97 protein-coding genes, 2 tRNA genes, 1 other RNA gene, 1 pseudogene and 1 riboswitch (1 of these 102 running past the window's edge) are annotated in these 113,477 nt (G+C 73.8%); of the genes and pseudogenes, 71 read left to right on the top strand and 30 right to left on the bottom strand.

Annotated features, from left to right (window positions below):
- Positions 1–1,064, top strand: the 3' portion of a protein-coding gene (locus tag ACH5AR_RS27005) for an LpqB family beta-propeller domain-containing protein (RefSeq protein WP_396304099.1). 826 nt of this gene lie to the left of the window's left edge; 1,064 of the gene's 1,890 nt are visible here — the last part of the coding sequence; its start codon lies beyond the left edge, outside the window; the stop codon is at positions 1,062–1,064.
- A 65-nt stretch (positions 1,065–1,129) separates the two neighbouring features.
- Here the strand turns inward: ACH5AR_RS27005 and ACH5AR_RS27000 are convergent, their stop codons facing one another.
- On the bottom strand, positions 1,130–1,879 hold the full coding sequence (locus ACH5AR_RS27000) for a ComF family protein (protein WP_396304098.1): 750 nt from the start codon (positions 1,877–1,879) through the stop codon (positions 1,130–1,132).
- 368 nt (positions 1,880–2,247) lie between these two features.
- Here ACH5AR_RS27000 and hpf point away from each other — a divergent pair, with 368 nt between their 5' ends.
- Positions 2,248–2,943: a ribosome hibernation-promoting factor, HPF/YfiA family gene (gene hpf, locus ACH5AR_RS26995; RefSeq protein ID WP_396304097.1), complete on the top strand. Its 696-nt coding sequence runs from the start codon at positions 2,248–2,250 to the stop codon at positions 2,941–2,943.
- A 246-nt stretch (positions 2,944–3,189) separates the two neighbouring features.
- Complete coding sequence (locus tag ACH5AR_RS26990) at positions 3,190–3,942, top strand: response regulator (protein ID WP_396304096.1); 753 nt, start codon at positions 3,190–3,192, stop codon at positions 3,940–3,942.
- A gap of 120 nt (positions 3,943–4,062) precedes the next feature.
- Here the strand turns inward: ACH5AR_RS26990 and ACH5AR_RS26985 are convergent, their stop codons facing one another.
- Positions 4,063–5,277: a winged helix-turn-helix domain-containing protein gene (locus tag ACH5AR_RS26985; RefSeq protein WP_396304095.1), complete on the bottom strand. Its 1,215-nt coding sequence runs from the start codon at positions 5,275–5,277 to the stop codon at positions 4,063–4,065.
- A 92-nt stretch (positions 5,278–5,369) separates the two neighbouring features.
- Positions 5,370–5,963, bottom strand: a complete 594-nt coding sequence (locus ACH5AR_RS26980) for a GNAT family N-acetyltransferase (protein ID WP_396304094.1) — start codon at positions 5,961–5,963, stop codon at positions 5,370–5,372.
- Between the two features lie 253 nt (positions 5,964–6,216).
- Between ACH5AR_RS26980 and secA the strand changes: the two genes are divergently transcribed.
- Complete coding sequence (gene secA / locus ACH5AR_RS26975) at positions 6,217–8,979, top strand: preprotein translocase subunit SecA (protein ID WP_396304093.1); 2,763 nt, start codon at positions 6,217–6,219, stop codon at positions 8,977–8,979.
- Positions 8,980–9,080: 101 nt separating this feature from the next.
- On the opposite strand, the gene ACH5AR_RS26970 is transcribed toward secA, so the two are convergent.
- The gene (locus ACH5AR_RS26970) at positions 9,081–9,533 is read right to left on the bottom strand and encodes an Rv3235 family protein (protein WP_396304092.1); all 453 of its coding nucleotides are present in this window, start codon (positions 9,531–9,533) and stop codon (positions 9,081–9,083) included.
- Between the two features lie 351 nt (positions 9,534–9,884).
- Between ACH5AR_RS26970 and ACH5AR_RS26965 the strand changes: the two genes are divergently transcribed.
- From ACH5AR_RS26965 to ACH5AR_RS26905, 13 genes are all read left to right on the top strand, one after another.
- Entirely contained in the window at positions 9,885–11,021 is a 1,137-nt protein-coding gene (locus ACH5AR_RS26965) for a patatin-like phospholipase family protein (protein WP_396304091.1), read from the top strand.
- A gap of 130 nt (positions 11,022–11,151) precedes the next feature.
- Positions 11,152–11,661: a DUF6912 family protein gene (locus tag ACH5AR_RS26960; RefSeq protein WP_396304090.1), complete on the top strand. Its 510-nt coding sequence runs from the start codon at positions 11,152–11,154 to the stop codon at positions 11,659–11,661.
- Positions 11,662–11,708: 47 nt separating this feature from the next.
- Entirely contained in the window at positions 11,709–12,365 is a 657-nt protein-coding gene (locus ACH5AR_RS26955) for an HAD family hydrolase (RefSeq protein WP_396304089.1), read from the top strand.
- A gap of 164 nt (positions 12,366–12,529) precedes the next feature.
- Positions 12,530–14,155, top strand: coding sequence for an L-glutamate gamma-semialdehyde dehydrogenase (gene pruA, locus ACH5AR_RS26950; RefSeq protein WP_396304111.1), 1,626 nt, complete (start codon positions 12,530–12,532; stop codon positions 14,153–14,155).
- Between the two features lie 285 nt (positions 14,156–14,440).
- Positions 14,441–19,387, top strand: a complete 4,947-nt coding sequence (locus ACH5AR_RS26945) for an NAD-glutamate dehydrogenase (protein ID WP_396304088.1) — start codon at positions 14,441–14,443, stop codon at positions 19,385–19,387.
- Between the two features lie 140 nt (positions 19,388–19,527).
- Positions 19,528–20,361, top strand: a complete 834-nt coding sequence (locus tag ACH5AR_RS26940) for a hypothetical protein (RefSeq protein WP_396304087.1) — start codon at positions 19,528–19,530, stop codon at positions 20,359–20,361.
- A 483-nt stretch (positions 20,362–20,844) separates the two neighbouring features.
- Positions 20,845–22,122 carry an ATP-binding protein gene (locus tag ACH5AR_RS26935; RefSeq protein WP_396304086.1) on the top strand — a complete coding sequence of 426 codons (1,278 nt, stop codon included), beginning with the start codon at positions 20,845–20,847 and terminating at the stop codon, positions 22,120–22,122.
- On the top strand, positions 22,119–22,520 hold the full coding sequence (locus ACH5AR_RS26930; RefSeq protein ID WP_396304085.1) for a roadblock/LC7 domain-containing protein: 402 nt from the start codon (positions 22,119–22,121) through the stop codon (positions 22,518–22,520). Before ACH5AR_RS26935 ends, ACH5AR_RS26930 begins: the two co-directional genes overlap by 4 nt.
- Positions 22,517–22,891 carry a DUF742 domain-containing protein gene (locus ACH5AR_RS26925; protein ID WP_396304084.1) on the top strand — a complete coding sequence of 125 codons (375 nt, stop codon included), beginning with the start codon at positions 22,517–22,519 and terminating at the stop codon, positions 22,889–22,891. Before ACH5AR_RS26930 ends, ACH5AR_RS26925 begins: the two co-directional genes overlap by 4 nt.
- Positions 22,866–23,456 (top strand): GTP-binding protein, encoded by a 591-nt coding sequence (locus tag ACH5AR_RS26920; protein WP_396304083.1) that lies wholly within the window; start codon positions 22,866–22,868, stop codon positions 23,454–23,456. The genes ACH5AR_RS26925 and ACH5AR_RS26920 overlap by 26 nt, the downstream gene beginning before the upstream one ends.
- A 71-nt stretch (positions 23,457–23,527) precedes the next feature.
- A complete protein-coding gene (locus ACH5AR_RS26915; RefSeq protein ID WP_396304082.1) occupies positions 23,528–24,910 on the top strand; it encodes a cytochrome P450 in 1,383 nt (460 codons plus the stop codon).
- A 338-nt stretch (positions 24,911–25,248) separates the two neighbouring features.
- Positions 25,249–26,382, top strand: a complete 1,134-nt coding sequence (locus ACH5AR_RS26910) for a cytochrome P450 (RefSeq protein WP_396304110.1) — start codon at positions 25,249–25,251, stop codon at positions 26,380–26,382.
- Between the two features lie 176 nt (positions 26,383–26,558).
- Positions 26,559–27,356, top strand: coding sequence for an enoyl-CoA hydratase/isomerase family protein (locus ACH5AR_RS26905; RefSeq protein WP_396304109.1), 798 nt, complete (start codon positions 26,559–26,561; stop codon positions 27,354–27,356).
- A 165-nt stretch (positions 27,357–27,521) separates the two neighbouring features.
- On the opposite strand, the gene ACH5AR_RS26900 is transcribed toward ACH5AR_RS26905, so the two are convergent.
- The 4 genes from ACH5AR_RS26900 to ACH5AR_RS26885 form a co-directional block, all read right to left on the bottom strand.
- Entirely contained in the window at positions 27,522–28,337 is an 816-nt protein-coding gene (locus ACH5AR_RS26900) for a hypothetical protein (protein ID WP_396304081.1), read from the bottom strand.
- A 257-nt stretch (positions 28,338–28,594) separates the two neighbouring features.
- On the bottom strand, positions 28,595–28,954 hold the full coding sequence (locus ACH5AR_RS26895) for a hypothetical protein (RefSeq protein WP_396304080.1): 360 nt from the start codon (positions 28,952–28,954) through the stop codon (positions 28,595–28,597).
- A gap of 32 nt (positions 28,955–28,986) precedes the next feature.
- Positions 28,987–29,562: an HD family hydrolase gene (locus ACH5AR_RS26890; protein ID WP_396304079.1), complete on the bottom strand. Its 576-nt coding sequence runs from the start codon at positions 29,560–29,562 to the stop codon at positions 28,987–28,989.
- 256 nt (positions 29,563–29,818) lie between these two features.
- Entirely contained in the window at positions 29,819–30,586 is a 768-nt protein-coding gene (locus tag ACH5AR_RS26885) for a helix-turn-helix domain-containing protein (RefSeq protein ID WP_396304078.1), read from the bottom strand.
- A gap of 212 nt (positions 30,587–30,798) precedes the next feature.
- Between ACH5AR_RS26885 and ACH5AR_RS26880 the strand changes: the two genes are divergently transcribed.
- Positions 30,799–31,191 (top strand): ATP-binding protein, encoded by a 393-nt coding sequence (locus ACH5AR_RS26880; RefSeq protein ID WP_396304077.1) that lies wholly within the window; start codon positions 30,799–30,801, stop codon positions 31,189–31,191.
- Between the two features lie 14 nt (positions 31,192–31,205).
- Positions 31,206–31,757: a hypothetical protein gene (locus ACH5AR_RS26875; protein ID WP_396304076.1), complete on the top strand. Its 552-nt coding sequence runs from the start codon at positions 31,206–31,208 to the stop codon at positions 31,755–31,757.
- A gap of 353 nt (positions 31,758–32,110) precedes the next feature.
- On the opposite strand, the gene ACH5AR_RS26870 is transcribed toward ACH5AR_RS26875, so the two are convergent.
- A complete protein-coding gene (locus tag ACH5AR_RS26870) occupies positions 32,111–34,942 on the bottom strand; it encodes an FtsK/SpoIIIE domain-containing protein (RefSeq protein WP_396304075.1) in 2,832 nt (943 codons plus the stop codon).
- Between the two features lie 381 nt (positions 34,943–35,323).
- On the opposite strand from ACH5AR_RS26870, the gene ACH5AR_RS26865 reads away from it, so the two are divergent.
- From ACH5AR_RS26865 to prfB, 3 genes are all read left to right on the top strand, one after another.
- Positions 35,324–37,225, top strand: coding sequence for a serine/threonine-protein kinase (locus ACH5AR_RS26865; protein ID WP_396304074.1), 1,902 nt, complete (start codon positions 35,324–35,326; stop codon positions 37,223–37,225).
- A gap of 256 nt (positions 37,226–37,481) precedes the next feature.
- Positions 37,482–38,735, top strand: a complete 1,254-nt coding sequence (locus ACH5AR_RS26860; protein WP_396304073.1) for a serine/threonine-protein kinase — start codon at positions 37,482–37,484, stop codon at positions 38,733–38,735.
- 140 nt (positions 38,736–38,875) lie between these two features.
- Complete coding sequence (prfB, locus tag ACH5AR_RS26855; protein WP_396304072.1) at positions 38,876–39,988, top strand: peptide chain release factor 2; 1,113 nt, start codon at positions 38,876–38,878, stop codon at positions 39,986–39,988.
- Between the two features lie 69 nt (positions 39,989–40,057).
- Here prfB and ACH5AR_RS26850 read toward each other — a convergent pair whose 3' ends face one another.
- Positions 40,058–40,252, bottom strand: a complete 195-nt coding sequence (locus tag ACH5AR_RS26850) for a hypothetical protein (RefSeq protein ID WP_396304071.1) — start codon at positions 40,250–40,252, stop codon at positions 40,058–40,060.
- A 349-nt stretch (positions 40,253–40,601) separates the two neighbouring features.
- On the opposite strand from ACH5AR_RS26850, the gene ftsE reads away from it, so the two are divergent.
- The 8 genes from ftsE to ACH5AR_RS26810 all read left to right on the top strand — a co-directional run bounded on the left by ftsE (position 40,602) and on the right by ACH5AR_RS26810 (position 49,589).
- The gene (gene ftsE / locus ACH5AR_RS26845; protein WP_030059730.1) at positions 40,602–41,291 is read left to right on the top strand and encodes a cell division ATP-binding protein FtsE; all 690 of its coding nucleotides are present in this window, start codon (positions 40,602–40,604) and stop codon (positions 41,289–41,291) included.
- A gap of 78 nt (positions 41,292–41,369) precedes the next feature.
- Positions 41,370–42,281, top strand: a complete 912-nt coding sequence (gene ftsX, locus ACH5AR_RS26840; RefSeq protein WP_396304070.1) for a permease-like cell division protein FtsX — start codon at positions 41,370–41,372, stop codon at positions 42,279–42,281.
- Between the two features lie 113 nt (positions 42,282–42,394).
- Positions 42,395–43,531, top strand: coding sequence for a S41 family peptidase (locus tag ACH5AR_RS26835; RefSeq protein ID WP_396304069.1), 1,137 nt, complete (start codon positions 42,395–42,397; stop codon positions 43,529–43,531).
- A gap of 44 nt (positions 43,532–43,575) precedes the next feature.
- A complete protein-coding gene (gene smpB, locus ACH5AR_RS26830; RefSeq protein WP_396304068.1) occupies positions 43,576–44,052 on the top strand; it encodes an SsrA-binding protein SmpB in 477 nt (158 codons plus the stop codon).
- 87 nt (positions 44,053–44,139) lie between these two features.
- Positions 44,140–44,521: a transfer-messenger RNA gene (ssrA, locus tag ACH5AR_RS26825) on the top strand.
- Between the two features lie 151 nt (positions 44,522–44,672).
- The gene (locus ACH5AR_RS26820) at positions 44,673–46,976 is read left to right on the top strand and encodes a HelD family protein (RefSeq protein WP_396304067.1); all 2,304 of its coding nucleotides are present in this window, start codon (positions 44,673–44,675) and stop codon (positions 46,974–46,976) included.
- Between the two features lie 347 nt (positions 46,977–47,323).
- Entirely contained in the window at positions 47,324–48,796 is a 1,473-nt protein-coding gene (locus ACH5AR_RS26815) for an NAD-dependent malic enzyme (RefSeq protein ID WP_396304066.1), read from the top strand.
- Positions 48,797–49,304: 508 nt separating this feature from the next.
- A complete protein-coding gene (locus tag ACH5AR_RS26810) occupies positions 49,305–49,589 on the top strand; it encodes an HU family DNA-binding protein (RefSeq protein WP_030242980.1) in 285 nt (94 codons plus the stop codon).
- Between the two features lie 79 nt (positions 49,590–49,668).
- On the opposite strand, the gene murA is transcribed toward ACH5AR_RS26810, so the two are convergent.
- Entirely contained in the window at positions 49,669–51,009 is a 1,341-nt protein-coding gene (gene murA / locus ACH5AR_RS26805; RefSeq protein ID WP_396304065.1) for a UDP-N-acetylglucosamine 1-carboxyvinyltransferase, read from the bottom strand.
- Positions 51,010–51,312: 303 nt separating this feature from the next.
- Here murA and ACH5AR_RS26800 point away from each other — a divergent pair, with 303 nt between their 5' ends.
- The 6 genes from ACH5AR_RS26800 to ACH5AR_RS26775 all read left to right on the top strand — a co-directional run bounded on the left by ACH5AR_RS26800 (position 51,313) and on the right by ACH5AR_RS26775 (position 58,717).
- Positions 51,313–51,897 (top strand): YqgE/AlgH family protein, encoded by a 585-nt coding sequence (locus ACH5AR_RS26800; protein ID WP_396304064.1) that lies wholly within the window; start codon positions 51,313–51,315, stop codon positions 51,895–51,897.
- A gap of 63 nt (positions 51,898–51,960) precedes the next feature.
- Positions 51,961–52,239, top strand: a complete 279-nt coding sequence (locus tag ACH5AR_RS26795) for a DUF3039 domain-containing protein (protein WP_316528933.1) — start codon at positions 51,961–51,963, stop codon at positions 52,237–52,239.
- A 91-nt stretch (positions 52,240–52,330) separates the two neighbouring features.
- Positions 52,331–53,941 carry a beta-N-acetylhexosaminidase gene (locus ACH5AR_RS26790; RefSeq protein WP_396304063.1) on the top strand — a complete coding sequence of 537 codons (1,611 nt, stop codon included), beginning with the start codon at positions 52,331–52,333 and terminating at the stop codon, positions 53,939–53,941.
- A 302-nt stretch (positions 53,942–54,243) separates the two neighbouring features.
- On the top strand, positions 54,244–55,110 hold the full coding sequence (locus tag ACH5AR_RS26785; protein ID WP_396304108.1) for an FAD binding domain-containing protein: 867 nt from the start codon (positions 54,244–54,246) through the stop codon (positions 55,108–55,110).
- Complete coding sequence (locus tag ACH5AR_RS26780; RefSeq protein WP_396304062.1) at positions 55,107–56,393, top strand: 2Fe-2S iron-sulfur cluster-binding protein; 1,287 nt, start codon at positions 55,107–55,109, stop codon at positions 56,391–56,393. The genes ACH5AR_RS26785 and ACH5AR_RS26780 overlap by 4 nt, the downstream gene beginning before the upstream one ends.
- Complete coding sequence (locus ACH5AR_RS26775) at positions 56,390–58,717, top strand: xanthine dehydrogenase family protein molybdopterin-binding subunit (RefSeq protein ID WP_396304061.1); 2,328 nt, start codon at positions 56,390–56,392, stop codon at positions 58,715–58,717. Before ACH5AR_RS26780 ends, ACH5AR_RS26775 begins: the two co-directional genes overlap by 4 nt.
- Positions 58,718–58,805: 88 nt before the next feature.
- Here ACH5AR_RS26775 and ACH5AR_RS26770 read toward each other — a convergent pair.
- Positions 58,806–58,877 (bottom strand) — tRNA-Cys (locus tag ACH5AR_RS26770).
- Positions 58,878–58,962: 85 nt separating this feature from the next.
- Positions 58,963–59,028: riboswitch (guanidine-III (ykkC-III) riboswitch) on the top strand.
- A gap of 44 nt (positions 59,029–59,072) precedes the next feature.
- Here ACH5AR_RS26770 and ACH5AR_RS26765 point away from each other — a divergent pair.
- Together ACH5AR_RS26765 and ACH5AR_RS26760 are read left to right on the top strand one after the other, a co-directional pair.
- On the top strand, positions 59,073–59,387 hold the full coding sequence (locus tag ACH5AR_RS26765; RefSeq protein WP_396304060.1) for a DMT family transporter: 315 nt from the start codon (positions 59,073–59,075) through the stop codon (positions 59,385–59,387).
- A gap of 96 nt (positions 59,388–59,483) precedes the next feature.
- Positions 59,484–60,923 carry an MFS transporter gene (locus ACH5AR_RS26760; protein ID WP_396304059.1) on the top strand — a complete coding sequence of 480 codons (1,440 nt, stop codon included), beginning with the start codon at positions 59,484–59,486 and terminating at the stop codon, positions 60,921–60,923.
- 3 nt (positions 60,924–60,926) lie between these two features.
- On the opposite strand, the gene ACH5AR_RS26755 is transcribed toward ACH5AR_RS26760, so the two are convergent.
- Complete coding sequence (locus tag ACH5AR_RS26755) at positions 60,927–62,216, bottom strand: hypothetical protein (protein ID WP_396304058.1); 1,290 nt, start codon at positions 62,214–62,216, stop codon at positions 60,927–60,929.
- 402 nt (positions 62,217–62,618) lie between these two features.
- Here ACH5AR_RS26755 and ACH5AR_RS26750 point away from each other — a divergent pair, with 402 nt between their 5' ends.
- From ACH5AR_RS26750 to ACH5AR_RS26740, 3 genes are read left to right on the top strand one after another with little or no spacing between them, the layout of a single operon-like run.
- On the top strand, positions 62,619–63,260 hold the full coding sequence (locus tag ACH5AR_RS26750) for a class F sortase (protein WP_396304057.1): 642 nt from the start codon (positions 62,619–62,621) through the stop codon (positions 63,258–63,260).
- Positions 63,257–64,582 (top strand): alpha/beta hydrolase, encoded by a 1,326-nt coding sequence (locus ACH5AR_RS26745; protein WP_396304056.1) that lies wholly within the window; start codon positions 63,257–63,259, stop codon positions 64,580–64,582. Before ACH5AR_RS26750 ends, ACH5AR_RS26745 begins: the two co-directional genes overlap by 4 nt.
- Positions 64,579–67,152: a phosphatidylglycerol lysyltransferase domain-containing protein gene (locus tag ACH5AR_RS26740; RefSeq protein ID WP_396304055.1), complete on the top strand. Its 2,574-nt coding sequence runs from the start codon at positions 64,579–64,581 to the stop codon at positions 67,150–67,152. The genes ACH5AR_RS26745 and ACH5AR_RS26740 overlap by 4 nt, the downstream gene beginning before the upstream one ends.
- 112 nt (positions 67,153–67,264) lie before the next feature.
- Here ACH5AR_RS26740 and ACH5AR_RS26735 read toward each other — a convergent pair whose 3' ends face one another.
- Entirely contained in the window at positions 67,265–67,690 is a 426-nt protein-coding gene (locus tag ACH5AR_RS26735; protein ID WP_396304054.1) for an SsgA family sporulation/cell division regulator, read from the bottom strand.
- A 310-nt stretch (positions 67,691–68,000) separates the two neighbouring features.
- Here ACH5AR_RS26735 and ACH5AR_RS26730 point away from each other — a divergent pair, with 310 nt between their 5' ends.
- The 3 genes from ACH5AR_RS26730 (at position 68,001) to ACH5AR_RS26720 (ending at position 71,734) form a co-directional block, all read left to right on the top strand.
- Positions 68,001–69,833: a DEAD/DEAH box helicase gene (locus ACH5AR_RS26730; protein WP_396304107.1), complete on the top strand. Its 1,833-nt coding sequence runs from the start codon at positions 68,001–68,003 to the stop codon at positions 69,831–69,833.
- A 404-nt stretch (positions 69,834–70,237) separates the two neighbouring features.
- Positions 70,238–70,888 (top strand): IclR family transcriptional regulator, encoded by a 651-nt coding sequence (locus ACH5AR_RS26725; protein ID WP_396304053.1) that lies wholly within the window; start codon positions 70,238–70,240, stop codon positions 70,886–70,888.
- Positions 70,889–70,927: 39 nt separating this feature from the next.
- Positions 70,928–71,734 carry a S16 family serine protease gene (locus ACH5AR_RS26720; RefSeq protein WP_396304052.1) on the top strand — a complete coding sequence of 269 codons (807 nt, stop codon included), beginning with the start codon at positions 70,928–70,930 and terminating at the stop codon, positions 71,732–71,734.
- A 32-nt stretch (positions 71,735–71,766) separates the two neighbouring features.
- On the opposite strand, the gene ACH5AR_RS26715 is transcribed toward ACH5AR_RS26720, so the two are convergent.
- Positions 71,767–72,537, bottom strand: a complete 771-nt coding sequence (locus ACH5AR_RS26715) for an IclR family transcriptional regulator (RefSeq protein WP_396304051.1) — start codon at positions 72,535–72,537, stop codon at positions 71,767–71,769.
- A 94-nt stretch (positions 72,538–72,631) separates the two neighbouring features.
- Positions 72,632–73,114 (bottom strand): Lrp/AsnC family transcriptional regulator, encoded by a 483-nt coding sequence (locus ACH5AR_RS26710; protein ID WP_396304050.1) that lies wholly within the window; start codon positions 73,112–73,114, stop codon positions 72,632–72,634.
- 272 nt (positions 73,115–73,386) lie between these two features.
- Here ACH5AR_RS26710 and ACH5AR_RS26705 point away from each other — a divergent pair, with 272 nt between their 5' ends.
- Positions 73,387–73,929, top strand: coding sequence for a VOC family protein (locus ACH5AR_RS26705; RefSeq protein WP_396304049.1), 543 nt, complete (start codon positions 73,387–73,389; stop codon positions 73,927–73,929).
- A gap of 45 nt (positions 73,930–73,974) precedes the next feature.
- On the opposite strand, the gene ACH5AR_RS26700 is transcribed toward ACH5AR_RS26705, so the two are convergent.
- A complete protein-coding gene (locus ACH5AR_RS26700; protein WP_396304048.1) occupies positions 73,975–74,541 on the bottom strand; it encodes a hypothetical protein in 567 nt (188 codons plus the stop codon).
- A 134-nt stretch (positions 74,542–74,675) separates the two neighbouring features.
- Between ACH5AR_RS26700 and ACH5AR_RS26695 the strand changes: the two genes are divergently transcribed.
- The 3 genes from ACH5AR_RS26695 (at position 74,676) to ACH5AR_RS26685 (ending at position 78,646) form a co-directional block, all read left to right on the top strand.
- Positions 74,676–75,380, top strand: coding sequence for a response regulator transcription factor (locus tag ACH5AR_RS26695; protein ID WP_396304047.1), 705 nt, complete (start codon positions 74,676–74,678; stop codon positions 75,378–75,380).
- Complete coding sequence (locus ACH5AR_RS26690) at positions 75,377–76,915, top strand: sensor histidine kinase (protein ID WP_396304046.1); 1,539 nt, start codon at positions 75,377–75,379, stop codon at positions 76,913–76,915. Before ACH5AR_RS26695 ends, ACH5AR_RS26690 begins: the two co-directional genes overlap by 4 nt.
- A 330-nt stretch (positions 76,916–77,245) precedes the next feature.
- Positions 77,246–78,646, top strand: a complete 1,401-nt coding sequence (locus tag ACH5AR_RS26685) for a glycosyltransferase 87 family protein (protein WP_396304045.1) — start codon at positions 77,246–77,248, stop codon at positions 78,644–78,646.
- A 185-nt stretch (positions 78,647–78,831) separates the two neighbouring features.
- Here ACH5AR_RS26685 and ACH5AR_RS26680 read toward each other — a convergent pair whose 3' ends face one another.
- Positions 78,832–79,248, bottom strand: coding sequence for an SsgA family sporulation/cell division regulator (locus ACH5AR_RS26680; protein WP_396304044.1), 417 nt, complete (start codon positions 79,246–79,248; stop codon positions 78,832–78,834).
- 405 nt (positions 79,249–79,653) lie between these two features.
- On the opposite strand from ACH5AR_RS26680, the gene ACH5AR_RS26675 reads away from it, so the two are divergent.
- Together ACH5AR_RS26675 and ACH5AR_RS26670 are read left to right on the top strand one after the other, a co-directional pair.
- On the top strand, positions 79,654–81,246 hold the full coding sequence (locus tag ACH5AR_RS26675; RefSeq protein ID WP_396304043.1) for an RDD family protein: 1,593 nt from the start codon (positions 79,654–79,656) through the stop codon (positions 81,244–81,246).
- 75 nt (positions 81,247–81,321) lie between these two features.
- The gene (locus tag ACH5AR_RS26670; RefSeq protein ID WP_396304042.1) at positions 81,322–82,056 is read left to right on the top strand and encodes an RDD family protein; all 735 of its coding nucleotides are present in this window, start codon (positions 81,322–81,324) and stop codon (positions 82,054–82,056) included.
- A gap of 36 nt (positions 82,057–82,092) precedes the next feature.
- On the opposite strand, the gene ACH5AR_RS26665 is transcribed toward ACH5AR_RS26670, so the two are convergent.
- Entirely contained in the window at positions 82,093–82,362 is a 270-nt protein-coding gene (locus tag ACH5AR_RS26665) for a hypothetical protein (RefSeq protein WP_396304041.1), read from the bottom strand.
- Positions 82,363–82,644: 282 nt separating this feature from the next.
- Here ACH5AR_RS26665 and ACH5AR_RS26660 point away from each other — a divergent pair, with 282 nt between their 5' ends.
- From ACH5AR_RS26660 to ACH5AR_RS26640, 5 genes are all read left to right on the top strand, one after another.
- Positions 82,645–83,358, top strand: coding sequence for an endonuclease V (locus ACH5AR_RS26660; RefSeq protein ID WP_396304040.1), 714 nt, complete (start codon positions 82,645–82,647; stop codon positions 83,356–83,358).
- A 98-nt stretch (positions 83,359–83,456) separates the two neighbouring features.
- Positions 83,457–83,906, top strand: a complete 450-nt coding sequence (locus ACH5AR_RS26655) for a hypothetical protein (protein ID WP_396304039.1) — start codon at positions 83,457–83,459, stop codon at positions 83,904–83,906.
- A gap of 37 nt (positions 83,907–83,943) precedes the next feature.
- Positions 83,944–85,377: a hypothetical protein gene (locus tag ACH5AR_RS26650; protein WP_396304038.1), complete on the top strand. Its 1,434-nt coding sequence runs from the start codon at positions 83,944–83,946 to the stop codon at positions 85,375–85,377.
- Between the two features lie 85 nt (positions 85,378–85,462).
- Entirely contained in the window at positions 85,463–86,656 is a 1,194-nt protein-coding gene (mycP, locus tag ACH5AR_RS26645; protein ID WP_396304037.1) for a type VII secretion-associated serine protease mycosin, read from the top strand.
- A 102-nt stretch (positions 86,657–86,758) separates the two neighbouring features.
- Positions 86,759–87,340: a DinB family protein gene (locus tag ACH5AR_RS26640; RefSeq protein ID WP_396304036.1), complete on the top strand. Its 582-nt coding sequence runs from the start codon at positions 86,759–86,761 to the stop codon at positions 87,338–87,340.
- Positions 87,341–87,394: 54 nt separating this feature from the next.
- On the opposite strand, the gene ACH5AR_RS26635 is transcribed toward ACH5AR_RS26640, so the two are convergent.
- Positions 87,395–87,835 (bottom strand): hypothetical protein, encoded by a 441-nt coding sequence (locus tag ACH5AR_RS26635; protein WP_396304035.1) that lies wholly within the window; start codon positions 87,833–87,835, stop codon positions 87,395–87,397.
- Positions 87,836–88,492: 657 nt separating this feature from the next.
- Positions 88,493–89,134, bottom strand: a complete 642-nt coding sequence (locus ACH5AR_RS26630; RefSeq protein ID WP_396304034.1) for a hypothetical protein — start codon at positions 89,132–89,134, stop codon at positions 88,493–88,495.
- Between the two features lie 256 nt (positions 89,135–89,390).
- Here ACH5AR_RS26630 and ACH5AR_RS26625 point away from each other — a divergent pair, with 256 nt between their 5' ends.
- Positions 89,391–90,395, top strand: a complete 1,005-nt coding sequence (locus ACH5AR_RS26625) for a hypothetical protein (RefSeq protein ID WP_396304033.1) — start codon at positions 89,391–89,393, stop codon at positions 90,393–90,395.
- A gap of 137 nt (positions 90,396–90,532) precedes the next feature.
- On the opposite strand, the gene ACH5AR_RS26620 is transcribed toward ACH5AR_RS26625, so the two are convergent.
- Together ACH5AR_RS26620 and ACH5AR_RS26615 are read right to left on the bottom strand one after the other, a co-directional pair.
- Complete coding sequence (locus ACH5AR_RS26620; RefSeq protein ID WP_396304032.1) at positions 90,533–91,123, bottom strand: isochorismatase family protein; 591 nt, start codon at positions 91,121–91,123, stop codon at positions 90,533–90,535.
- A gap of 205 nt (positions 91,124–91,328) precedes the next feature.
- Positions 91,329–92,663, bottom strand: coding sequence for a nicotinate phosphoribosyltransferase (locus ACH5AR_RS26615; protein ID WP_396304031.1), 1,335 nt, complete (start codon positions 92,661–92,663; stop codon positions 91,329–91,331).
- A gap of 140 nt (positions 92,664–92,803) precedes the next feature.
- Between ACH5AR_RS26615 and clpS the strand changes: the two genes are divergently transcribed.
- The 7 genes and pseudogenes from clpS to ACH5AR_RS26580 all read left to right on the top strand — a co-directional run bounded on the left by clpS (position 92,804) and on the right by ACH5AR_RS26580 (position 97,639).
- A complete protein-coding gene (gene clpS, locus ACH5AR_RS26610) occupies positions 92,804–93,097 on the top strand; it encodes an ATP-dependent Clp protease adapter ClpS (RefSeq protein WP_396304030.1) in 294 nt (97 codons plus the stop codon).
- Positions 93,098–93,226: 129 nt separating this feature from the next.
- Positions 93,227–93,802, top strand: coding sequence for a DUF2017 domain-containing protein (locus tag ACH5AR_RS26605; protein WP_396304029.1), 576 nt, complete (start codon positions 93,227–93,229; stop codon positions 93,800–93,802).
- 219 nt (positions 93,803–94,021) lie between these two features.
- Positions 94,022–95,451 (top strand): annotated as a pseudogene (locus ACH5AR_RS26600) (amino acid permease).
- 54 nt (positions 95,452–95,505) lie between these two features.
- The gene (locus ACH5AR_RS26595) at positions 95,506–95,937 is read left to right on the top strand and encodes a Mov34/MPN/PAD-1 family protein (RefSeq protein WP_396304028.1); all 432 of its coding nucleotides are present in this window, start codon (positions 95,506–95,508) and stop codon (positions 95,935–95,937) included.
- Between the two features lie 138 nt (positions 95,938–96,075).
- A complete protein-coding gene (locus ACH5AR_RS26590; protein WP_310593142.1) occupies positions 96,076–96,195 on the top strand; it encodes a putative leader peptide in 120 nt (39 codons plus the stop codon).
- Between the two features lie 124 nt (positions 96,196–96,319).
- Positions 96,320–96,598 (top strand): MoaD/ThiS family protein, encoded by a 279-nt coding sequence (locus ACH5AR_RS26585; protein WP_224282816.1) that lies wholly within the window; start codon positions 96,320–96,322, stop codon positions 96,596–96,598.
- A 72-nt stretch (positions 96,599–96,670) separates the two neighbouring features.
- Positions 96,671–97,639, top strand: a complete 969-nt coding sequence (locus tag ACH5AR_RS26580; protein WP_396304027.1) for a PLP-dependent cysteine synthase family protein — start codon at positions 96,671–96,673, stop codon at positions 97,637–97,639.
- A gap of 40 nt (positions 97,640–97,679) precedes the next feature.
- Here ACH5AR_RS26580 and ACH5AR_RS26575 read toward each other — a convergent pair whose 3' ends face one another.
- The gene (locus ACH5AR_RS26575; protein ID WP_396304026.1) at positions 97,680–98,144 is read right to left on the bottom strand and encodes a type II toxin-antitoxin system PemK/MazF family toxin; all 465 of its coding nucleotides are present in this window, start codon (positions 98,142–98,144) and stop codon (positions 97,680–97,682) included.
- 199 nt (positions 98,145–98,343) lie between these two features.
- On the opposite strand from ACH5AR_RS26575, the gene ACH5AR_RS26570 reads away from it, so the two are divergent.
- Both ACH5AR_RS26570 and ACH5AR_RS26565 read left to right on the top strand, forming a co-directional pair.
- Positions 98,344–98,535, top strand: a complete 192-nt coding sequence (locus tag ACH5AR_RS26570) for a MarR family transcriptional regulator (protein WP_396304025.1) — start codon at positions 98,344–98,346, stop codon at positions 98,533–98,535.
- A 269-nt stretch (positions 98,536–98,804) separates the two neighbouring features.
- Complete coding sequence (locus tag ACH5AR_RS26565) at positions 98,805–99,551, top strand: MBL fold metallo-hydrolase (protein ID WP_396304024.1); 747 nt, start codon at positions 98,805–98,807, stop codon at positions 99,549–99,551.
- A 69-nt stretch (positions 99,552–99,620) separates the two neighbouring features.
- On the opposite strand, the gene ACH5AR_RS26560 is transcribed toward ACH5AR_RS26565, so the two are convergent.
- The gene (locus ACH5AR_RS26560) at positions 99,621–100,535 is read right to left on the bottom strand and encodes a branched-chain amino acid transaminase (RefSeq protein WP_396304023.1); all 915 of its coding nucleotides are present in this window, start codon (positions 100,533–100,535) and stop codon (positions 99,621–99,623) included.
- 188 nt (positions 100,536–100,723) lie between these two features.
- Here ACH5AR_RS26560 and ACH5AR_RS26555 point away from each other — a divergent pair, with 188 nt between their 5' ends.
- Positions 100,724–101,815 (top strand): response regulator transcription factor, encoded by a 1,092-nt coding sequence (locus ACH5AR_RS26555; RefSeq protein ID WP_396304022.1) that lies wholly within the window; start codon positions 100,724–100,726, stop codon positions 101,813–101,815.
- A 39-nt stretch (positions 101,816–101,854) separates the two neighbouring features.
- Here the strand turns inward: ACH5AR_RS26555 and ACH5AR_RS26550 are convergent, their stop codons facing one another.
- From ACH5AR_RS26550 to ACH5AR_RS26535, 4 genes are all read right to left on the bottom strand, one after another.
- Positions 101,855–103,141 carry an LLM class flavin-dependent oxidoreductase gene (locus ACH5AR_RS26550; protein ID WP_396304021.1) on the bottom strand — a complete coding sequence of 429 codons (1,287 nt, stop codon included), beginning with the start codon at positions 103,139–103,141 and terminating at the stop codon, positions 101,855–101,857.
- Positions 103,138–104,196 (bottom strand): LLM class flavin-dependent oxidoreductase, encoded by a 1,059-nt coding sequence (locus ACH5AR_RS26545; RefSeq protein ID WP_396304020.1) that lies wholly within the window; start codon positions 104,194–104,196, stop codon positions 103,138–103,140. The genes ACH5AR_RS26550 and ACH5AR_RS26545 overlap by 4 nt, the downstream gene beginning before the upstream one ends.
- 405 nt (positions 104,197–104,601) lie before the next feature.
- Positions 104,602–105,861, bottom strand: coding sequence for a PTS transporter subunit EIIC (locus ACH5AR_RS26540; protein WP_396304019.1), 1,260 nt, complete (start codon positions 105,859–105,861; stop codon positions 104,602–104,604).
- Between the two features lie 386 nt (positions 105,862–106,247).
- The gene (locus tag ACH5AR_RS26535) at positions 106,248–107,549 is read right to left on the bottom strand and encodes a PTS transporter subunit EIIC (protein ID WP_396304018.1); all 1,302 of its coding nucleotides are present in this window, start codon (positions 107,547–107,549) and stop codon (positions 106,248–106,250) included.
- Positions 107,550–107,952: 403 nt separating this feature from the next.
- Here ACH5AR_RS26535 and ACH5AR_RS26530 point away from each other — a divergent pair, with 403 nt between their 5' ends.
- From ACH5AR_RS26530 to rdgB, 4 genes are all read left to right on the top strand, one after another.
- Positions 107,953–108,186, top strand: a complete 234-nt coding sequence (locus tag ACH5AR_RS26530) for a glucose PTS transporter subunit EIIB (protein ID WP_030060521.1) — start codon at positions 107,953–107,955, stop codon at positions 108,184–108,186.
- A 128-nt stretch (positions 108,187–108,314) separates the two neighbouring features.
- A complete protein-coding gene (rph, locus tag ACH5AR_RS26525) occupies positions 108,315–109,040 on the top strand; it encodes a ribonuclease PH (RefSeq protein WP_396304017.1) in 726 nt (241 codons plus the stop codon).
- A gap of 243 nt (positions 109,041–109,283) precedes the next feature.
- Entirely contained in the window at positions 109,284–109,673 is a 390-nt protein-coding gene (locus tag ACH5AR_RS26520) for a hypothetical protein (RefSeq protein WP_396304016.1), read from the top strand.
- A gap of 30 nt (positions 109,674–109,703) precedes the next feature.
- Entirely contained in the window at positions 109,704–110,309 is a 606-nt protein-coding gene (rdgB, locus tag ACH5AR_RS26515) for an RdgB/HAM1 family non-canonical purine NTP pyrophosphatase (RefSeq protein ID WP_396304015.1), read from the top strand.
- 72 nt (positions 110,310–110,381) lie between these two features.
- Here rdgB and ACH5AR_RS26510 read toward each other — a convergent pair.
- Positions 110,382–110,465, bottom strand: a tRNA-Leu gene (locus ACH5AR_RS26510).
- Between the two features lie 312 nt (positions 110,466–110,777).
- Here ACH5AR_RS26510 and ACH5AR_RS26505 point away from each other — a divergent pair.
- Positions 110,778–113,243 carry a chitinase C-terminal domain-containing protein gene (locus ACH5AR_RS26505; protein WP_396304014.1) on the top strand — a complete coding sequence of 822 codons (2,466 nt, stop codon included), beginning with the start codon at positions 110,778–110,780 and terminating at the stop codon, positions 113,241–113,243.
- Positions 113,244–113,477: the final 234 nt, after the last annotated feature.

Below are 113,477 nucleotides of genomic sequence, written 5' to 3'. Positions count from 1 at the left end.
AGCCGATGACCTGCCGGCGGATGGCGACCCAGCTCTTCTACACCCTCGCGGACCAGGGCAAGGGCCAGTTCTCCCGGCTGGAGCTGAAGGGGCCGCGCGGCTCCTGCACCGCAGGCCGCGACGACGTGCCGGCCACCGGGCCCGGCGCCCTGGCCGGGCCGACCCCCGCGACCCAGTACTACCAGCGGGCCGACGGCGCCCTGGTGGCCACCGACGAGACCCACACCTGGGAGCCGGTCCGCGGCGTCCTCGGCAAACCGCAGTCGAACACCAAGCCGCCGCTCGGCGCCCTGGCGGTCAGCCGCAGCGGCTCCCAGGCCGCCGCGATCAGCGAGGACGGCCACCAGGTCTGGTCGCTGCCGCTGGCGGACAGCACGGTGGCGATGGGCGAGCCGGTGCTCAGCTCGCCGGCCAAGGGCGGCGACAAGGAGGACGGCTTCGCCTCGCCGACCTGGGACGGCCGCGGCGACCTCTGGGTGGTGGACCGCAACAAGCAGGCCCCGCGGGTGGTGATGGTGCGCGGCGCGAAGTCGTACACCGTGCCCGTCGACGACATCCCCGGGCAGACCGTGCAGGCGCTGAAGATCTCCTCGGACGGCGCCCGGGTGGCCCTGGTGGCCCGGACCCAGGGCTCGGCCGTCCGCTCGCTGTGGTTCGGGCTGGTGGTGCACGGCGGCACCCCGCAGGCGCCGACCGTGAAGATCACCAACCTGCGCCGGGCCGCCCCGACGCTCACCGACATCGCCTCGGTGTCCTGGGCGGAGGCCGACCAGCTGCTCGTGCTCGGCAAGGAGGCCGACCGCACCCAGCAGCTGTACTTCATCAGCACCGACGGCTCGCAGAGCACGGACACCCAGCTGCAGAGCGCCGAGAGCATGGTGACCGTCGCCGCCTCGGAGTCCCGGGGGGACAGCCTGACCCAGGCGCCGCCGGTGCTCGCGATGGGCGAGGTCAAGCAGGCGGACGGCAAGCCGAGCGAGCTCAAGGCCTTCCGCCTGGTCAGCAACCAGTGGCGGGAGACCTCGCTGATCGACAAGCCCCGGTCCTTCTTCTACGCGGGCTGACGGGGCGTCCGGCCGGGCGCGGTGGCCCTGGCGGCCGCGGCGGCCGACGGGCAGCGGTGGCGCGGTCAGCCGGCTGCCGGGTGCGCGGTGGCCGCGACGGTGGCACCCGCCCGGGCCGGCAGGCCGGCGTCGGCCAGGGCCCGGGCGGCCTCGGCCAGGCTGGCGCCGGTGGTCACCAGGTCGTCCACCAGCACCGGGTGACGGCCCGCCAGGGTTCCCGCTCCGGCCGGCCCCGTGCGCCCGGTCCGGGCGCACGGCAGCACGGTGAGCGCGCGGTGCAGGTTGCGGCGCCGCTCCGCCGCGTTCAGCCCCGCCTGGTCGGCGACCGGTCGGGCGTGCCGCAGCAGCGGTGCGGCCCGGACGTCCAGGCCGGCCCGGCGCAGCGAGCGGGCGGCCGCCCCGGCCAGCCGCAGCGTCGGGTCGTGTCCGCGGGCGCGGACGGCCGAGCGCGCCGAGGGCATCGGGACCAGCAGCAGCGGCGCGGCTCCGGCCCGCGCCCCCAGGGCGGAGCGCACCGCCCGGCCGAGCGCCTCGCCGAGCGGGCCGGCCAGCCGCAGCGCGCCCCGTTCCTTGTGGGCGAGCAGCAGCTGCCGGACCGGCCCGGCGTACGGCGCGGCGGCGTGCGTCCAGGGCAGCGGGGTGGGGGCCGGCCGGGCGAGGGCCAGCGCCCGCCGGCAGGCCGGGCAGAGCTGGCTGCCCTCGCTGCCGCAGCCCGCGCAGTCGGCGGGCAGCAGGACGTCCAGCAGGCCGGCCAGCGCCTGGCCGAACGGCCCCGGGGCGGACGGCGGGCGGGCGGGGGAGGGGAACGGCGGCACGGCTGCTCCTGGCGGCGGCAGGCACGGAGAGTCAGCACAGGATCGGCCGTACGGGGGGCGTTGTCCAGGTATTTACCCTTACTTCACCCAGGAGGGGGTAGACAGGGTGGACTGGCTTGACCGTCCGGCCGCAGTATCGGGTCATACCCTCCCTGTCGCCTGGGGAGGCGAAAATCCCGTGTGAGGTGTTCGATAAGGCCCAGGGGGTTTCAAACGTCCCTGGTGGGGAGGAAGTGAGGTGAGGGCCAGTCGTTTCCGCCGCTGGCGGCGGGGACGGGGGGCCGGCAGTGGACGGGCTGGTCCAGCTGGGTCTCAGCCCGGTCCGGTAGCACCCGGACCGGCGTCAGCACGAGGGATCGGAGTTCTGCGTGGACATCGTCGTCAAGGGCCGCAAGACCGAGGTGCCCAAGAGGTTCCGCGAGCACGTGGCCGAGAAGCTGGAGAAGGTCCAGAAGTTCGACGCCAAGGCCATCAGCCTCGACGTCGAGGTGTCCAAGGAGCACAACCCGCGGCAGGCCGACCGCTCCGATCGGGTGGAGATCACTCTCCGCAGCCGCGGCCCCGTGATCCGGGCCGAAGCCGCCGCGGGGGATCCGTACGCGGCGCTCGACCTGGCCTCGGCGAAGCTCGACGCGCAGCTGCGCAAGTCCGCGGACCGGCGTCGGGTGCACAAGGGCGGCGCCAACGGCCGCACCCCGATCAGCGTCGCCGAGGCGACCGCGGCCCTGGCCGCGCTCCCGGAGGCGCAGGCGCCGGAGGGCGCGGCGAACGGAGCCGTCCGCAAGACCAAGATGGGATCCCTGGAGGTGGAGGGCGAAGGCCCGCTGGTGGTCCGGGAGAAGACGCACCCGGCCGCCCCCATGGCGCTGGACCAGGCGCTCTACGAGATGGAGCTGGTCGGCCACGACTTCTACCTCTTCGTGGAGAAGGACAGCGGCCTGCCGAGCGTGGTCTACCGCCGGCACGGTTACCACTACGGCGTCATCCACCTGCAGACCGACCAGTCGGCCGGGCCGGCCGGCGGGGCCGGCGGCGCCATCGGCGGGGCCGACGACGAGGACTGACCGACCGAACAGCGATGCAGGGGTGACCCCGGCGGCCGCGGCCGCCGGGGTCACCGGCGTCAGGGGCAGGGGTCGCCGGGCCGGGGCAGGGGGCCACCGGCGTTGCGGGGCAGGGGGTTTCGAACGGCGTCGCCTCCCGGGGGGAGGGGTCACCCGATGCGGGGGAATCGGCATCGGAGGGTGACCGTGGCGGTGGCGGGGCGTGGAATGATTGGCGCACGACGACCCGCGAAGGGGGAGGAGCGGATGGGGGATCACTTCGGGCTGGGGCCCGGGGCCGGGCCAGGGCTGCCGGTGGGGGCCGAGGAGGAGCCCGCGTACGAGCCGCACCGGGGTGAGCCGATCCGCGTGCTGGTGGTGGACGACCACGCGCTGTTCCGCCGCGGGCTGGAGATCGTCCTCGCGGAGGAGCCGGACATCAAGGTCGTCGGCGAGGCGGGGGACGGCGCCGAGGCGGTGCTCAAGGCCGCCGACCTGCTGCCCGACATCATCCTCATGGACGTCCGGATGCCGCGCCGCAGCGGGATCGAGGCCTGTACGGCGATCAAGGACGTGGCGCCCAGCACCAAGATCATTATGTTGACGATAAGCGACGAGGAGGCCGACCTCTACGAGGCGATCAAGGCGGGGGCCACCGGCTACCTGCTCAAGGAGATCTCCACCGACGAGGTCGCCACCGCGATCCGCGCGGTCGCCGACGGGCAGTCGCAGATCAGCCCCTCGATGGCGTCCAAGCTGCTCACCGAGTTCAAGTCGATGATCCAGCGCCGTTCCGACGACCGGGACCTCGTCCCCGCGCCCCGGCTCACCGACCGGGAGCTGGAGGTGCTCAAGCTGGTGGCGACCGGGATGAACAACCGGGAGATCGCGAAGGAGCTGTTCATCAGCGAGAACACCGTGAAGAACCACGTGCGCAACATCCTGGAGAAGCTCCAGCTGCACTCCAGGATGGAGGCCGTGGTCTACGCGATGCGGGAGAAGATCCTCGAAATAGGGTGAGCGGGGCGGGACTTGGGGCCCGCCCCGGCCGGTCCCGCCCGTCCGCGCCCACCGGCCCCGGCCGCGCCCACCGGCCCCGCCGACGCGGCCGGGGCCCGCACCCCCGCGCGGGGCCCGCCGTCAGCCGGCCGCCAGCAGCCCCTCCAGGGCCGGGCGCAGCCGCTCGTCGTGCAGCACCCCGACCCGCACCTCCTCGCAGCCCACCCAGGCGGCCGCCTCGCGCAGCGCCGTCGCCAGTGCCTCCAGGTGCCGGGCGTCGCGGCCCGGGCCGCCGTCCAGGGAGACCTGGCGGGCGACCAGGGTGCGCCCCTCGCGGGCCGGGTCGACCCGGCCGACCAGTCGGCCGCCGGCCAGCAGCGGCATCGCGAAGTAGCCGTGCACCCGCTTGTGCCTGGGCGTGTAGGCCTCCAGGCGGTGGGCCACGCCGAAGATCCGCTCGGTGCGGGCGCGGTCCCAGACCAGCGAGTCGAACGGCGAGAGCAGCGTGGTGCGGTGGCGTCCGCGCGGGGCGGTGGCGAGGGCGGCCGGGTCGGCCCAGGCCGGGGCGGGGGAGCCGTCCGGGCCCCAGCCGGCCACCTCGACCGGGACGAGCCCGCAGTCGTCGAGCACCGGGTCCAGCTGTTCGGCACGCAGCCGGTGGTAGTCCAGCAGGTCGGCCCGGGTGGCGACGCCGAGCGCGGCGCCGGCCTGGGCGGCCAGGGTGCGCACGCACTGCGCGTCGGTGAGGTCCTGGTTCAACAGGGCGTCCGGGACGGCCTGTTCGGCCAGCGCGTAGACCCGCTTCCAGCTGCGGCGCTCGGTGCAGACCACGTCGCCGAAGGCGAGCGCCTGCTCGACCGCGATCTTGGTGTCGGACCAGTCCCACCACTCGGCCGTCCGCTTGGCGCCGCCCAGCTCGGTGGAGGTCAACGGCCCCTCGGCGCGCAGCCTGTCGAGGACCGCGCGGTAGGCCTCGGGCGTGACCTCGTGGCCGCCCCAGAGCCGGCCGCGCTCGCGGTAGCGGCGGCGCCGGAAGGCGAACAGCGGCCACTCCTCGACCGGCAGGACGCAGGCCGCGTGCGACCAGTACTCGAAGCTCGTGCCGCCGCCCCAGTAGGCCGCCTCGACGGCCGGGCGGCCGACCGCGCCGAGCCGGGCGTACGGCACCAGCTCGTGCGAGCGGGCGAGCACCGAGATGGTGTCCAGCTGGACGGCTCCCAGGTGCCGCAGCACTCCCCGCACCCCGCCGCGGCGGTCCGGTGCGCCCAGCAGGCCCTGGGCGCGCAGGGCGATTCGGCGGGCGTCGTCCGCGCTGAGGACGGCGACGGGGGCGGGACGGGCGGCAGCGGCGGTCATGCCGGGGAGCGTAGCCCCGGGCACCGACAGGGCGGACCCGGGGCGGGGTGCGGCCCCGGGGCACGGGCGGACGGGCCGGGCCGGCCCGCTGGTCAGGCCAGGTCGGCGGGCAGCAGGGAGGCGATCCAGGAGTCGTGGAAGGTGCCGCGCTGCTCGGCGTACGAGCGCAGGGTGCCCTCGAAGCGGTAGCCGACCTTCTCGGCGACCGCGCGCGAGCCCTCGTTGCCGACGTAGGCCAGCCACTCCAGGCGGCGCAGCCCGAGCTCGCGCAGGCCGTGGCGGGAGACGGCGCGGGCGGCCTCGGTGGTGTAGCCGCGGCCGCGGAACTCCTTCACGGCCCACCAGCCGATCTCGGCGCAGCCGCGGTCCGCGGCGCGCAGGACCAGCCCCTGGCAGCCGACCAGGGCCCCGGACCCACGCTCGAACACGCCCCAGACCAGGTTCGCCCCCGTCCGCCGGCCCTCGGCGGCGAGGTCGCGCACGAAGAACTCGGCGTCCTCGCGGCGGTAGGGCGACGGGACGACCGTCCAGCGCTGGATCTCCGGGTCCTGGCAGGCCGCGAAGACCGCGTCGATGTCGGATTCCCGGGGGGAGCGCAGGACCAGCCGCTCGGTGGTGAGGGTGGGCAGTTCGGCGGGCGGCTCGGCGGGCGGCGCCGTCGGGAGTCCGGTGGGGAGTTCGTCCATGAACGGATTATTCCGCCGGTGGAGGAAGCGGGCATCCGATTATCCGGCCGCCCGCGCACCCAACTCGACGGCCCGCCGACCGTTTTGTCCCGGTGGACGGTGCTATCGGGCCATGTGCCCGCCCGGGTGACACGGGAATACCGTGCTGACGCACCTCCCGGGGGGTTGGACTCCTCGCATACGATGGCCCGTGCGGTGGGGTGGACCCGCCGTGCAGTCGTCCAGTGCCAATACAGGCAAGGAGCCCGCTCACGTGTCCGTCTTCGACAAGATCCTGCGCGCCGGCGAGGGCAAGATCCTTCGCAAGCTGCAGCGGATTGCCGCCCAGGTCAACTCCATCGAAGAGGACTTCGTCAACCTCACCGACGCCGAGCTGCGCGCACTGACCGACGAGTACAAGCAGCGGCTCGCGGACGGCGAGACCCTGGACGACATCCTCCCCGAGGCGTTCGCCACCGTCCGCGAGGCGGCCAAGCGCGTGCTCGGCCAGCGGCACTACGACGTCCAGCTGATGGGCGGCGCGGCCCTGCACCACGGGTACGTCGCCGAGATGCGCACCGGTGAGGGCAAGACCCTCGTCGGCACCCTGCCCGCGTACCTGAACGCGCTGACCGGCAAGGGCGTCCACCTGATCACCGTCAACGACTACCTCGCCGAGCGCGACTCGGAGTGGATGGGCCGGGTGCACCGCTTCCTCGGCCTCGAAGTCGGCGTGATCCTCGCCAACATGACGCCCGCCGAGCGCAAGCGCCAGTACGGGATGGACATCACGTACGGCACGAACAACGAGTTCGGCTTCGACTACCTGCGCGACAACATGGCCTGGTCGCAGGACGAACTCGTCCAGCGCGGCCACAACTTCGCGGTCGTCGACGAGGTCGACTCGATCCTCATCGACGAGGCCCGCACCCCGCTGATCATCTCCGGCCCGGCCGACCAGGCGACCAAGTGGTACGCCGACTTCGCCAAGCTGGTGCTGCGCCTGAAGATCGACCGCGACTACGAGGTCGACGAGAAGAAGCGCACCGTCGGCATCCTGGAGGAGGGCGTCACCCGGGTCGAGGACTACCTGGGCATCGACAACCTCTACGAGTCGGTGAACACCCCGCTGGTCGGCTTCCTGAACAACGCCATCAAGGCGAAGGAGCTGTACAAGCGGGACAAGGACTACGTCGTGATGAACGGCGAGGTCATGATCGTCGACGAGCACACCGGCCGCATCCTGGCCGGCCGCCGCTACAACGAGGGCATGCACCAGGCGATCGAGGCCAAGGAGGGGGTGGAGGTCCAGAACGAGAACCAGACCCTGGCCACCATCACCCTGCAGAACTTCTTCCGCCTGTACGACAAGCTCGCGGGCATGACCGGTACCGGCACCACCGAGGCCGCCGAGTTCCACCAGATCTACAAGCTCGGCGTGGTGCCGATCCCGACCAACAAGACGCCGCTGCGCATCGACCAGCCCGACCTGATCTACAAGTCGGAGCCGGCCAAGTTCGCCGCCGTCGTCGAGGACATCGCCGAGAAGCACGAGAAGGGCCAGCCGGTGCTGGTCGGCACCGTGTCCGTCGAGAAGTCCGAGTACCTGTCGCAGGAGCTGCGCAAGCGCGGCATCCCGCACGAGGTGCTGAACGCCAAGCACCACGAGCGCGAGGCGCAGATCGTCGCGCAGGCCGGTCGCAAGGGCGCCGTCACCGTCGCCACCAACATGGCCGGCCGCGGCACCGACATCATGCTCGGCGGCAACGCCGACCACCTGGCCGCCGCCGAGCTGGCGCAGCGCGGGCTGACCCCGACGGACACCCCGGAGGAGTACGAGGCCGCCTTCCCGGCCGCGCTGGAGAAGGCCAAGGCCTCGGTGAAGGCCGAGCAGGAGGAGGTCAAGGCGGCCGGCGGCCTCTACGTCCTCGGCACCGAGCGGCACGAGTCCCGCCGGATCGACAACCAGCTGCGCGGCCGCTCCGGCCGTCAGGGCGACCCGGGCGAGTCCCGCTTCTACCTGTCGCTGGGCGACGACCTGATGCGCCTGTTCAAGGCCGGCATGGTCGAGCGCGTGCTCTCGATGGCCAACGTGCCCGAGGACGTGCCGATCGAGTCCAAGATGGTCACCCGCGCCATCGCCTCCGCGCAGACCCAGGTCGAGCAGCAGAACTTCGAGATCCGCAAGAACGTCCTCAAGTACGACGAGGTCCTCAACCGCCAGCGCGAGGTCATCTACGGCGAGCGCCGCCGGGTGCTGGAGGGCGAGGACCTCCAGGAGCAGGTCGGCCACTTCATGGACGACACCGTCGAGGCGTACGTCCGGGCCGCCACCGGCGAGGGCTTCGAGGACGACTGGGACCTCGACAAGCTCTGGACGGCGCTCAAGCAGCTCTACCCGATCACCCTGGACCTGGAGGAGCTGGAGGAGGAGGCCGGCGGCCAGGCCGGGCTGACCCCCGAGTTCCTGATCAAGTCCATCCAGGAGGACATCCAGGCGCAGTACGGCGCGCGCGAGGACCAGCTGGGCGCGGAGATCATGCGCGAGCTGGAGCGCCGGGTCGTGCTGTCGGTGCTGGACCGCCGCTGGCGCGAGCACCTCTACGAGATGGACTACCTCCAGGAGGGCATCGGCCTGCGGGCCATGGCGCAGCGCGACCCGCTGGTCGAGTACCAGCGCGAGGGCTTCGACATGTTCACCGCGATGATGGAGGGCATCAAGGAGGAGTCCGTCGGCTACCTGTTCAACCTGGAGGTCCAGGTCGAGCAGCAGGTCGAGGAGGTCCCCGTCGAGGACGCCCAGGTGGTGCTCGACAAGCTGGAGAAGGACGCCGCCCGCCCGGAGATCAAGGCCAAGGGCCTGGAGGCCCCGAAGCCGCAGCGGCTGCACTACACGGCCCCCTCGGACGAGGTCGGCGGCGGTGTCATCGAGGGCGACTTCGACGACCTCGCGCCGGAGGACGAGGGCGACGGGATGACCCGCGCCGAGCGCCGCAAGGCCGCCAGGTCGGCCAAGGGCCGCCGGCGCAAGGGCTGATCCGACCGCCTGGCACCGCCCAGGACGCCCCGCAGGGCGCCGTTCCCGGACCGGGACGGCGCCCTGTGCCGTCCCGTACCGCCGCGGGCGCGCCAGGGCGTTCACCGGGCCTCCACGGCGGTGCACTGCCACTGCCCGGCCGGGCCGCGCTGCTCCAGCCGGAAGGCCACCACGTGGTGGCGCCGGCCGAAGTCGACCCGCACGCAGGCCTCGACCGCGTCCGGCGAGGGCGAGCGGTCGTGCACCGGGCCGAGCCGGGGGCGGTCGGCGGGGCCGCCGCGGCGCAGCGCGCCGGCCCGGACCAGCGAGGCGAGCTGCCCGTAGCCGTCCAGGCTGGTGTGCCGCGCCAGCTGGCCGGACGGCCGGGCGCCGGTGAGCACCTCGACCAGTCGGTGGGCGAAGCGGGCGGCCAGGGCGCCGGAGTCCGCCGCGGGCCCGCCGGTGCAGGCGGCGCGCGGGTGGCGCGGCCGGCGGCCCGCGGGGTCGCAGCCGCCGGTGCCGGGCGGGCGGCGGTACGGGCGGGCGGTGCGGTGGGCGTGGGGGCGGACGGTCACGGCGGCGGCTCCTCGACTGGGTGGTGCGGGTACGGACGGGATCAGGCTGGGGCCGGTGCGCGCGGGGCGGCAACGGGTTTGCGCGGCGGTCGGGACGGGCTGTGGAATTCACCTATCCGAGGGAACGGGCCGTGACGGCGACGGGCGTGCCGGGCCGCTTCCCGGCGCCCGGTTGACGTGCGGGGACGGGCCGTACGGCTCGAAAGGGGACGCTCCGGCTGGGCGGACCGGGTGGCGGGGAGCGGGCGCCGCGTTGCGCCCCGTAGGCCCGGCGCGCACCATCGGAGCCTGACCGGGAGCGGAGCCCGACCGGGAGCGGACGGCCGGCTCCCACGACGAGGGGCGGCCGGGATGGCGACACGGGTGGCGGCAGGGCCGGCCCCGGCGGCCGCGGGCGGCACCCCGCCCGCCGCGGGCCCGCCCCGGCGCGGCCTGGTGCTGGGCGGCGGCGGGATGCTCGGCGCGGCCTGGACGGTCGGTGCGCTGTGCGCCGTCGAGGAGGCCACCGGGCGGCCACCGGGCGGGGCCGACGTCCTGCTCGGCACCTCGGCGGGCGCGATCCTCGCCGCCATGCTGGCCGGCGGGGTGCGCCCCGAGCAGCTGCGCGACCACCAGCGCGGCCTGGCCGTCACCGAGGGGCCGCTGGCCGGGGTGGCGTTCGCGTACGACACCGCCGTCGGCGGTGCGCTGCCGCCCCGCCCCCGGGCCGGGATCGGCTCGCCCGGCCTGCTGCGGGACGCCGTCCGGCACCCGCGCCGGTACCCGCTGCTGACCATGGTCTCGGCGATCGCGCCGCACGGCCGCGGCTCGCTGGCGCCGGTCGGCGAGCTGGTGCGCGACCTGCTCGGCGACGGCGCGGCGCCCGGCGACGGCGCGGCACCCGGCGAGGGTGCGCCGCCCGCCGGCGGCTGGTCCGGGCCCGACGGCCGGGCCTCGCCGCTGCGGGTGGTGGCCGTGGACTACCGCGGCGGCCGCCGGGTGGTCTTCGGCGACCCGGACGCCCCGGCCGTCCCGGTGCCGGACGCCGTGATGGCCTCCTGCGCGATCCCCGGCTGGTTCGCGCCGGTGCGGCTGGAGGGCTCGGCCTACGTGGACGGCGGCTGCTGGTCCGCCACCAACGCCGACCTGGCGCTCGGCCGCGGGCTGGAGGAGGTGTACGTGCTCGCGCCGATGGCCCTGCGGCTGGACCGGGCGCCGGGCCGGTCCGGCAGGCCCGTCCGGGAGACCCTGGCCGCCCTGCGCGAGTGGCGCGCCCGGGACCGTCCGCGCGGCGTGCTCGCCCAGCTGGTGAGCCGCTACCGGCACGCCGTCACCCGGCAGCTGCTGCGCGAGGCCGCGCTGCTGCGGGCCGAGGGCGTGCGGGTGCGGCTGCTCGCGCCGACCCTGGCGGACCTCGCGGTGATGGGCCCGAACATGATGGACCCGGCCCGCCGCGGCGCCGTCCTGGAGAGCGCCCTGCGCACCAGCCGGGAGGCGCTGCGGGCCTGACGCGCGCCCGGCGCGGCCCCGGCGGTGGGCGCCCGCCCGCCGGCCGGAGGTGACCGGGGGCGGGCCGGCGGCGCTTATTCTTGGGACGCTGGAGAATCTGTGCCGCTGGACGAACCGGAGAGTGCCCCCGATGCGCGTGTACGTGCCCACCACCCTGACCGGCCTGGCGGCGGCGCACGAGGGCGGCGTCCTGGACCAGTCCGCCGCGTACGCGGTGACGCCCGCACTGCGCGAGTGGTACGTCAGCGACGACCTGGAGGAGCTGGAGTACGCGGCGCTGAACCGGGCCGCCCAGTCCTCGCTGCGGCTGCTGGCCGACGACCCGCGGGCCCCCCGCCGCCGGGTCGTGGTGGCGCTGGACGTGGCGGACGCGTCGGTGCGGCCGTTCCCCGGCGACGAGTACCAGGACCAGGCCTCGCTCGGCCGGGTGGTGCTGGCCGGCCCGGTGCGGCTGGCCAAGGCGGCCGCGGTGCACGCCGACGTGGCCGACGACGAGGTGGTCACGGACGTCGCGGCGGCGGTGGCGGCGGTGGCCGCGGCCGACGCCGGGGACCAGGACGCCCAGTTCACCGTGGACGGCGCCGAGGACCACGACCTGCTCTGGTACGCGACCCAGGAGATCTCCGCCCTGCTCGGGTGAGCTCCGTCCTACCGGCGTGTCGCCCGGCCGGGTTACCGTGTCGCCCCGTGCGCACTCACATCGTTTGGGACTGGAACGGCACGCTCTTCCACGACATGGAGGCGGTGCTCGGAGCGAGCAACGCCGCGTTCGCGACCGTCGGCATCGGGCCGATGACGCTCCAGGAGTACCGCGAGCAGTACGAGATCCCGATCCCCCGTTTCTACCAGCGCCTGCTCGGCCGGATGCCCTCCGCGGCGGAGTGGCTGCGGCTCGACGACGTGTTCCACGACCGCTACCGGGAGCTCAGCTCCGCCTGCGGGCTGACCGAGGGCGTGCGCGAGCTGCTGGACGGCTGGCGGCAGGCCGGGAACAGCCAGTCGCTGCTGTCGATGTACGCGCACGAGCGGCTGGTGCCGCTGGTCGACGCCTTCGGCCTGACCGGCGGCTTCCTGCGGGTGGACGGCCGCAGCGGCCCGTCCGGCGGGCAGAAGGCGGAGCACCTGGCCCGGCACCTGGCCGCGCTCGGCGAGCGGGTCGACCCGGCCCGGACGGTGCTGATCGGCGACGCCGCGGACGACGCCCTGGCGGCGCTGGCCGCGGGCGCCCACGCGGTGCTCTACACCGGCGGCTCGCACACCCGGGAGAAGCTGGAGCCGGTCGGCGTCCCGGTGGTGGACAGCCTGGCCGAGGCGGTCGAGCTGGCCGGGCGGCTGGCCGGCTGAGCCGGGGGCGGCAACCCCGGGCGCGCAGCCGGGGGCGGCCGGCGGCGGCCGGACGTGGCGGGCGCCACGTCCGCCGTCCGCGTGTCTGAGCGGGCGGATCGCGCTCCGGCTGGTCAGGCTGGTGTCACAGCCGACCACCCGCCAGGACGGAGCCCGCCATGCCCATCGACGCAGTCACCGAGGTGCCCGTCCCGGTCAACGAGCCGGTGCGGTCGTACGCGCCCGGCAGCCCGGAGCGGGGCCGGCTGGTGCGGCGGCTGGACGAGCTGGCGGCCGAGCAGGTCCCGCTGCCGATGACCATCGGCGGCGAGCAGCGCTTCGGCGGCGGCGAGCGGATCGAGGTCGTCCAGCCGCACCACCACGCCGCCAAGCTGGGCGTGCTCGGCAACGCCACCCGGGAGGACGCCCGGGCGGCGGTGGACGCGGCGCTGGCCGCCGGGCGGCAGTGGCGCTCGCTCTCCTTCGACGACCGCGCCGCGGTGTTCCTGCGCGCCGCCGACCTGCTGGCCGGCCCCTGGCGGGAGACGCTGAACGCGGCCACCATGCTGGGCCAGTCCAAGACCGTGCAGCAGGCCGAGATCGACGCGGCCTGCGAGCTGGTCGACTTCTGGCGGTTCAACGTCCACTTCGCCCGGCGGATCCTGGCCGACCAGCCGGTCTCCTCGCCCGGCGTCTGGAACCGCACCGACCACCGCCCGCTGGAAGGTTTCGTCTACGCGATCACCCCGTTCAACTTCACCGCGATCGCCGGCAACCTGCCCACCGCCCCCGCGCTGATGGGCAACACCGTGGTCTGGAAGCCCGCGCCGGCCCAGACGCTGGCCGCGTACCACCTGATGCGGCTGCTGGAGGCGGCCGGCCTGCCGCCCGGGGTGGTCAACCTGGTGACCGGCGACGGCCTTCAGGTCTCCCCGGTCGTGCTCGCCGACCCGGCGCTGGCCGGGCTGCACTTCACCGGCTCCACCGCCACCTTCCAGCACCTGTGGCAGAGCGTCGGCGCCAACATCGGCGGCTACCGCACGTACCCGAGGATCGTCGGCGAGACCGGCGGCAAGGACTTCCTGCTGGCCCACCGCTCGGCCGACCCGGAGATCCTGCGGACGGCGCTGATCCGCGGCGCCTTCGAGTACCAGGGCCAGAAGTGCTCGGCGCTCTCCCGCGCCTACCTGCCGCGCAGCCTGTGGCAGCGGATCAAGGACGACTTCCTGGCCGAGGTGGACGCGCTCCCGGTCGGCGACGTGACCGACCTGTCCAACTTCATGGGCGCCCTGATCGACCGGCGCGCCTTCGAGCGCAACCGGGACGCCATCGACCGGGCGAAGGCCGATCCGACGATCGAACTGGCGGCCGGCGGGCAGTACGACGACGCCATCGGCTGGTTCGTCCGGCCGACGGTGCTGGTCTCCTCCGACCACCGGGGCGAGATCTTCCGGACGGAGTACTTCGGCCCGATCCTGGCCGTCCACGTCTACGAGGACTCCCGCTGGGAGGACGTGCTGCGCCGGGTCGACGCCGGCGCCCCGTACGGCCTGACCGGCTCGGTGATCGCGCAGGATCGTTACGCCATCGCGCAGGCCGTCGAGGAGCTGCGCTTCGCCGCCGGGAACTTCTACATCAACGACAAGCCGACCGGCGCCGTGGTCGGCCAGCAGCCCTTCGGCGGCGGCCGGGCCTCCGGCACCAACGACAAGGCGGGGGCCGCGCAGAACCTGCTGCGCTGGACCTCGGCCCGGTCGATCAAGGAGACCTTCGTCCCGCCGGTCCGGCACGGCCACCCGCACATGGGCTGAGAGTGAACACCGGGCTCCGGATTGGACAAGCTGTCCAGGACGGACCCGAGTTCCTGCGGGTTTGCTCCTACCTGTCCCTGTCCACCTTCGATTGATCCGGTTAGGCTGGCTGGCGTCGTCGGGTGGCTTGCAGGGCGAACGTGTCGTCCTACCCGCTGGGAGGACGTTTCATGCGCGCCATGAGCCCCTTTCAGTCGGATGGTGCGGCAGGATTGCGGTGACCCGTCGGTGTACATCCACACACCACCGAGTCACGCAACGGCGCGCGACAGGAGCCAAGAAGTCATGCAGACCAAGCTGGACGCAGCCAAGGCCGAACTGCTCAAGAAGGCAGTCGTAGCCGCTGAGAACAGCCAGGTGGGGGGAGCGGCGCCGGGGGAGGGTCTGAGCAACGGCGCTCTGACCGCGTACCTGCACCACTACTACCTCCACACCGCGCCCGAGGACCTCGTCGACCTCGACCCGGTCGACGTGTACGGCGCGGCCGCCTCCCACTACCGCCTCGGGCTCAAGCGCCCGCAGGGCACCGCCGAGGTGCGGGTCCACACCCCCTCGGTCGAGGAGAACGGCTGGTCCTGCGGCCACACCGTGGTCGAGGTCGTCACCGACGACATGCCCTTCCTGGTCGACTCGGTCACCAACGAGCTGTCCCGCCAGGACCGCGCGATCCACATCGTGATCCACCCCCAGCTGGCCGTCCGCCGTGACATCACCGGCAAGCTGCTGGAGATCCTGGACGTCGACGCCTGCTCGCGCAGCCAGGCCGCCGGCACCGAGTGGCCCGCCGACGCGACCGTCGAGTCGTGGATGCACATCGAGATCGACCGCGAGACCGACCGCGAGGACCTGCGCGCCATCGAGGCCGACCTGCGCCGCGTGCTCGGCGACGTCCGCGAGGTCGTCGAGGACTGGGGCAAGATGCGCGAGAGCGCGCTGCGCCTGGCCGACGAGCTGGCCGAGCAGCCCCCGGCCGGCCTGCCCGAGCAGGAGGTCGGCGAGGCCTGGGAGCTGATGCGCTGGCTCGCCGACGACCACTTCACCTTCCTCGGCTACCGCGAGTACGACCTGGTCGAGCACGAGGGCGAGGAGGTCCTCAAGGCCGTCGCCGGGACCGGCCTCGGCATCCTGCGCTCCGACCCGCACGGCCACGACGACGCCCACCACGCGGTCAGCGAGGCCTTCGGCCGGCTCTCCGCGCCGGTCCGCGCCAAGGCCCACGAGAAGAAGCTGCTCGTCCTGACCAAGGCCAACAGCCGCTCCACCGTGCACCGCCCGGCCTACCTCGACTACGTCGGCGTGAAGAAGTTCGACGCCGCCGGCGAGCCGATCGGCGAGCGCCGCTTCCTCGGCCTGTTCTCCTCCGCCGCCTACACCGAGTCGGTCACCCGCATCCCGGTCGTGCGCCGCAAGGTCCAGGAGGTCCTGGAGGAGTCCGGCTTCTCCAGCGAGAGCCACGACGGCCGCGACCTGCTCCAGATCATGGAGACCTTCCCGCGGGACGAGATCTTCCAGACCCCGGCGTCCGAGCTGCTCTCCATCGCGACGAGCGTGCTCTACCTCCAGGAGCGCCGCAAGCTGCGGCTCTTCCTGCGCCAGGACGAGTACGGGCGCTACTTCTCGGCCTTCATCTACCTGCCGCGCGACCGCTACACCACGCGCATCCGGCTGCTGATCACCGACATCCTCAAGGAGGAGCTGAACGGCGCCACCATCGACTACACGGTGTACGCCACCGAGTCGGTGCTGACCCGCCTGCACTTCGTGGTCCGGGTCGCCCCGGGCACCGAGCTGCCGCAGCTCACCGAGACGGACATCGAGCGGATCGAGAACCGCCTGGCCGAGGCCGCCCGGTTCTGGATGGACGGCTTCCACGACCAGCTGCACCTGGAGCTGGGCGAGGAGAAGGCCGCCGAGATCGGCCACAAGTACGCCAACGCCTTCCCCGACGGCTACCGCGCCGACTTCCCGCCGCGCACCGCCGTCGCCGACATCAAGCAGATCGAGTCGTTGCACGGCGAGGGCGACTTCCGCCTGAACCTCTACCAGCCGGTCGGCGCCGGCGACGACGAGCGCCGCTTCAAGATCTACCGGGTCGGCGGCCCGATCTCGCTCACCGAGGTCCTGCCGGTGCTCCAGCGCCTGGGCGTCGAGGTGCTGGACGAGCACCCCTACGCGCTGCGCCGCTCCGACGGCACCACCGCGTGGGTCTACGACTTCGGCCTGAGGCTGCGCGAGGCCACCGAGCTCACCGACGAGGCCCGCGAGCGCTTCCAGGAGACCTTCGCCGCCACCTGGACCGGCAAGGCCGAGAACGACGGCTTCAACGAGCTGGTGCTGACCGCCGGGCTGACCTGGCGCCAGGCGATGATGCTGCGCGCGTACGCCAAGTACCTGCGCCAGGCGGGCTCCACGTTCTCCCAGGACTACATGGAGGACGCGCTCCGCAACAACACCCACACCACCCGCCTGCTGGTCAACCTGTTCGAGGCCCGGCTCAGCCCGAGCCACCGCTCGGGCGCCCTGGAGCTGACCGAGGGCATCCTGGAGGAGCTGTCCGGCGCCCTCGACGAGGTCGTCTCGCTGGACGAGGACCGCATCCTGCGCTCCTTCCTGAACCTCATCAGGGCCACCCTGCGGACGAACTTCTTCCAGCGCGCCGCCTCCGGCGACTGGCACTCCTACGTGTCGATGAAGTTCGACCCGAAGGCCATCCCGGACCTGCCGGCCCCGCGCCCGGCGTTCGAGATCTGGGTGTACTCGCCGCAGGTCGAGGGCGTCCACCTGCGCTTCGGCAAGGTCGCCCGCGGCGGTCTGCGCTGGTCCGACCGGCGCGAGGACTTCCGCACCGAGATCCTGGGCCTGGTCAAGGCGCAGATGGTCAAGAACACCGTCATCGTCCCGGTCGGCGCCAAGGGCGGCTTCGTCGCCAAGCAGCTGCCGGACCCGTCGGTCGACCGCGACGCCTGGCTGGCCGAGGGCGTCACCTCGTACAAGACCTTCATCTCGGCGCTGCTCGACATCACCGACAACCTGGTCGGCGGCGAGGTCGTGCACCCGGCCGACGTCGTCCGCCACGACGAGGACGACACCTACCTGGTCGTCGCCGCCGACAAGGGCACCGCGACCTTCTCGGACATCGCCAACGGCGTCGCCGAGTCCTACGGCTTCTGGCTGGGCGACGCGTTCGCCTCCGGCGGCTCGGCCGGCTACGACCACAAGGGCATGGGCATCACCGCCCGCGGCGCCTGGGAGTCGGTCAAGCGCAACTTCCGCGAGCTGGGCCACGACACCCAGACCGAGGACTTCACCGTCGTCGGCATCGGCGACATGTCCGGCGACGTCTTCGGCAACGGCATGCTGCTCAGCGAGCACATCCGGCTGGTCGCCGCCTTCGACCACCGCCACATCTTCCTCGACCCGAACCCGGACGCGGCCGTCTCGTACGCCGAGCGCCGCCGCCTGTTCGAGCTGCCGCGCAGCTCCTGGGACGACTACGACAAGTCGCTGATCTCGGCCGGCGGCGGGGTCTTCCCGCGCAGCGCCAAGGCGATCCAGCTGACCCCGCAGGTCCGGGCGGCCCTGGGCGTCGAGGCGACCAAGCTGACCCCGGCCGAGCTGATGCGGGCCGTGCTCCAGGCCCCGGTCGACCTGTTCTGGAACGGCGGCATCGGCACCTACGTCAAGGCCTCCACCGAGACCAACGCCGAGGTCGGCGACAAGTCGAACGACGCGATCCGCGTCAACGGCGAGCAGGTCCGGGCCCGGGTCATCGGCGAGGGCGGCAACCTCGGCTGCACCCAGCTCGGCCGCATCGAGTACGCGGCCAGCGGCGGCCCGGAGGGCACCGGTGGCTGGATCGACACCGACGCGATCGACAACTCGGCCGGCGTGGACACCTCGGACCACGAGGTCAACATCAAGATCCTGCTCAACCAGGTCGTCGCCGAGGGCGACATGACGGTCAAGCAGCGCAACGCCCTGCTGGCCGAGATGACCGACGAGGTCGGCCGCCTGGTGCTGCGCAACAACTACGCGCAGAACGTGGTGCTGGCCAACGCCGTCGCCCAGGCGCACAGCATGGTCAACGTGCACGGCCGGATGATCAGCCGCTTCGAGTCGGCCGGCCAGCTGGACCGCGCGCTGGAGTTCCTGCCCACCGAGCGCCAGATCCGGGAGCGCCAGCAGAGCGGGCGCGGCCTCTCGCAGCCCGAGATGTCCGTCCTGCTCGCCTACACCAAGATCATCCTCGCCGAGGAGCTGCTCGCCACCGAGCTGCCGGACGACCCGTTCTTCCGCGCCTCGCTGCACGAGTACTTCCCGAGCGCGCTGCGGGCGAGGTTCGCCGACGCGATCGACAACCACGCGCTGCGCCGCGAGATCATCACCACGCTGATCGTCAACGACACGATCAACCGCGGTGGCTGCACGTTCGCCTTCCGCCTGAAGGAGGAGACCGGCGCGACCTACGAGGAGATCGCCCGGACGCACACCGCCGCACGGGCCGTCTTCGACCTGGAGCCGATCTGGGCCGAGATCGAGGACCTGGACAACAAGGTCCCGGCCCGGGTGCAGACCAAGATGCGCCTGCACTCGCGGCGCCTCGTCGAGCGCGCCACCCGGTGGATGCTCAACAACCGCCGCCAGCCGCTCGACATCGCCGGCACCATCGAGTTCTTCCACGACCGGGTCAACCAGGTCTGGGCCTCGCTGCCCAAGCCGCTGCGCGGCGAGGACCTGGCCTGGTTCGAGTCGGTGCACGACGAGCTCGTCGGGGCCGGGGTGCCGGACGAGCTGGCCACCCGGATCGCCGGCCTCTCCTCGGTCTTCCCGACCCTGGACATCGCCGAGGTCGCGGACCGCTCCGGCACGGACGTCGCCGAGGTCGCCGACCTCTACTACGACCTGGGCGACCGGCTCCAGATCTCGCACCTGCTCGACCGCATCATCGAGCTGCCCCGTACCGACCGCTGGTCGTCGATGGCCCGGGCCGCGATCCGCGAGGACCTCTTCGCGGCGCACGCGGCGCTGACCGCCGACATCCTGGCCTGCGGCCCCGAGGGCGCCACCCCGGAGGAGCGGTACAACGCCTGGGCCCAGCTCAACGCGACCCTGCTGAACCGCGCCCGCACCACCCTCGACGACATAAGGGGTTCGGACAAGTACGAGCTGTCCAGCCTCTCGGTCGCGATGCGCGTCATCCGCACCCTGCTGCGCACCGGTTCGATGCGCTGACGGACGGCTGAACCGGAGGGGCCCGCGTCCACGGACGCGGGCCCCTCCGCCGTTCCCCGCTCCGCGAGCCCGGCTGTGGGTCGTGGGCGCACCTTCGCTACGGTGGTCCCCGCAGAACGATCAGGTGGGGGTTGTACGACATGGGGAAGAACCGGGCCTCGGTCCGCGCGCTGGGCGCGGGCGTCTCGGTGGCACTGCTGGTCGCCGGTGCGGCGGCCTGCTCGTCCGGCGGCGAGAAGGCCCCGGCGAAGGCCCCGGCCGCCGCCGGCACGCCCTCGGCGACGGCCGCGCCGGAGGCGCCGGAAGCCTTCGCGGCGGCCGGCTACCGCGGTCTGACGCCGGGCATGGCGAAGGACGCCGGCCTGGCCACCGGCGCGCTGGAGGCCGCACCGGTCTCGCTGCTCGGCGGCTGCACGGACTACGTCTACAAGGGCGGCCCGGCGCCGGACCAGGCCCGGATGGCCGCCGAGGCCGCCACCGAGGCCCGCTACCGGGAGCTCAGCGCCCAGGCGGACGCGGCGAGCGGCAAGGCCCCCGCCCCGGGCGGCACCCTGGCGCCGGGCGCCTCCGCGAAGGACGCGGCCGCGGCCGCCGCCGCCTCGGCCGCCTCGGCCCAGGACTCGGCCGCCGCCGCCAAGCTGGTCGCGGACTCGACGATGGCCCTGGTCGACCTGAAGGTCGCCCGGGAGACCATGGAGAAGGCGTACCTGGCCACCGGCCGGGTCTCCTTCTCCGACGCGGGCCTGCGCGAGCTGGTCGCTCCGGCACAGGCGCGGACCGCCGAGGGCGTCGGCGCCGGCTCCACCGTGGATGCCCTGCGGCAGGCCTACGGGGCCAAGGGCCTCCAGCAGGACCCGTCCGGCCGGTACGTGCTCCCGGTGGAGGGCCGGCCGGGCTGGCAGTACGAGTTCACCGTGGACGGCGACAGGGTCGCCGGGATGGCGGTGGTGAACCGCTCCGTCAGGTGCTCCTGACCGAGCGCCCGCCGAGGGCCCCGGCGGATCGCCCGGGGCCCTCGGCCGTTCGCCCCGTCCGCCGGCCCCCGGCCGTTCGCCCGTTCGTCGGCCCCCGGCCGTTCAGCCGGCTGCCGGGGGCCGACGGCGGTTCGCCCGGCCGCGCATTCCGCAGCGTGACGACGGAATCACGCTGCGCGCGGACCGGCGTGTGGTGGGGATGTGTCCCTGCGGTTAACGCGGCGTCACGAACTCCGCCATTTCTTGTCAGAGTTCCCAGCAAGTCGTGGAATTTCGCCCCAACTGCCCTTTTTGCTATCTGTTCTGACATGGCATGAGGTGCAGTAGGCTGACTCCGCGATAGGCGTCGCCGCAGGTCTCACGCCGGAACGCGCTTCGATGTGATGTGACATCGGGCGCCTTTCGGAGAGGTTCAGGCCGCCAGTCCCATTCGCGCTTCGGGGCCCGGACCGGCTCCACGCGATGCCACCTGAAGAGAGTTTCATGACGTCATTTGTGCAGGAACCCTTTTTCTGGGTCTTCATCGTGGTGATGCTCGTGGCCGTCGGTGCGGCCCTCCAGGCCCGCAGGACGAACCTCGCCCTGCGGCGCCGCAACGCCTCCCTGGAGGAGGCGAGCGCCCTGGCCCAGCGGCAGCGCGACGAGCTCGCCGCGCTGCACGACCGCCAGCAGGGCCAGCACGCCGCCGAGCTGGCGGCCGTCCGCCGGGACGCCGAGGAGGACACCAAGGCCGTCCTCAAGGCGGCGATGCGGACGCTGCAGGGCCTGGCCGACGAGCAGCAGGTCGTCATCGACAAGGTGCAGCGGAAGTACGGCGACAGCCCGCAGATCCTCGCCGACCTGATGACGATCGACCACACGAACAGCCAGTTCGGCCGCCGGGCCCAGGGCATCGCGGTGCTCTGCGGCGGCTGGCTGGGCCGCCGGGAGAGCGTCGCCTCCGTCTTCGACGTGGTCCGCAGCGCCCAGGGCCGGATCCGGCACTTCGACCGGGTGCGGATCCACTCCAGGGTCAGCGTCTCGCTCGCCAGCAAGGTCGTCGAGCCGGTCGCCGTCGTGCTGTCCGAGCTGCTCGCCAACGCGACCAACTACTCCGCCCCGGACACCCCGGTGGAGGTCAGCGTCCAGGCCGTGCCCACCGGCGTCTGCCTGATCATCGACGACGCCGGCCTCGGCATGGGCCAGGAGGAGAAGGACCGCGCGTCGGCGCTCCTCAACCCGGGCGCCCCGATCAGCCTCACGGACCTGGGCAACCCCCCGAAGTTCGGCTTCGCCGTCTCCGGCATGCTGGCCGCCCGCTACGGCTTCCGGGTCTCCGTCGACTCGGTCTCCCCGTACGGCGGTGTGCGGGCCGTGGTGCTGCTGCCGGCCGAGCTGCTCAGCAGCGAGGTCGCCGCCCCGCCCGTCGCCGAGCACCCCGACTACCAGGACTTCCAGGCCGCGCTGGCGGAGCAGCCCGCGCAGGCCTGGGCGCCGGGCAACGGGCAGCGGCTGGTGTCGCTGTCCGAGCCGGCCGCGCCCCTGGCGCCGGTGCCGGCGCCGTACGCGGCGGCCGGGCCGGAGACGACCGCGGACGGGCTGCTGCCCCGGCGCCGCCGCCAGCGGCCGGTGTCGGTCGTGCCCGCCCCGCAGGACCAGGGCCGGGTCGAGGAGCCGGTGCGCGACACCGGCCAGCACACGCCGTCCCGCCTCGGCGCGTTCCAGCGCGGCACGCTGTCCGGGCGCAACACCATGACCACGGAAGGAACCGAGATCCAGTGAGCCGCGATCTTTCCTGGGTGCTCAACGACGTACTCCAGGTACCGGGCGCCCGGCACGCTATCCTCGTCTCCGCCGACGGCCTCCTGCTCGAACGGTCCAGCGAGATCGGCCGCGACGAGGCGGAGACCAACGCCGCCGCGATGAGCTCGATGCAGTCGCTGAGCCGCGCGGTCGCCCCGTTCGTCGGCGGGGGCGGCGGCGCCTGGCGCCAGACCCTCCTGGAGTACGACCACGGCTGGATCTTCCTGATCGCGGCCGGCAGCGGCGCGTACCTGGCCGCCTCCACCGCCCCCGACGTCGACATGGAGGCGATGTCCTTCCGGATGCAGCAGCAGGTGGGCGCGCTCGGACGGGCGTTGTCGGCGGCGCCGCGGCAGAGCACGCTCAGCGGCTCATGACGGGCGGCGGCGAGGAACAGCGGGTCTCCGGCGGCTTCATCCGCTCCTACGTCATCACCGGCGGGCGGGCGTTACCGAGTGCGGACGACCTGTCTCTGATCACCCTGGTCACCGTCGCGCCCGAGCAGCACCTCCCCGCCCTGCCGAGCCCGGAGACCAGGGCGATCTGGGAGCTGTGCTCCGGCGGCTACCTCTCGGTGGCCGAGGTCGCGGCCCGGCTGGAGCTCCCGGTGGGGGTCGTGAGGCTGCTGCTGACGGACCTGATCCGGGAGGGCCGGCTGCTGCGGCGCTCGGCCCCGCCCCCGGCGCAGGCTCCGGACCCGAGACTCCTAGAGAAGGTACTGCATGGACTTCAACGCCGGTTCGCCTGAGGACATCTACGTCCCGGGCGCGGTGACGACCGCTGTCAAGATCCTGGTCGTGGGGCACTTCGCGGTCGGCAAGACGACGCTCATCGGGGCCCTCTCGGAGATCGCCCCGCTGAGCACCGAGGAGAGCATGACGCAGGCGTCCGTCCGCGTCGACGACCTCCGCGGCGTGCCGGACAAGAAGACCACGACCGTCGCCCTGGACTTCGGCCGGCTGACCCTCGGCGACGACCTGGTGCTGTACCTCTTCGGCACGCCCGGGCAGCAGCGGTTCATGCAGCTCTGGGAGGACATGGCGAGGGGGGCGCTGGGGGCGCTGCTGCTGGCCGACCCGACGCGCCTCGCGGACACCTTCCCCGTCATCGACCTGGTCGAGCAGTACGGCCTGGAGTACGCGGTCGCGGTCAACAGCTTCGACCGGCAGAGCGAGTACACCGAGGACCAGCTGCGCGAGGCACTCGACCTGCTGCCGCACACGCCGGTGGTGTTCTGCGACGCCCGGGACCAGCGCTCCTCGGCCAACGCCCTGATGACGCTCGTCCGGCACCTGCTCGCCCGCGCCTCCTGACCTCCCCCACGCCTCCCTCCCCTCACGCCCCCCCGGGCCCCCGCCCGGGGGCCACCTCCAAGGAACGACCCATGGAATCTCCGCAGCGCCCGGTCCCGCAGTCGGCTCCGCCGGGCTGCCCCATGCACGTCGGCGTGAGCACTCCGCTCTACGGCGAGATGTTCTCGGCCGACCCCGACGCGGTCTACGACAAGCTGCGCGCCCACGGCCCCGCCGCCCCCGTGGAGCTGGCACCGGGGGTGGACGCCACCCTGGTCACCTCGCACGAGGCGGCGCTGCGGGTGCTGCAGAACCCGGGGATGTTCGCCCGGGACTCGCGGCGCTGGGCGGCCCTGAACGAGGGCCGGGTGCCGATGGACAGCCCCGTCCTGCCGATGATGTTCTACCGGCCGAACTGCCTCTTCACGGACGGCGCCGAGCACCTGCGGCTGCGCAAGGCCGTCACCGAGAGCCTGGACCGGCTCAACGACAGCCGGCTCAACCGGCACGTCGAGCGGATCGCCGGCTACCTGATCGACCAGTTCAGCCAGCTGGGCCGGGCCGACCTGCTCAACGACTACGCCAAGCTGCTGCCGCTGCTGCTGTTCAACCAGCTCTTCGGCTGCCCGGCCGACATCGGCGACCGGCTGACCCGCAGCATGTCCGCGCTGTTCGACGGCCTCGACGTGATCCAGGCCAACGAGGAGCTCACCTCCTGCCTGATGGACCTGGTCGCGCTCAAGCGCCGCCAGCCCGGCGATGACATCACCTCCTGGCTCATCCAGCACCCGGCCGGCCTGCGGGACGAGGAGCTCAAGGACCAGCTGGTCATGCTGATGGGCGCCGGCGTCGAGCCCGAGCGCAACCTCATCGGCAACGCGCTGCTCCTGCTGCTCTCCGGCGAGGGCGGCCCGGGCCTGCGCATCGAGGACGCCCTCGACGACGTGCTGTGGAACAACCCGCCGATCGCCAACTACGCGACGCACTATCCGATGCAGGACCTCAACCTGGGCGGCGTCCCGATGGACGCCGGCAGCCCGGTGGTGATCAGCTTCGCCGCCGCGAACAGCGACCCCGCGCTGACCGACGCCCGGCTGACCCTCAGCAAGGGCGCCCACCTGGCCTGGGGCGCCGGCCCGCACGCCTGCCCGGCCAAGTCCCCGGCCCAGCTGATCGCCCTGAGCGCGATCGAGTGCCTGCTCAACGCGCTCCCGGATGTCACGCTGGCGGTGCCCGCTCAGAGCGTGGAGTGGCGGCCGGGCCCGTTCCAGCGCGGCCTGGTCTCGCTGCCGGTGCGGTTCAGCCCGGTGGCCGCCCGCACCGCCGGGCCGGCCGTGGGCGCGGAGCCCGCCCCCGCTGCCGCACCGGCGGGCGCCGAGCAGGCGCAGCCGTACCCGCAGGCCGCGCCGGCGCCGGCCCGGGCTCCGCAGAAGAAGGGGTGGTGGAGCTCCTTCCTGGACGTGTTCCGGGTCTGAGGCGTCCACGGGCTCCGTCGGGCCGCGGGGGCCGTTCTGTCGGACTGCCGGAAGCCGTTCCGTCACCGCGACATGAACGGCGCGCTACGGCGGTTCAGTACGTGACGGGGGCAACACGGATCGACGCTTGAGCGCGCTGTTGCTGGGTAGTACGCCGCCGTACTGCCCGCCCGCGTGTTGAAGGAGCCCGTGTGACCGCCATGTTGGAAGCCCGCCCCGCGCAGTGGGAGCGGCTGGAGGGAAGGGTCGACCGCCGTGCCGCCGTCCCGCTGCTGCGCAGGCTGCGGTCGGCGGAGGGGCTCGCCGACCCGAGCCCGGTCTACGACGAGCTGCGGGCCCTGGGCGACCTCGTCCCGGCGCCCTGGGGCGGGTACCTGGTCACCGGCTACGAGGCGTGCGACCAGGTCCTGCGCGGCAGGACCTGGCTCGTCCCCGACTTCGCCTGGCAGGCGCGGCAGAGCGGGACGGAGCGCTGGGAGGCCGTCGCCACCCGGGAGATGAGCCGGACGCTCTCCCGGCTCAACGCCCCCGAGCACACCCGGCAGCGGCGCAGCCTCGGCAGCCTCTTCGACCGCAACACCCTGCGGGACATGGCACCGGAGATCGAGGCCGACGTCGCCCGCCTGCTCGACCGCCTGGCCGAGCGAATACGGACGGACGGCGAGGCGGACTTCGCCTCCGTGGTCAGCGAGCAGCTGCCGATCGGCACCGTCGGCCGCTGGCTGGGCATCTCCCCGGCCGACTACCCGCACATCCTGACGATGACCCACAACCAGGTGCACGCCCAGGAACTGCTGCCCACCAAGAGCCAGCTGGCCGTCTCCGAGCAGGCCACCATGGAGCTGCGCGAGTACTTCACCCGCCTCGTCCGGGAGCGCCGCGCGAACGACGGCGACGACGTGGTCGCCGGCTGGATCCGCACCTGGGACGGCCTGGAGTCCTCCCGCGAGGCCACCGACCGGATGGTCTACCAGCTCACCATGTTCGTCACCATCGCCTCGCTGGAGACCACGGCGACGCTGCTCTCCTCGCTGGTGTGGCAGCTGCTCCGGTCGCCGGAGCGGTGGGAGTGGCTGCGGGAGCACCCGGAGCACATCGACGGGGTGATCGACGAGGCGCTGCGCTACGACCCGCCGATCCGCGTCAACAGCCGCGTCGCGGGCGAGGACACCGAGCTGGCCGGGGTGTTCCTCCCCAAGGACACCATGGTCCACGTGATGTACGGCGCGGCCAACCGCGATCCGCGCCGCAACCCGGACCCGCACGCCTTCGACCCGCTGCGCCGGGGCGCCCACCTGACCTTCGGCGGGGGCGCCCACTACTGCCTCGGCGCGGGCCTGGCCCGGCTGGAGGCGCGGGCCCTGTTGAACGGGCTGCTGGAGCGCTTCCCGACGCTGCGGGCGGTGAGCCCGCCGGAGCACGCACCCCGGATGGTGTTCCACCGGGTGACGTCCCTGAGAGTGGCCGCATGAACCTCCCTCCGCAGGCCCACCCGTACCATCCGTACCCCGTGCAGCCGTCGCCGTCGCCGTACGCCCCGTACCCTCCGGCGCCGGGCGGCTGGTACCCCCCGCCCGTCCCGCAGGCCGAGCCGCTGCCCGGGCCCGCCCCGCTGCCCGCCTCCGCCCCGGTGCCCGCCCCCGCCCCGGTGCCCGCTTGCGCCCCTGCGCCCCAGCCCGCCCGTACGGTCCGTGCCGAGCTCCGGGGCGCGGTGCTCCACGTCGAACTGGACAGCCCGGAGACCGGGAACGCCGTCACCCTGGCGATGCTGGACGAACTCCTCGCCGTCCTGGCCGTCCCCGACCCGGCGGTGCGGGTGATCGTGCTGTCCGCGGCCGGCCGCGACTTCTGCCTCGGCGGCGACCGCGACGAACTCTTCTCGGGCCTGGACGAGGACCCGACCGGCGGCCGAATACGGGCCTACGGGGACAAGGCCCGCCGGGTCTGCGACGCCCTCACCAACAGCCCCGCCGTGACCGTCGCCCGCGTCCAGGGCCGGGCGACGGGAGCCGGCTTCGCCCTGGCGCTCGCCTGCGACCTGCGGGTCGGCGCCGAGAACGCCGTCTTCCGGTTGCCCGAGCTGGCCCTGGGCCTGCCCGTGGCCTGGGGCGGCCTGCTGCCCCGGCTGCTGCACGAGGTCGGCGCGGCGCGGGTCCGCGAGATCATCCTCACCGGCCGCCCGGTCGGCGCGGTGGAGGCGCGGGAGCTCGCCGTCCTCCAACGGGTCGTCGCGGAGGAGGAGTTGGACGCGGCGGTGGCCGAGTGGGCCCGCCCGATCACCCGCCGCCCCGAGGCCGCCCTGCGGGTCACCAAGACGCTGCTCGCCTCGCACGCGTCCGCCACGCGGCTGGCCGACGCCTCGGTGCTGGACTCCGAGCTGATGGCCTCCGTCCTCGCCGCCGCCCACTACACCCGCGGCCTGGCCGACCGGGGCCCGGCTTCCTGACCCGTGACTGCGGAGGGGCCCGCGTCCTCGCGGGCGGGCCCCTTCCCTCGACGGCCGAGTCCCAGGGGATCTCCGTCCGCGCCGACCACGCCTTCCTCGTCGCCGTCGCGGTCGCCGTCGCCGTCGCCGTCGTCGTCGCCGGCGTCGCACCCGCCCCGGACGGCCTCAGGCCGGCCGGGGCAGTCCGCGCAGGGCGGCCCGGGCGCGGGCGACGCCGCCGGGGGTGGCGGGTGCGCCGGTGCCGACGGCGACGGTTCTGCTGCCGAGGCCCGCGCAGGCGCGGCAGATGCCGGGCCGGGGGACCGGGTCGTGGCAGCGGCCGCACTCGGCGTACGAGGCGGGCGGCGCTTCGGGCTGTTCCGGGGGCAGCTTGCGTTGCAGGCGGTCGCGGAGGACCGCTGCCGGGCAGTGCATCGGCTGTGGCAGGCCGGGGAGCAGGGCGTGGGCCAACTCGGCTTCGCTGCTGCCCCGTTCCAGCCACCGGGTGACGAGGGGAGCCAGCGCCTGCGCCTCGGCCTCGCCGAGGCGCAGGCGCGGTTCGGGCCGGATCACCCGGTAGAGCAAGGCCACGGCGGCCCGCGTCCGTTCATCCGGGAGGGTGGGTTCTTTCTCCGGGTTCTTTACGGGAGGGGTGACAGGGCGGCCGGTCCCTCCCTCGCCGGAGTCCGGGGGCTCGGCAGCCGGTCGGGGCTGCGGGGTGTCGAAGACGTGGGCCTCGGAACGGATGGTCCCGTCGGGCATCCGGACCCTGTCGACCCGGTAGTACCCGGCGCCGGCCAGCTCCTTGAGCGCCCGCCGCACGGCGCCCCGCCCCTGTGGACTGCTGTCCGCCATCTGCCGCCCGTCCTCCCGCCAGCCGTCCGGCCGGGAGAGCAGGTCGGCGAGCAGGCCGCGGGCGGTGTAGCTGAGGCGGCGGTCCTGCAACAGGCCGTTCGGGAGGACGGTGAACGCGCGCGTGTGCGCGCTACGATGAATCCGCATCTGGAGTTCTGGCTCCTGGTGCCCGACCCCGGGGTGTTCCCGCACCGCCGGGGTCTCCTTTGCTCGGTTGACGATGCGGAAAGTAGCACACCGGATACACAGAGTGCGAACCGTTCACGCCCGCCCTCCAGCCCCCGCGATCCGGTACGCCCCCACCCCCTGCGCAGGAAGTCGGCCCCGCCGACTTCCTGCGCACCCCGGTCTGCCCGGTGGCCCCGACCACCACTGGCAATGGGGTGCGGAGTGGAGCGCGGTCCTCAGGGGTGGGCGCGTTCGATCGCTTCGAAGATGTCCGCATCGGTCTCCCGCTGCCACGCCGGGAGATCGTCCCAGTCGGCGACGTAGCCCGGCTTCGGATTCTCGATGTGCTTGTGGATCTGGGCGATCCAGCACGTCGCGACGAACCGGCCCTTCTGCTCCCGTGTGAGCTTGGACGTGTTGCCCGCGCTCACGATGACGAAGTCACGGATCTGGCCGAAGACGGCGGCGGCGCAGTCCCGCTCCCACTCGGGGGTCTCGTCCCACGCGGCGACATAGCCTGCTTTCGGCTCGCCCGGGTAGTGCTTCGACACACCGGCGATCCACGCTTCGCGGAAGATCCGTCCGTCGGACGACATGCAGTGCTCCTTCGTGTTGGCGAACGGCCGCGTCACGCGAGGTAGACCTTCTGCCACTCCAGGGACGTCATGGTCAGCGCGGCCTCGGCGAGGGCGCGGGCCGACTCCGTCTTGAGGCTGCCGAGGCTGCTGTCGATCCACGGCTGGACGTTCTGGTAGCCCTGCTCGCGGTACTCCACGGCCTGGACCAGGCACTCCAGCTTGTCCGCGTCGTGGGCGACGGTGACGTCCAGGTTCTCGGCGTTCTCGTACTCCTCCACGAGGGCCTGGATCCCGGCGACGACGGCCGGGTGGGCGGCGCTGACCTGGTCGGCGGTCACCCGCTCGTTCGACGCGGCGGTGAGATAGCGCCGACTGACGTGCGGGATGTCGCTGACCCGAGTCTCCTGGGTGTCGTGGAAGAGGCACAGCAGGGCAACCTTGGCCGGGTCGGCACCTTCCATCATCGCGAGCACCGCACCGATGATGCCCGTCCGGAACGAGTGCTCCGCGACCGACTCCGGGTCCTTGACGCCGGCGATCCACCAGCCCTGACGCTTCGCCCGCTTGAGCATCCCCGCCTCGAACAGGTAGCCCGCGGTGCCCCTCACCTGCTTGTCGTCCGTCATGACTGTCCTTCGTTGCCGGATCGGTTGTTGCTGTAACCGGCCTACCCGAAGACCGTAGTGCACAGACTCCAGCTCCCGACGGGACTGTCGTGATAGGCCGTCAGCACCGAGTAGCCGAGTGCGGACCGTTTGCACCCGACTTCCAGCCCCCTCGCGATCCGGTACGCCCCCACCCCCTGCGCAGGAAGTCGGCCCCACCGACTTCCTGCGCACCCCGGCCTGCACGTACCCGAGGTGCTGAGCAGGTCGTCCCGCGCTATGCCTCCGGTGGCACGCTGTAGCGGCGCAGCACGTCGTCAGCCGTGGACTTCTCCAGCAGGCGTAGTTCCCAGGGGCCGGTGTTGACGTCGAACTCCTTGCCGAAGCCGACCCACTTGCCGGCCATCCGCCGCCCGGTCGGATCGACCAGCAGCTGGATGGCGCCGTGGTACCTGGCGCCTTGGTAGTAGCCGTCCTGCGCGGTCTGTTCCACCCAGGAGCCCGTCACCACGTTCCGGTCGACGGTGAGGTCGAAGGACAGCGGTGAGTCGGGATTGGAGGAGGCCCCGGGGAGGGAGCGGCCGGTGATCCGGTTCCCGCTCTGCGACAGCATGACGTGGTGCAGGCCGGTGAACGTGTTCTCCCGGCTGCTGCTGAAGAACTCGTAGTGGCTGATCCAGACCCCCGAGTAGTCCTCACCCGTGGGGGCGGCGGCGGCCTGCACGGGCACGCCCGGTTCATCGCTGGTCATGTCATGGCCTCCCGTACCGTCCGTGCTGACCCTTGGCGGTAGGCTCCGCGATTCGAAGCCGAGGCGGTCCACAGAAAGCTTGGTGACAGCCTCAAGGGCTCGAACGTACACCGGCCGGGGAGACCGGACCTCCCCCGACTCCCAGCGTTGCACAAGACGCTTGCTGGCGTCATTGGGTTCTCCCTGGGCCGTTCCCACGGCCCTCAGGCGTTTCGCGAACTCGTCCTGGCTGAGACGAAGCCCGAGGCGCACGGCCCTCAGGGTCTCGTTAGGCGTCGTCATGAACTCCACCATAGAGGCAAGGATCTTTCGCGGGACGCCGAAATGACGCCTTGTGGGGACGCCGGAGAGACGTCTGGACGGCGTCGCAACGGCCCGATCTCCCAGGTCATCATCGAACCACCCGGAGGTAACTGGCCGTCAACACGTGACTCCGGGAGTGATGCGACCGGCCCGTCTCTCATGTCCCTAGAGGTACCCCCATGCTCACGTCCTGCCGTCCCCGCATGTTCGTCGCGCGCCTCTCCTCCCGCACCGACTCCACGCCGCTGGCCCGGTACCTGCTCCGGGCGTACCTCTCCGGGCTGCCTTCCGGCGACCGCTACCGCGACACCGCCGAGCTGCTGTTGGGCGAACTCTTCGCCAACGCCGTCCGGCACTGCGACGCGCCCGACGACCGGCACATCGAAGTCCGCTTCGCCCTCGCCGGCTCCCGCCTGCGCCTCGAAGTCCACGACGCGGGATCCGGCCGGCCGCTGCTCCGCGCGGCCGCTCCGGACGACGAGTGCGGGCGGGGCCTGCTCCTCGTCAACGAACTCGCCGAACGCTGGGGCCACGCCAACCGCCCCTGCGGCATCGGCAAGTTCGTCTGGGCCCTCGTCGCTCCCGTCACCATCTGAAGGACCCCGTCACCATGAACCTCGCCACCCTCGCCCGGCACGCCCTCACCCGCGGCCACACCCCTGCCGAGACGTACGTCTTGATCGCCCGGCGCACAGGCCGTCCCCTCCCCGCCGCCCGCGCCGTCTGCCTCGCCCTCGCCATCCCCCACACCGAAACCACCCGCCGCCTGGCCGACTGCTACGACGCCCTCCTCGCCGACCACCACCCCGGCGACGAGACCGACACCGGTGAACTGCTCGAAGCCCTCGGCGTCTTCGACGTCCCCAAGACCCTCACCGAGGCCGAACTCGCGGTCGTCGAGCACTTCCTGGCCGCCATCGACGCCATCGGGGGCATCCGCCCCGGCCACCGCCACGGTCTCCACCGCTGGTTCACCACCGGCAACCTCACCGCCGCCTACCTCTCCCTCGCCTCCACCCACCCCCTCCCGCGCACCGGCGACCCCGCCACCTACTGGACCACCCTCGTCTCGGCCGGCGAACTCCTCGCCGCCCTCCACCCCTCCGACCGACGCATCACCTACGCCCTCACCCGCTGCCGCACCGGCGCAACCCGCCCCTGAGCGCAGGAAGTCGGCCCCGCCGACTTCCTGCGCACCGCGGGCTACGCCGGCTGCCATCGACAAGGGGAGCGGAGTGGATCAAGGGTGGGCGCGTTCGAGCGATTCGAAGGTGTCCGCCGAGGCGGTAGGACAGGGCGGCGTGCGACGGCCCCTAGGCAGCCACCCGTGTGCGCGAGGACGAGTCCGAGGGCGCGTACGACGGCCGCTTGGCCGGGCCGCCCATGGCTTGTGGAGGGGTGGGCCCGCCCTCGGGCTCGATCCGGCGCCCTCGTCGCCTGCGTGCGGTCGGCTCGCTGCGCAGGAAGTCGGCCGGGCCGACTTCCTGCGCGGGCCTCAGCGGGCCTCGGCGGGCCTCAGCGGGCGGCGGCGCGTTGGAGGGCGCTGGCGAGGAGGGCGAGGTCGGTGGGGCCGTTGCCGAGTTCGCGGACCGGGCGACGGGCCGGCGGGGCGCCGAGCTGGAGCGGGTCTATCGCGACGACGGTCGGCCGCAGGGTGGCGGTGCGCGGGATGCGGCCGCTGATCCGGGCGGTCTGGAAGGCGCTCACCCCGCCGTCCGGGAGGCGGAGGTAGCCGCGCCCCGGGGTGTCCTCGGGCAGCGCGGCCGCGTCCCCGAGGTGGATCAGTACGTCCGAGTCGGCCGGGTCCTCGGTGCGCAGGGCGATCCGGAGCAGCGCGGCCTCGTCCACCTCGGTGCCGGCGCTCTCCTCCGGGCGGCCGGTGGCGACGGCGAGGTGGACGCCCAGCGGCCCGCCCCGGCGGGCGACGGCGGCCAGGGCGCGGGCGAGCGGCCGCCCGGCCGGGGAGGTGGGGGAGAGCAGCGCGTCGTAGTCGTCGACGACGACGACCAGCCGGGTGGGCGCCGGCACCGGCGCGGGCCCGGCGTACCGGGGGCCCTCCGCACTGCGCGGCGGGATGATCCGGGGCGTCGTGGCCACCCCGCCGCCCACGACGGCGGGCACCGGCACGGCGTCCGCCTCCCGCTCCTCCAGGCCCTGCTCGTCCAGGATCCGTGCGGCGTGCCAGGAGGCGAAGTCCAGCCCGTCGAACAGCCGCTCCCGCAGGGCGAGTTCGTCCTCCAGCGCCTCGGCCGCGAGCAGCGCGGCGCGCGGGTCGGCGGCGGCGTTCACCCGGCCGGTGACGTGCGGCAGCTCGGTGCAGCCGTCCAGCCCGTCCTGGCCGTCCGCGACGGCCCGGCCCTCGATGATCGTGACGGTCAGCCGCTCGGGCCGCTCGGAGACGGCGAGCGAGGCGATCAGGGTGCGCAGCAGCTCGGTCTTGCCGGAGCCGCGGGCGCCGCCGATCAGCAGGTGCGGGCCGCCCGGGTCGGGGGAGGGGAGGGTGAGCTCCGGGTCGGCCAGGTCGAGCGTGCAGAGCTCGTCCCGGGTGGTGCCGAGCAGGGCGGTGGCGGCGCCGATGCCGCCGGCGTGGGCCTCCCAGCGGGCGGACAGCTTGGCCGGGGTGACGGTGTCGAGCTGGAGCAGGTCGAGCAGCCGCAGCACGTCGGGCAGCGGGCCGCGGGCGGCCGGGGCGGCCTCCCGTAGCGGGGCGAGGACCCGGGCCAGCCGTTCGGCCCAGGCGTCCGAGACGGCGTCCAGCGAGACCTCGTGGAGGGTCTCCCGGCCGCGGGCGACCGGGCGGTCCAGCGACAGCTGGGTGCCGACCTCGCCGGTGATCAGGGCGGTGGCGCCGAGGCCGCGGGGCAGCAGCTCGGGCTGTTCGGCGAGGCAGATCGGGAAGATGCCGACGGCCGGGCCCTGGCGCAGCAGCAGGTCGAGCGCCTGCCGGGCGGCCTCGGTGGCCGGACGGCCGTCCACCACGACCACGGTCGCCGGGTGCCCGCCGAGGCCGCTGGGGCCGCTGAGCCGGGCGGTGAGCTCGGTCAGCCGGGCGGTGGCCTGTTCGTCGTCCAGGCCGATCAGCAGCCGGCAGTCCTGGCCGTCCAGCGGGCGCAGGTGCGGCAGCCACAGGGCCCAGGCCCAGGTGTCGGCGCGGTCCTCGGCGGCGCGGGCCGGGTCGGCGTCGACCACCACCAGGCTGAGCCCGGTCGGCGGGTGCAGGGCGGCGAGCTGGGCGACGACGGCGCGGGTGAGCGCGTCCAGGCGCTCGCGCGGGCCGCTGAGGCCGAGGCTGCCGGCGGTCTGGAGGTCGAGGGTGACGGGCACGGCGGGCAGCATGGTGCCGGGCGTGGTGCCGGGCCCGCCGGGGCGGTCGGCGGTGCCGAGGCGCAGGGTGAGCGCGTCGGGGTGGCCGGGGCCGCGCTCCCAGAGCCGGGGGCCGGGGCCGACGGCGTTGAGCAGCAGGGTGGCGAGGTCGGGCCAGCGCTCGCGCTGGGCGGCGGTCTGGCGCAGCCGCACCGCGGTGTGGTGGCGCTCGGCGCTCTCCTGGCCGGGCGGCTCGGCGGCGCGGCCGGGCAGCAGGGAGAACAGGCCGCGGCTGCGGCCGGGCGCGGGTTCGGGGGCGGTGGGCGGCTCGACCACCGGCGGCGCGGGCCGGGCCGGGCCGGGGGCGGCCAGCTGGAGGTGGCCGTGGCCGTCGGGCAGGGCGGCGCGGACGGCTCCGGCGGCCTCGGCCGGGTCGGGGGCGGTCACCTGGAGGGTGGACTCGCCGATCCGCAGCACGGCCCCCGGCTCCAGCGGGACGGCGGCCTCCGGCGGGCCGGGCGGGACGAGCCGGCCCTCCAGCGTGGTGCCGTTGGTGGAGCCGAGGTCGCGCACGGAGAGCCGGCCGTCCTCGGCGAGGTGCAGGGAGAGGTGCAGCCGGGAGACGTCCGGGTCGTCGAGCGGTACGTCGGCCTCGGCGGAGCGGCCGATCCGGATCTCCCGGCCGTGCAGCCGGTGCACACCGCCGGCGTCGGGGCCGCCGACCACCCGCAGTTCGGCGGCGGCGGGGGCGTCGTCGGGGTCGTCGGCGGTCGGGTCGGCCTCGTTCAGGCTGAGGACGGCGCCGTCGAGCAGCGGGGGGTGGCCGAGCAGGGTGTGCTCGTCGACCCGGTGCGCCCCGGCGTACAGGTGCACGTGGGTGGCGGCCCGGGGGCCGCGCACGCCCACGGCGCCGGCGAGCGCGCCCGCGATGGCGCCGAGTGCGGTGCCGACGGGCGCGGTGACCAGCACGTCCACGTAGGGAATGGCGGAGCCGGCGGCGGACGGGCCGCTGCGCGGTCGGAGGACGGTCAGCCGGATCTGCATCTCGCCCGCGGGTCCCTTCTGCTGATGTGAAGCCTGGTGCCGCTGCCGGGTGCCGTGGGCACCGTTGGGCCACACGAGTGGCGAGTGTCCATCCTGCCATCCGTCGAGGACGGTCCGCGCACCGTACCGGATTTGACGATCTTGCGATCACCGCCGTCACAGGGGCGACGGGGAGTCAGGTCGACGGGCCCCGCGCGGCGCCCCGGGGACCTTCCCTAGGGGATCTCCCCCAACCCTTCCCCAGACCGTGCGGATGGCCTACCGGCCACCTCAAAAACCCGGGAGGACACCGTTAGAGTGGCCGCAGACACGGGCCCGGCAGGCTCACCGCACCGGCGGAGGAGCGCCCCGCGCGGGCGGCACGGCGAGGAGTGCGACAAGGTGCGGCCAGTCGGCAGCAAGTATCTGCTGGATGAGACCCTCGGGCGGGGTGCGACCGGCACCGTCTGGCGCGGCGTGGTGCGCGAGGACGTCCAGGTGCCGGGCTGCGTGCCCGGGCAGCGGGTGGCGATCAAGGTGCTGCGCGAGGAGCTGGCCGCCGACCCCGACGTGGTGATGCGCTTCCTGCGCGAGCGCTCCCTGCTGCTGCGGCTGACCCACCCCAACATCGTCCGGGTCCGCGACCTGGTCGTCGAGGGCGAGCTGCTGGCCCTGGTGATGGACCTGGTGGAGGGCCCCGACCTGGCCCGCTACCTGCGCGCCAACGGTCCGTTCAGCCCGATCGCCGGCGCCCTGCTGATGGCCCAGGTCGCGGACGCGCTGGCGGCCAGCCACGCGGACGGGATCGTCCACCGCGACCTCAAGCCGGCCAACGTCCTGCTCGCCTCCACGGTGGTGGACGGCGCCGAGCGGATGCACCCGCTGCTGACCGACTTCGGCATCGCCAGGCTGGCCGACTCCCCGGGCGTCACCCGGACCCACGAGTTCGTGGGCACCCCCGCCTACGTGGCGCCGGAGTCCGCCGAGGGCCGCCCGCAGACCTCCGCGGTGGACGTGTACGGCGCCGGGATCATGCTGTACGAGCTGGTCACCGGCCGTCAGCCGTTCCAGGGCGACAGCGCGCTCGCCGTGCTCCAGGCCCACCTGGCCCAGGAGCCGCAGCGGCCCAGCACCATGCCGGAGCCGCTCTGGACGGTGATCGAGCGCTGCCTGCGCAAGGACCCGGCCCAGCGGCCGGGCGCCACCTCGCTGGCCCGCGCGCTGCGGGTGGTCGCGGCCGGGGTCGGCGTGCACGCCTCCCCGGCGGCGGTGGACGAGGCGCTGGCGGTCGGCGCGCTGCTGCTGCCGGACCCGCAGCCGACCGCGGTGCCCGCCAACGGGCCGGTTCCGCCCGCGACGCTGCCGGGCGCCATGGCCCCGGGCACCGAGGACCGCACCCAGGTGCTGCCGCCGGCGACCGGCGGGCAGTACGACCCGGCCGCGGCGACCAGGGTGATGGGCACCCAGCCGCCGCCGGCGCCCCCGCAGGGCGCCGCGGACCGCACCCAGGTGCTGCCGCCGGCCGCCGTACCGCCGCCCCCGCCCGCCGCGCCGCCGCAGGAGGAGGCGCCGCACCCGTGGCAGACCCAGCTGCGCGCGGCGCGGGACCGCAACCAGCAGACCCAGGTCGGCTACTTCGGCCCGGAGGACTTCGAGGACCGCCCGGAGCCGCAGGTCGCCCCGCCGCCGTACCAGGCCGGGCAGGGCGGCCACCCCGGCCAGGGGCGCCCGCCGGGCCACGGTGCCCCGGCCGGACGCCCGGGGCCGCAGCCGCCCGGCGGCTACCGGCAGCCCCCGCCCGGCTACGCCCAGCGCCCGCCGGTCGCCCCGCCGCCCTACCAGGCGGGCCAGGGCGGCCGGGGCGCGCAGCGGGGCCAGGGCGGACCGGGCGGCCAGGGCGGCCGTCCGCAGCCGCCCGGCGGCTACCGCCCGGCGCCGCCCGGGTACGGGCAGCCGCAGGGCGGCTACCCGCCGCCGCCCGCGCCCACCCCGGTGCCGCGCCGCTCCGAGCCGCCCGCGCCGCAGTACCGGGAGGCCCCGCCGCAGCGCCGCGAGGAGCCGCCGGCCCCGGCCCGCCGCGAGCCCGCGCCGGCCCGCGAGCCGCGCCCGCGCAGCCGCAACCGGATGTACATCCCGGGGCTCGGCTGCCTCAAGGGCTGCCTGATGGTGCTGCTGGTGCTGACCCTGGCCGGGGTGGCGCTGTGGAACTTCACGTCGCTGCCCCAGTACTGGGACAACGTGGTGGGCTGGTTCGACTCGGCGCGCGACTGGGTGGGCGGCCTCGTCGGCAGTTCCGGGAACTGACACCGGCCGACCGGGGCAGCGGGGCCGGCGCCACGGGACGGGGGAGCGGGCGGGCCCGGCGCGCCCGCCGGTGCCGAGCCGGGCGCCAGGATTGACGCTTTGTCGACAATTGGCGAGATTTCTCGCCCGAGACTCCCGCCCCGGGCCCCTCGGGCGGCCCCCGCGGGCCTCCGGGCGCGTAGGTTGGTCGCTGTTGTCCCGCCCCACCGAGCGCGCCGGACCCCCGGAGCGCTCCCGCGCCGCCCACGGAGCAGCATTGGCACGCAAGATCGGCAGCCGGTACACCGTCCACCAGGTGATCGGCCGGGGTTCGGCCGGGACGGTCTGGCTCGGTGAGGGGCCCGACGGCCCGGTGGCGGTCAAGCTGCTGCGCGAGGACCTCGCCGCCGACCAGGTGCTGGTCGGCCGCTTCGTCCAGGAGCGCACCGCGCTGACCAGCCTCGACCACCCCCGGGTGGTCGGCGTGCGCGACATGGTGGTGGACGGCAGCGACCTCGCCCTGGTGATGGAGCTGGTCCAGGGCACCGACCTGCGCTCCCGGCTGGAGCGGGACGGCGCGCTGCCGCCGCAGACCGCCGCCTCGATCATCGCCGACGTCGCCGACGGCCTCGCCGCCGCGCACGCCGCCGGAATCGTCCACCGCGACGTCAAGCCGGAGAACGTCCTGCTCGACCTCGCCGCCGCCCCCGGCCCGGGCGGCGCCCCGCGCGCCAAGCTCACCGACTTCGGGGTGGCCCGCCTGGTCGACGCCCCGCGCCGCACCCGGGCGACCCGGATCATCGGCACCCCCGACTACCTCGCCCCCGAGATCATCGAGGGCCTGGAGCCGCGCGCCGCCGTGGACATCTACGCCCTCGCCACCGTGCTGTACGAGCTGCTGGCCGGCTTCACCCCGTTCGGCGGCGGGCACACCGGCGCGGTGCTGCGCCGCCACGTCACCGAGCAGGTGCCGCCGATCCCGGGCCTGCCGGACGGGCTGTGGCGGATCATCTCCGAGTGCCTGGCCAAGGCCCCGGCCTCCCGGCTGCGCGCCGCCGAGCTGGCCTCCCGGCTGCGCGAGCAGCTGCCCTCGCTGGCCGGCCTGCCGGTGCTCGCCGTGCCCGGCCAGGGCCGCGCCCCGGCCGAGGAGCAGCTGACCCCCGGCGAGGCCGTCTACGCGGAGGTGGACGCCGGCCCGGGCACCCACAAGCGCCGCCGCGGCCCGGCCGTCCCGCTGGTGCCCGGCGCCGCCCCGGACTCCACCCGGGACACCCACACCAGCCTGCGCCGCCCCTCCGCCGACGAGCTGGCCGCCTACGCGGTCGAGTCCCGTGCCCAGCGCGCCGCCCCGGGCCACCGCCGGGACCGCCAGGCACTGCTGCGCCGCCGCCGGCTGCTGGCCGTGCTGATCGCCACCGTGCTGCTGCTGGCGGGCGCCGCCGCGGCCTGGACGGCCTTCGCGGCCACCGTCCCGGACGGCGGGCACCCGGGCCGTCCGGCGGTGTCGGGCCCGGGCCCGCGGGCGCCGTAGCCGCGGCCGCCGCGACCGAGCCGTACCGCCCCCGCGACCCGGCCGTACCGCTCCCGCGCCCCGGCGGTGGCGCGGGCCCGGACGCCGGGGAAACCGGGGGTGTCGTCATGACCACTGCCGGAACCATTACCCTGGGGGGCGTGGCAGCCGTCGATCCTTCCGAAGAGCTCAAGAACCTCGATACGACCATGGGGTCGATCGAGGCCGTCCTCGACCTGGACAAGATCCGGGCCGACATCGCGGTCCTGGAGGAGGAGGCAGCCGCCCCCACCCTGTGGGACGACGTCGCGAACGCGCAGAAGGTGACCAGCCGGCTCTCCTTCCTCCAGGGCGAACTGCGCCGGGTGGAGAGCCTGCGCAGCCGCATCGACGACCTGGGCGTCCTGTTCGAGCTGGCCGAGGACGAGGACGACGCGGACACCCGCGCCGAGGCCGCGACCGAGCTCGTCGCCCTCCAGAAGGCCGTCGAGGAGCTGGAGGTCCGCACCCTCCTGTCCGGCGAGTACGACGCGCGCGAGGCGCTGATCAACATCCGTGCCGAGGCCGGCGGCGTGGACGCCGCCGACTTCGCCGAGCAGCTGATGCGCATGTACCTGCGCTGGGCCGAGCGGCACGGGTACCCCACCGAGGTGTACGACACGTCGTACGCCGAAGAGGCCGGCATCAAGTCCGCGACCTTCACCGTGAAGGCGCCGTACGCCTACGGGACCCTCTCGGTCGAGCAGGGCACCCACCGCCTGGTGCGCATCTCCCCGTTCGACAACCAGGGCCGCCGGCAGACCTCCTTCGCCGGTGTCGAGGTGCTCCCGGTCGTCGAGCAGGCCGACCACGTCGACATCGACGAGGGCGACCTGCGGGTCGACGTCTACCGCGCCTCCGGCCCCGGCGGCCAGGGCGTCAACACCACCGACTCGGCGGTGCGCATCACCCACCTCCCGACCGGGATCGTGGTCTCCTGCCAGAACGAGCGCTCGCAGATCCAGAACAAGGCGTCCGCGATGAACGTCCTCCAGGCCAAGCTGCTGGAGCGGCGCCGCCAGGAGGAGAAGGCGGCGATGGACGCGCTCAAGGACAGCGGCAGCTCCTGGGGCAACCAGATGCGCTCCTACGTGCTGCACCCGTACCAGATGGTGAAGGACGTCCGCACCGCGTACGAGGCCGGCAACCCGCAGGCCGTGCTGGACGGCGACATCGACGGCTTCATCGAGGCCGGGATCCGCTGGCGCAAGCAGCGCGAGACCAGCGCGGAGTAGCACCACCCACCGAGCACGCAGAAGGCCCCCGACCGCAGTGGTCGGGGGCCTTCCGTACGTCCGGAAAGGTCAGGCCAGGGCCTGCCGTGCGATCAGCGCCACCGCGAGCAGCCCGGCCAGCAGGGCCAGCAGCATCGCGGGGGAGAGCGCGGTGAACGGCCCCTGCTGCTCCTGGAGCCGGGCCCGGTTGGCCCGGCAGACCGGGCAGCGCCCGTCGCTGACGCGGCCGTTGCAGTTGGCGCACACCAGATGGTCGCAGGTCATGCGATCTCCTCCTCGCTGCTACAGCCAACGCACCGGACGGGGCTTTGGTTCCACGCACTGCCCTGTGCGGGGGAGCGGCCGCGGCGCGGCGCCCCCTCCACTCTGCCAGGTTCCGGCGGTTCCGGCGCCCGGGCTGTGAGATGCCTCCCAATATTCGGGGCATAAGCGGACATTCTCCCCCGGAATCCTCCGATTGTCATCGGCGGCCCCTGCGGGCCGGTTGCCGATTCGCGTATGGTCCGAGTCCGGGAGCGGCCCTCTGCGCTCCTTTCGCCCGCCCCCGGACCGGGCCTCGGGGGCGGACCGACCGAGGACTGGCGCCGCCTAGGATGGCCTCCGTGATGCAGCCGTGATCAGATTCGACAACGTCTCCAAGACCTATCCCAAGCAGAACCGTCCCGCCCTGGACAACGTCTCGCTGGAGATCGAGAAGGGTGAGTTCGTCTTCCTGGTCGGCTCGTCCGGCTCCGGGAAGTCCACCTTCCTGCGCCTGTGCCTGCGCGAGGAGCGCCCCTCCACCGGCGCGGTGCACGTGCTGGGCAAGGACCTCGGCAAGCTGTCCAACTGGAAGGTGCCGCACATGCGCCGCCAGCTGGGCACCGTCTTCCAGGACTTCCGCCTGCTGCCGAACAAGACGGTCGCGCAGAACGTCGCCTTCGCCCTGGAGGTGATCGGCAAGCCCAAGAGCGCCATCAACAAGGTGGTGCCCGAGGTGCTGGAGCTGGTCGGCCTCGGCGGCAAGGAGGACCGCATGCCGGGCGAGCTGTCCGGTGGTGAGCAGCAGCGCGTGGCGATCGCCCGCGCCTTCGTGAACCGGCCGATGCTGCTGATCGCGGACGAGCCCACCGGCAACCTCGACCCGCAGAACTCGGTCGGCATCATGAAGCTGCTCGACCGCATCAACCGCACCGGCACCACGGTGCTGATGGCCACCCACGACCAGGCCATCGTCGACCAGATGCGCAAGCGCGTCATCGAGCTCGACAAGGGGCTGCTCGTCCGCGACCAGGCCCGCGGCGTCTACGGGTACCAGCACTGACCGACCAGCGCTGACCGTAGGGCCGCAGGCCCAGGACCGCCAGACCAGAGCAGTACCGACCCTGGAGTTGTCAACCGCATGCGTGCCCAGTTCGTCCTGTCGGAGATCGGTGTGGGTCTCCGACGCAACCTGACCATGACCATCGCGGTCGTGGTCAGCGTCGCGCTCTCCCTCGCCCTCGCCGGCTCCTCGCTCCTGGTCCGCGACCAGGTGAACTCCATGAAGGGGTACTGGTACGACAAGGTCGAGGTGAGCATCTACTTCTGCACCAAGGCGGACGCCCGGAACTCGCCCCAGTGCGACAAGGGCGCGGCCACCGACCAGCAGGTCCAGGACATCAAGGACCAGCTGGACAAGATGACCTCGGTGGTCCAGTCGTCCACCTACGAGAGCTCGGCCGAGGCGTACAAGCACTGGAAGGAGATGAACCCGGACAACCCGCTCATCTCCGTCCTGGGCCCGGACGCCATGCCGCAGTCCTGGCGGGTCAAGCTCAACGACCCGACCAAGTACGACGTGATCCAGAGCGCCTTCGCCGGCAAGCCCGGCGTCAAGTCGGTCGAGGACCAGCGGAAGATCCTGGAGAACCTCTTCGGCCTGCTCAACGGCCTCCAGACGGCGGCCTTCGTGATCATGGTGCTGATGCTGTTCGTCGCCCTGCTGCTGATCGTCAACACCGTGCGGGTGTCGGCGTACAGCCGTCGGCGCGAGACCGGGATCATGCGCCTGGTCGGTGCCTCGAACTTCTACGTCCAGATGCCGTTCATCGCCGAGGCCGCCTTCTCCGCGCTGCTCGGCGCGGTGATGGCCTCCGGCCTGCTGATCGGCGGGCACTTCTTCGTCCAGAACTGGCTGGCCGACCGCGTCCAGTTCATCCACTTCATCGGGCTCGGCTCGGTGCTGGCGGTGATACCGCTGCTGATCGTGGTGGGTATGGGCATGGCCGGGGTCGCGGCGTTCTTCACGCTGCGCAAGTACCTCAAGGTCTGATCCCCGCACGCCCCTTCGGCCCCGGACGGCACTGCGCCGTCCGGGGCCGTCGGCGTTCCGCGGTCCTGCGTTCCGGTCCGTCCCGCGCGCGGCGGTGTCTACACTCCGGTGACATGCTGCAAACTCCGCGCACGGCCCGCCAGGTGGCCGCGCTCAGCCTGGTGTTCGGGGCCGTCCTGCTGGCCGGCGCGGCCACCGGCGCCTGGGGCGGCCCGGACGACGCGCCGCACCGCCCCTCCGCCGACGCCGCCCGGGCCACCGGCGGCCTCCCGGCCGACCCGGCCGGCGCCGCGCTGTCCGAGCAGCAGGCCGAGCACCTGCTGGCGGCCGGCGGCGACCGCTGGGGCGCGTACTACAGTGCCCAGGAGTACGCGGAGTTCAGCCAGGGCCTGGACGGCCGGTACGCGGGCGTCGGCCTGTCGGTCGGCCGCGGCCAGGACGGCGTCACCGAGGTCTCCCAGGTCTCGCCGGGCGGCCCGGCCGCCGCCGCCGGGATCGCCCCGGGCGACCGGCTGGTGCGGATCGGCGAGGACCAGGCCGACCACCTGCCGGTCACCGAGGTCGTCGCCCGGCTGCGCGGCCGGGGCGAGGAGCGCCGGGCCGGCTCCGAGGTCACCCTGGCCGTCCGGCGCGGCGAGGGCGAGGAGCGCGAACTGCGGCTGCGGCGCGTGCTGCTGGACAGCCGGCAGGTCGCCGCGGAGCAACTGGGCAAGGGCGTGCTGCGGGTGACGGTGCGCGCCTTCACCAGCGGCGTGGCCGAGCAGGTGCGCGCCGCGCTGCGCGCCCCGCACACCGGCGTGGTGCTCGACCTGCGCGGCAACTCCGGCGGGTTGGTCGACGAGGCGGCCGGCACCGCCGCCGTCTTCCTGGACGGCGGCACCGTCGGCTCGTACCAGGAGCGCGGCGGGACGAGGGAGTTGACCGCCCCGCCCGGCGGCGACCAGCGCACCCCGCTGGTGCTGCTGGTGGACGGCGGCACGATGAGCGCCGCCGAACTGCTGGCCGGCGCCCTCCAGGACCGCAGCCGTGCCGTGGTGGTGGGCTCGCGGACCTTCGGCAAGGGCACCGTCCAGCAGCCGAGCCGGCTCGCCGACGGCGCCGTGCTGGAGCTCACCGTCGGGCGGTACTACACCCCGGCCGGACGCTCGCTGGACGGCACCGGCCTCACCCCCGACGTCCCGGCAGGCTCGGGCGAGGAGGCCGACGGGCTCGCCCTGCGGGTCCTCGCCGGGCTGGGCACCCGCGCCTAAAGCAGCTGCCCGATCCGGCCCCGGGGTGCGAGAATGTCCGCGTTATGGCAAAGGAAACCGGACAGAAGCTGATCGCGCAGAACAAGAAGGCGCGGCACGAGTACACGATCCTCGACACCTACGAGTGCGGGCTCGTCCTCACCGGGACGGAGGTCAAGTCGCTGCGCGAGGGGCGGGCCAACCTGGTCGACGGCTACGCCTACATCCAGAACCACGAGGCGTGGATCGACAACGTCTTCATCCCCGAGTACACCCAGGGGACGTGGACCAACCACGCGGCCCGGCGCAAGCGCAAGCTGCTGCTGCACAAGCTGGAGATCCGCAAGATCGAGACCAAGGTCCGCGACGCGGGCCACACGCTCGTCCCGCTCTCGCTGTACTTCAAGGACGGCCGGGTGAAGCTCGAACTGGCGCTCGCGGTCGGCAAGAAGCTCTACGACAAGCGCCAGACGCTGCGGGAGAAGCAGGACATCCGCGAGACGGCCCGCGCGGTGGCGGCGGCCCGCCGGCGCCAGGGTTAATCCGCTGGACCCTCGCCCGTCGCCTCGCGTACTATGGCGCAAGCGACACGGACGGTCCGCCGTCCGAGCTGTTTCTCAACAAAACATGGGGATGATCGGTTTCGACAGGGGATGTTGAAACAGGGGAAGCGAGCCGAGGAACGCGGCAATGATCTCGTAAACCACGTGTCGCAAAAAAATAATCGCCAACTCTAAGCGCGATTCCCAGCAGTTCGCTCTCGCTGCCTAATAAGCACCGATAGCGCTTGGGTGTCAGACCGGGGAGTTCCCGACCCGGACCCTGGCATAATCTAGGGAACTCAACCGTCCACCCGGGCTGCGGGGGTGGACGGGAAACCAAACAGCAGCTGGGCCTGTTGGCGGCTTGTCCGCGTGACCGCCAGGGCCGAGAAAAGCACAGCGGACTGCGCTCGGAGAAGCCCTGAATTGACTCCACTGGACCCGGGTTCGATTCCCGGCATCTCCACCACCCCATGTTGACGCCGAAGGCCGTCCTCCGTTCCGCGGAGGGCGGCCTTCGGCTTTTGTACGTTCCGGAGCAGCGCGGCCGGGGGGTCGCGGCGTAGGATCATCCGTCCGCTCGTTTTCCGGAGCGGGATTCCGCCGCAACCACCGAGGCCATGCAGAGCAACAAGGACACCACCCCCACGGCCGACCACGAGACCGTCCGCACACGCGAGATCGCCGGTGAGCAGCAGCACCTCGACACCGTGTACCACCGGTTGGAGGAGAAGCTCGCCGAGGCCGAGTACATCCTGGAGGACGCCGCCAAGCGGGTCCAGGTCGGCACCCCCGGCGCGCTCGCCGAACGCGACGCCCAGGTCTACCGGGCCGGAGCCCACCTCCAGCGACTGAACAGCGAGTTCGAGGACTTCCTGTTCGGCCGGATCGACCTCCAGCGGGCGGACGCCCCGGAAGAGCACGGCATCCCGTCGAACACCCCCCTCGACCCGGCCGACCCGGCCGTCGCCGAGACCCTCCACATCGGCCGCCTCGGCGTGCTGGACGCCGAGTACGGCCCGCTGGTGATCGACTGGCGCGCACCCGCCGCCGCCCCGTTCTACCGCGCCACACCGGTCGAGCCCGGCCGGGTGATCCGCCGCCGGGTGATCCGCTCCAAGGGCCGCAAGGTGATCGGGGTCGAGGACGACCTGCTGCGCCCGGACCTCACCCCGACCCTGGACGGCGAGGAGCTGGCCGTGGTCGGCGACGGCGCGCTGATGGCCTCGCTGGGCCGCGCCCGCAGCCACTCGATGCGCGACATCGTGTCCTCCATCCAGAAGGAGCAGGACGAGGTGATCCGCGCCCCCGCCGCGGGCGCCACCCTCGTCACCGGCGGCCCCGGCACCGGCAAGACCGCCGTCGCCCTGCACCGCGCCGCCTACCTGCTCTACCAGGACCGCCGGCGCTACGCCGGGGGCATCCTGGTCGTCTCGCCGACCCCGCTGCTGGTCTCCTACACCGAGGGCGTGCTGCCCGCGCTGGGGGAGGAGGGCCAGGTCGCCATCCGGGCGGTCGGCTCGCTGGTGGACGGCATCGAGGCGGGCACCTACGACACCCCCGAGGCGGCCCGGGTCAAGGGGTCGGCCCGGATGGTGCAGCTGCTGCGCCGGGCCGCCCGGGCGGCCCTGGAGCTGGGCGCGCCGCAGGAGCTCAAGGTGGTCGCGCGGGGCGAGGTGCTCAAGCTGGACGCCTCCCGGCTGAAGGCCGTGCGCGCCAACGTGCTGGGCTCCGGCGGCACCCCGCTCAACCTGCTGCGCCCGCGCGCCCGCCGGCTGCTGCTGGACGCCCTGTGGCAGCAGGCCGTCAGGGACCTGCCGAAGCCGGCCGACCACTACGCGCGCGAGCAGCGCCAGGAGGAGAAGGAGTCCTTCGACGAGTACGTCTCGGACGAGGCGTCCTTCCTGGACTTCCTGGACGCCTGGTGGCCGGCGGTGACCCCGCGCCGGGTGCTCGGCACGCTGAGGCAGCACCGGCACACCAACCGGATCGCCCGCCGCGCCGTCACCCCGGACGAGGCCAGGCTGCTGGCCGCCTCCTGGCGGCACCTGTCGGCGCAGGGCGAGGGTGCGCTGTCCGCGCACGACGTGGCGCTGGTCGACGAGCTCCGGGTGCTGCTCGGCGAGCCGAGCCGCCCGAAGGTCCGCGAGGTGGACGCGGTGGACCTGCTGAGCGGCCTGGAGGAGGTCACCACCTTCGCCGACCGCAGCGCCCGCCAGCGCGACCGCCAGCCGGTCGAGCGCCGGGAGTACGCGCACATCATCGTGGACGAGGCCCAGGACCTCACCCCGATGCAGTGGCGGATGATCGGCCGCCGGGCCCGGACGGCCACCTGGACGATCGTGGGGGACCCGGCGCAGTCCTCCTGGCCGTTCCCGCAGGAGGCCCAGGCCGCCCTGGACGAGGTGCTGGCCGGCAAGCCGCGCCGCCGCTTCACGCTGACCGTGAACTACCGCAACCCGGCCGAGATCGCCGAGGTCGCGGCCAAGGTGCTGGCACTGGCCGCGCCGGGCACCCCGTCGCCGAGCGCGGTGCGCCGGGTGGGCGTGCAGCCGCGCTTCGCGGCCGTCACCGACCCGGCCCCGGAGGCCTTCGGCAAGGCGGCCCGGGCCGAGCTGGAGCTGCTGCTGGCCGAGGTGGACGGCACCGTGGCGGTCGTGGTGCCGATGGACCGCCGGGCCGAGGCGGCCGGCTGGGCCGAGGGCCTGGGCGAGCGCGTGGTGGTGCTGGGCAGCCTGGAGGCCAAGGGCCTGGAGTACGACGCGACGGTGGTGGCCGACCCGACCGGCATCGCCGGCGAGTCGGAGGCCGGCCTGCGGGTGCTCTACGTCGCGCTGACCCGCGCGACCCAGCGGCTCACCGTGCTCTCCGGCCCGGACGACCTGCCGGACGCGGCCGGCGTGCCCGCGCTGCTGCACGGCTGACGGCCCCACGGAAGAAGGCCCCTCACCGGCTGGTGAGGGGCCTTCTGACGTTTGAACACCGACCCGCCATGCTCGCCTCGCGGCAAGTGGTCCCTCGAAGGGACGAAGGTTGGGCCCGGGGGCTTGGATCGAGCCGGTGCCTGTCCAATGTAACGCATCGGCCGGGAGAGGCAAGGAGTGGACGGCGGGAGGCGGCGGCCGCCGGGTGGGATTGTCGGATCCGCACACTCAATGAACGTTATTTCTGGCTGACCCTTGGAAGGTGCGACGATCGAGGTCTAGCATGCGCAGGCGATGCCTTCAACAAAATGTTGAGCCTGCGGGACAGACGGAAGAAGGAAGCGTCGATGGCGACGGTGCCCAGTGTCTCCAACTCGATCACGGTACGGCTGGAGGTCCCGGCCCGGGGCAACGCCGTCAGTGCGATCACCACGGCCGTGGAGTCCTCCGGCGGATCGGTGACCGGTCTCGACGTCACCGCCTCCGGCCTGGAGGCGCTGCGGATCGACGTGACGGTGGCGGCCTCCTCGGTCGCGCACGGCGAGGAGATCGTCGAGAAGCTGCGCACGATCGACGGCGTGGCGATCGGCAAGGTCTCCGACCGCACCTTCCTGATGCACCTCGGCGGCAAGATCGAGATGTCGTCCAAGCTGCCGATCCGCAACCGTGACGACCTCAGCATGATCTACACCCCGGGTGTGGCCCGGGTCTGCATGGCGATCGCGGAGAACCCCGAGGACGCCCGCCGGCTGACCATCAAGCGCAACAGCGTCGCCGTGGTCACCGACGGCTCGGCGGTGCTGGGCCTGGGCAACATCGGCCCGGAGGCCGCGCTGCCGGTCATGGAGGGCAAGGCGGCCCTGTTCAAGCGCTTCGCCGGGATCGACGCCTGGCCGATCTGCCTGGACACCCAGGACACCGACGAGATCGTGGCGATCGTCAGGGCGATCGCCCCGGGCTTCGCCGGGATCAACCTGGAGGACATCTCCGCGCCGCGCTGCTTCGAGATCGAGGCCCGGCTGCGCGAGGCCCTGGACATCCCGGTCTTCCACGACGACCAGCACGGCACCGCGATCGTGGTGCTGGCCGCCCTCACCAACGCGCTGAAGGTGGTCGGCAAGGAGATCGGCGACATCCGCGTGGTGATGTCGGGCGCCGGCGCGGCCGGCACCGCGATCCTCAAGCTGCTGATGGCGGCCGGCGTCGAGCACGCCACCGTGGCGGACGTGCACGGCGTGGTGCACCTGGGCCGCGAGGACCTCACCGAGAGCCTGCGCTGGATCGCCGAGCACACCAACCGCTCGGGCCGCACCGGCAGCCTCAAGGAGGCCGTGGCGGGCGCCGACGTGTTCATCGGCGTCTCGGCCCCGAACGTCCTGGACGGCGACGACCTGGCCACCATGGCGCAGGACGCGATCGTCTTCGCGCTGGCCAACCCGGACCCGGAGGTCGACCCGGCGGTCGCCCGGCAGACCGCCGCCGTGGTCGCCACCGGCCGCAGCGACTTCCCCAACCAGATCAACAACGTGCTGGTGTTCCCGGGCGTGTTCCGCGGCCTGCTGGACGCCCAGAGCCGCACCGTCAACACCGAGATGATGATCGCCGCCGCCCGGGCGCTGGCCACCACCGTGGCCGACGACGAGCTGAACGCCAACTACATCATCCCGAGCGTGTTCCACAAGGACGTGGCCAAGACCGTCGCCTCCGCGGTGCGCGAGGCGGCCCTGGCCGGGCCCCAGGAGGCCCGTGAGCCGTCCCGCCCGACCCCGGGCATCGTCGGCACCCTGGACACCGCCGCGTTCCCCGTCGTCAAGCTCTGACGACGGGATCGGGCGACGTGTCGTAGATCGCTCAAATGTGCGAATAGTGGTCATACCCGCCCAGCCCGCCCCGAACCCTTGCGACACAAGGGCGAGGGGCGTGTTTGGGCTTGTCAGTCCTAGGGCGTACCGTAGCCCTGCACGGGGCAGGCGTGTCCGACAAGTACGGAACGTCCCCCTGGTCTTCCGGCGTGTCGTCCCGACCGCCGTCCGCGCCCGGTCCGCCGGAGCCGACGGAGCGTCACACCTCCGACGGGCGGGCGATGTTCGGGGGGCTCGGCCGGGGCCCGATTGGCTTTCTCGGGGCCGGTCGGGGCAGGATTCGTTCCCAGGCGGGCGGGCGGGCCTTCGACGGCACCGGCGCGCGGCATCGGGTGCGGACCCGGCCTGCGACCACGCATTGCCTGCATGAGCACAGTGTGCGGACCTGCGGCCCATCCGGGTGCCCCCCGGTGGGAGCACCGATGGGCCCCCGCGCACCGCAAGCGAACAGACCACAGGAGTACACATGAACCGCAGTGAGCTGGTGGCCGCGCTGTCCGAGCGCGCCGAGGTGACCCGCAAGGACGCCGACGCCGTTCTGGCCGCCTTCGCCGAGATCGTCGGCGAGGTCGTCGCCAAGGGCGACGAGAAGGTCACCATCCCCGGTTTCCTGACCTTCGAGCGCACCCACCGCGCGGCCCGTACCGCCCGCAACCCGCAGACCGGCGAGCCGATCCAGATCGCCGCGGGCTACAGCGCCAAGGTGAGCGCCGGCTCCAAGCTGAAGGAAGCCGCCAAGGGCGCTGCCTGAGCCACCCCTTGAACGCCCGAGAGGCCGGGCTCCCCGCTGGGGAGCCCGGCCTCTCGCCGTCTCGCGGTGGGCGCGACGGTCAGGCGTCGACGAGCTGCTCGCTGGGCAGCTCGACGTGGGCGCCCAGGTCGCGCAGCTTGTCCATGAAGTTCTCGTAGCCGCGGTTGATCAGGTCGATGCCGTGCACCGTCGAGGTGCCCTCGGCCGCCAGCGCCGCGATCAGGTACGAGAAGCCGCCGCGCAGGTCCGGGATGACCAGCTCGGAGCCGATCAGCTTGGACGGGCCGGAGACGACCGCGGAGTGCAGGAAGTTGCGCGCGCCGAAGCGGCACGGGGTGCCGCCCAGGCACTCGCGGTAGAGCTGGATGTGCGCGCCCATCTGGTTCAGCGCCCCGGTGAAGCCGAGCCGCGACTCGTACACCGTCTCGTGGACGATGGACAGGCCGGTGGCCTGGGTCAGCGCGACGACCAGCGGCTGCTGCCAGTCGGTCTGGAAGCCCGGGTGGACGTCGGTCTCCAGGGCGATCGCCTTGAGCTCGCCGCCCGGGTGCCAGAAGCGGATGCCCTCGTCGTCCACCTCGAAGGCGCCGCCGACCTTCCGGAAGGTGTTCAGGAAGGTCATCATCTCCAGCTGGCGGGCGCCGCGGACGTAGATGTCGCCCCTGGTGGCCAGCGCGGCGCAGGCCCAGGAGGCGGCCTCCAGGCGGTCCGGCAGCGCGCGGTGGTTGTAGCCGTTGAGCTCGTCGACACCGGTGATCAGGATGGTCCGGTCGGTGCCCAGGGTGATGATCGCGCCCATCTTCTGCAGCACGCAGATCAGGTCGACGATCTCCGGCTCGATGGCCGCGTTGCGCAGCTCGGTGACGCCCTCGGCCAGGACGGCGGTGAGCAGCACCTGCTCGGTCGCGCCGACCGAGGGGTAGGGCAGCTCGATCTTGGTGCCGCGCAGCCGCTGCGGGGCGACCAGGTAGGTCCCCTGCGGGTGCTTCTCGATGGTGGCGCCGAACTGGCGCAGCACCTCGAAGTGGAAGTCGACCGGGCGGCCGCCGATGTCGCAGCCGCCGAGGCCGGGGATGAAGGCGTGGCCCAGGCGGTGCAGCAGCGGGCCGCAGAACAGGATCGGGATCCGCGAGGAGCCGGCGTGCGCGTCGATGTCGGCGACGTTGGCGCTCTCGACGTGCGAGGGGTCGAGGATCAGCTCGCCGTCCTCGTCACCGGTGCGCACGGTCACGCCGTGCAGCTGCAGCAGTCCGCGGACCACCTTGACGTCGCGGATGTCCGGGACGTTGCGCAGTCTGCTGGGGCCCTGCCCGAGGAGGGCGGCGACCATGGCCTTGGGCACCAGGTTCTTCGCACCGCGGACGCGGATCTCGCCTTCGAGCGGGTTTCCGCCATGGACCAGCAGGACGTCGTCGGTCATCGTTCTCGCAATCCGGGGTGCCAGAGGAGTCGGGGGAAGGGGGCTCCGGGAGAGAGCCGGTGGTGGACCGGTCGTACGGGCGCGTTCGGGCCCCCGGCGAAACCGAGTCGGCACCGTATAAGGGCGTCCACCAGACGTAGATGGTAGTAGGCGCGCCGTTGGTTCCCGTGAGCCTCTCCCGTGATGGTGCTCTCTCCGGGCCCGGGCCCGCGCCCCGGTACGGCCGTACGGGTGTTCGTCGGCGTGGCGCGTTTCGGCATGTTGCGGTGTCCGAGCGGTGCCGTTCTGCGGGATCATGTGGGCATGACGGCGGCCCATTCGCTCGGAGGCCGGTCCCACACCGGCCGTCTGCTCGTCGCGACGCCCCTGCTCACCGACCCGAACTTCGCGCGGGCGGTGGTGCTGCTCCTCGACCACGACGCCGAGGGGGCGCTCGGCGTGGTCCTCAACCGGCCGACGCCGGTCGAGGTGGGAAGCGTGCTGGACGGGTGGAACAGACTCGTCGGCCAGCCGGCCGTGGTGTTCCAGGGCGGTCCGGTGGCGCTGGACTCGGCGCTCGGCCTCGCGGTGGCGCCGGGGGAGCCGGGCACCGGGGAGCCGCTCGGCTGGCGCCGGGTGCACGGCGCGATCGGCCTGGTGGACCTGGAGGCGCCGCCCGAGGTGATGGCCGGCGAGCTGGGCAGCCTGCGGATCTTCGCCGGGTACGCCGGCTGGTCGCCGGGGCAGCTGGAGGCGGAGCTGGAGACCGGCGCCTGGTACCTGGTGGACTGCGAGCCCGGGGACGTCTCCAGCCCCGAGCCGGAGCGGCTGTGGCGTTCGGTGCTGCGCCGCCAGCGCGGCCCGCTGGCGCTGCTGGCGACCTACCCGGACGACCCGACGATGAACTGACCCGACCGGCCCGGCGCCGCGACACTGGCCGGGTTTCCGGGGGCGCCCATAGACTTGGCACCCATGAGCACTCTTGAGCCCGAGCGCGGCCTCGGCACCGGCACCCTGGTCGAGCCCGTCCCCCAGGTGTCCCACGGGGACGGCGACCACGAGCGCTTCGCGCACTACGTCCAGAAGGACAAGATCATGGAGAGCGCGCTCTCCGGCTCTCCCGTGGTGGCGCTGTGCGGCAAGGTGTGGGTGCCCGGGCGCGACCCGAAGAAGTACCCGGTCTGCCCGATGTGCAAGGAGATCTACGACGGCATCGGCAAGCCGCAGGGCGGCGACGGCGAGAACAAGTAGTCCGCGGCACTCCGCAGGACGCCGTTTTGCATAGCACCAGGGTTCCGCCAGTGGTCTATGCCAATCGTTCGGGCGTGGGCAGGATGTCGGAATGGACCTCATTCCCGCACCTTCGAGTGCCGTGCGCCGCCCGGACGAGGACTTCCCGCTCGACGCCGCCACCACGCTGACCGCACCCCCCGCGCTGGCCGACGCCGAGCGCTGGCTGCGGACCACGCTGTCCGCCGCCACCGGGCTGCCGCTCGGGCCGGGCCGGCCGGGCGAGGGCATCGAGCTGGTCCAGGACGGGACGCTCGCCGCCGAGGCGTACCGGATCACGGTGCGCCCCGGCCACGCCCTGCTCGCCGCGGGCGGCCCGGCCGGTGCCCTGTGGGGCGCGCAGACCCTGCGGCAGCTGCTCGGGCCGGACGCCTACCGCCGCTCGCCGCTGCGCCGGGAGGGCTGGGTGCTGCCCGGCGCCGACATCGCGGACGCCCCCCGGTTCGGCTGGCGCGGCGCCCTGCTCGACGTCGCCCGGCACTTCCTGCCCAAGTCGGACGTGCTGCGCTTCGTCGACCTGCTGGCCGCGCACAAGCTCAACGTGCTGCACCTGCACCTGACCGACGACCAGGGCTGGCGGATCGAGATCAAGCGGTACCCGAGGCTGACCGAGCGGGGAGCCTGGCGGGACCGCTCGATGGTCGGCTACCGGGCCGGCGGGCGCCGCGACGACCGCCCGCACGGCGGCTACTACACCCAGGACGACCTGCGGGAGATCGTCGCCTACGCCGCCGCGCGCGGGGTGACCGTCGTCCCGGAGGTCGACCTGCCCGGCCACACCCAGGCCGCCGTGGCCGCCTACCCCGAGCTGGGCAACACCGACGTGGTGGACACCGCGGCGCTCGGCGTCTGGACGGACTGGGGGGTGAGCCACAACGTGCTCAACGCCTCCGAGGAGACCCTGCGCTTCTTCGAGGGCGTGCTGGAGGAGGTCCTGGAGGTCTTCCCGTCCGAGTTCGTCCACCTCGGCGGCGACGAGTGCCCCAAGGAGCAGTGGAAGGACAGCGCCGCCGCGCAGGCGCGGATCCGCGAGCTGGGCCTGGCCAACGAGGACGAGCTGCAGAGCCACCTGATCCGGCACTTCGACCGCTGGCTGGCCGAGCGCGGCCGCCGGCTGATCGGCTGGGACGAGATCCTGGAGGGCGGGCTGGCGCCGGGCGCCGCGGTCTCCTCCTGGCGCGGCTTCGGCGGCGGGATCGCCGCCGCGAAGGCCGGGCACGACGTGGTGATGTGTCCCGAGCAGCACGTCTACTTCGACCACCGGCAGGCGGACGGGCCGGACGAGCCGATCCCGGTCGGCTTCGTGCGCACCCTGGAGGACGTCTACCGCTTCGAGCCCGTCCCGGCCCAGCTGGACGAGGCCGCCGCCCGGCACGTGATCGGCACCCAGGCCAACCTGTGGAGCGAGTTCATGGACAGCGCCCGGGACATCGACTACCGGGCCTTCCCCCGGCTGGTCGCCTTCGCCGAGGTCGCCTGGTCCGAGCTGCCCGCCGAGCCGGCCGAGCGGGACTTCGCGGGCTTCGAGCAGCGGCTGACGACCCACCTGAAGGCCCTGGACGCGCTCGGCGTGGAGTACCGCCCGGCGGACGGGCCGCACCCGTGGCAGCGCTGGCCCGGGGTGGCCGGCCGGCCGCTCGACGGGCCGCCGCCGGTGCGTTAGTCGTACTCACCGGGAACTTCTGAGCGGTCATCCGACGTCAAGAACTGATGAACATCTGCCCTGGCCCGGAGCGGGTCGGGGCAGATACCGCCCGGTATCAGTCCCAATCGGGCAGTCCCGTTCACCGGTCCCGAAATGATCATCGAGCATTGTGTGCCAGAGTTGCCCAACCCGGCCCGATCGCCCGTACCCTACGGGCCAGGCCGGGCTGCCGACGCAGGACGGCACGGCCGCAGGCCGGCGGGCGGCAGGCGATCGATGAGCAAGTGGAGCACGGTGGGACCCAGGTGAACCGGACGATCATGCTGCCGGCCTCCCTCGACGAGGCCGTCGACGCGCTGGCCGCCGCACCGGCCGCGGTACCGGTGGCCGGAGCCACCGACCTGATGGAGGCCGTCAACGCCGGCCGACTGCGCCCAGCCGCCCTGGTCGGCCTCGGCCGGATCACCGAACTGCGCGGCTGGCGCTACGAGGACGGCGGCACCGCCGTGCTCGGCGCCGGGCTCACCCACGCCCGGATGGACCGCCCCGACTTCGCCGCGCTCATCCCGGCGCTCGCCGACGCCGCCCGCACCGCCGGCCCGCCGCAGGTCCGCAACGTGGGCACCCTCGGCGGGAACATCGTCACCGCCGCCCCGGCCGGTGACACCCTCCCGGTGCTCACCGCGCTGGAGGCCGGCGTCACCCTGGCCCGCGCCGGCGGCACCCGCGAGGTGCCGGTCAGTCACCTGCTCACCGGGCTCGACCCGGTGCGCCCCGGCGAGCTGCTCACCTGGGTGCGCGTCCCGCTGCTGCACGCCCCCCAGGTCTTCCTCAAGGCCACCGGCCGCAGCGGCCCGGCCCGCGCCACCGCCTCCGTCGCCCTCGTCCTCGACCCGGCCCGGCGCTCGGTGCGCTGCGCCGTCGGGGCCGTCGCGCCGGTGCCGCTGCGCCCGTTGGAGGCCGAGGCCTGGGTGGCCGGCTGCATCGACTGGGACGGCAGCCGGGAGATCGACCCGGCCGCGACCGCCGCCTTCGGCGAGTACGTGGCCGCCGCCTGCGTCCCCGACGACTACGGCGCCGAGGGCGCCTGGGAGGCCGCGACCGAGGGGCCGACAGCGGCCGCCGTTCGGCTGCGGCGTACCGTATCGGTGCTGGCCCGACGGGCACTGGGAAGGGCGCTGAAGTGACCACAGACCCCATCGAGACCCTCGACGCCGACCCGCTCGGCCTCTCCCCGCAGGTCAGCCGTGAGCTGCGCCCGTGCGCCTCGTACACGCTGCGGGTCAACGGTTTCGAACGGCCCGTCACCGACGCCTGGATCGGTGAGAGCCTGCTCTACGTGCTGCGCGAGCGGCTCGGCCTGGCCGGTGCCAAGGACGGCTGCGAGCAGGGCGAGTGCGGGGCCTGCTCGGTGCAGGTGGACGGCCAGCTGGTGGCCGGCTGCCTGGTGCCCGCCGCACTGGCCGCCGACAGCGAGATCAACACCGTCGAGGGCCTGTCGGCCTCCGGCGGCGCGAGCGACGTCCAGCAGGCGCTGGCCGCCTCCGGCGCCGTCCAGTGCGGCTACTGCACCCCCGGCATGGCGATGGCGGTGCACGACCTGCTCCAGCGCAACCACCGGCCCACCGAGGTGGAGGCCCGTCAGGCGCTGTGCGGCAACCTCTGCCGCTGCACCGGCTACCGGGGCGTGCTGGCCGCCGTCCAGAGCGTCGCGGACACCCGCGCGCTGGAGGCCGAGCAGGCGGAGGAGGCCGCCGAGGCCGCCGCGCAGGCCGCCGCCGGGGCCGCCTCCGACGCGCCGGCCGGGCCGGGCGCCGAGCCGCCGGCGCAGCCGCCCGTCGAGCCCGGGCAAGCCGTCGAGCCGCCGGTCTACACCGACGCCGAGGCCTGGATCGAGCACGTCCCGCAGCAGCAGTCGGCCGAGCAGGCCGCCGTCGAGCCGCCGGCCGCCGAGCCGCCCGCCGTCGAGCCGCAGTACTCCGAGCCGCAGCACGCCGTCGAGCAGCCGGGCGCCGGGCAGCCGCACACCGGGCCGGCCCCGGCCGCACCGCCGTACGGCGACCCGCACGGCTACGACACCGGCGTGTACGACACCACCGTGCTGGCCCCGATCCGGGACGCCATCCCCGCCCAGGCCACCGACGACCAGGTGTACTACCCGCCGCAGGGCTACCCCGAGCAGCCCTACCAGGCCACCCCCGCGCACGGCACCTACCTGCCGTACCCGGACGGCCACCAGCAGCAGACCGGCTACGACACCGGGTACGACGCCCCGGTCTACGAGCCCACCCCCGCGCACGGCACCCCGCTGCCCGGCACCGTCCACGACGGCACGCCGCCGCACGGCACCCCGTACGCCGCTCCGCACCCGCACGGTGCCCCGGCCGAGGGCGGTGCCCCGGCCGGCGTCCCGTACGGCGCCACCCCCGCCCACGGCATCCGGCTCCCCGAGGACGACCACGCATCATGACGTCGCCTACCGACATCGGCGCAGCACTCCAGCAGGACGGCGGCGAGGGCGGCGCACCGGAGCCGATCGGCCTGGGCAGCTCCCCGCTGCGCGGCGACGCGCTGCCCAAGGCGCTCGGCATCTACCCGTACGCGGCCGACCTGTGGGCCGAGGGGCTGCTGTGGGGCGCCGTGCTGCGCTCGCCGCACCCGCACGCCCGGATCCGCGGCATCGACACCTCGGCCGCGCTGGCGCTGCCCGGGGTGCACGCCGTGGTCACCGCCGCCGACCTGCCGCCCGGCCCGGACGGCGCCCCCGACGGCGCCCCGGCCGGGCCGATCGTCGCCGACCGGCCGGTGCTGGCCGCCGGCGTGGTGCGCCACCACGGCGAGCCGATCGCCGCGGTGGCCGCCGACCACCCGGACACCGCCCGGCTGGCCGTCGGCCTGATCGCGGTCGACTACGAGCCGCTGGAGGCCGTCACCGACCCGGAGCAGGCCTTCACCGCCCCGCCGCTGCACCCGGACGGCAACCTGTTCCGGCACCTGCCGCTGCGCACCGGGGATCCGGACGCGGTCGGCGAGATCGTCGTCGAGGGCCTCTACCAGGTCGGCCGGCAGGACCCGGCCCCGCTCGGCGCCGAGGCCGGCCTGGCCGTGCCGCGCCCGGACGGCGGCGTCGAGCTGCACCTGTCCTCCACCGACCCGCACGGCGACCGCGACCGCACCGCCGCCTGCCTCGGCCTGGAGCCGGACCGCGTCCGACTGGTGGTCACCGGCGTGCCCGGCGCCACCACCGACCGCGAGGACCTGTCGTTCCAGGTCACCCTGGCCCTGCTGGCGCTGCGCACCGGCCGCCCGGTGAAGATGACGCTCACCCGCGAGGAGTCCTTCCACACCCACACCTCGCGCCACCCCGCGCTGCTGCGCTACCGCCACCACGCCGACGCCGACGGCACGCTGGTGAAGGTCGAGGCGCAGATCCTGCTGGACGGCGGCGCCTACGCGGACGTCTCGGCGGAGGCGCTGGCCGCCGCCACCGCGTTCTCGGTCGGCCCGTACGTCTGCCCGAACGTCTTCGTGGACGCCTGGGCGGTGCGCACCAACAACCCGCCGGCCGGCCGGATGCGCGGCGAGGGCGCCCTCCAGGCCTGCTTCGCGTACGAGTCGCAGCTGGACCAGCTGGCCGCCCGGATCGGCGTGGACCCGGTGGAGGTCCGCCGCCGCAACGCCATGTCCACCGGGGACCCGCTGCCCACCGGACAGGCCGTCACCTGCCCGGCGCCGGTGCGCGCCCTGCTGGACGCCGTCGCGGCCGAGCCGCTGCCGGCCCTGCCGGTGGACGACCCGGACGCCGAGTGGCTGCTGCCCGGCGGGCCCGGCGGCGCGGGCGACCCGGCGGCGGTGCGGCGCGGCATCGGCTACGCCGTCGGCATGGTGCACATGCTGGGCGCCGAGGGCGAGGACGAGGTCTCCACCGCGACCGTGCGGGTCAGCGGCGACCACGCCACGGTGATCTGCGCGGCGGTCGACGCCGGGCAGGGCTTCGCGACGCTGGCCCGGCAGATCGTGCAGACCGTGCTGGGCGTCAGCGAGGTCTACATCGCCCCGGCCGACAGCGACCAGTCGATCGCCGGGCCGTCCGCCCGCGGCCGGCACACCTGGGTCTCCGGCGGCGCCGTCGAGCGGGCCGCGCTGATGGTCCGCCACCAGCTGCTGCAACCGATCGCGGCCAACTTCGGGATGTCGGCGGAGCTGCTCCAGATCGCCGACGGCAAGATCACCTCGTACGACGGGGTGCTCGGCATGCCCGTCGCGGAGGCGCTGGAGGGCAAGGAGCTGTGGGCCACCGCGCAGTGCCGCCCGCACCCCACCGAGCCGCTGGACGAGTCCGGGCAGGGCGACGCCTTCGTCTCCATCTCGTTCTGCGCGATGCGCGCCGTGGTGGACGTGGACATCGAGCTGGGCGCGGTGCGGGTGGTCGAGATGACGGTCGCCCAGGACGTCGGCCGGGCGCTGAACCCGCGCCAGATCGAGGACCGGATCGAGGCCGGGGTGGCCCAGGGCGTGGGCCTGGCGCTGCTGGAGGACCTGCGCACGGAGGGCGGCGTGCTGCGCAACCCCTCGCTGACCGGCTACCGGCTGCCCACCGCGCTGGACACCCCGGAGGTGCGGATCGCCGCGCTGCTGGAGGAGCGCGACGTGGTGGCCCCGTTCGGCGCCAAGGCGGTCGGCGCCGTCCCCGCGGTGGTGGCCCCGGCGGCCGTCGCCGCGGCGGTGCGCGCCGCCACCGGCCTGCCGGTCGGCCGGCTGCCGATCCGTGCGGAGGACGCCGTCACGGCCTGACCGGCGGCCGCCGCGCGACGGCGGCCGGAAAAGCGGAAAGGAATTGCCGGCCGACTTCCGGAGTCGACCGGCAATTCCTTTTCCGGTGAGGCCATGGCGGGAATCGAACCCGCGTGCACCGCTTTGCAGACGGTTCCCTAAGCCACTCGGGCACACGGCCAGTGAATTCATAGTGGCCGATCCGGGGGAGGGTGGTCAACGCCCGTTTGTAAATTCTGTATGGCAGGGTGTGCTACCGTCGGAAAGAGGTGGCGGCCCGCTCGCCACCCCGGACGAGCGCGTCGTACCCGGTGACGACAAGACGGCGCAGTTCAGCGGCAATCCGGCCGCTGTGGACTGCGGAGGTACCACCGTCATGGCCTGGCTCGTTCTCGTCCTCTCGGGTTTCCTGGAGACGGTCTGGGCGGTCGCCCTGGAATCGTCCAAGGGCTTCAGCCGCCTCGTTCCCAGCCTCGTCTTCGGCATCGCCCTGCTGTTCAGCATGGGCGGTCTGGCGTACGCGATGCGCACCATTCCGATCGGCACCGGCTACGCGGTCTGGGTCGGCATCGGCGCGGTCGGCACCGCGGTCTACGGGATGGCCGTCCTGGGGGACGCGGTGACGATGGCCCGGATCGCCTGCCTGCTGCTGATCGTCTCCGGCGTGGTGGGCCTCAAGGTGCTGCACTGAGCCTGCGCCCCGGCCGGGGCCCTAGGTCGTAGGACCGAGCCGGTCACCGACCGCGGTCAGGGGTCACCGAGGCGGACGGCTCTTACCATGTGACGTATGACCACTGCCTCCCCCACCTCGGTCGACCCCGTTCCGATACCCCTCGACGACGACCCCGGCGGCGGGGTGCTCGGCGGCCGCTACCGAGCGCTGACGCTGGGGATCGTCTCGGTGGTCCTGGTGATCGCCTTCGAGGCGACGGCCGTCAACACCGCGATGCCCACCGCGGCCCGCCAGCTGAACGGCCTCGGGCTGTACGCCTTCGCCTTCTCCGGCTACTTCACCACCACCCTGTTCGCCCTGGTCGTCTCCGGCCAGTGGTGCGACCGGAGCGGCCCGCTGCGGCCGCTGTTCAGCGGCATCGCGGTGTTCGGCGTGGGGCTGGTGGTGGCCGGGACGGCGCCGGGGATGTGGGTGTTCGTGGCCGGCCGGGCGGTCCAGGGCCTGGGCGGCGGGCTGGTGATCGTCGCGCTGTACGTGGTGGTCGGCCGGGCCTATCCGGAACGGCTGCGGCCCGCGGTGTTCGCGGCCTTCTCCTCGGCCTGGGTGCTGCCCTCGATCATCGGCCCGCTGGTCTCCGGGGCCGTCACCCAGCACCTGGGCTGGCGCTGGGTGTTCCTGGCCGTGCCGGTGCTGATCCTGCTGCCGCTGGCCGTGATGGGCCCGGCGCTGGCCCGCGCGGAGCGGGAGCGCCCGGCGGTCCGGGGCGCGGCCTTCGACCGCCGCCGCACCCTGCTCGCCGCGATGGCGGCCGTCGGCGCCGGCCTGCTGCAGTACGCGGGCCAGCGGCGGGACCTGGTCGGGCTGGTCCCCGGGATCGCCGGGGCGGCGCTGCTGGTGCCGGCCGTCCTGGGGCTGCTGCCCGCCCGGACCCTGCGGGCCGGGCGGGGCCTGCCGGCCGTGATCCTGCTGCGCGGGCTGGCGGCGGGGGCGTTCTTCGCGGCCGAGGCCTTCATCCCGCTGATGATGACCACCCAGCGCGCGCTCTCGCCGACGCTGGCCGGACTGACCCTGACCAGCGGCGGCCTCACCTGGGCGCTCGGCTCCTGGCTCCAGGGCTGGCCGGGGGCGGAACGCTACCGCGCGGCGATGATCAGGGGCGGCTTCGTGCTGACCGCGGTGGCGATCGCGGGCGCCGCGCTGGTGCTGCTCCCGGCGGTGCCGGCCTGGGTCGCCTCGGTGGCCTGGGGCGTCGGCGGCATCGGGATGGGCATGGCGATCGCGAGCGTCAGCGTGCTGATGATGAAGCTCTCCACGCCGGAGGACGCCGGGGCCAACTCGGCCGCCCTGCAGATGAGCGACGCGCTGGGCAACGTGCTGCTGACCGGCCTGGCCGGGGTGCTGTTCGCGGCGCTGGGCGGCGGCTCGCTCGCCGCCGCCCACGGGGACGGCGGGGCGGCCGGCTCGCCCGGCGCCTTCGCGGTGATCCTGCTGTCGATGGCCGGGGTGGCGCTGCTCGGCGCGCTGCTCGCCGGCCGGGTGCGGGCGAAGGCCTGACGGTCAGCTCCCGGCGGGGGCTCCGGCCCCCGCCGGGGCGCCGAGGAAGGCCTCCCAGCCGCCGGCCGGGGCCTGGCCCGGGGCGAGGGTCTGGAGCTTGCGCAGCACCGCCGGGTCCTGGGCGTCCAGCCAGTCGACCAGCTGCCGGAAGGAGACCAGCCGGACCTCCGGCCGGCCCGCGATGGCCCGCAGGGCGTCCTCGACGGCGTTCATGTAGATGCCGCCGTTCCACTCCTCGAAGTGGTTGCCGATGACGTACGGCGCCCGGTTGCCGTTGTAGGTGCGCTCGAAGCCCATCAGGTAGGCGTCGCGGGCCTGGGCCTGGAAGCCCGGGTGGAGGGCCGGGTCGGCCTTGGTGTTGGGGCCGCACTGGTTGTACATGATGTTGTAGTCCATCGAGAGCACCTGGAAGGTGTGCCCGGGGAACGGGATGGACTGCAGCGGGAGGTCCCACAGCGCGCCGCCCTGGATCTTCTGCGGCCACACCTGGGTGCCGTTGCCGCTGCTGTCGTAGCGCCAGCCGCGCTTGACCGCGGTGGGCAGCAGGTTGCGCTGGCCCTCCAGGCAGGGGGTGCGGCCGCCGATCAGCTCCTTGCGGTAGTCGAAGGGCAGCGCCGGCAGGTCGGTGAAGCCGGTGTTGGTGCGCCAGTTGGTGACGAAGTCCATCGCCTGCTGGATCTCGCTGTCCCACTCCTCCGGGGACCACCTGCCGACGCCGGTGGAGCCGCAGAAGTGGCCGTTGAAGTGCGTCCCGATCTCGTGGCCCTCCAGCCAGGCCGCGCGCACGTTCTCCAGGGTGTCGCGGATGTGCTGGTCGCTGAGGTAGCCGATGTCGGAGGCGCCGACCTTGTGCTGCGGCGGGCGGTAGAGGTCCTTCTTCGACTCGGGCAGCAGGTAGAGGCCGCTGAGGAAGAAGGTCATCTTCGCGTCGTGCTCCTGGGCCAGCCGGCGGAACCGGGCGAACAGGCCGTTGTCGAGCTCGCCGGCGCCGTCCCAGGAGAAGACCACGAACTGCGGCGGGCGCCGGCCGGGCTCCAGCCGCTCGGGGACGGGCTGGTGCGGCTGGGCGCCGGTGTCCGAGGTGGAGCCGTCACCGATCAGGACGGCCTGCGGCTGGGGGGCCGGGGCCGGGGTGGGGGTGCTGCCCTGCTCGTCGGCCGCGCCGGTGGCCGGGGCGGCGGTGCCTTCCGCCCGCTGCCCGCCGGTGGCGTGGTTGCTGCCGCAGCCGGCCGCCAGGGTGGCGGCGGTGGCGGCGCCGGCCGTCAGCAGGGTGCGGCGGGAGAGGGCTTCCATGGTCACTCCGTTCGTGGGGCGGGGGCTGCGTGCGGGAGTGCGGAGTCCGGTCGGCCGGACGGACGGGGCGACCCGTAACCGGGTCAGCATGGCACGGGGGCGGGGCCGGTCGAAGAGGCGCAGCGCGCGGTCGTGACCGATCGCCCGAACGCCGCAACCGATCGGGCCCGTCGAACCGTCGATATTTCGTGGCGGGTGTGTTCCCGCGGCGCCCGCCCCCGCGGCGCGGCCGTCGCGCTCCGCGACCGGACGCCCACGGGGAGCAGGGAAGGAGCCGTCCTCCCTGCCGATCGGCGGGTGCCGGTACGACCGTCGTACCGACGTGCCTTACAGTCCGTTCCGGTTGAATGTTTCCCAGGAAACTCCCAGGAAGCGGGGGTCCGTCGGCAGAGGGGAGCGCCCGTGGGCGTCCAGCGGAGCAGGGGGCCCTGGCCGGGCACCCTGGCGGCCGGGGCCGCGCTGGTGCTCGGTGCCTGGCTGCTGCACGACGGGGGCCCGTCGCTGCCGCCCGCGCCGGGGGCCGGACAGGCCCAGGCCGGGATCGCGCCGGTCTCCGTCGTCCCGCCGCTGGGGCCGTCCGCGCCGACCCGGATCCGCATCCCGGCGGTGCGCCTGGACGCCCCGGTGACGCCCCTCGGGCTGGACGCCGACGGCCGCCTCCAGGCGCCGCCCGAGGCGGACCGGAACCTGGCGGGCTGGTTCCGCGGCGGGGCCAGCCCCGGCCAGCGGGGCACCGCGATCCTGGCGGGACACGTCGACAACAAGGCCGGCCCCGCGGTCTTCTATCATCTGGGCGCGCTCCGTCGCGGGGATCGGATCGAGATCGCCCGGGCGGACGGCGCCACCGCCGTCTACCAGCTCTACGCCATCGAAGTGCACGACCGAAAGGACTTCCCGGACGATCGGGTCTACCGTCAGGCCACTGACGCGCAGCTGCGGGTGATCACCTGCGGCGGTTCGTACAGCGAGGAGCACGGCTACGACGCCAACGTCGTCGCCTACGGCTTCCTGGCCGACACCACCCCGCCGGGCAAAGCCGCATGAGCACGCTGACCCTTGCCACCCGCTGGAACCCGATCGACTGGCCGCTCACCGAGGGCCTGATCCCGCACGCCGTGCTGGCGGCCGGCTGGGCGGCGCTGTTCGCGCTCGCCGTCGGCCGCGGCCGGAGCTGGTGGCGGGTGCGCCTGCCCGCCGCGCTCCTCACCGCGGCGGCGCTGAGCTGGCTGCTGGACGCCGTGGTGGACGGCTGGTGGCACCCCTTCCCGGAGGGCACGCCCCGGTACGTCACCTGGTGGATAGCCATCGCCCTGACCGGGCTCTGCCTCGCCGGCTTCCGGATGCGCCGGCTCACCTGGCGGCGGCGGGGGCTCGCACTGGGCCTGTGCGGCCTGGTGGTCCTGATGTCCTCCTCCGAGGTCAACATCGGCTTCGGCCAGTTCCCGAGCGGGCGCGTGATGCTGGCGCCGTGGCTGACCAGGACGGACGGGCTGGTCGCCGACAAGGCGGGCCAGACCGTGGCCGCCCCGCCGGGCAGGACGCTGGAGGAGGTCTGGCAGCCCCCGGCGGGCCTGCCCGAGAAGGGCACCGTCTCGGTGGTGCCGATCCCCGGCACCAGGTCGGGCTTCAAGGCCCGCGACGCGTACGTCTACCTCCCGCCCGCCTACCACGCCAACCCGCGGCCGCTGCTGCCGGTGGTCGTGATGATCACCGGGCAGCCCGGGATCCCGGGGGACTGGGTGCTCTCCGCGCAGATCAACGAGGCGCTCGACGCCTACGCCGCGGAGCACGGCGGCCTCGCGCCGATCGTGGTGATGCCCGACCAGCTCGGCTCCACCTGGAACAACACGCTCTGCCTCGACTCCAGGATCGCCAGGACCCAGACCTACCTGGCCGAGGACGTCCCGAACTGGGTGCACCAGAACCTCCAGGCCGCGACCGGCCGCACGTCCTGGGCGATCGGCGGCGCCTCGATGGGCGGAACCTGCGCGCTCCAGCTCGGCGTCAACGCCCCCGACGTGTACGGCACGGTCCTCGACATGTCCGGGCAGGAGGAGCCGACCCTGGGCAGCCGGGAACAGACCGTCAAGGCCGCCTTCGGCGGTGACGAGAAGAAGTTCGACGCCGTCGACCCGCTCCAGGTGATGGCCCGCAAGAAGTTCCCGGACACCAACGTCGCGTTGGTCGTCGGCGAGACCGACGAGGAGTTCAGACCGCAGATGGAGAAGGTCTACCGGGCCGCCCAGGCGGCCGGAATGAGGGCCAAGTTCGACCTGATGCCGGGCGGCCACGGCTGGGTCGTCTTCCGGCCCGGCATCGCCCAGCAGCTCCCGTGGCTCGCCCAGCAGACCGGGCTGAGCCGGTGACGGCCGCCGGGACCGCCCTCGCCACCGTCGGCGAGCAGCGCCGGTCGGGGCCGGACGCGGAGCGCTCGGCCGAGCGCGGCACCGACCGGGCCCCGGTCACCCGGACGCCGGAGCCGCGCCCCCAGCGGGTGCGGCGGGCGGCCCGGGCGCTCGGCGGCCGGCTGCGCTCGGCGCCGCTGACGCTGGCCCTGCTGGCCGGGCTCTGGCTGCTCGGGGCGGCCACCGGCAGCCTGCGCCACGGCCCGTCGGACCACCTGCTGGAGCGGGCCGGGATCGGCCCGTCCACGCTGGCCGAGGGCCACTGGTGGGCGCCGGTCACCTCGATGGGCTGGTGCTCGGGCACCGGCTCGTACGTGTTCACCAGCCTGCTGCTGCTCCTGGTCGGCCCGGCCGCCGAGCACCGGCTCGGGCGGGTGCGCACCCTCGCGGTGCTGCTCGGCGGCCAGGTCGTCGGCACCCTGCTGGGCACCGGGCTGGTCGCCTTCGGCTCCTCGGCGGGGGAGCAGTGGACGGCCTCGGTGGCCGACCAGATCTCGGTCGGCCCCGGTGTCGGGCTGTTCGCGCTGGCCGCGGTCCTCGGGTACCGGCTCACCGTGCTCTGGCGCCGCCGGCTGCACCTGCTGGTGCTGCTCGTCCCGCTGGTGATGACGCTGTACGTGGGCCACCTGCAGAGCGTCCAGCGGTGCGCCGCCGCACTGCTCGGCCTCGGCCTGGGCGCGCTGGTCAGCCGGGGCCGTCCGCACCTGCGCACCCACCGCTCCTCGCACTCCGAGACCCGGGTGCTGGTCGCGCTCTGCCTGGTCGCCGCCGCCTGCGGACCGCTGCTCGCCTCGCTGTACGACAACGCCAGCGGGCCGTTCAACACCTTCTCGGAGCTGTACTTCTCGCACCGGCTCAGCCCGGACGAGGTGGCCGACTTCTGCGCGCTGTCGGCGCACGACTGCGCCCGGGCGCACGCCGTCGTCCGGATCTTCGACACCCCGGGCCGGATGATGGCCGCGCTGTTCCCGGCGCTGCTGCTGGTGCTCGCCGAGGGGCTGCGCCGGGGGCTGCGGTTCGCCTGGCTGGTCACGGTGGCCACCGAGCTGCTCTGGGCGGCGCTGCTGTGCTGGCTGTACCTGGACGCCGGGCCGGTCAGCCGGGACGTGGTGCAGTACTTCGTCGAGGCGCTGCTGCTGCCGCTGCTGACCACCGTCCTGCTGCTGGCCACCCGCAAGCGGTTCGCGCTGCGGCTGTCCGGCGGCTCGGTGCGCCGGCTGGCCGTGGTGCTCGGCGGTGCGGCGCTCGCCTCCGCGGCCGCCTACGTGGGGGTCGGGCGGCTGGTGGCGGGGGAGTTCGAGCCGGGGGCGTCCGCCCGCCGGCTGGTGGCCGGGCTGCCGGCCCAGTTCCTGCCGCCCGCGTACAACGACCTGCTGCCGGACTACCCGATCGCGGTCGGGCCGGTGGCGCGCTTCCTGGAGACGTACTGCGGGCTGGCGTTCTGGGTGGTCGCGCTGGCCGTGCTGCTGTCGGTCTTCCGCCGGCCGGTGCTGCACACCGACGCGGCGGCGGCCGCGCGGGCGCGGGCGCTGCTGACCGAGCACGGCGGCGGGACGCTCTCCTTCATCGCCACCTGGGACGGCAACCACTACTGGTTCGACGAGGGCGGCCGGGCGGCCGTCGCCTACCGGGTGGTGGGCACCGTCGCGCTGACCACCGGCGACCCGTTCGGCGCGCCGGAGGACCGGGCCCGGGCGGTGGCCGGCTTCGCCCGGTACTGCGACGCGCGCGGCTGGACGCCGTGCTTCTACAGCGTCTGCGGCGAGACCAGGGCCGCCGCCGCGCAGCTCGGCTGGCGCTCGGTGCAGGTCGCCGAGGACACCGTGGTGCCGCTGCCCGAGCTGGCCTTCACCGGCCGCAAGTGGCAGGACATCCGCACCGCCCTGAACAAGGCCGGGAAGCAGGGCATCTCCGCGGAGTGGTGGGCGTACCACGAGGCGCCGCTCGCGCTGCGCGAGCAGATCCGGGCGATCTCCGAGGAGTGGGTCTCCGAGAAGGGCCTGCCGGAGATGGGCTTCACGCTCGGCGGGCTGGAGGAGCTGGACGACCCGGACGTGCGGGTGCTGGTCGCGGTGGACGGGCAGCGGATGGTGCACGGGCTGACCAGCTGGATGCCGGTGTACGAGGACGGCGTGCCGGTCGGCTGGACGCTGGACTTCATGCGCCGGCGCTCGGACGGCTTCCGCGGCGTCAGCGAGTTCCTGATCGCCTCGGCCGCGCTCGGCTTCAAGGAGGAGGGCGCGCGCTTCCTGTCGCTGTCGGGCGCGCCGCTGGCCCGCACCGGGCAGGACGAGGAGCCCACCGGGCTGCAGCGGATGCTGGACTGGATGGGCAAGGCGCTGGAGCCGGTGTACGGCTTCCGCTCGCTGCTGGCGTTCAAGGCGAAGTTCCAGCCGGAGTACCGGCCGATGTACATGGCCTACCCCGACCCGGCCGCGCTGCCCGGCATCACCCGGGCGATCGGCAAGGCGTACCTGCCGCACCTGACGGCGGCGCAGGGCGTGCGGCTGATGCGCAAGCTCTCGGGCTGATCCGCCCGGGAGCGGGGCGCGCCTGCGGCCGTACGGGCTCCCCGGGCCCGGGTTGCCGCCGACGGACGCGGGTGGCGTCGGGCGCGGGGGCGCTCCCGGACGCCGGCGCCCGTCAGCCGAGCAGTTCGGCGAGCGCGCGGTCGGCGTCCAGGTGCAGGTGCTCCTCGCCCTCGGGGACGGCCAGCCGGCTGCGCCACAGGAAGCGGCGCAGGTCGGCGGTGTCGTACTGGAGCAGCGCGGTGCCCTCGGGGGCCCGCAGCTCCACCATGGTGCGCCGGCCGACCGCGGGCCGGACGTGGACGTCGCCGGCGCCGGTCGGCAGCTCGATGCCGGCCGAGAGCAGCTGGCGCGCGAAGACCCAGACGATGTCCTCGGTGTCCGGGCGTTCGGCGGGCTCGTCCAGCGAGAACTCGGCCGGGAAGGCCATCCGGACGGCCAGCGGGTCCTCGGGCAGGTAGGAGAGCACCACCCGCAGCCGGACGGAGCGGTGGGTGGAGAGGATCAGGCGGGCTTGGACGGTCTCTTCGACGGTGCGCACGGCAGGGTCCCTTCGGTTCGGTGCGGGGCCGCGCCAGGGGTACGTGGGGTCGGTGCGGCCTCACCTGGTGAGAGTGCCGGGACGCGTGGTGCTTACCGGGTTCCACGAGGTATCCGGAGTGATCCGGGTCACATCGATTTCCGGCCGCGCGGGCCCGGCACGGGGCCTCGCCTGGAGGCCCGAACGGCGCCGGACCGGTAGGCTGGGCGGGTTGTCCGATCGCCGCCCGACCGCGGGGCGAGGCCGCAAAACCGCCTCTGACCTGCGATGATCCCCCTCGGAGACCGTGAGTACTGCCGCCGCCTCCTCGATGCCGCTGTTCTCCGACGTGCCGGAGCCGCAGGCCCCCGCCCGCTCCGCCGGGCACGCCGCGCCCGCCGCGTCGCACCACCTCTCCCCGGCCTTCCCCGGCCGCGCCCCCTGGGGCACCGCGGGCAGGCTGCGGGCCTGGCAGCAGGGTGCGCTGGACAAGTACATCGAGACGCAGCCGCGCGACTTCCTCGCGGTCGCCACCCCGGGCGCCGGAAAGACCACCTTCGCGCTCACCCTGGCCTCGTACCTGCTGCACAACCACCTGGTGCAGCAGGTGACGGTCGTCGCGCCGACCGAGCACCTGAAGAAGCAGTGGGCCGAGGCCGCCGCCCGGATAGGCATCCGGCTGGACCCGGCGTACTCCTCCGGGCCGCTCTCCCGCGACTACCACGGCATCGTGGTCACCTACGCGGGCGTCGGGGTCAACCCGATGCTGCACCGCAACCGCACCGAGGCCCGCAAGACCCTCGTGATCATGGACGAGATCCACCACGCCGGTGACTCCAAGTCCTGGGGCGAGGCCTGCTTCGAGGCCTTCGAGCCGGCCACCCGCCGGCTCGCGCTGACCGGTACGCCCTTCCGCTCGGACACCAACCCGATCCCGTTCGTGGCGTACGAGGCGGGCGCCGACGGCATCCGCAAGTCCGTCGCCGACTACACCTACGGCTACGGGCACGCGCTGGCCGACCACGTCGTGCGCCCGGTGATCTTCCTCAGCTACAGCGGCAACATGCGCTGGCGCACCAAGTCCGGCGACGAGCTGGAGGCCCGGCTCGGCGAGCCGATGACCAAGGACCTGATCGCCCAGGCCTGGCGCACCGCGCTGTCCCCGCAGGGCGAGTGGATCCCGGCCGTGCTTCAGGCCGCCGACCGCCGCCTCACCGAGGTCCGCAAGGCGATCCCGGACGCCGGCGGACTGGTCATCGCCACCGACCAGAACGTGGCCCGGGCGTACGCCAAGATGCTGCGCGAGATCAGCGGCGAGAAGGTCACCCTGGTCCTCTCGGACGAGGCCGAGGCGTCCAAGCGGATCTCCGACTACGCGGCGGGCACCTCGCGCTGGATGGTCGCGGTCCGCATGGTGTCCGAGGGCGTCGACGTGCCGCGGCTGTGCGTCGGGGTGTACGCGACCTCGATCTCCACCCCGCTGTTCTTCGCCCAGGCCGTCGGCCGCTTCGTGCGCGCCCGCAAGCGCGGCGAGACCGCCTCGGTCTTCCTGCCGACCATCCCGCTGCTGCTGGGCTTCGCCAACGAGATGGAGCTCCAGCGCGACCACGTGCTGGACCGGCCGAAGAAGGAGGGCGAGGGCCTCTTCGACGAGGAGGACCGGCTGCTCGCCGAGGCCGAGCGGGCCCACGACGGGCCGGACGGCGCGGGCGGCGAGGAGTTCTCCTACGAGGCGCTGGGCTCCGACGCGGTCTTCGACCGGGTGCTGTACAACGCCATGGAGTTCGGCATGCAGGCCCACCCGGGGAGCGAGGAGGAGGAGGACTACCTCGGCATCCCGGGCCTGCTGGAGCCGGACCAGGTGCAGATGCTGCTCCAGAAGCGCCAGCACCGGCAGATCCAGCGCAGCAGGACCAAGCCCGCCGAGGAGGCCGACCTGCTGGAGCTGCCGGCCGAGCAGCGGCCGGTGGTCACCCACCAGGAGCTGCGGGACCTGCGCAAGGAGCTGAACACGCTGGTCGCCGCCTGGCACCACCGCACCAACCAGCCCCACGGCACCATCCACAACGAGCTGCGCCGCCAGTGCGGCGGGCCGCTCACCGCGCAGGCCACCGCCAACCAGCTGAAGGCCCGGATCGCGAAGATCCGGGAGTGGGCCAAGTAGCCGGTCCGGGAGCAGGCCGCGCGGCCGCCGCGGGGGCCGGCCGCGGAGCCGCCGCCGGGGGCGGGCACCGCGCGGCGCCCGCCCCCGGCGCGTCCGGACATCGGACCGGGGGCGCGTCCGGGCCCTGACGCACCCGCCGGTTCGCGGTGATTCGTCCCGAATCGGGGGCGGTGTCGGAGTCGATCACGCCCGAATTTTGGACAACCACTTCCGCCGCGACATTTCCTTCACTACCTTTCCCCCACGCTCTCCCGCCGGGCAACCCCCGCGGAACGGCGCCGCAGGGCCGTGCGCGTCAAGGACGACGCCGTACGGTCCGAGCGCGGCCACCCCCGCCTGCGCGCGACACCGGCCTTGGAACGGCGCCGCCCGCCCGCGAGCGCCGCGGAAAGGATTGCCCCGTCGTGACTGCCGAGACCTCCCAGACCCTGGACCGCGGCGTCCGGGTCCTCAAGCTGCTCGCCGACTCCGAGCGGGGGCTCACCGTGACCGAGCTGGCCGCCCGCCTGGCCGTCAACCGGACCGTGGTCTACCGGCTGCTGGCCACCCTGGAGCAGCACGGCCTGGTCCGCCGGGACATCGGCGGGCGCGCCCGGGTCGGCCTCGGCGTGCTGCGCCTCGCGCACCGGGTGCACCCGCTGCTGCGCGAGGCCGCGCTGCCGGCCCTGCGCAGCCTCGCGGAGGACCTCGGCGCCACCGCCCACCTGACCCTGGTGGACGGCAACGAGGCGCTGGCCGTCGCCGTGGTCGAGCCCAGCTGGACCGACTTCCACGTCGCCTACCGGACCGGCCTGCGCCACCCGCTCACCGAGAGCGCGGCCGGCCAGGCGATCCTGGAGGCGCGCACCTTCCCCAGCCAGCGCCGGCCCGAGCAGGGCTTCGTCATCACCCGGGCGGAGGAGCAGTCCGGGGCCAGCGGCGCGGCCGCCGCGCTGGTCGGGCTGAGCGGCATCGAGGGCAGCGTCGGCGTGGTGATGCTGAACGGCATGGTGCCCGAGCGGGTCGGCCCCCGGGTGGTGGAGGCGGCGACCGAGGTGGCCGACGCCCTGAGGTAGCGCCCGCACCCGTCGGCCGGGTGTGTTTGGATTCCCCTTGTGCCCGACACCAAGCTGCCCCAGGCCCTCACCTCCCCGCGGACCCGCGCGCTCACGCTGTGCGGGGCGCTGGTCACCGCGCTGTTCGGGGTGGCCGCGTTCGTCCCGCTGCCGTACACCATCACCTGGCCGGGCCTGACCGCGGACACCCTGGGCTCGTACCAGGGCAAGCCGGTGCTCACGATCACCGGGGCGCCGCTGCGCAGCACCGAGGGGGAGCTGCGGATGGTCACCATCACGGCGACCAACGCCGGGCAGAAGAACACCTTCTGGCGCTCGATGCAGGCCTGGTTCGACCCGAAGGAGGCGGTGCGCCCGACCGAGACGGTCTACCCGGAGACCAATCCGGTGAAGGCCGACGAGGCGACCGCCCAGCAGATGGCCGAGTCCCAGGACGCCGCCACCGCGGCCGCGCTGGGCTACCTCCACCTGTCGCCCGACCAGGTGAAGGTCAGGGTCGACCTGGGCGAGGTCGGCGGCCCGAGCGCCGGCCAGATGCTGGCGCTCGGCATCGTCGACAAGCTGGCCGGCGACGGCAGGGGCGGCGACCTCACCGGCGGGCTCACCGTCGCCGGCACCGGCACCATCGACAAGGACGGCACCGTCGGCCCGGTCGGCGGCGTCCCCCTGAAGACGCAGGCGGCCGCCCGGGACGGTGCGACGGTGTTCCTGCTGCCCAGGGACGAGTGCGCGGACGCCAGGGTGAACACCCCGGCCTCGCTGCGCCTGGTGCCGGTCGGCACCCTCGGCGAGGCGGTCTCCGCCCTCCAGGCGCTGAAGAGCGGCGGCAGCGTCCCCTCCTGCTGACCGGGGCGCCGGGGCCGCCGGCCCCGGCGGGGTCAGATCCCGAAGGCCATCGAGGCGAAGTCGTCGCCCAGCCGGGTGTCCAGCTGGGCGGCGATCCCGGCCAGCCGGTGGGCCTGGGCCATCGGCAGCGACACCGAGATCGCGCCGATCCCGCTGCCCGCGACGATCGGCACCGCGGCGCCCGCCGAGCCCATCTCGTACTCCTGGAACTGGGTGATCGGGACGCCCCGCCGCGGGCCCCGGCGCGCCAGCAGCGGCAGGCAGGCCGGGTCGCGCAGGGTGTACGGGGTGAACGGCACCATCGGGTAGCGCGCCAGGTGGTCCCGGCGCTCCTCGGCGGTCATCAGGGCCAGCACGGTCTTGCCGGCCGCGGTGGCGTGCGCGCCGAACCGGAAGCAGTCCCGGGCGACCAGCGGCGCGCCGGGTGCCTCGGCGGCCTCGACCAGGTCCACCTCGCCGTCCCGGTACCAGGCGAAGTAGACCGCGGCGGACAGCTCGTCGGCGAGCATGCCGAGCAGCGCCTTGAGCCGGGCCCGGCCGCTCACCGGGCCGTCGTACCGGATCAGCCCGGCGACGGCGGGGCCGGTGAGGTAGAGGCCGCTGCGGCGCTCCAGGTAGTGGTCGTGCACCAGGGTGCGCAGCAGGTGGTAGGCCGTGCCCAGGGCGAGTTCGGTGTCCCGGGCGAGCTGCTTGGCGGTGGCGCCCTTGGGGTAGCGGGCGGCCGCCTCCAGCAGGCGCAGGGCACGCTGGGCGGAGGCGATGAGAGTGGGGGCGGGACTGTTCGCCGGGACCGCGTCCGTCATGCGGCGAGGGCTTGTAGAACGTTCATATACAAATTTTGCGGCGTCGGCGCCCCGGCCTTGTGCCAGATCGGCGCGCCGGACGGCACGGATCCTCCTACTCGGCGGCGGCCTGGTCGACCAGCGGCAGGATCCGGTACGGAACCGGGTTCTCCAGCACGATCGCGGTGGACGAGCGGACGATCCCGTCGAAGCCCAGCACCCGGTCGATCACCCGTTGCAGGTCGGCGTTGGACCGGGCCACGATCCGCACCAGCATGTCCCCGATCCCGGTGATGGTGTGCAGCTCCAGCACCTCCGGCACGCTCGCCAGGTGCGCCCGCACGTCCGCGCCCTGGCCCTGGGAGATCTCCAGGGTGGCGAAGGCCGTCACCGGGTAGCCGATCGCCGCCGGATCCACCTCGGGGCCGAAGCCGCCGATCACGCCCTTCGCCTGGAGCCGGTCCAGCCGGGCCTGCACGGTGCCCCGGGCGACCTGGAGCCGGCGCGAGCACTCCAGCACCCCGATCCGGGGCTCCTCGGCGAGCAGCCGGATCAGCCGGCCGTCCAGGGCGTCGATGGCGTCGTTCGTACTGCCCACGATGGAATTCCCTTGCGGGGCAGCGGGGTTGGGGGAGTCGGGGGAGCGCGGGGCGTGGGCGGGGGGCATTCGCGACACCGTCCTGTGGTGGGCATTCTGTACAGCGGCGCGGCCGATTCTCCCGCTCCGGGGCACAGCTTGACCAGGAGGAAACGGAACAGTTGCGCGCAGGTCGGCCCGGCGCCACCCTCCAGCCACACCCCCGTGCGAAGGGCCCCGCCCCGGCGCCGGGGGCGGGCACGATGGTCCGTACGCCTACCGGGAGGGCAGTCATGACCGACACCGCCGCCGAACCCGCCCTCTTCGGGGCCGGCCTGCCACCGGACCCGGCGCAGGCGGGGCCGCTGCCGCTGGGCCGCGCCGACGCGGTGGTCTTCGCGGTCGCCGACGCCGAGCGGGCGGCCCGCCGCTACTGCGCCGCGCTGGGGCTGCGCTGCACCGCGTACGCCGGGCCGGAGACCGGCGAGCGGGAGCTGGTCTCCTACGTGCTCGCCGCGCCGGGCACCCGGATCGTGCTCACCTCCCCGGGCCGGGCCGCCGGCCCGCGCGGCCGGGAGCTGACGGCGTACCTGGACCGGTACGGCGACGGGGTGCTGGACCTCGCGGTGAGCGTTCCGGACGTGTACTACGCCTACGACTACGCGGTGGACCGGGGCGCGCTCTCGCTGGCCGAGCCGCACGAGGCGCGGGACGACTACGGCGCGGTGGTGCTGGCCACCATCGGGGTGCCGGGCGGGAGCAGGCACACCCTGGTGGACCGGGCCGGGTACGCGGGGCCGTACCTGCCGGGGTACGTGCCGTGCGAGGGGTTCTGACGGCCGGTCGGGGGAGCGGTGCGTGGGCCCCGTCGGGAGGGCGGGTCAGCGGACGACCGTCTCCACGATCGGCTCGTGGCCGTTCCAGGAGGCGATGACCGAGTTGGTCTCGGTGTCCCGGACGAAGTCGACCCGGAGCCACTGGCCGACCGTCCACACCTGCATCTGCCAGCCCGGGTCCGGGGTGGCGGAGACCAGGGTGGCCCGGTCCGGCTTGAGGTCCAGCGCGACCTTGCCGCCCGGGACGGGGTAGCTGCGCACCGTGGACGTCGCGGTGGCGGTGGGCACGGGCCGGCGGGCGGGCGCAGCGGTGGCGGCGGTGGTGGCGGGGGCCGGGGCGTGCGGGGCGGCGGCCGTGGTGGCGGGAGCGGTGGCGGTGTTCGAGGAGCCCGTCGGGGAAGGGGTCGTGGACGGTGCGGCGGAGTGCGGCTGCTCCGGCCCGGCGGGCGCGGAGTGCGGTGTGCCGTCGGCCTTCGGGGAGGGCAGCGGCAGCGCCGTGGGCTGCTCGAACGCGGCGCCGGTCAGCACCGCGTGCACGCCGAGCCAGGACAGCGCCACCGCCGCCCCGGTGGCCGCCGCCCAGGCGCCGAGCTGTACCAGTCCGTTCCGCATCGTCCGCACATCCTGCCGTATTTCCAAACGGATGGAGAGCGGCACCCCCGGTATTCGGCAGGGGAGTTGCACAATGTCCGGACCCACCCCCGTGGTACAGACCACTGACCGGCGATGGCGTACCGTGCAGGCCCATGGCAACAGTGCTCGTGGTCGAGGACGACCCCTTCGTACGTTCCGCCCTCATCCGCCACCTGACCGACACCGGCCACGCGGTCCGCAGCGTGGGCACAGCGCTGGAGGCGCTGCGGGAGGTCGCCCAGGTCGGCTGTGACCTGGTGATCCTCGACCTCGGCCTGCCCGACCTGGACGGCAGCGAGGCGCTCAAGATGATCCGGGGCCTGACCAACGTGCCGGTGATCATCTCCACCGCCCGGGACGACGAGGCCGAGATCATCAGACTGCTCAACGACGGCGCCGACGACTACCTGGTGAAACCTTTCTCCGGGGAGCACCTCAGCGCCCGGATGACCGCCGTGCTGCGCCGCTTCTGCGGCGGCGCGGCGCCCGTGGCCCAGGTGCTGCGGGTCGGCGGGCTGGCCATCGACCTCCAGCGGCGGGAGGCCGCGCTGGACGGGCGGCAGCTCGACCTGACCCGCCGTGAGTTCGACCTGCTGGCCTTCCTGGCCGCCCGGCCCGGCGTGGTGGTCCCGCGCAAGGAGATCCTCGCCGAGGTCTGGCAGCAGACCTACGGCGGCGACCAGACCATCGACGTCCACCTCTCCTGGCTGCGCCGCAAGCTCGGCGAGACCGCCTCCAACCCCCGCTACCTGCACACCGTCCGGGGCGTCGGGGTCCGGCTGGAAGCCGCCGGAGGGCCGGAGGAGCACCGGACATGAGGCGCTTCGGGCGCTCGCTGCGCTGGGCCCTGATCAAGGCCGCGGTGGCCGGCACCACCATGGTCGCGCTGGCCTTCCTGATCCCGCTCGGGATGATGGTCCAACAGACCGCTCGGGACCGCGCCTTCACCGCCGCCGAGCGGCAGGCCGCGGCGCTCGGGCCGGCCCTCGCGATCACCACCGACGAGGAGTCGATCAACCGGGCCCTGGCCAGCACGGACGCCGGCGGGCAGGGGCGGATGGCGGTGCACCTTCCGGCGGCCGGGCAGCCCGCCGGGACGGGCGGGGCCGATGCGGGGCACGGCGCGGGGCCGGGAGCGGGCGGGGCCGACGCGGGGCACGGCGCGGGGCCGGAAGCGGGCGGCCCCGGGGTGGCCGCCGCCGGGGCCGGCGAGCCCGGGGGGCCGGTGCTGGGGCAGGGGCGCGCCGCCACGGCCGACGTGGCCACGGCCGGCGGCCAGGGCCGCTCCTTCACCGTGCAGGTGGCCGGCGGGTACGCCCTGCTCCAGCCGGTCGCGGTGGACACCGGGCGCACCGCGGTGGTCGAGGTCTTCGTGGCCGAGAGCGACCTCACCCGGGGCGTCGCCACCGCCTGGCAGGTGCTCTCCGCGGTGGCGCTCGGCCTGGTCGCCATCTCGGTGCTGGTCGCCGACCGGATGGGCAGCCGGATCGTCGCCTCCGCGCAGAAGCTCGCCGCCGCCGCCCGCTCGCTCGGCGCCGGGAACCTCTCGGTGCGCGTCCCGGTCGAGGACCGGCAGGCGGCGGGCAGCCCCGAGGAGCTGCGCGAGGCCGGCCAGGCGTTCAACACCATGGCCGACCGGGTCGTCCAACTCCTCGCCGCCGAACGGGAGCTGGCCGCCGACCTGTCGCACCGGCTGCGCACCCCGCTGACCGTGCTGCGGCTCAACGCCGCCTCGCTCGGCGAGGGCGACGCGGCCGACGCCACCCGGCACGCCGTCGCCCAGCTGGAGCGCGAGGTCGACCAGATCATCCGCTCGGCCCGCCGCGCCCCCGAGGACGCGCCCGCCGTCGCGGTCGGCTGCGACGCCGCCGAGGTGGTCCGGGAGCGGGTCGCCTTCTGGTCGGCGCTGGCCGAGGACGAGGGACGCCGCTGGGAGCTGGCCGGCGCCGAACGGGCGGCGCCGGTGCCCGTCCAGCGCGCCGACCTGGCCGCCGCCGTCGACGTGCTGCTCGGCAACGTCTTCCGGCACACCGCCGTCGGCACCGCCTTCTCGGTCGACGTGCTGGCCACCGACTGCTCGGTGATCGTGCTGGTCGGCGACGCCGGACCGGGGTACAGCGACCCGGCCGCCGCCCTCAAGCGCGGCGAGGGCCACGGCGGCGAGGGCTCCACCGGCCTCGGCCTGGACATCGTCCGCAAGCTCGCCGAGTCCACCGGCGGGGACGTCGCGCTCGGCCGCTCCGCGGTGCTCGGCGGCGCCGAGACCCGGCTGCGGCTGCGCACCGGGGCGCAGGAGGCACCGCCCGCGCGGGGCGGACGGCGGCGGACCAGGGGCGCGCTGTTCCCGAAGTGACGCCGGCCGGCCCTGCCCGGCGGCGGTCTTCCTTAACAGGGGACTAAGGGAGTTCTACCCCTCGCTCAGCCCGTCCTCCGCACCCCCGGGCCGCCGCTAGCGTCGGTCGCACCGGCCACCCCGCCGCCGACCCGACCCCGGCCGTCACCCCCACGGCGGCCGGTGTGCCCGTTCCCCCGGTCGGCGTCGGGGCCGGTTCCGTCCCGGCCCGCCGGGGCGACCTCCGTGGCCAGGGCCGTTTTGCCACGCTGCGTAGTCAATCGTGTCCGGTCCCGTCCGAACGGCATCCGGTATCGTCGCTGGTTGGCCGAGCCGTGGACGGAGTGGACAGTGACAGCGGTGCAAGACGAGCGCAGCCCGGTGCGGACCGCACCCGACCCCTCGGCGGCCCCCCTGTCGGACCGGCTGCGCCGCTCCCTCGGCGCCCCCGTCCGGGCGCTGCGCGAGGCCCCCCGCCGACCGCTGCTGGCGGCCTCCGCCGTGGCGCTGTTCTCCCTGCTGGTGTACGCGGTGGTCCGCCACTTCGTCCACACCTCGATGGTGGACATGATCGTCTACCGGGCCGAGGGCGCCGCCGTGGCCGACGGCACCGACCTGTACGCGCTGCGCGTCACCGAGTGGAACCTGCCCGCGACCTACCCGCCGTTCGCGGCCATGCTGTTCGTCCCGACCACCTGGTTCCCGATCCCCTTCCTCCGGGTGGCGATCACTCTCGGCAACCTCGGGCTGCTCGCCCTGCTGACCCACCTGTCCTTCAAGCTGGCCGGCTGGCCGCGCCGCGAGCTGCGGGCGATCGGCGTGGTGCTGGTGACCGGCCTCGGCGTCTGGCTCGAACCGGTGTTCACCACGCTCCGCTACGGCCAGATCAACCTCGCGCTGGCCTGCCTGGTCCTGTGGGACCTCACCCGGCCGGACGGGCGGCGCAGCAAGGGCGTGGCGATCGGCATCGCCGCCGGCATCAAGCTCACCCCCGGTCTGTTCGCGGTCTACCTGCTGCTCACCGGCCGGATCCGGGCCGCCTTCGTGGCGGGCTTCACCTTCCTCGGCACCTTCCTGCTCGGCGCCCTCGTCCTGCCCGACGCCACCCGGGGCTTCTGGACCGAGTACCTCTACGACTCCTCCCGGGTCGGCAAGACCTGGATCGTCGACAACCAGTCGATGCGCGGCGCCTTCGCCCGCCTGCTGCACAGCGCCGACCCCGGCACCCTGGCCACCGTCGGCTCCGGCCTGGTCGCGCTGGCGGGCCTGGGCGTCGCCGCCTGGGCCGCGCGCAGCGGCCGCTGGCTGCCCCGGTCAGAGGCCTGGGGCGTCTGCTGCGCCGCCGTCACCGCCGTCCTGGTCTCGCCGATCAGCTGGACCCACCACTGGGTCTGGTGCGTGCCGATGCTCGTCCTGCTCGCCGCCGAGGCCTCGGTCGAGCACGCCCGCCCGGCCGGCGTCCGCCGACTGCGCTGGCGGGCCGCCTTCTGGGCCACCCTGCTCGGCTTCCTGTCCTTCGCGATGTGGGCCGCGAAGCCGGTCGGCGCGGCCGTCCTCGACATGGCGCCCTGGCGCCAGCTGCCGACCTCCGTCTACCCGTGGGTCGGGCTCTGCTTCCTGCTCGCCGCCGCCGTCCGGATAAGGGCCCGGCGGCTGTCGGCGGGCGCGCCGCTGGTCCGGCTGCCCGGACAGCGGGACGCCGGTGGCCCGGACGCCGCCCGCGGCCGTCAGCAGGCCCCCGCGGCCCGCTGAGCCGGCGGGGGCGCCGCTGCGGCTCCCCTGCTGCTGGTTCCCGGGGTGTTCGCGTGCTTCCCCGGGGCCGTCTCCGTGGCCGCGGTCGTCCTCGTGTCCGTCCTCGGGGCCGCGGCCGTGGTCCGGTCCGTGCGCGGGGGCGGGCCGGTGCTGCTGTACGTGCCAGTGCACGCTGCGGCGCATGCCTAGGCGAGCAGTTCGGCGAGCGAGCCGTCCATGTCCAGCGCGGCCAGCTCGCTGCCCGGCGGGACGAGCCGGTGCGCCCGCTCCAGCCAGGCCGCGACGGCCGGCAGCGGGGCCTCCAGCAGCGCGTCCCCGGCGGGCGAGCTGAGCGCCAGACAGAGCACGCTGCGCCGCCCCGAGCGGGTCGGCCAGATCCGCACGTCGCCCTGGCCGCACGGGCGGAAGGTGCCCTCGACCAGCAGCTCGCGGGCGAACACCCAGGTCACCGGGGAACCGGTGTCCAGGTGGAAGGTGATGTACACCGCGTACGGGTCGTGGCTGCCGTAGGACAGCCGGGCCGGGACGGGGACGCTGTGCTCCGGGGAGAGCACCAGGCTGAGCTCCAGCTCGTGCTCGACGACGCTGACGGGACGCTCCATGATCGTCTTCCTCTCTGCCTTCGGGCGGTGCCCGGTTTCGGGCCCCTGTGACCTGTGAGAGGGCGGTCCGCACGGGCTCTTACACACGTTTCCGGGATTTCTTCGGGAAGTTTGGTGAGGGTGGTGAACGGCGGATGGCACGGCGCGCGAGCCACCGCCATGCGCTGGGTTCCTTACCGTGAGCCGTCCTTCGCTGTCCGGGGAATCGCGAACTTTCCGTCGCGGCGCCGATGAGGTACTACCCTTTGTGACTGCCCGGCGACTGTCCGCCCATCGGCGGCGCCCCCACGCGCGCCGAGCGCCGGGCGCGCGCCGGGTCGTGCGCGCGGGTGGAAGCGTCCGCGCTGGTCGGGCCCGGTCGGCCCGCACCCGTCCTCGACAGGACCTGCCAGGAAGAAGACCCCCATGACGGACCGCCCCTTCGCCGCCGACGGCGACCCGGCCGTCGCACCCGGGCCCGGTTACTACCCCGATCCCTCCATCCCCGGCTTCGTCCGGTACTGGGGCGGCTCGTCCTGGGTGCCCGGTACCAGCCGGCCCGCCCCCGCCGAGGGCGAGGTGCTGCGGCCGCCCCGGTACGCGACCCGGCGGCCCGCCCCGGACGGCGGCCCGGCGGCGCGGACGGTGCCGCCGCCGGTGGCGCCGGCGGCGGGCACGGCGGGGCCGGGGGTCGAGGCGGTGCCGGAGGCGGTGGCGCAGGTGCAGGCCGGGCTGCCGGCGGGTGGGGGCGACACCGGGCCGGTGTACCTCGACCAGACCTCGGGCGGGGCGTCCTTCGTGCTCGGGCCACGGGTGGCGGAGGTGATCGGCGGGCCGGTGTTCCGGACGGTGGACGGTCCCGGGGTGGCGTCGGGGGGCCCGTCGGGGGTGTCGTCGGGCCTCGGCGGTGGCGGACGGCCGGTCGGGGGCGCCGGGGCGGCCGAGGCGGCCGGGGTGGTCGAGGAGCCGCCGGCCGGCGCGGCGGTGCCCGGGGTGGACCGGCCTCCGATGACGTCCCCGGTGCCGTCCTCGGTGCCCTCCCCGGGCGGTGGTGCGGCCCCCGTCGCGGCCGCCGGGGAGTCCGGCTGGCAGGCCGATCCGCGGGCGCAGCGGGGCCTGATGGAGACGGGGGACGCGCCGCGCTGGGTCTCCTGGGGGGTGCTTCCGGAGGCGCTCGAAGCGGAGGAGGGGCGCGCGGAGCCGGAGCGCGCTCCGGTTGCCGTGGAGCTGGCCGCCGCGGGTGCCCCCGCCGTGGCGACGGCGGTGCGGGAGGCGCCGGTTCCGGCGGTGCTGGCCTCGGGCCCGGTGCCGGTGGTCGGCGAGCGGGCGGTCCCGGCCGCGGCCCCGGCGCGGGGCCCGGCTCGGGGCCCGGCCGCCGCCGCGGCGACCGCCGCCGTCCCCGCCCGCCAGGCCCCGCTGCCGGCCGTGCGGACCGCCCGGGGGACCGCCGTCCAGCCCCGGCCCTCCGCCGTCGCCGCCCCCGCCTCCACCCGGGCCTCCCGGACCGCTCGCACCACCCGGATCGCCACCCCGGCCGGCCTCGGCCGCCGGCTGGCGGCGCGGGCGGTGGACACCGTCGTGCTGCTGGTGGTCGCGGTCGCCGCCGGCATCCCGCTCGGCCGCTCCGTCTCCGACCACCTCCAGCAGAAGGTCGACCAGGCCCGGATGGCCAGCGCCCTGACCCGGCGGCAGGTCCAGGTCTGGCTGGTGGACGACGTGGTGCTGGGGAAGGTCGGGGTGCTGATCGGCATCCTGCTGTTCGTCAGCCTGCTCTACGAGGTGCTGCCGGTCGCCCGTACCGGCCAGACCTTCGGCAAGCGGCTCGCCCGGATCCGGGTGGTGGACGCCGCCTCCCCGGCGGCCCGCACCAGGCTGAGCCTCGGCCGCTCGCTGCTCCGCTGGGTCGTGCGGCAACTGGGCGCGGTGCTGCTGCTCGGCCTGGTCTGGCCGGTGTTCGACCGCACGGCGCGGCGGGGCTGGCAGGACCGCGCGGCCCGGACCAGGGTGGTGCGCGGCTGAGGGTCGGCAGGGGCCAAGAGCAAAACGGACAAAATGTCCCGAACATCGAGAATGTGCGGTGTTCTACTCGGGGACATGAGCACCCACGACCCCTCAGGCTCCCAGCCGGAGGGGGGCGGCAAGCCCTCCTTCGACAAGCAGCCCCCGCAGTCGGGCGGCGGCACGCCGGAAGGCGAGCCGTCGGGCCCGACCCCGTCCCACGACCCGTCCGACGGCCCCGGCGCCTACCAGGGCACCTACGGCGGGAGCCCGTACGGCGCCCCGACCCCCGGTCAGGACCCGTACGGCCAGGCCCCCTACGACCAGCCGCCGCCCGGCGGCGGCTACGGCACCGGCTACGGCCCCGGCGCGTACGGCACCCCGGGCGCCGGCCCCGTCCCCGGCATGCCGCCCATCGGCACCTGGTCCAAACGGATCCTCGCCCGGCTGATCGACTACGTCCTGATGCAGGCCGTCGGCGTCCTCGTGGTGGGCCCCTTCAGCGACCTCAGCACGCGCAACGGCTCCACCGAGGCGTTCTGGCTCGGCTGCGCCCTCTACCTCGTCTACGAGGCCCTGATGCTCAGCCGGGACGGCCAGACCCTCGGCAAGAAGGCCATGAAGATCCGCGTCGCCATGCTCGTGGACGGCAGCAAGCCCACCCAGTCCGCCGCCTGGACCAGGGCCGCCGTCTTCATCCTCCCCGCCGTGGTCTGCTGCGCCGCGCTCTGGTGGATCGTCGACGGCTTCTTCGGCGTCTTCGACAAGCCCTACCGGCAGTGCCTGCACGACAAGGCCGCGAAGACCGTGGTCGTCACCACGGAGGTCTGAGCGGAGCGGCGCAACGCGCCCGCGCCCGGCGGCGGTTCAGCGCTGCCGGGCGTACGCGTGTGCGGCGGCAGCCGCGGTGGGGCGGCGCGCACCCGCCGGGTCCGCGGGGGCCGCCGGCGCGGCCGCCCCGGCCGCCCCGGCCGACATCGACAGCACCGTCACCGCGGTGCCGAGCGCCAGCGCGAACCCCACCAGCACCGCGACCGCCAGGACGCCGGAGGCGCCCGACACGGCCAGCAGTGCCACCGTGGTGGCGACGACGGTGAACGAGCCGAGACAGGCCTGGGCGGCGGAGGGGCGCGGCATGGCAGGAGTCCTTCGCGCGTCGGGGGAAACGGGCCGTGGTGGTGCCGGTCCCGGTACTGCTACCCGGCGGGGGACGGGGGCCTCCGGCCCGGCCCCCGGCGGCGGGGGCAACGGGGGGCGCACGGGCTCACCCGGGGGTCGTCCGGCCCGGGCGCAACGGGCGGTGCGGGGGTTGCCGGGCGGTGCGGAGGCGGTCGCGAGGTCGGTACGGCTCGGTACGGTGAACCGTCCGACGACACCGCGCACGCACCACCGCACGCCACCACCCCCGGGGGACCGACCATGCCCATCCCCGCCGACTGGCCCACCACCGAGGCCGAGGCGCTCGCCGAACAGGAGCGGCTGCGCCCGCTCGTCCAGGCCCACGACGACCCGGACCGCGACCCGGCCGCCCCCGGCACCCTGATCGCCGGCGTCGACGTCGCCTACGACGACGAACACGACCTCGTCGCCGCCGCGGCCGTCCTGCTCGACCGGAGCACCCTGGACGTCGTCGAACAGGCCACCGCCGTCGGCCGGATCGCCTTCCGGTACGTTCCCGGACTCCTCGCCTTCCGCGAACTCCCCGCCGTCCTCGACGCGTTGGCCGCCCTCACGCGCACCCCCGACGCCGTCGTCTGCGACGGCTACGGCCTCGCCCACCCCCGCCGCCTCGGCCTCGCCAGCCACCTCGGCGTCCTCACCGGACTGCCCACCCTCGGCGTCGCCAAGACCCCCTTCACCTTCGACCACCGCGAACCCGACGCCCCGCGCGGCTCCTGGACGCCCCTCACCGACCCGGCCACCGGCGAGGAGGTCGGCCGGGCCGTGCGCACCAGGGCCGGGGTGAAACCCGTCTTCGTCTCTGTCGGCCACCGCACCGGCCTCGACACCGCCGTCCGCACCACCCTCGACCTCACCCGCGGCTACCGCCTCCCCGAGACCACCCGGCACGCCGACTCGCTCTGCCGGCGCGCCCTCGCCGACGCCCTGCGCGCCGGGACGAACGCGAACTGACCGTGCCCCAGGCGGGATTCGGGCCCGGTGTGTTAGACATGAGACACCGGGGCCCCGGCCCCGACCGCCAGGAACGGACGCACGGGGGAGGCGCCGAGATGGGATCGGGGACGACCGGCACCGGCTCGACCGGCGGAGCCGGACAGGGCTACCGCATCGAAGTCGAACAGCTCCGCACCTTCGCCGGCCAGGTCCGGCTGCTGCTCGCCGACTTCCAGAAGCACGCCGACGGCACCGACGCGCACGGCCGCAGCGCCATCGGCAGGAGCGCCTTCGGCACCTTCGCCGAGGCCACCGAGATCCACGGCCGCTACGGCACGATGCGGGACGCGCTGCGCGACGTCCTCAACCAGCTCCAGGAAGCCGTGGACGAAGCCCAGCGGAAGGCCGACCTCACCGCGGCCAACTACGAGGAGCAGGACCAGCACACCGCCACGAAGCTCAAGCTCGGCGAGGACGGCTGGTCCGTCGCCCACCCCTCCGCCTCCAGCCAGGCCGTCGCCCAGCGCAACCGCACCCCGTCCACCCGCGGCAACGCCACCGTGTGACCGCCGCCCGCCCGGACCGATCGGAGGCCGCCCGCCCGTGGTCTACACCGACTTCACCAAGTACAGCCACGCCCAGCTCCGCACGATGGCACAGGCCCTCGACCCCGGCGCGGTGATGGCCGCCGGCGACCCCTGGCGCAAGGCCGCCGAGACCCTCAAGCAGATCCGCCTCACCCTCACCAAGGCCAGCACCGAAGCCGCCACCTCCTGGGAGGGCACCACCAGCGACGCCTTCCACACCCGCATGCTCACCCTGGCCGCCAGCATCAACACCGCCGCCGCCTACGCCAACGACGCGGCCAACATCCTCCACAACACCTCCGAGGCCATGGCCAAGGCCAAACGCGACATGCCCGAGGAACCCGGCAACTGGGACAAGGTCAAGGACACCGTCGGTGACGCCCTCTTCGGCGACGACGACGAACACATCCCCCTCGCCGACCGCAAGAAGGCCGAAGCGGCCGCCATCATGCAAACCCTCGCCATGCACTACCGCGTCGCCACCCCGGCCCTCAAGCCGCCGCCGTCACTTCAGCGGTCGCTTGTGGACGAGAGCCGTGACGCCGGATCGCAGGTCGACCCGAGTGGTGCGGCAGCAGCGGCAGCCGCAGTGGTATCGGGCACGTCGTTCGGAGTCGGGGGAACCCCTCCGAGGCCAGCCGCCCCGGCGGCGCCGCAGCGGCCGAAGTCCATTTCGCCTCCGACGACGGCAGGGGCCGCACCCAAGAGTGCGGCCGCGCCGACGGATCCCGGGATCAAGGGCGGTGTGGCGCAGGCTCCACCGAAGGCGTCGACTCCCGGGACCAATGGCGCCGAGACCGGCGTCTCCGGCACGCCGGTGTCCCGTCCTGGCGGTAACCCCCCGGGTCCGGTTGTCTCCGGTACTCAGACGTCCGGCCTGATGGCGCCATCGCCCACGGGCTCCACCAGCGGGCCGGTAGCCGGTGGGAGCACGCAGACCGGTGTCAGTCCGGGGGCGCCAGCCGTACAGGCCACTCCTGTCGGGCCTGCTCTCGGGCAGAGCAAGGCCGGATTCAGCGGGAGGGAATTCGTCGGCGGCGCAGGACCGGTGGAGGCGCCGGGGGCGCGGGGAGGCAGGACCGTCAGTGGTGTCGGGGGAGCGGGCCATTCGGTCCCTGGAACCCGGGAAGGCCGGACGTCAGGCTTCAACCAGGTGGTCGGTGGGCCGCTCGCACGTCCTGGCGGTGCCGTCAGTGAGACCCCTCCCGGCTCCGGAGGACGTGGCAGGCAGTCGTTCACCGAAGGCGGGTCCGGGCTGGGTGCGCGGAGTCGGCTGAACGCCGACCCTGGTGCCCGTGGCCCGGTCGGTATGGCGCCTGGCATCCCGGTGAGCGACGCGCAGCGCCGTAGGAAGAACGAGAGGACGGACGGCAAACGACCGGACTACCTCGTCGAGGACGAGGAAACCTGGGCGTCGGACAAGCCCACCAATCCGAACGTGGTGGAATGAGTTCGGTCCGTAAGCGGACAGGTGATTTGATCGCATCCCGCACGTCGGTGAGCTGCGGGATGCCTCATTGAGTGGGGTGACCGGGTTGGCGATCCGCCTGTTGGCACTTGGTGCGGTGGTCCTTGCCGCTGGGGCCCTGACCGGGGCTGGCGCAGTGCCGGCGGCGTTGGCCGACCAGGTCAGGGACCAGCAGTGGGCTTTGAAGACCTTCGAGGCCGAGACGAAGGTCTGGCCGGTCAGCCAGGGGGAGGGTGTCACCGTCGCGGTGATCGATAGTGGAGTGAACTCGGACCACCAGGACCTGACCGGCCAGGTCCTTCCCGGAGCCGACTTCTCCGGCACCACATCGGACGGCCGAACCGATACTGACGGCCATGGCACTGGCATGGCGAGTCTGATCGCAGGACACGGGCACGGGACACAGGCCGGAGTGATGGGTCTGGCACCCAAAGCGAAGATCCTCCCGGTAAAGGTGAGGACCAGCGAGGGTGGTCAAGTCCCTGAACAGAACGACCTCGCGGCGGCTATCCGTTTCGCGGTGGACCACGGGGCGAAGGTCGTCAACATGTCCATCGGAGGGACGTTCCGTTTTGACTCCCAGGCCCGCAAGGCCGTTGCTTACGCAGTGTCGAAGGACGTTGTCCTGGTCGGGGGCGCGGGCAACAGCGGTGCGGACCTGAGCGTCAACTATCCGGCGGCCTTTCCGGGGGTGGTGGCCGTCGGAGCCGCGGATTCCAACGGGAAGGTATGGGACAACTCGAAGTCGGGTCCCGAACTCACCCTTCTTGCGCCAGGCGTTGAGATCTATCGCGCCTCAGCGAAGTCCCTGACGAGCTACGCGATCGGGAACGGTACCTCCGACTCCACGGCCTACGTATCCGCCACGGCCGCTCTCATTCGTTCCAAGTACCCGAACCTGTCCGCCGGGCAGGTGATCAATCGGATCATTAAGTCGGCCGCCCCGCCGTCCGGCGGGGCGGTGCCCAACAACGAGTACGGTTACGGGATCCTCTCTCCCGCGAAGGCACTGGAACCCAGTTCCGCTGTGGACGACGGGCCCCGCGAGAACCCGCTCGCCCAGCGGGCGGAATCGCTGGGCACACCACCGAATGACGACGGCAGTGCTTCCGATGAGCCCCCCGTCGTGCCCATGGTCCCCGAGGGGGACAGTGGCGCCGCCGGCGGGTCGGGTGGCGTCTGGGCGGCGGTCGGCGGCTTGGTGCTGGTGGTCAGCGCCGCCGTGGTGCTGGTGGTCCGGCGGCGGCAGGCGGGGCGGTGAGCGGCGGGCCGATCGGGGTGTGCGCCCGGGGTGGCAGCATTTCGGCGGTCGCTGGCGGCCTTGGCGCTGGTGGGGCGCCGCTGCCGAGGCGATGCTGGGCCCATGACTACTTCCGAGAGCACGCCGACCACCGTGACGGGCAGCGCCGGGGACGGGATCGTCCCTGACACCAAGGACTGGACGTGGGTGCTGGAACGCCCCTGTCCGGACTGCGGGTTGGACACCCCGCGGGTGGTGCGGGAGGACGTCGCCGGGATGGTCCGGGCCAACGCGCGGGGCTGGTCGCGGGTGCTGGCGGGGGATGTGGCGGGGCTGCGGCGGCGGCCCGAGCCGGGGGTGTGGTCGGACCTGGAGTACGCGTGCCACGTGCGGGACGTGTTCCGGCTGTTCGCCGTCCGGCTGGGGCTGATGCTGGACCAGGACGACCCCCTGTTCGCCAACTGGGACCAGGACGCGACGGCCGTGGCCGACCGCTACGCGGAGCAGGACCCGGGGGTGGTGGCCGGGGAACTGGCGGAGGCGGCGGAGGTGCTCGCCGCGGCCTTCGAGCGGGTGGCCGGCGCGCAGTGGGAGCGGACCGGGAACCGCAGTGACGGGGCGCGGTTCACGGTCGAGTCGTTCGCCCGGTACCTGATCCACGACCCGGTGCACCACCTGTTCGACGTGACGGGCGAGCGGGTCTGAGGGACGGCCGGGGGGCGGTCCGGAGGGCGGGCCGGGGGCGGCCGGGGCGCGGGGTCACCAGCCGGAGGCCTCGCGCAGCATGGTGCGGCGCAGCCGTCCGGCCACGCTGGCGGCGTCGGTGCCGATGACGTCGGCGATCTCGGGGGCGGCGAGGCCGACGACGTAGTGGAGGATCGCCAGGTCGTCGTCGGCCGGGCGGCGGTCCGGGTCGGCCGTGACCTGCTGGGTGTGGTGGGCGACGGTGCCGCGCAGGATCTCCCAGGCGTGCGCGGTCGGGTTGGAGCTGCCCATCAACTCCCGCCATCGCACCGCGATTTCCGCGAAGGCCTGTTGGACGGCGACGGCCGCGGCGCTGTGCTCGGTCAGCCACACGCGCGCGTAGCTGAGGTACCGGGGGCGGTGGAGTTCGCAGAAGGCGGTGAACTCCAGTGGTACGTCCGCCGGCTCGCCGGGCCTCGGGGGCGGCGCGGCGGAACTCTCGTGACGGTAGGTCATCTCGGCTTCTCGGAAAGGGAGATGGACTTCTGACGGTCGATCATCTGTGCTCACTCTACGGTAGGCCCTCGGTGCGCTGGGTGACCAATCCGATGGAATGCCCGGAACCTGCCGCCGCCAGGCCGGTTCCGGTGGCGACCGGGTGCGGCGCGGCGGCGGGACGGCCGGGCGGGGGGCCGGCGAGGGCCGGCGGTGCGGTACTGCGCCGTGGCGGGGGATTCGTCGCTGCGAGCGTGTCGCGGCTGGTCAGAGGGGGTGGAGCGGCGGCGGCCGCAGAGCGGTTGATGTGCCACCGTAGGGCCTGCGGCGGCTGGCGTCCACGCTCAGGGCGCGAACCCGGGCGCGCACAACCACGCGCACAACCGCGCTCACGATCGTCGGGAAGATCGCCACGGAAGAGGGCATGGTCGTCACCGTGATGACGGCCGCCCGGGCGGGGCGGCCGGCGCGCGGGGAAGGGGGCGCGCCGTGGCCGCAGCGGGTCGGTCGGTCGCCCCGGGGGCGGCGGGGGCGGGGCCCGCCCCGGAGCGGGACGGGCCGGGGGCCGGACCGGGATCGGACCGGCCCGAACGGCACCGGTCCGAACGGCACTGGCGTGGACGGCACTGGCTCGAACATGACCGGCCGGGGCGGGAGGGCGGGCTGGACGACTGCCCGTCAGGAGGTCGTCCGCGCCTCCGTGGGGGAGATCCGGTCGACGGCGACGGTCCGTTCGACCTGGGTGGGGAAGGATTCGACGGCCCGTCGCCGGGCCGCCTGCGCCGCTGCGGCAGCCGCGGCCGCAGCCGCCGCGGCTGCTCCGGCAGCGGCCTCCTCGCGCTCGCACCGGTGCGTCGCGCCCGCGGGGGCGTGCGGACCTGCGGGCGCGTGCGCACCGGCGGTGCCGTGCCCGCCCGTGGTGCCGTGCCCGCCCGCGGGGCCGTGCCCGGCCCCCGCGAGCGCTCCGGAGGCGTGCGCGGCCCGTCGCCGGCGGCCGAGCGCGGCCCGGGCGGCGTGTTCCTCGGCAGCCTGTCTGGCGGCCAGGTAGGCCTGGACGGCCGCCATCCCGTAGACGGGCTGGATCAACTGGTGGCCCTTGAAGAAGGGCCTGGCCGGGGCGAACCCGGCGGCGACCACGAGGTCGCGGATCTCTGCTATCTCGGCCTCACTGCGGGCGGTGAAGCGGACCTCCCAGCCCTTCTTGTACGTATGGCCCTTCTCGCCGCTGCGACGGGCGGGGTCCGGGCGGCGGACGTATCCGGGCAGACGGCCGAGGCGGAGCTGGGCCGCGCGGAGGCCGGCGGTCTCGTCACGTGACATGACGTAAGCCTAGGCAATCCCCGGGGCGGGATTGACGCGCCGGGGGTCCCTCGCCGTATGCCTTTGGTCACTCTGGGTCAGGCGGCCTGGTTGACGATCGTTTTCGATCACATATGACAACCTGATGAGCGTCAATTACTCCAAATGAGTGAGGGTATGAGGACTTTAGTGCGGGCTGATCCCGGTTTCGCGACGGTTGGGTAACAGTGCGTCAGGCTCCCGCTCGCCGGTCCCGGCGGTTGGGGATGGTGTCGGCATGAGCTACCGGATTCCGTCGCCGCCGCCGTCCCTGGAGGAGCTGGCGAAGCGTCAACAGAACGTCGTCACCGCGAGCCAGTTGCGCGCCCGTGGCGTGCCGGCCCGGATCATCACCGAGCACTGCCGCCGGGGCGGCCCCTGGCAGCGGCTGCTGCCCCGGGTCTACCTGCTCCAGGCCGCCGAGCCCACCCCCGAGCAGCGGATGTGGGCCGCGCTGCTGTACGCCGCGCAGAACGGCCGCGAGGAGGGCCGCCGGGAGGGGGCGGTGATCACCGGCACGGCCGCGCTGGCGCTGTACGGCTTCACCGTCGTGCCCCGGCTGCCCGCGGTGACCGGGGTGGACGTCCTGGTGCCCCGGCAGCGCCGGCTGAAGGACGTCGGAGAGGTGCGGATCCGGCGCACCGAACGGGAGTTGGTGGCCCGCTCGGTGCACGGCCTGGCCTGTGCGCCGGTGGCCCGGGCGGTCGCCGACGCGCTGGCCGAGTGGACGGCGCGGCCGGGCGGTTCCGCGCCGGTGCGCGAGGTGCTGCGGGAGGCCGCGGCCCGGACCGGGGACGGCTGCACGGTGCGGGAGCTGGTGGCCGAGCTGACCGAGTCCGGGCTGACCGGCGAGCCCCGGGTGCGCGCCGCACTGGACGAACTGCTCGCCGCCGAACGGGACTCGGTGCTGGAGCGGCTCGGCCGGCTGGTGGCCGAGCGGCTGCTGCCCGCGCCGCTGGGCGCCCCCGAGCTGCGGATGCGCGGCGGTACGTACATCGCCGTCCCGGACCTCTACTGGCCGGAGCGGGGCGTCGCGGTGGAGGTGGACTCGGAGCTGCGCAGCGTGAGCGAGGGTGAGGCCGCCTGGGTGCGCGGCGGTCAGCACCGGATGGAGTACCTGGGCATCCGGGTGGTGTACGTCTCCGGGGACCGGCTGGCCGCCCGCCCGGACCTGGTGGGCGGCGAGCTGTGCGAGGCGTACCGGGTGGGCGGGACGGACGTGGTGGAGCTGCTGGTGGTCTGAGCACGGCCCCGGCCCCCGGAGCCGCACCCGTGCTCCCCGGAGCCGCACCCGCGCTCCGGCCCCGCCACGAGCGGACCGCCGGACCCCCGACCCCGCGCCCGCCCCCTCGCAACGCCCGGACCGCCACGCCCGGACCGCTATGCCCGGACCACCGGCTCGCCCACCAGCTCGACCCCGGCCGCCCGCAGCTCCGCCAGCGCGGCGGCGGTGGTCTCCGGGGCGACCCCGGCGGTGAGGTCCAGCAGCACCCGGGTGGTGAAGCCCGCCCGGGCGGCGTCCAGCGCGGTCGCCCGGACGCAGTGGTCGGTGGCGATGCCGACCACGTCGACCTCGTCGACCTGCCGCTCGCGCAACCACTCCACCGGGCCGCGGGCGTTCTCGTCCACGCCCTCGAAGCCGCTGTACGCCGCGGAGTAGGCGCCCTTGTCGAAGACCGCCTCGACCGCGCCGGAGATGACGGCGGGCGCGAAGTTGGGGTGGAAGCCCACGCCCTCGGTGCCCGCCACGCAGTGCGGCGGCCAGCTGTCGACGTAGTCCGGCTCGGCGGAGAAGTGCTCGCCCGGGTCGATGTGGTGGTCGCGGGTGGCGAGGATGTGCTGGTAGCCGGGGGAGGCCTCGGCGATCAGGTCGGTGATGGCGGCGGCCACCTCGGCGCCGCCGGCGACGGCCAGGCTGCCGCCCTCGCAGAAGTCGTTCTGCACGTCGACGACGATCAGTGCCCGGTGCATGGCTCGCATCCTCGGATCTCGGGGGCCCGCGGGAGGCGGCGCCCCGGTGGGGGAGCCCTCGGGAGTACGCGGCCCGGCGGTGCCGGGCGCGGGGGGTACTCGGGGAGCTCCGGGGAACTCGGGGAACTCTACGGCTGACTCTAGGGAGTGCCGCGCAGGGGCGGAAGTCCCGGGGCCCGCCCGGCGGGCCGGCCCCGGGCCCCGGTCAGCGGGAGGCCCCGGCCGGCAGGACCAGTTCGGTCGGCAGCACCGGGTCGCCCTTGGACAGCTGGGTGGCCGACAGCGGCAGCGCGGCGCGGGCGCGCACGTGCCGGTCGCGGGCGGCGCTCAGCGGCTCCCGGCCGACGCTCTCGCCGCCGAGCACCAGCGGGACCTGCACCAGGTGCGCCCGCAGCTCCTCCGGCACGGGGCCGGTGCCGACCACCTCGGCCTCGGCCACACCGTCGGCGTCGGGGCGGCGGGCCGCCCACTTGCGGCCGCCGATGCTGGTCTTGCCGCCGGCCGCGCGCTTGGCGACCGGCACCATCGGCCCGCCGTCGGTCTCGGCCCGGGAGACGAGCTTGTAGACCATCGCGCAGGTCGGGTGCCCGCTGCCGGTGACGAGGCTGGTGCCGACGCCGTAGCCGTCCACCGGGGCGGCGGCCAGGGCGGCGATCGCGTACTCGTCCAGGTCCGAGGTGACGATGATCCTGGTCCGGTCGGCGCCGAGCTCGTCCAGCTGGCGGCGGACCCGGTGGGCCAGCAGGGTGAGGTCGCCGGAGTCGATCCGCACGGCGCCCAGGTCGGGGCCGGCCACCTCGACGGCGGTGCGCACGGCCTCGCGCAGGTCGTAGGTGTCGACCAGCAGCGTGGTGCCCTTGCCCATGGAGGCGATCTGCGCCTTGAAGGCATCCCGCTCGCTGTCGTGCACCAGGGTGAAGGCGTGGGCGGCGGTGCCGGTGGTGGGGATGCCGTGGGTGAAGCCGGCCTCCAGGTCCGAGGTGGCGGCGAAGCCGGCCACGTAGGCGGCCCGGGCGGCGGAGACGGCGGCCTGCTCGTGGGTGCGGCGGGCGCCCATCTCGATCACCGGCCGGCCGCCGGCGGCGGCCGTCATCCGGGAGGCGGCGGCCGCGATGGCCGAGTCGTGGTTGAGGATCGAGAGGATCACCGTCTCCAGGATCACGGCCTCGGCGAAGCTGCCCTCGACGGTGAGCAGCGGGGAGCCGGGGAAGTAGACCTCGCCCTCCGGGTAGCCGTGGATGTCGCCGCGGAAGCGGTAGTCGGCGAGGAAGCGCAGGGTGCCCTCGTCGACCACGTCCTGGTCGGCCAGCCAGTCCAGCTGGGGGGTGGTGAAGCGGAAGTTCTCGACGGCGTCCAGGACCCGGCCGGTGCCGGCCATGACGCCGTAGCGGCGGCCGCCGGGCAGGCGGCGGGTGAACACCTCGAAGACGGAGCGGCGGTGCGCGGCCCCGCTGCGCAGGGCGGCCTGCAGCATGGTGAGCTCGTAGCGGTCGGTGAGTAGCGCGGTCGAGCCGGCCGCGCGCACTGAAGTGGCGTCCATGAGGATGATGCTACTACCACTTAGCGTCAGAGTGACGATTTCTCGTGGAGCCCGCCGGGTCGGAATCGCCCGGGTGTCCCCCGGATGGCAGCATGGGGCATGAGGGGTTACGGACGACTGTGCAGCGAGGAGGACCCGGCGTGAGCGTCGCGCCCGTGGAGATCGAGCGCCCGGAGGTCGAGGGGGTGCCGGTGGCCGAGCCGGACACGCCCTGGGTGACCATCGTGCACAACGACCCGGTCAATCTGATGAGCTACGTCCAGTACGTGTTCCAGGCCTACTTCGGCTATCCGAAGGACAAGGCCAGGGAACTGATGATGGACGTTCACACGAAGGGCCGGGCGGTGGTCTCCAGCGGCTCCCGGGAGGAGATGGAGCGCGACGTCCAGGCGATGCACGGCTACGGCCTCTGGGCGACGCTGCAGCACGACTGACGCCGGGCCGACCGGAGCCGGGCCGACCGGCGCCGGTACGGCCGGTGCGGCGGCGGACGGTGCCGACCGACGGGCGCCGGACCGCCGGCCGTCCGACCGAAGACGACGAAGACGGGCTGACCGATACAGATGGCTGGGTTGTTCGAGAGCACCGGTGGTGGCGGCGCGGCGATCGCGCTGGACGAGTGGGAGGCCTCCATCCTGCGCTCGCTGGAAGTGCAGGTGCTGGAGCTGATCGGCCCCGGCCCGGGCGGCGAGGACGGGGACCCGCTGGCCGCGCTGTTCGCCGAGGGCCCGTCCGAGGCGCCCGCCGACCCGGTGCTGGCCCGGTTCTTCCCGGACGCGTACGGCGACCCGGAGAAGCCGGCGGACGAGGAGGCCAGGGCCGCGGCCGGGGAGTTCCGCCGCTTCACCGAGTTGGACCTGCGGGCCCGCAAGCGGGACGACGCGCTGTTCGTCGTCCGGTCGCTGGACGGCCTCGGCGACGGCGGCGGGGTGCTCAAGCTGGCCGCGCCCGACTGCCTGCGCTGGCTGGGTGCGCTGAACGACCTGCGGCTGGCCGTCGGCATCCGGCTGGAGGTCTCCGAGGAGGACGAGGACGGCCTCTACGAGCTGCCGGACGGCGACGAGCGCAAGCCGCTGGTGATGGCGTACCTGTGGCTGGGCGCGCTGCAGGAGTCGCTGCTGGAGGCCATGGCGGACTGACCGCCCAGATCCTGCCCGGTTCCGGGCACGCCCCGGCCGATTCGTCCAGAATGCGGACGATTGGCTGGGGCATTTCTTATGAAAATCGGGCAAAACATACCAGGTTATGCTCAAATAACGCTCAGATGGACACCGCTATCCGAACTCTGCGTGGTACGACTTCTCCACCCCCGAGACCGACCAGGACGGTGCACAGTGGCCGAGAAGTTGTACGACGAAATGGTCGACACTCCATCGGATGGAGAGGGCTACGAGCGCGGGCTCGGCAGCCGCCAGATCCAGATGATCGCGATCGGCGGTGCGATCGGCACCGGCCTGTTCCTCGGCGCGGGCACCGCCATCTCCCGCTCCGGCCCGAGCCTGATCCTCTCCTACGCCGTCGCCGGCCTGGTGATCTTCGTGATCATGCGGGCGCTCGGCGAACTGCTCACCTACCGCCCCGTCTCCGGCAGCTTCGCCGAGTACGCCCGGGAGTTCGTCGGCCCCTTCGCCGGCTACGTGACCGGCTGGACGTACTGGCTGTTCTGGGTGGTCACCGGGATGGCGGAGACCACCGCCGCCGCCGTCTACGTGCGGTTCTGGGCGCCCGGCATACCGCAGTGGGCCAGCGCGCTCACCTTCCTGGTCCTGCTCTACGCGGCCAACCTGATCTCGGTGAAGCTGTTCGGCGAGATCGAGTTCTGGTTCTCCATGGTCAAGGTCACCGCCATCATCGGCATGATCCTGATCGGCGTCGGGGTGCTGACCCTCGGCTTCAGCAAGGCCGGTGACACCGCGTCGATCGGCCACCTCTGGCAGGACGGGGGCTTCTTCCCCGAGGGCATCGGCTCCACCGTGATGACCCTCCAGATCGTCATGTTCGCCTACCTGGGCGTCGAACTCGTCGGCGTCACCGCGGGCGAGAGCGAGAACCCCGAGAAGACCCTGCCACGCGCCATCAACACCCTGCCCTGGCGGATCGCGCTGTTCTACATCGGCGCCCTGGTGGTCATCCTCTCGCTCGTCCCGTGGACCGAGTTCCAGCCCGGCGTCAGCCCGTTCGTCGCCGCCTTCGGCAAGATCGGCATCCCGGCGGCGGCCGCATCATCAACTTCGTGGTGCTCACCGCCGCGCTCTCCTCCTGCAACTCCGGGATGTACTCCACCGGCCGGATGCTGCGCGACCTCGCGCTCAGCGGCCAGGCCCCGGCGCGGCTCACCAGGCTGAACGCCCGGCGCACCCCGGCGTTCGCGATCACCGTCTCCAGCTTGCTGATGGGCGTCGGCGTGGTGCTCAACTACCTCGTCCCGGCCCGGGCGTTCGAGTACATCACCTCCGTCGCCACCGTCTGCGGCCTGTGGACCTGGGCGATGATCCTGATCTCCCAGATCCGCTACCGGCGGGCCTGGCAGGCCGGCCGGCTGCCGGCGCCCACCTTCAAGGCGCCCGGCGGCGCCTGGGTCAGCGGCGCGGCGCTCGCCTTCCTGGCCCTGGTCGTGGTGCTGATCGGCCTGGACCGGGACAACCGGATCTCGCTGTTCGTCTTCCCCGGCTGGGCCCTGCTGCTGGTGGTCGGCTACCAGGTGCTCAAGCGCCGCGACCCGCAGGCCGTCCACGCCGGCGGGCCGGAGGCGCTGCTCGCCCCCGAGGGGAACGCGGACACCCGCTGACCGCGCCTCGGACGCCCCGGCGGACGGCCGCCGGGGCGTGGCTATCCTGACCGCATGCTGACCATCACCCGAGAACTCCGCGACCGGATCGTGGCCCACGCCCGCGCCGACCACCCGGACGAGGCCTGCGGCGTGGTCGCCGGACCGGCCGGCAGCGGCCGCCCCGAGCGGTTCGTCCCGATGCTCAACGCCGCCCGCTCGCCCACCTTCTACGAGTTCGACTCGGGCGACCTGCTCAAGCTCTACCGCGAGATGGACGACCGGGACGAGGAGCCGGTGATCGTCTACCACTCGCACACCGCCACCGAGGCCTACCCCTCGCGCACCGACGTGAGCTACGCCTCCGAGCCCTTCGCCCACTACGTCCTGGTCTCCACCGCCGAGGGCAACGGCGAGGAGGACCCCTACCAGTTCCGCTCGTTCCGCATCGTGGACGGCGAGATCACGGAGGAAGACGTGCAGGTCGTCGAGGACTACCCGGCCTGACCGGCGCTCCCGCGGACCCGGCCCGCCGACCCCTCCCACGGGGTGGCGGGCCGTCGCCGTCTCAGTGCGGGGGACGGAAACATCCGGATCCCGAGACGGGCGTGTCGGAGCGGGCCCGGGAATCTATACGATGAGTCCATGCGTTCCGTCGATGTGAGCACCCAGGCCCCGGGCACCCGCCTCGTGGCGCGCCTGCACATCGACCTGTGCCGGCACGCCGGGGCGATCTGTCCCGGCACGCCCGCGCGCTCGCGCTGAGCGCCGCCTCACCACCTCAACCTCACCGGGGCCCGCGGCCCCCGGCGACGCCGGGACCGGGCGCCCGCCCGCCCCGCCGCGTCCGCTGCGGCCCCCACTCCACGACTCGCACAGGAGCGCACCCATGGCCATCGAGGTCCGCATCCCGACCATCCTCCGCACCTACACCGACGGTGCCAAGGCCGTCGAGGGCAACGGCAGCAACCTCGGGGAACTCTTCACCGACCTCGACGCCCGCCACCCGGGCATCGCCGCCCGGCTGGTCGAGGGCGGGGAGCTGCGCCGCTTCGTCAACGTCTACCTGAACGACGAGGACGTCCGCTTCCTGGAGGGCATCTCCACCGCCGTCGCCGACGGCGACAGCGTCACCATCCTGCCCGCCGTGGCCGGCGGCGCCCGCTGAGCACCCGGTTCCCCCGCCACCGCGGCGGGGGAACCGCCCCCGCCACCCCACCGCCTTGGCCGGAGGCCCCCCTTGCGTTACGACAGTCCGCTCGAAGCCGTCGGCAACACCCCGCTCGTCCGCCTGCCGCGGCTGTCCGCCGCCGTCCCCGGCAACGCCGAGGGCCTGGTGACCCTCTGGGCCAAGCTGGAGGACCGCAACCCCACCGGCTCGATCAAGGACCGCCCGGCCCTGCACATGATCGAGCGCGCCGAGGCCGACGGGCGGCTCACCCCCGGCTGCACCGTCCTGGAGCCCACCAGCGGCAACACCGGCATCTCGCTGGCCATGGCCGCCAAGCTCAAGGGCTACCGGATGGTCTGCGTGATGCCCGAGAACACCAGCGAGGAGCGGCGCGAGCTGCTCCGCATGTGGGGCGCCGAGATCATCCCGTCCCCGGCCGCCGGCGGCTCCAACACCGCCGTCCGGATCGCCAAGGAGATCGCCGCCGAGCACCCCGACTGGGTGATGCTCTACCAGTACGGCAACCCCGACAACGCCGGCGCCCACTACACCGGCACCGGCCCCGAGATCCTCGCCGACCTGCCGACCGTCACCCACTTCGTGGCCGGCCTCGGCACCACCGGCACTCTGATGGGCGTCGGCCGCTACCTGCGCGAGAAGGTCCCCGGCGTGCGGATCGTCGCCGCCGAGCCGCGCTACGACGACCTGGTGTACGGGCTGCGCAACCTGGACGAGGGCTTCGTCCCCGAGCTGTACGACGCCGAGGTGCTCACCACCCGGTTCTCGGTCGGCTCCGCCGACGCCGTCCGCCGCACCCGCGAACTCCTCCGGGAGGAGGGCATCTTCGCGGGCGTCTCGACCGGGGCCATCCTGCACGCGGCGATCGGCGTCGGCCGCAAGGCGGCCGCCGCGGGGGAGCGCGCGGACATCGTCTTCGTGGTCGCCGACGGCGGCTGGAAGTACCTGTCCACCGGCATCTACACCGCCGAGTCCACCGAGGCCGCGGTCGAGGCGCTGCACGGCCAGCTCTGGGCCTGAGGCCCGGCCCCGCCCCGCGGCCGGGGTCCGAAGCGGCGGCCTAACGGCCCTGCAGCACCCGCTGCGCCCGGGCCCAGACCCGCCCGTCCACCGTGCCGGCCCGGCGGCGGAAGTCCGACAGCGGCACCTCGCGCAGCTCGTCGGTCTCCAGCCAGCTCGTCCGGCCCTGCCGGTCGCCCACCGTGCCGGGCGGCAGCGCGAGCACGCCCGGCCGCTCGGCGTGGTGCCTGCTGGTGATCTTCGCGACGGTGGCGCTGCGGCCGCGCACCCGCAGCACCAGGCACGGGCGGTCCTTGGAACCGGGGCCGTCCTCGAACGGCACCTGCGCCCACCAGACCTCCTGCGGCCGCGGGCCGGCCCCCGTGCGCGGACGCGGCCGGGTGCCCGCCGGTCCGGACGGGCGCGCCGCCGGACGGGCGCGCCGCACCAGCGCCGCCGCAGCGGCGGCCAGCAGTGCGACGCCCAGCAGCGACAGGACGAGCCAGGCAGCGGTCATGCCGTTCATGCGGCGAACCGTACCGGGCCGGGGGCGGACGCCACCAGCGAGCGGGCCGCGAGGGGCGGGCGGACGCCGACGCATTTGTCCGCGCATTGCTCCCGGTTCGTCACGGAACTGCCACAATGCCCGTTCTGCGCCCGGAGTACCGGCCGGCCCGGCGAGGCTGCGTCACGACCGTCCGCCCCCGCCCCCCCGGAGGTGCCCCGTGGCCCGTGGCCCCGAGCTGTGGTCCTACGCCGAGATCGCCCGTCACCTCAACGTCCGGCGCGACACCGTCCGCAGCTACCGCCGGCACCGGCTGCTGCCCGATCCCGACGTGATCGACGGCAGCGGCCACCCCCGGTGGTACCCGTTCACCATCCGCACCTGGGCCCGCAACCGGCCGCGGCGCCGCTGATCCCCGCCCCCGTCAACCGCCCGCGCCCCCGCTCCGGGCGTTCTGGTGATTCCGCCCACAGCCCGGCACGGGGACGGGGGCAAAGTGCCGCTCCGCCCTTACCCTCGACACACCAACGCAGTGCTACCGGCCGGTCCACCGGGTCCGGCCTGCCGTTTTCCATGCTGTTTCCACGGTGTGCCGGTGGAGTGCCCTCCAGGCGTGCCGGTGGAGCGCAGCGATGCCGTTTTCCAGCAGCAGCCAGGATGTGTCGGGGCGGAGGGGCTCGGATGAAACTGACCGTGGTGGGGTGCTCGGGGAGCTTCCCGGCCGCCGACTCGCCCTGCTCCAGCTACCTGGTCGAGGCCGAGGGCTACCGCGTCGTCCTCGACCTCGGCAACGGAGCCCTCGGCGCCCTGCAGAAGTACACCGGCCTCTACGACGTCGACGCCGTGCTCCTCAGCCACCTGCACGCCGACCACTGCGTCGACCTGTGCGCCTACTGGGTGGCCCGCAACTACCGCGCCGAGGGCTGCCCCGAGCTGCTGCCCGTCTACGGCCCGGCCGGCACCGCCGAGCGGCTCGCCCGCGCCTACGACATGCCGGAGAACCCCGGCATGAAGGAGGTGTTCGAGTTCCGCACCCTCACGCCCGGCGGCTTCGAGCTCGGCCCGTTCCGGATCCGCGTCGCCCAGGTCAACCACCCCGTCGACGCCTTCGCCTTCCGGCTGGAGCACGGCGGCCGCTCGCTGGTCTACAGCGGGGACACCGGCGAGAGCGCCGCCCTGGTCGAACTCGCCCGCGACACCGACCTCTTCCTCTGCGAGGCCGCGTACATCGACGGCCGCGACACCTACCGGGCCGTCCACCTCAACGGGCGTGAGGCGGGCGAGCACGCCGCCGCGGCCGGTGCGCGCCGGCTCGTCCTCACCCACATCCCCCCGTGGACCGACGCCGAGCACAACCGGCGGGACGCCGCGGCCGCCTACCCGGGGCCGGTCGAGGTCGCCCGGGCCGGCGCGGTGTACGAGGTCTGAGCGGGGCGGGCCGCGTGGTGCCGCCCGGCGCCGGGGAGGGCGGCGGGGCTCCGCGCGGGCCGCGGACGGTCACCCCACCGGCGTCAGCCAGTGCCGGTAGCGCGGATCGGCGCCGGTCACGGCCGCCCGGTACGCCTCCCGCAGCCGGGCGGTGACCGGGCCCGGCGAGGCGGGCAGCGCGCGGTCGTCCAGCGCGCGGACCGGGACGACGCCGGCCGCCGTGCCGCAGACGAACACCTCGTCCGCGGCGTAGAGGTCCGAACGCAGCAGGCCCTCCACCCTGGCCTCGATGCCCAGGTCGCGGGCCAGGGTGAGCAGGGTGTCCTGGGTGATGCCCTCCAGGGCGCCCGCGCTCGACGGGGGAGTGCGCAGCACTCCGGCCCGGACGGTGAACACGTTCTCCCCGGTGCACTCGCTCACCGCGCCGTCCGGCCCCAGCAGCAGCGCCTCGTCGTAGCCCGCGTCGTTGGCCTCCCGGCGGGCGAGCACCGAGTTCAGGTACGGGCCGGTGGCCTTCGCGGCGGGCGGCACCGCGTTCGGGTCGTTCCGCCGCCAGCTGCTCGTCTTCAGGGTGATCCCGCCGTCCCCGTGCGGGAGTTGGCCGAGCCACTGCCAGCTCGCGATCGACACGTCGACCGGCGAGTGGCGCATGTCGATGCCCATCGTGCCGTAGCCGAGGAAGGCGAAGTGCCGCAGGTAGCAGTCCCGGTGGCCGTTGGCGCGCACCAGCTCCACCGTCGCCCTGGTCAAGTCGTCGATGTCGTAGGGGAGTTCCATCCGGATCATCCGGGCGCTGCGGTGCAGCCGGTGCAGGTGCTCGGGCAGCCGGAACACCGCCGGGCCGTCCGCCGTGGCGAACACCCGGGTGCCCTCCAGCACGCCCGTGCCGTAGTGCAGGCCGTGGGCGAGGACGTGCACCCGGGCCTCCTGCCAGGGCACCAGGGTGCCGTTCCACCAGATCGTCGCTGCTTCGGGGATGGTCATGCGGACATCCTGCGCGCCGCCGCCCCGCCGGTCAGCCCGCCGGAGCCGACCGGAACCGGTCATGGCCGGGAGCGGAAACCCCGTACCGGAGGGCGGACTTCACCGCCGGGAGGCCGCGGCCCGGCCCCCGCCGTCTCGCGGAGCGGAAGCCCCCGACCGGGGCCGGCCGCCCTCACTAGGCTGCGCCGATGGAGAGCCCCGCCGGCACCGACGCCACCCAGCTCTACGCCCGACTGCTCGCCGGACCCGGCCGCCCGCCCGGGGCCCTCGGCCTCGGCTGGGACGCCCCCCGGCTCGCCGCCGCCACCGCCGAACTGCGCGCCCTCGGCCTGCTCCAGCCGACCGCCGGCCACCGGGACGACGGGACCGGCACCGGCTCGGACGGGACCGCCGCCGCCGTGGACGGGACCGCCGCCGCCGTGGACGGCACCGCCGCCGACTCGACGGACACCGCCGGCTCGACGGACACCGCCGTCTCGGTGGACACCGCCGTACGCCAGCTCCTGCTCGACGCCGACGCCAGGGTCACCGCCCTGGTCGCCGCCCTGCGCCAGGCCCGCGACGCCGTCGACCGGCTGCACACCGGCTTCCTGCCCGTCCAGCAGCGGCAGCGCGCCGGCACCGGCCTCGAACTCGTCCGCGGCGCCGACCGGATCGCCGCCCTGCTGGAGGACGCCGCCCGCGGCGCCCGCGCCGAGGCCCTCTCGCTGCGCCCCGGCCAGGACCTCTCCGGCGCCGCCCTGGCCGGCAAGCTCGCCCGTGAGCGGCTCGTCCTCGCCCACGGCGCCGCCCTGCGCACCATCTACCCGGCCGCCGCGCTGCGCCGCCCCGCCGTGCTCGCGCACGTCCGGGAGCTGACCGGGGCCGGGGCCCGGATCCGGGCGGCGCACTCGCTGCCGCTCTGGCTGATCGTGGTGGACGCCCGGCTGGCGATCCTGCCCGCCCCCGGCGCCGGACCGGGCGGGGACGCCCCGGCCGCCGGGGCGGCCGTGGTGGTCCGCGAGCCCGCCCTGGTGGCGCTGGTCGGGGAACTCTTCGAGTACTTCTGGTCGGCCGCCTGGCCACCGCCGGAGCTCGGCCCGGGCGAGGCGGAGGTGACGGACCGGCAGCTGGCCGTGGTGCGCCTGCTGGCGGCCGGCCTCACGGACGCGGCGATCGCCCGCAAGCTGGAGGTCTCGGAGCGCACGGTGCGGCGGCTGGTCGCCGAGCTGACCGCCGCCCTGGGCGCGGAGAGCCGCTTCCAGGCCGGCGTGCACGCCGCGCGGCGGGGCTGGATCTGACGTCCGGCGCGCTCTCCGAGGTCCGGCGCCGTCCGGCGTTCAGCGCCGCCCCGGTACCGGCAGTCCGAGGTGGTCCCGCAGGGTGGGGCCGGTGTAGTCGGTGCGGAACACCCCGCGCTCCTGGAGCAGCGGGACGACCCGGTCGACGAACCCGTCCAGGCCGCCCGGAGTGAGGTGCGGGATGAGGATGAATCCGTCGGCCGCGTCGCTCTGCACGAAGTGGTCGATCTGCGCGGCGACGGTGGCGGGCGAGCCGATGAAGGACTGCCGGCCGGTCAGCTCGATCACCAGTTCCCGGCTGGTGAGGTTCTTCTCCGCGGCCACCGCCCGCCACCGTTCGGCGACGGCGGCCGGGTCGGCGTGCCGGACCCGCCCCTGGACCAGGCCGCTGTCCGGGACGGGGTCGACGGTGGGCAGCGGCCCGTCCGGGTCGTGGTCGGACAGGTCGACGCCCCAGACCTGTTCCAGGAAGGCGATCGCGGTCTGCGGGCTCACCTGGGCCCGGCGGACGGCACGGGCCCGTTCGGCCGCCTCGGCGTCGGTGTCGCCGAGGACGAAGGTGGCCCCGGGCATGATCTTCAGCTCGTCCGGCTTGCGGCCGTACGCGGCGAGCCGGCGCTTGACGTCGGCGTGGAAGGCCCGGCCGTCGGCGAGGGTGGAGTGCCGGGAGAAGACGACGTCGGCGGTGGCGGCGGCGAACTCGCGGCCCTCGTCGGAGTCCCCGGCCTGGATGACCACCGGGTGGCCCTGCGGGGGCCGCGGCAGCGAGAGCCGGCCCTCGACCTCGAACTGGGGGCCGGAGTGCCGGACGGGTTCCTCCCCGGCGTCCCAGAGCTCCCGTGCCAGCTGGACGAACTCGGCTGCGCGGGTGTAGCGGTCGGCGCGGTCCAGGTACCCGCCGCGGCGGAAGTTCTCCCCGGTGAAGGCGTCCGAGGAGGTGACCACGTTCCAGGCCGCGCGCCCGCCGGAGAGGTGGTCCAGGGAGGCGAGGCGGCGCGCCAGTTCGTACGGCTCGTTGAAGGTCGCGCTGACGGTGGCGGCCAGGCCGAGCCGTTCGGTGACGGCGGCCAGCGCGTTCAGCACGGTGATCGACTCGGGGCGGCCGACCACGTCGAGGTCGTGGATCAGGCCCTTGGTCTCGCGCAGCCGCAGGCCCTCGGCGAGGAAGAAGAAGTCGAACTTCCCGCGCTCGGCGGTCTGCGCGAAGTGGCGGAAGGAGGAGAACGCGATGTGGCTGCCGGCCTCCGGGTCGCTCCACACCGTGGTGTTGTTGACGCCGGGGAAGTGCGCGGCGAGGTGGATCTGCTTGAGCGGTCGGTCCGTCATCGGGTCACCTCGGCGAGGGCGGGAGCGGCGGTGGGGGAGCCGTCGGCGGGGCGGGCGGCGTAGCGGCTGGCCGGGCGGGTCAGGCCGAGGTGCTCGCGCAGGGTGCGGCCGGTGTACCCGTCGCGGAGCAGTCCGGCGGCGCGCAGGGCGGGGGCGATCCGGTCGGCGAGCGCGGCGAGGTCGCGGGAGGGGTCGGCGGGGGAGAGGTGGAAGCCGTCCACGCCGGTGCCGGTCGCGGTGAGCTCGGCGAGCAGCCGCTCGTCGGCGGCCCGGTCGGGCAGGGCGGACACGGCGCTGCCGAGGCGGGCGAGGATGCGCAGGCTCTCGCCGGCCCGCAGCCGCAGTTCGGTGGCGGCGGCCAGCCGGGTGGCGCGGTCGGGGGCGTCGAGCAGGACGACGTCGGCGTGCCGGATCGCGGCGTCGGCCCTGGCGCGACCGCCGGGGGAGGGGTCCGGCGCGAGGTCGGCGGCGGAGACGGGCACCGCGACCACCGGGCGGCCCTGCGGGGGCCGGGGGGTGATGGACGGGCCGCGGACCGAGAAGTGCGGGCCCTCGAAGTCGACGTAGTGCAGCTTGCCGCGGTCGACGAAGCGGCCGGTGGCGGTGTCCCGGATCTCGGCGTCGTCCTCCCAGCTGTCCCAGAGCCGGGCGGCCACCTCGACGGCGTCGGCGGCCTCGGCCCACAGCCCGTCCTCGGGGGCGACCGGCCGGCGGCCGAAGGCCCGCGCCTCGGCCTCGGTGGCGGAGACGCCGACCAGCCACCCGGCCCGGCCCTCGCTCGCCCAGTCCAGGGTGTTGACGGAGATCGAGGTGTGGAAGGGCTCGGTGTGGGTGGTGGTGACGGTCGGCACCAGGCCGACCCGGTCGGTCAGCGGGGCGATCCGGGCGAGGGCGGCGAGCGCGTCGGGGCGGCTCGGCGCGGCGGCGAAGGAGTCGTCCAGGGTGACGAAGTCCAGGGTGGCCCGCTCGGCGAGGCGGGCGAGGTAGGCGTAGTGCCCGGCGTCGAAGCGGCCGGGGCTGTCGAGGGCGGCGGACAGGTGCAGCTGGCGGGGCATGGTGAGCCTGACTTCCTCGTGCGGACGCGGGCGGGCCCGGGCGCGGCCGTGCGGGGCACGGGGGCGCGGAGGCACGCCGGAGCGCGGTGGCGGCCCGCGGGCGGAGCCCGTACGGGCGGGGGAGGGAGGGCCGGAGCCGGGCGGAGCGTCAGCCGGGCGGCGGCGGGGGAACGGTCAGCTCAACCGCGACACGCCGCGGACCACACGCGACCGAAGTCGATGTGGCTGCGGGTGACCAGCGGGCACGAGGCGTTCACCGCTTCAGTTGACCAGGGCGTCCGGCGGTTCGTCAACCGCCTTCCCGGCCCGTGCGCGGAGCCTGCCCCGGGTACGCCGAAGGCCCCGCCCCGCCGCTGGGGGAGCAGCGGCGGGGCGGGGCCTTCGAGGCGGGCGGTGACGCGGGCGTCAGGCCTTGGTGACGTCCTCGATCTCGTCGTCGTCCTCGCGACCGGGGGTCTTGAGGTCGAACTTGGTGATCGCGAAGCGGAAGAGGAAGTAGTAGATCGCGGCGAAGACGAGGCCGATCGGGATGATCAGGAGGGGGTTCTTCGCCAGACTGAAGTTGATGCCGTAGTCGATCAGACCGGCCGAGAAGCTGAATCCGTCGTGGACACCGAGGGCCCAGGTGATGGCCATCGAGGCCGCCGTCAGCACCGCATGGATCGCGTACAGGATCGGGGCGATGAAGAGGAAGGTGAACTCGAGCGGCTCGGTGACACCGGTGACGAGGCTGGTCAGCGCGATCGAGACCATCATGCCCATAACGGCCTTGCGGCGCTCCGGGCGGGCGCAGTGGGCGATTGCGATGGCGGCGGCCGGCAGCGCGAACATCATGATCGGGAAGAAGCCCGCCTGGAACTGGCCGGCCGTCGGGTCGCCCGCCAGGAACCGGTTGATGTCACCGTGCACGACGGTGCCGTCGGCTGCGGTGTAGTCGCCGGTCTGGAACCACGCGTAGGTGTTGACGAACTGGTGCATGCCGACCGGGATCAGCGCGCGGTTGATCAGGCCGAACGCGCCCGCGCCGAGCGCGCCCGCGCCCACGAGGCTGTTGTTGACGTGCGAGATCGCGTCGCCGATGGGCTGCCAGCCGAGGCCGAACAGGACGCCCAGGCCGGTGCCGACGAAGGCCATGATGATCGGGACAAGTCGGCGGCCGTTGAAGAAGCCCAGCCAGTCGACCAGCTTGGTGCGGTGGAATCGCTGCCACAGGACTGCGGCCAGGAGACCGACCACGATGCCGCCCAGGACACCGGGGTCCTGCGGCTTGCCCTTCGGCAGCGCCTCGGTGATGGTGCCGTCCGCCGGGAAGGCGGTCAGTACGTTCTTGAACACCAGGTAGCCGACCAGGGCGGCCAGCGCGGTGGAACCGTCTGCCTTCTTGGCGTAGCCGATCGCGATGCCGACGCAGAACAGCAGGGGCAGCGCGGTGGTGATGGCCCCGCCCGCGGCGCCGAAGACCTCGACGAGCTTCGCGGGGAAGTGCCACTTCTCATGGACGTCGTTCTGGCCGAGGCGGGCCAGCAGACCGGCCGCCGGAAGCACAGCGATCGGAAGCTGGAGGCTGCGGCCGACCTTCTGAAGGCCGGGGAGGACGCTGGTTCCGAACTTCTTGATCGGCGTCGGAGCCTTGGCGGGCGCCGGTGCCTGCGCAGACTGACTCATGGGGGTGGGTTCCTAACGGCATGGCGGTCGGTCGGGGGGAAGGCACAGGGGCCGAACCGCGAACTGGTCTACACCACACGGTGGTGTAGACCAGTTTTGTAGCACGGGTGGAGAAGTCGAGGAACCCCGGAAAGCGGCGCGGCCGGGAAGCGCTATGAAATCGAAACCTACTTACCGAATGGCGATCATGGTATCCGCCGCGTTCGGGACTTTGGCCGACCGCGCAACAAAATCCATTTTGGATAATCGCGCAACAAAAGCACAGGGTGTCCCGACGGTCACTGCCTGGGCAGTTGGGGACGGGCGGCGGGACTTTCGGAAATGCCGAAGGCCCCCGGACCATCGGGTCCGGAGGCCATTGCGGGGATAACCCGGGCGGTGCCCGGTCAGGCCTTGGTGACGTCCTCGACCTCGGACTCGTCCTCCCGTCCGGGTGTTTTCAGGTTGAATTTGACGATGACGAACCGGAAGACCGCGTAGTACACGACGGCGAAGCCGAGCCCGATCGGGATGATCAGCCACGGCTTGGTGGCCAGCCCCCAGTTGATGACGTAGTCGATGAGGCCGGCCGAGAAGCTGAACCCGTCGTGCACCCCGAGCCCCCAGGTCACCGCCATCGACGCGCCGGTCAGCAGGGCGTGCAGGGCGTACAGGGCCGGGGCGATGTAGGCGAAGGAGTACTCCAGCGGCTCCGTGACGCCCGTCACGAAGGAGGTCAGGCCGACCGAGAGCATCAGGCCGTAGATCTCCTTGCGCCGGTGCGGCTTGGCGGAGTGGGCGATCGCCAGCGCGGCGGCCGGCAGCGCGAACATCATGATCGGGAAGAAGCCGGTCTGGAACTGGCCGGCCGTCGGGTCGCCGGCCAGGAAGCGCGGGATGTCGCCGTGCACGATCGTGCCGTCCGGCTTGACGAACTCCCCGAACTGGAACCAGACGAAGGTGTTCAGCAGCTGGTGCATGCCGATCAGCAGCAGCGCGCGGTTGAAGACGCCGAAGATGCCGGCGCCGCCCGCGCCCAGGTCGGAGAGGTTCTGCGAGAAGTCGTTCAGGCCGCGGCCGATCGGCGGCCACACCCACAGCGCCACCACGGCGGTGAGCAGGCCCACCACGGCGGTGACCATCGGCACCAGGCGGCGGCCGTTGAAGAAGCCGAGCCAGTCGACCAGCTTGGTGCGGTGCAGCCGGACCCACAGCCAGGCCGACATCAGGCCGATCAGGATGCCGCCCAGCACGCCCGGGTTCTGGTACGTCGCGGTCGCGGCCTTCGCCGACGCGTAGCTGACGCACTGGCCGGTCCAGGCGTCCGGGACGAGGGTGGTGCCGGCCGGGCACTTCTCCGGGAAGGCGTGCAGGACCTTGTAGTAGACGAGGAAGCCGACCACGGCGGCCAGCGCCGTCGAGCCGTCGGCCTTCTTCGCCATGCCGATCGCCACGCCGATGCAGAACAGCAGCGGCAGGCCGAAGGAGGAGTCGAGCAGCGCGCCGCCCGCGGAGGCGAAGACCTTCGCGACGTTGTCCCAGCCGAGGCCGTCCTTGCCGAAGACGTCCGGCTGGCCGAGCCGGTTGAGGATGCCCGCGGCCGGCAGCACCGCCACCGGCAGCTGCAGGGAGCGGCCCATCTTCTGGAGTCCGCCGTAGAAGGTGTGCCACCACGCGGTCCGCGGGGCCGTGGCGCCTGCCGAACTCATCCTTCGCCCTCCGGGAGCAGTTGCCGACCGGAGGCCCCCTGCGGGACCCTCGGGCGGGCTCGGGAACACCCGGGGCCGTTCCTGCGTTCCTCGGAGTACACATATATTGGTGTAGACCACTTGGAAGCAGGCTGCACTCCGGAGGCGCGAGCCCCGCTGATCGTCATCCTCGGGCGGCGATCGGGAGCCTGCCCGCCGGAATGGGCCAAAAGTGGACTAACGTGGCGGACCGGACCGACACGGGTCATGCTGGTCGCGCCGCTCGTCGGCGTGACGGCAGCCGAACCCGCGTCAGCCACCGGCACGGACCTCGCCGCCCGACGGTCGAGGGAACACCCCCAGCACCAGCGCAGGACGGCACCCGGCAGAGCCGCCGAAGGGCCGAGACAGAGGGAGAAACCAGATGGCCAGCAAGGCTGAGAAGATCGTCGCCGGTCTGGGCGGCATCGACAACATCGAAGAGGTCGAGGGCTGCATCACCCGCCTGCGCACCGAGGTCAAGGACGCCTCCCTCGTCGACGAGGCCGCCCTCAAGGCCGCCGGCGCCCACGGCGTCGTGAAGATGGGCACCGCGATCCAGGTCGTCATCGGCACCGACGCCGACCCGATCGCCGCCGACATCGAGGACATGATGTGAGCTGAACCACCCGGTTCGGCCCGCCCGGCCCGCCGCCCCGCGCAGGGGACGGCGGGCCGCGGCGCATCCTGCCCCGCGCCCCCGCCGCTTCCGGAGGCGGCCCCCCGGACCGACTACGCTCGGTGCCTATGTCACGCATCGACGGCCGCACCCCCGAACAGCTCCGCCCGATCACCATCGAACGGGGCTGGAGCAAGCACGCCGAAGGCTCCGTCCTCATCTCCTACGGCGACACCAAGGTGCTGTGCACCGCCAGCGTCACCGAGGGCGTGCCCCGCTGGCGCAAGGGCACCGGCGAGGGCTGGGTCACCGCCGAGTACTCCATGCTCCCGCGCGCCACCAACACCCGCGGCGACCGCGAGGCCGTCAAGGGCCGCATCGGCGGCCGCACCCACGAGATCAGCCGGCTCATCGGCCGCTCGCTGCGCGCCGTGGTCGACCACCGCGCCCTCGCCGAGAACACCATCGTCCTCGACTGCGACGTCCTCCAGGCCGACGGCGGCACCCGCACCGCCGCCATCACCGGCGCCTACGTCGCCCTGGTCGACGCCGTCGCCTGGGCCCGCGAGAAGAAGCTGCTGCGCGCCAAGGGCCAGCCGATCACCGGCGGTGTCAGCGCCGTCAGCGTCGGCATCATCGACGGCGTCCCGATGCTCGACCTCCGGTACGAGGAGGACGTGCGCGCCGAGACCGACATGAACATCGTCTGCACCTCCGACGGCCGCTTCGTCGAGGTCCAGGGCACCGCCGAGGGCGCGCCCTTCGACCGTGACCTGCTCGACCGGCTGCTCGACCTCGGCAGCCTCGGCTGCGCCGAGCTGGACGGGATCCAGCGCAAGGCCCTGGAGGGCTGAACCGGCGCGGGCCCCACAGCCGTGGACCGGAGCGGACGCACGGTCAGTCCGCGCGTGCGGGCGGCCGTTCGGGCCCGTCCGGACACGCGTGCGGACCGCCGGGGCGAACGGCTCGCAGACGGTCCGCCCGCTGTACAGGCCGGGCCCGGAGACCGTACGGTTCCCGCAGCACCCCGCTGCGGGAACCGCGCACCCCCCGGCGCGCGTCCCACCCACGGAACCCGCGCCCCCCAGGAGGACCGGATGCCGTCGAGCATCGCCCGCCCCGCCGCCCTCGCCGTGGCCGGACTCATCGCGATCCTCCCGCTCAGCATGGTGAGCTGCTCCGCCGCCCAGAAGGCGCTCGACTGCGGCAACACCGCCGTGCGGATCACCGGCGACATCGCCGACGTCGCCCAGGCCTACGACAACGCGAGCAACGACTCGGCAGCCGCCGGGAAGGCCCTGCAGAAGCTGAGGAACGACCTCGACCAGGTCGGGAAGAACTCCAAGAACACCGACGTCGCCAAGGCCGTGACCGATCTGCAGAAGCAGGTCGAGAACGTGCAGCGGGCGGCCGACCGGAACCAGGTCCCGGACCTCAAGCCGCTCGGCGACGCGGCGGGCAACCTGACCTCGATCTGCACCGGCTGACGGCTCCGGCGACTCGGTAGGGTGGGCGATATGTCCACCCGCCTGATCCTCGCCACCCGCAACCAGCACAAGGTCACCGAGCTCCGCGCCATCCTGGCGGACGCCGGCCTGGACGTCGAACTCATCGGCGCCGACGCCTACCCCGAGATCCCGGACGTCCCCGAGACCGGCGTCACCTTCGCCGAGAACGCCCTGCTCAAGGCGCACGCCCTGGCCCGCGCCACCGGTCTGCCCGCCGTCGCCGACGACTCCGGCCTCTGCGTGGACGTGCTCAACGGCGCGCCCGGCATCTTCTCCGCCCGCTGGTCCGGCCGGCACGGCGACGACCGCGCCAACCTCGACCTGCTGCTCGCCCAGCTCTCCGACATCGCCGAACCGCACCGCGGCGCCCACTTCTTCTGCGCCGCCGCCCTCGCCCTGCCCGACGGCACCGAGCGGGTCGTCGAGGGCCGCCTCCTCGGCACCCTGCGCACCGCCCCGGCCGGCGACGGCGGCTTCGGCTACGACCCGGTCCTCCAGCCCCTCGGCGAGACCCGCACCTGCGCGGAGCTCACGGCCGAGGAGAAGAACGCCATCAGCCACCGCGGCAAGGCCTTCCGCGCCCTCGCCCCGGTGGTGAAGGACCTGCTGGCCTGACCGGCCGTCCGGCCCGCACGTCGAAGGCCCGCCCGGGATCACCCCGGGCGGGCCTTCGAATCTCCAAGCACGTGCGGCCTGAGGGACTCGAACCCTCACGGGATTTCTCCCATGGGCACCTAAAGCCCAGGCGTCTGCCAATTCCGCCAAGGCCGCATGGCGACCAGTCTAGAGCTTCGCCCGGGGTGGGGACAGCGAGTTCGCCGCGGCCCCGCCGGCGCCGCCGCCGGGGCCCGCGCCGCTGCCGCGGCCGGGCCCGTGGCGGGGCGGCGAGCCGGGGGCGCTTTCCGGCCGCCGGACTGACTGATCGTCGGGCGCTTCCGACCTGTGATGTTTGGCCGCCGATGACCAATTGGTACAGACCTATTGACCTCTGTGGTTCAGACCACATAGCTTCTGCGCCAATCGCAACCCCCACGTGCGTGCTCCCCCACAGGCACGCGCCGACACTCTCTCCCGGAGGACCGAGTGTTGATCCGAAACACGGCGGAGCGGCGTCCCACCGCCGCCCCCCGCCAAAAGAGCCCGGCGGCCCGCGCCGGCCTGGCCTCGCTCGCGGCCGCCTCCCTGGCCGGACTGCTGATGGCGACGCTGGGCGCGGCGCCCTCGCAGGCCTCGGCGGCCGTCGACAACGCCGCCTGTCGGCCGGACGGCCTCTACCAGACCCCCGGGGTGGACGTCCCGTACTGCTCCGTCTACGACACCGCCGGGCGCGAGAAGATGGGCGCGGACCACCAGCGCCGCATCATCGGCTACTTCACCGGCTGGCGCACCGGCAAGAACGGCGACGCCCCGTACCTGGTGAGCGACGTCCCCTGGGACAAGGTCACCCACCTCAACTACGCCTTCGGCCACGTCGGCGGCGACAACAAGCTCTCGGTCGGCACCGACGGCCCGACCAACGAGGCCACCGGGATCTCCTTCCCCGGCGTCCCCGGTGCCGAGCTGGACCCGAGCCTGCCGTACAAGGGCCACTTCAACCTGCTGACGAAGTACAAGAAGCAGTACCCGAACGTCAAGACCCTGATCTCGGTGGGCGGTTGGACCGAGACCGGCGGCTACTTCGGGGACGACGGCAAGCGCGTCGGCTCCGGCGGGTTCTACTCGATGACCGTCAACGCGGACGGCAGCGTCAACCAGGCGGGCATCGACACCTTCGCCGCCTCCTCGGTCGACTTCATCCGCAAGTACGGCTTCAACGGCGTCGACATCGACTACGAGTACCCGACCTCGATGAAGGACGCCGGCAACCCGCTGGACTGGCAGCTCGCCAACGGCAAGCGCGGCTCGCTGGCCAAGGGCTACGCGGCGCTGATGAAGACCCTGCGCGAGAGCCTGGACAAGGCCGGCGCCGCCGACGGCAAGCACTACCTGCTGTCGGTCGCCGCCCCGTCCTCCGGCTACCTGCTGCGCGGCATGGAGACCTTCCAGGTGGCCAAGTACCTGGACTACGTCAACATCATGTCGTATGACCTGCACGGCGCCTGGAACAAGTACGTCGGCCCGAACGCCTCGCTGTTCGACGACGGCAAGGACGGCGAGCTGGCCGCCGCCAACGTCTACGGCACCGCGCAGTACGGCGGCATCGGCTACCTGAACGCCGACTGGTCGTACCACTACTTCCGCGGCTCGATGCCCGGCGGCCGGATCAACGTCGGCCTGCCGTACTACACCCGCGGCTTCAAGAACGTGCAGGGCGGCACCAACGGCCTCTGGGGCACCGCCGCGGCGACCAGCTGCCCGGCCGGCTCCGGCCTGACGTCCTGCGGTGACGGCGCGGTCGGCATCGACAACATCTGGAACGACAAGGACGACGCGGGCAAGGAGTCCCCGGCCGGGTCGAACCCGATGTGGCACGCCAAGAACCTGGAGAAGGGCATCCTGCCCGACTACCTGGCCAGGTACGGGGTCACCGACACCGCGCTGCAGGGCACCTACACCCGCAACTACAGCTCCACCCTGGTGGCGCCGTGGCTGTGGAACGACACCAAGAAGGTGTTCCTCTCCACCGAGGACGAGCAGTCGGTGGGCGCCAAGGCGGACTACATCGTCAACCAGGGCGCCGGCGGCGCGATGGTCTGGGAGCTCGCGGGCGACTACCGGTGGGACGCCACCGCGAACGGCGGCAAGGGCCAGTACGTGCCCGGCAACACGCTGACCTCGCTGATGTACGACAAGTTCAAGGCGGCTGCCCCGTACGGCGCCGTCCGCGCGACGACCGCGCTGCCGCAGCAGACCCTGCCGATCGACGTGTCGTTCACCAACTTCGCGCTGGGCGACTCGAACTACCCGATCAACCCGAAGCTGCACATCGTCAACAACTCGACGCTGACCCTGCCGGGCGGCACCGAGTTCCAGTTCGACTACGCCAACTCGGCCCCGGGCAACGCCAAGGACCAGTCCGGCTTCGGCCTCCAGGTCATCCGGCAGGACAACCCCGGCCCGGGCAACGTGGGCGGCCTGAAGGGCACCTACAACCGGGTGTCGGTCAAGCTGCCGGGCTGGCAGTCGCTGGCACCGGGCGCCTCGGTCGACATGGACTTCGTCTACTACCTGCCGGTGTCCACCCCGTCGAACTGGACGGTCAACGTGGGCGGCACGCTGTACGGGATCAAGGGCGACCTGACCCGCGGCACGACGGACGGCGGCACGCCGACCCCGACCCCGACGGCGTCCCAGACGGCCACCCCGACGCCGACCCCGACGGGCACGGCGACGCCGACCCCGACCGGCACGGCGACGCCGACCCCGACGTCGACCCCGACCTCGGGCACCTGCTCGGCCGCCCCGAGCTGGGACGCCGGCACCACCTACGCGACCCCCACCAAGGTCTCGTGGAAGGGCCACTACTACCAGAACAAGTGGTGGACCAAGGGCGACGACCCCGCGGCCAGCGGTGCGTGGGGCGTCTGGAGCGACCTCGGCGCCTGCTGACCGGGCAGGTCCGCCGAGGTGACGGACGGCGGTGGCGGTGCACCCGGTCGGGGGGTGCGCCGCCACCGCTTCGTCGTCGTCGGCGGGAGCCCGGGCCGGGGCTAGGGCGTGTCTGACAATTCTCGCCGGGTGCGCGGCCAATTGTCAGACACGCCCTAGGGATCGTCTTCAAAGATCAGGTCCAGAGCAGGATTGAGGCGATGGTGACGGCGGCCTGGTAGGACTCGCGGGTCT

Origin of the sequence: Kitasatospora sp. NPDC018619 (genome assembly GCF_044391605.1) — a bacterium.
GTDB lineage: Bacteria > Actinomycetota > Actinomycetes > Streptomycetales > Streptomycetaceae > Kitasatospora.
Note: the sequence above shows the minus strand (reverse complement) of the source record. Positions and strands in the feature narration are given on the sequence as shown.

Excerpts from the sequence above, each read along its gene's own strand:
- ACH5AR_RS26990 (WP_396304096.1), top strand. The coding sequence starts at position 3,190 with ATGGGGGATCACTTCGGGCTGGGGCCCGGGGCCGGGCCAGGGCTGCCG.
- ACH5AR_RS26985 (WP_396304095.1), bottom strand. The coding sequence starts at position 5,277 with ATGACCGCCGCTGCCGCCCGTCCCGCCCCCGTCGCCGTCCTCAGCGCG.
- ACH5AR_RS26980 (WP_396304094.1), bottom strand. The coding sequence starts at position 5,963 with ATGGACGAACTCCCCACCGGACTCCCGACGGCGCCGCCCGCCGAGCCG.
- ACH5AR_RS26965 (WP_396304091.1), top strand. The coding sequence starts at position 9,885 with ATGGCGACACGGGTGGCGGCAGGGCCGGCCCCGGCGGCCGCGGGCGGC.
- ACH5AR_RS26960 (WP_396304090.1), top strand. The coding sequence starts at position 11,152 with ATGCGCGTGTACGTGCCCACCACCCTGACCGGCCTGGCGGCGGCGCAC.
- ACH5AR_RS26945 (WP_396304088.1), top strand. The coding sequence starts at position 14,441 with ATGCAGACCAAGCTGGACGCAGCCAAGGCCGAACTGCTCAAGAAGGCA.
- ACH5AR_RS26940 (WP_396304087.1), top strand. The coding sequence starts at position 19,528 with ATGGGGAAGAACCGGGCCTCGGTCCGCGCGCTGGGCGCGGGCGTCTCG.
- ACH5AR_RS26935 (WP_396304086.1), top strand. The coding sequence starts at position 20,845 with ATGACGTCATTTGTGCAGGAACCCTTTTTCTGGGTCTTCATCGTGGTG.
- ACH5AR_RS26925 (WP_396304084.1), top strand. The coding sequence starts at position 22,517 with ATGACGGGCGGCGGCGAGGAACAGCGGGTCTCCGGCGGCTTCATCCGC.
- ACH5AR_RS26920 (WP_396304083.1), top strand. The coding sequence starts at position 22,866 with ATGGACTTCAACGCCGGTTCGCCTGAGGACATCTACGTCCCGGGCGCG.
- ACH5AR_RS26915 (WP_396304082.1), top strand. The coding sequence starts at position 23,528 with ATGGAATCTCCGCAGCGCCCGGTCCCGCAGTCGGCTCCGCCGGGCTGC.
- ACH5AR_RS26900 (WP_396304081.1), bottom strand. The coding sequence starts at position 28,337 with ATGCGGATTCATCGTAGCGCGCACACGCGCGCGTTCACCGTCCTCCCG.
- ACH5AR_RS26895 (WP_396304080.1), bottom strand. The coding sequence starts at position 28,954 with ATGTCGTCCGACGGACGGATCTTCCGCGAAGCGTGGATCGCCGGTGTG.
- ACH5AR_RS26890 (WP_396304079.1), bottom strand. The coding sequence starts at position 29,562 with ATGACGGACGACAAGCAGGTGAGGGGCACCGCGGGCTACCTGTTCGAG.
- ACH5AR_RS26885 (WP_396304078.1), bottom strand. The coding sequence starts at position 30,586 with ATGGTGGAGTTCATGACGACGCCTAACGAGACCCTGAGGGCCGTGCGC.
- ACH5AR_RS26880 (WP_396304077.1), top strand. The coding sequence starts at position 30,799 with ATGTTCGTCGCGCGCCTCTCCTCCCGCACCGACTCCACGCCGCTGGCC.
- ACH5AR_RS26875 (WP_396304076.1), top strand. The coding sequence starts at position 31,206 with ATGAACCTCGCCACCCTCGCCCGGCACGCCCTCACCCGCGGCCACACC.
- ACH5AR_RS26870 (WP_396304075.1), bottom strand. The coding sequence starts at position 34,942 with ATGCAGATCCGGCTGACCGTCCTCCGACCGCGCAGCGGCCCGTCCGCC.
- ACH5AR_RS26850 (WP_396304071.1), bottom strand. The coding sequence starts at position 40,252 with ATGACCTGCGACCATCTGGTGTGCGCCAACTGCAACGGCCGCGTCAGC.
- ftsX (WP_396304070.1), top strand. The coding sequence starts at position 41,370 with ATGCGTGCCCAGTTCGTCCTGTCGGAGATCGGTGTGGGTCTCCGACGC.
- ACH5AR_RS26835 (WP_396304069.1), top strand. The coding sequence starts at position 42,395 with ATGCTGCAAACTCCGCGCACGGCCCGCCAGGTGGCCGCGCTCAGCCTG.
- smpB (WP_396304068.1), top strand. The coding sequence starts at position 43,576 with ATGGCAAAGGAAACCGGACAGAAGCTGATCGCGCAGAACAAGAAGGCG.
- ACH5AR_RS26820 (WP_396304067.1), top strand. The coding sequence starts at position 44,673 with ATGCAGAGCAACAAGGACACCACCCCCACGGCCGACCACGAGACCGTC.
- ACH5AR_RS26815 (WP_396304066.1), top strand. The coding sequence starts at position 47,324 with ATGGCGACGGTGCCCAGTGTCTCCAACTCGATCACGGTACGGCTGGAG.
- ACH5AR_RS26810 (WP_030242980.1), top strand. The coding sequence starts at position 49,305 with ATGAACCGCAGTGAGCTGGTGGCCGCGCTGTCCGAGCGCGCCGAGGTG.
- murA (WP_396304065.1), bottom strand. The coding sequence starts at position 51,009 with ATGACCGACGACGTCCTGCTGGTCCATGGCGGAAACCCGCTCGAAGGC.
- ACH5AR_RS26800 (WP_396304064.1), top strand. The coding sequence starts at position 51,313 with ATGACGGCGGCCCATTCGCTCGGAGGCCGGTCCCACACCGGCCGTCTG.
- ACH5AR_RS26795 (WP_316528933.1), top strand. The coding sequence starts at position 51,961 with ATGAGCACTCTTGAGCCCGAGCGCGGCCTCGGCACCGGCACCCTGGTC.
- ACH5AR_RS26790 (WP_396304063.1), top strand. The coding sequence starts at position 52,331 with ATGGACCTCATTCCCGCACCTTCGAGTGCCGTGCGCCGCCCGGACGAG.
- ACH5AR_RS26785 (WP_396304108.1), top strand. The coding sequence starts at position 54,244 with ATGCTGCCGGCCTCCCTCGACGAGGCCGTCGACGCGCTGGCCGCCGCA.
- ACH5AR_RS26775 (WP_396304061.1), top strand. The coding sequence starts at position 56,390 with ATGACGTCGCCTACCGACATCGGCGCAGCACTCCAGCAGGACGGCGGC.
- ACH5AR_RS26765 (WP_396304060.1), top strand. The coding sequence starts at position 59,073 with ATGGCCTGGCTCGTTCTCGTCCTCTCGGGTTTCCTGGAGACGGTCTGG.
- ACH5AR_RS26760 (WP_396304059.1), top strand. The coding sequence starts at position 59,484 with ATGACCACTGCCTCCCCCACCTCGGTCGACCCCGTTCCGATACCCCTC.
- ACH5AR_RS26755 (WP_396304058.1), bottom strand. The coding sequence starts at position 62,216 with ATGGAAGCCCTCTCCCGCCGCACCCTGCTGACGGCCGGCGCCGCCACC.
- ACH5AR_RS26745 (WP_396304056.1), top strand. The coding sequence starts at position 63,257 with ATGAGCACGCTGACCCTTGCCACCCGCTGGAACCCGATCGACTGGCCG.
- ACH5AR_RS26730 (WP_396304107.1), top strand. The coding sequence starts at position 68,001 with ATGCCGCTGTTCTCCGACGTGCCGGAGCCGCAGGCCCCCGCCCGCTCC.
- ACH5AR_RS26715 (WP_396304051.1), bottom strand. The coding sequence starts at position 72,537 with ATGACGGACGCGGTCCCGGCGAACAGTCCCGCCCCCACTCTCATCGCC.
- ACH5AR_RS26705 (WP_396304049.1), top strand. The coding sequence starts at position 73,387 with ATGACCGACACCGCCGCCGAACCCGCCCTCTTCGGGGCCGGCCTGCCA.
- ACH5AR_RS26700 (WP_396304048.1), bottom strand. The coding sequence starts at position 74,541 with ATGCGGAACGGACTGGTACAGCTCGGCGCCTGGGCGGCGGCCACCGGG.
- ACH5AR_RS26695 (WP_396304047.1), top strand. The coding sequence starts at position 74,676 with ATGGCAACAGTGCTCGTGGTCGAGGACGACCCCTTCGTACGTTCCGCC.
- ACH5AR_RS26690 (WP_396304046.1), top strand. The coding sequence starts at position 75,377 with ATGAGGCGCTTCGGGCGCTCGCTGCGCTGGGCCCTGATCAAGGCCGCG.
- ACH5AR_RS26680 (WP_396304044.1), bottom strand. The coding sequence starts at position 79,248 with ATGGAGCGTCCCGTCAGCGTCGTCGAGCACGAGCTGGAGCTCAGCCTG.
- ACH5AR_RS26675 (WP_396304043.1), top strand. The coding sequence starts at position 79,654 with ATGACGGACCGCCCCTTCGCCGCCGACGGCGACCCGGCCGTCGCACCC.
- ACH5AR_RS26670 (WP_396304042.1), top strand. The coding sequence starts at position 81,322 with ATGAGCACCCACGACCCCTCAGGCTCCCAGCCGGAGGGGGGCGGCAAG.
- ACH5AR_RS26665 (WP_396304041.1), bottom strand. The coding sequence starts at position 82,362 with ATGCCGCGCCCCTCCGCCGCCCAGGCCTGTCTCGGCTCGTTCACCGTC.
- ACH5AR_RS26660 (WP_396304040.1), top strand. The coding sequence starts at position 82,645 with ATGCCCATCCCCGCCGACTGGCCCACCACCGAGGCCGAGGCGCTCGCC.
- ACH5AR_RS26655 (WP_396304039.1), top strand. The coding sequence starts at position 83,457 with ATGGGATCGGGGACGACCGGCACCGGCTCGACCGGCGGAGCCGGACAG.
- ACH5AR_RS26640 (WP_396304036.1), top strand. The coding sequence starts at position 86,759 with ATGACTACTTCCGAGAGCACGCCGACCACCGTGACGGGCAGCGCCGGG.
- ACH5AR_RS26635 (WP_396304035.1), bottom strand. The coding sequence starts at position 87,835 with ATGACCTACCGTCACGAGAGTTCCGCCGCGCCGCCCCCGAGGCCCGGC.
- ACH5AR_RS26630 (WP_396304034.1), bottom strand. The coding sequence starts at position 89,134 with ATGTCACGTGACGAGACCGCCGGCCTCCGCGCGGCCCAGCTCCGCCTC.
- ACH5AR_RS26625 (WP_396304033.1), top strand. The coding sequence starts at position 89,391 with ATGAGCTACCGGATTCCGTCGCCGCCGCCGTCCCTGGAGGAGCTGGCG.
- ACH5AR_RS26620 (WP_396304032.1), bottom strand. The coding sequence starts at position 91,123 with ATGCACCGGGCACTGATCGTCGTCGACGTGCAGAACGACTTCTGCGAG.
- ACH5AR_RS26615 (WP_396304031.1), bottom strand. The coding sequence starts at position 92,663 with ATGGACGCCACTTCAGTGCGCGCGGCCGGCTCGACCGCGCTACTCACC.
- ACH5AR_RS26605 (WP_396304029.1), top strand. The coding sequence starts at position 93,227 with ATGGCTGGGTTGTTCGAGAGCACCGGTGGTGGCGGCGCGGCGATCGCG.
- ACH5AR_RS26595 (WP_396304028.1), top strand. The coding sequence starts at position 95,506 with ATGCTGACCATCACCCGAGAACTCCGCGACCGGATCGTGGCCCACGCC.
- ACH5AR_RS26590 (WP_310593142.1), top strand. The coding sequence starts at position 96,076 with ATGCGTTCCGTCGATGTGAGCACCCAGGCCCCGGGCACCCGCCTCGTG.
- ACH5AR_RS26585 (WP_224282816.1), top strand. The coding sequence starts at position 96,320 with ATGGCCATCGAGGTCCGCATCCCGACCATCCTCCGCACCTACACCGAC.
- ACH5AR_RS26575 (WP_396304026.1), bottom strand. The coding sequence starts at position 98,144 with ATGAACGGCATGACCGCTGCCTGGCTCGTCCTGTCGCTGCTGGGCGTC.
- ACH5AR_RS26565 (WP_396304024.1), top strand. The coding sequence starts at position 98,805 with ATGAAACTGACCGTGGTGGGGTGCTCGGGGAGCTTCCCGGCCGCCGAC.
- ACH5AR_RS26560 (WP_396304023.1), bottom strand. The coding sequence starts at position 100,535 with ATGACCATCCCCGAAGCAGCGACGATCTGGTGGAACGGCACCCTGGTG.
- ACH5AR_RS26555 (WP_396304022.1), top strand. The coding sequence starts at position 100,724 with ATGGAGAGCCCCGCCGGCACCGACGCCACCCAGCTCTACGCCCGACTG.
- ACH5AR_RS26550 (WP_396304021.1), bottom strand. The coding sequence starts at position 103,141 with ATGACGGACCGACCGCTCAAGCAGATCCACCTCGCCGCGCACTTCCCC.
- ACH5AR_RS26545 (WP_396304020.1), bottom strand. The coding sequence starts at position 104,196 with ATGCCCCGCCAGCTGCACCTGTCCGCCGCCCTCGACAGCCCCGGCCGC.
- ACH5AR_RS26540 (WP_396304019.1), bottom strand. The coding sequence starts at position 105,861 with ATGAGTCAGTCTGCGCAGGCACCGGCGCCCGCCAAGGCTCCGACGCCG.
- ACH5AR_RS26535 (WP_396304018.1), bottom strand. The coding sequence starts at position 107,549 with ATGAGTTCGGCAGGCGCCACGGCCCCGCGGACCGCGTGGTGGCACACC.
- ACH5AR_RS26530 (WP_030060521.1), top strand. The coding sequence starts at position 107,953 with ATGGCCAGCAAGGCTGAGAAGATCGTCGCCGGTCTGGGCGGCATCGAC.
- rph (WP_396304017.1), top strand. The coding sequence starts at position 108,315 with ATGTCACGCATCGACGGCCGCACCCCCGAACAGCTCCGCCCGATCACC.
- ACH5AR_RS26520 (WP_396304016.1), top strand. The coding sequence starts at position 109,284 with ATGCCGTCGAGCATCGCCCGCCCCGCCGCCCTCGCCGTGGCCGGACTC.
- rdgB (WP_396304015.1), top strand. The coding sequence starts at position 109,704 with ATGTCCACCCGCCTGATCCTCGCCACCCGCAACCAGCACAAGGTCACC.